Below are 97,193 nucleotides of genomic sequence, written 5' to 3' on the forward strand. Positions count from 1 at the left end.
TCGCGCACGCCGCCCAGCGACATGCGGATATATTCACGGCCGGTGGCCTTGGCGATCGACTTGGCCAGCGAGGTCTTGCCGACGCCCGGAGGGCCGACGAGGCAAAGGATCGGGCCCTTCAGGCTGTTGGTGCGCGCCTGCACCGCCAGATATTCGATGATCCGTTCCTTGACCTTCTCGAGGCCGTAGTGGTCCTCCTCGAGGATCTCCTCGGCCTTGTTGAGGTCGATGGGTTTGGACTTGGCCTTGCCCCACGGGATCGACAGCAGCCAGTCGAGGTAGTTCCGCACCACCGTCGATTCCGCCGACATCGGGCTCATGTTGCGCAGCTTCTTGACCTCGGCCTCGGCCTTGGTGCGGGCTTCCTTGGACAGGCGCGTCTTACGGATGCGCTTCTCCAGCTCCATGATCTCGTCACGGCTGTCGTCGGTCTCGCCCAGCTCGCGCTGGATCGCCTTCATCTGCTCGTTCAGATAATATTCGCGCTGGGTCTTCTCCATCTGGCGCTTCACGCGCGAGCGGATCTTCTTCTCGACCTGGAGGACGGAGATCTCCCCCTCCATAAGGCCATAGACCTTCTCCAGCCGCTCCGGCACGGCGATGGTTTCCAGCAGGCCCTGCTTGTCGCCGATCTTGACCGACAGATGCGCCGCAACGCTATCGGCCAGTTTGGACGGGTCAGTGATCTGCGGGATGGAGCTGAGAGCCTCAGGCGGCACCTTCTTGTTCAGCTTCACATAGTTTTCGAACTGCTCGATCACGGCGCGCAGCAGGGCTTCCGACTGGGCCGGTTCGCCCGGGTCGTCGGCGATCTCGACGGCCTCGGCCTCGAAATACTCCGTGCGGTCGGTGAATTTGGTCAGGCGCGCGCGGCTCTTGCCCTCGACCAGCACCTTGACGGTGCCATCAGGCAATTTGAGCAGCTGGAGCACAGTGGCCAACACGCCGATCGGATAGATGGCGTCGGCGGAGGGGTCGTCATCGACGCTGTTCTTCTGGGTGGCCAGCAGGATCTGCTTTTCGCCCTTCATGATCTCGTCGAGCGCCTTGACCGACTTCTCACGCCCCACGAACAGCGGGACGACCATGTGCGGAAAGACGACGATGTCTCTCAGCGGCAGCACGGGCAGGGTTTTGGTGTCAGTCATGATGCAACTCTCACGGGGTCCTCGTTGATCTCGGACCCGCCGCGGCGGCGTGCGGTGCGCCTCTGCCCCGCCGTTTCGACTCGGCCCGCCATTCAGCGGCCTTCGGATGAGTATGTGGTTTACGAACGCCGCGGTTCAAGCGCGACGGGCGCCGAACGACTCCTTCCGTCCACAGGCGGCAAGGCTGCATGATCCGGGGCGGTCAGGCGGTCCGGACGCATGGATGTTGCGGAAATCCGACCGAGGCCGCAGTCCCGTTACCCCGGCGGCCTGTTGCCATCCCGCATCATCCGTGTGCCGGACGCTTCCGACGGGCAGGAAAAAGGGCGGACCCGTCGCCGGACCCGCCCTCCCCGTCTTTTTGTTCAGTCAGGATCAGGCTGCGCTGTCGGGCGCGGCCTTCTTGGACTTGGTCTCGGAGTAGATCAGCAGCGGCTGGGCCTTGCCCTCGATGACCTCGGCGTTGACGACCACTTCCTCGACGCCCTCGAAGGTGGGCAGTTCGAACATCGTCTCCAGCAGGATGCCTTCCAGGATGGAACGCAGGCCGCGGGCGCCGGTCTTGCGGGTGATGGCCTTCTTGGCGACGGCGATGAGGGCGTCGTCGGTGAACGTCAGATCGACATTCTCCATCTCGAACAGGCGCTTGTACTGTTTGACCAGGGCGTTCTTGGGCTCGGTCAGGATGGTGACCAGGGCCGGTTCGTCCAGGTCCTCCAGCGTCGCCAGAACGGGCAGACGGCCGATGAACTCGGGGATCAGGCCGAAACGCATCAGATCGTCCGGCTCGACGCCCTTGAGGATGTCACCCGTGCGGCGCTCGTCGATTTCCTTGACCTTGGCGCCGAAGCCGATCGAGGCTCCGTCGCCGCGCGCCGTGATGACCTTCTCGAGGCCGGCGAAGGCGCCGCCGACGATGAACAGGATGTTGGCGGTGTCGACCTGCAGGAACTCCTGCTGGGGATGTTTGCGACCGCCCTGCGGGGGCACGGAGGCGACCGTGCCTTCCATGATCTTCAGCAGGGCCTGCTGCACGCCCTCGCCCGAGACGTCGCGGGTGATCGAGGGGTTGTCCGACTTGCGCGAAATCTTGTCGATCTCGTCGATGTAGACAATGCCGCGCTGGGCCCGTTCGACATTGTAGTCGGAGGCCTGGAGCAGCTTCAGAATGATGTTTTCGACGTCCTCGCCCACATAACCGGCCTCGGTCAGGGTCGTGGCGTCGGCCATGGTGAAGGGCACGTCGATGATGCGGGCCAGGGTCTGGGCCAGCAGCGTCTTGCCCGAACCGGTCGGCCCGATCAGCATGATGTTGGACTTGGCCAGCTCGACGTCGTTGTTCTTCGTCGCGTGGTTCAGCCGCTTGTAGTGGTTGTGGACCGCGACCGAGAGCACCTTCTTGGCGTGCGACTGGCCGATGACGTAGTCGTCCAGAACCTCGCGGATCTCCTTGGGCGACGGCACGCCGTCCTTGGCCTTGGAGAAAGAGATTTTGTGCTCTTCGCGGATGATATCCATGCAGAGCTCGACGCATTCATCGCAGATGAACACGGTTGGCCCGGCGATGAGCTTGCGCACCTCGTGCTGGCTCTTCCCGCAGAACGAGCAGTAGAGCGTGCTCTTGGCGTCGGTGCCGGCGGCTTTGGTCATCAGGCCTTCTCACTCCCGCGGTTCACCCCGATATGGGGCTAACGCGCATCCTTCGCGTTTGATTCCCGGACAATGGGCGCAAAGGTCTTCAAAAATTGACAATCACCCATACCGGGCCCCTCCACAACCCCGGCCAAGCGTGGCCGGAGTCCGAAGCGGACGCTCAAATGTCGAGGGAGATCGCGGCGAATGTCTGACATGGGAAGCCCTGCCCTGATTCACCAGCCGCCCCGCAGGGATCAGGCCATTGTGGCCTTTGATTTCGACGGCACGCTGACGGTTCGTGACAGTTTTACGCAGTTCCTGCGCTGGCGGGCGGGCGCGGGCGGCTGGATCGGGGGGCTGGCGAGGATGACGCCGGATCTTGCGGCCTATGCCGGTCATCGGGTCCGCGGACGGCTCAAGGCCGCCTCGGTAAGGGAGTTTCTGAAGGGCGTGCCCCGCGTCCAGCTTGAGGCCGACGCCGAAGCCTTCGCCGGGCAGGTCTGGCCCGGGTTCATCCGCTATGACGCCCTCGCCTGCTGGAAGGACTGGGGCGAGCGGGGCGCATACCGCGTCATCGTCACCGCCAGCCCCGAAACCACCGTGGCTCCGTTCGCGCGTCGACTTGAGGCCGAAGCCTTGCTGGGCACCCAATTGGTTTTCGACGCCGACGACCGCGTGGCGGGGTCCTTCGCCGGCCCCAACTGCCGCGGCGAGGAGAAGGTGCGCCGGCTTCGGGCCGCCTTTGGCGAGGATATGCAGCTGGCGGCGGCCTATGGCGACACCACGGGCGACACCGAGATGCTCGCCATGGCGGACGAGGCCGGGTTCCGGCGGTTCAAGGGCTGAGCCTGGGGTCAGCGTCCCTCGGCGTCCACGTCGAAGACCATGGGCTTGCCGCGCGAGGTGGGGTTCCAGCCGGCTTCGATCACCGCCGTCACGGCGTTGCGAATGTGATCGGGATTGACGAACTGCTTCTCCGTGTCCGGTCGTCCGTTGGGACGCAGGGGCGGCGGGAACTGGACAATGGCCTCGCGCTTGAAGCCGTCCAGCCGCAGCGTCACGGCGATCCCCTCCCATTTGCCGCCGCTCAGGGGCCGGGGCTGTCGCCGCAACTCCCAATGGTAGATGTCGCCGTCGATCCCGACGGTCCCGGTATTGTCTCGCGTCTGCATGGCGTCCTGATAGCACAAAGAAAAAGGCGCGCCGTCTCCGGCGCGCCCATTCTGCAATGTTGCGGTCCGCAGGGGTGTCAGACCGTCTTCACACCGTCGCCCTCGGCCTGTTCGCGGCGGTCGTAGACGTGGTCGACCACGCCCCAAGCCTTGGCTTCCTCGGCGCTCATAAAGTGGTCGCGGTCCAGCGTGCGTTCCACCTCTTCATAGGTCCGGCCGGTGTGGTGGACATAGATCTCGTTGAGGCGGCGCTTGGTGTAGCGGATGTCGGCGGCGTGCAGTTCGATGTCCGAGGCCTGGCCGCGGAAACCGCCCGAGGGCTGGTGCACCATGATGCGGGCGTTCGGCAGGGCCACGCGCTGGCCCTCGGCTCCGGCGGCCAGGATCAGCGAACCGGCCGAGGCGGCCATGCCCATGCACACCGTCGAAACCGGCGAGCGGATGTATTGCATGGTGTCGTAGATCGCGAGCGCCGAGGACACCTGTCCGCCGGGGCTGTTGATATACATGGAGATTTCCTTCTTCGGATTTTCCGATTCCAGGAACAGCAGCTGGGCGCAGATCAACGAGGCCATGCCGTCCTCGAAGGGACCGGTCAGGAAGATGATCCGCTCGCGCAGCAGGCGCGAGAAGATGTCGAAGGCCCGCTCGCCCCGGCTGGACTGCTCGACCACCATGGGGACGAGGTTCATGTTCATCAGTTCGATGGGATCGCGCATGTGGGCCTTCTCGGATGCATTCGGGTGCGACTCAGCGGCCGCTCAACCTGTTGGACAGGATATCGCGTTGCCGAACCGTTGACGCAAGGCGCGAAGGGGTCAGGAAAGCGCGATCACTCGGGCGCGGTCTCCGCCGCCGCTCGCCGATCCTCAACGATGGCCTCGGCCACGTCGCGGACCTGGCTGTTGCGGTTGATGCGGAACTGGTCGTGTTCGTAGAGGGCGGTCAGATAGGACCGGTCCCAGTCGGTGAGACCCGCCGGCGCCGAGGCCGGATCCTCGAACAGGTTCAGGATGGTCGGAAAGGCCGAGGTATCCGCTTCGGCATCGACCTGGGCCAGCGCCACCAATGCCAGATAGTCGGCCAGCTGGACCACATTGGCGCCCGCCAGCCGCTCAACATCGACGATGATGACCGATCGCACCATGTCGTCGCGGATCTGGGTCCGCAGGCGCGAGGCCGCGAAGACGCGGATCCGGGGAGCGGTCGGCTGGCCGGTCGCAGGATCGATGTCGCCCGGCAGTCTCACCGCGCGCCCGCCGGTCTCGGAATCGATCGGCATGCTGATCTGCCACCAGCGCACCGGTTGATCCCCCGTGCGGAAATTCCGGAAAGCCCGCGTCCCCGCATCGGTGCCGTTGTGGCGCAGGTCGAAATTTCGGGGGCGGTCCTCGACGATGGCGGAGGCCAGGGCCGCGCCGTCATCGGCGGCGACGATCAGGACATTCGGCCGGCAGCCGGGTTCCCCCGCCTCGACTTCCAGTTCACGGGCGACGTCCGATATGCGATCGACGATGTACTGGCCGACGTCGTTGCGCAGATTGACCGCGGCGACGCAGATCGGCCGGTTCCAGCGCGCGAGGCCGCGGTTGTTGGCCGGCTGGGACACCTCGGTCACGAAATTCCGGACCATCGTCTCGAGCTGACGACCCTCGACGACGACGTCATCCAGCTGGGCCGACGACGCGGGACGTGGGGTCTGCGAGGATCGTTCCTGCGCCGGGGCTGCGCCCGCGGCCATCGCAAGGGACAGGGCCAGGGACAGGGCGGCGGGCAGGGACGACATGGCAAACCCCTCTGACATCTACATCCCGCATCCTGACCTCGCCACACTGACGGGTCAATCTCGATCTATGCTATCTGGGCGCGAGCATCGACCGGCGGGGGTCAGGGCTGTTCGTCATCCTGCGGCTCTGCCGCGCCGCCACGGTAGGCACTGGCGATGGCGGAGGCGACGGCCTGGACCTGGGCGCGCTGATTGACGCGATAGGTCTGCGAGCGGCGATCGTACAGTCCCTCAAGATAGGCCCGGTCCCAGCCGGTCAGGGCAGTCGGCGCGACGGCCGGATCGTCGAAGAGGTTCAGGATGGTGTCGAACCGGCCGGTGTCGGCGTCCGGATCAACCTGGGCCATGGCCACCATGGCCACATAGTCTCCCAGTTGCTGCAGACTGGCTCCGTTCAGGTGATCGACATCGACGATGATGAAGACCCGCGCCATCACATCCTCGGTATCGTCATTGAGACGCGAGGGGGCGCTTACGCGGCTCTGCGGCGCATACTGCTGGGCGGAAGGTCCGCCGGTGACCGCCCCGCTGCCCGAAACGTCGCCGGGAAACCGCACAACCCGCTCACCGGTGTCGCGGTGCACCGGCAGGCTGACATGCCACCAGCGGACCGGCCGCTCCTCGCTCACGAAGTCGCGCAGTTCGGCCCCGCCGCGATCCATGCCCGCACCGCCAAGGCGGAACAGTCGCGGGCGGCGGGCGACGAAGGCCTCGGTAAAGCTGGCAGCGTCGCTCGTGGCGATGACAAGGACGCTGGGGTTGCAGCCGGGTTCGCTGGCGCGAAGACCGAGGCTGCGGGCGACGTCAGACGTCCGATCGACGATATACTGGGCCGCCTCCGGTTCCAGATTGGCCACACCGATGCATACAGCGTCCTTCCAGCGGGCCAGACCGCGGCGGCGCGCGGGCGCCGCGACTTCGTCGACATAGTCTTCGGTGGTGTCTTCCAGCCGTTGGGCGTCGACCACCACGTCTTCCAGCCGGACGGGGTCTTGCGAGGCAGATGGCGTCTGCGCGGCCGGCGCAGACTGGGGCGATGCGAGCAGGGCGGCGGCCAGAAGCACTTGCAACATCTGCGTGTCTCCAAGAGAAGATACACGTCACATATCAGCAATCCTGTCCGCTGGGAATATGGCGTGGAGACCCGGAGCCGGGCCTGTATGCGTCAGGGCTGTTCGAGGTCTTCCGGCTCGGCCGCGCTGCCCCGATAGGCGCTGGCGATGGCGGCCGCGACCGCCTGGACCTGAACGCGCTGGTTGATGCGGTGGGTTTCCGAGTTCGGATCGTACAGGCCGTCCAGATAGGCCCGGTCCCAGCCCGTCAGGCCCGTCGGCGCCGTCGCCGGGTCGTCGAACAGGTTCAGGATGGTGTCGAAACGGCCGGTGTCCGCGTCAGGATCGACCTGGGCCATGGCGATCATCGCCACATAGTCCCCGAGCTGCTGAAGGCTCGCGCCGTTCAGTTGATCGACGTCGACGATGATGAAGACCCGTTTGAGGATGTCCTCGGTCTGGTCGTTGAGGCGGGACGGAATCTGGACCCGGGTCTGGGGCGCATACTGCTGGGCGGAACTCTCGTTCGTCTCGGCTCCGGAGCCGCTGATGTAGCCGGGCGTGCGCACCACGGCGTCGCCGGTCTCGCTGTCCACCGGCAGGCTGACATGCCACCAGCGGACCGGCCGCTCCTCGCTGATGAAGTCGCGCAGCTCCGCGCCGCCGCGATCCATGCCCGCGCCGCCGACCCGGAACAGCCGCGGGCGCATGGCCACGAACTGCTCTGTGAAACCCGGGCCGTCGCTGGTGGCGACGATCAGGACGCTGGGATGGCAGTCAGGCTCATGGGCGCGAAGGCCCAGGCTGCGGGCGACGTCGGACACACGATCCGCAAGGTATTGGGCCGTCTCCCGCTCCAGATTGACCACGCCGACGCACATGCCGTCCTTCCAGCGGGCCAAACCACGACGGCGGGCGGGCGCGGCGACCTCGTCCACATAGGCCTCGGTGGTGTCCTCCAGCCGCCGGGCGTCCACCACGACATCCTCGAGCCGGACAGGATCCTGCGAAACCGGCGGCGTCTGCGCGGCTGGCGGGGACTGGGGCGACGCCAGCAAGGCGGCGGCTATCAGGGCGTACAACATCACCGTGTCCCAAGCTGACTGGACACGGAGAGTACCAGCGTTCCGTCCCGCCGGAAATACGCCGGTCGGACCGGCCCCGGACACGAAAAACCCGCCCCGGAAAGACCGGGACGGGTGATGTCGTCAGGCCGGACGGCGCCTCCTAGAGGTCGTCGTCTTCCTTGAGCAGCTCTTCCTTGGTGATCGGCGTGTCGGTCACCTTGGCGGTGTCGAAGATCAGGTCGCAGACCTTTTCCTCGTAGATCGGGGCGCGCATCTGGGCGGCGGCGTTGGGGTTCTGGCGGTAGAAGTCCAGCACCTGACGCTCCTGGCCCGGATAGTTGCGGGCCTCGTTCATGATGGCGTTGTTGAGCTCCTGGTCGGTGACCTGGACGTTGTTGGCCCGGCCGATCTCGGCCAGCACCAGACCCAGGCGCACGCGGCGCTCGGCGATCTTCTGGTACTCTTCCTTGAGCTTCTTCTCGGACTTTTTGGCGTCTTCCGGCGGCAGGCGGCCGGCGTCCTTGTCGGCCTGCACCTGCTGCCAGATGCCGTCGAACTCGGCCTCGACCATCTTGGGCGGCAGCGGGAAGTCGTGGGCCTTGTCCAGGGCGTCGAGCAAGGCGCGCTTCAGCTTGAAGCGGGCGGCGCCCGTGTACTGCTGGTTCAGATTGGTGCGCAGCAGTTCCTTCAGCTTGTCCAGCGACTCGATGCCGATGCGCTGGGCGAAGGCCTCGTCGATGACGGCGGGGGCTTCGGCCTTGATGGCCTTGACCTTGACGTCGAAGGTCACAGCCTTGCCGGCCAGATGGGCGGCCTGGTAGTCCGCCGGGAAGGTCACGTTCAGGACCGTCTCGTCGCCGACCTTGGCGCCCTTGAGCTGCTCCTCGAAGCCCGGGATGAAGCGGTTCGAACCGATCACCAGCTGGGCGTCCTCTGCGGCGCCGCCCTCGAAGGGTTCGCCGTCCAGCTTGCCGAGGAAGTCGATGGTGACCTCGTCGCCTTCGGCGGCCTTCACGGTCTTGCCCTTCTTGTCCTCATAGGACTTGGCCTGACCGGCCAGCTCGGTGAGGGCCTCGTCCAGATCGGCGTCCGACGCTTCATAGGTCGGGCGTTCCAGCTTCAGCTTCTTGATGTCGGTCGGGCTGAAGTCGGGCATGACTTCCAGCGCCATTTCGTAGGCGAGGTCTTCCGTACCGGCGATGACCTTTTCCATGTCCGAGGTCAGCTTCATCTCGGCGGGCGCGGCCGGACGCACCTTGGCGTCGTCCAGGGCCTTCTGGCTCGAGGTGTTCAGGGCGTCGTTGACGATCTCACCCATCAGGTCGCGGCCGAAGGTCTTCTTGACGTGCGACATCGGGACCTTGCCGGGACGGAAGCCCTTGAGCTTCATCTGCGGCGCGACTTCCTTCAGCTTGGCGTCCAGCTTCTGGTTCAGCTCGGCGACAGGAATGGTCACCGCGATCACGCGGCTGAGGCCTTCGTTGGACTTTTCGACGACTTGCATGGTCGGGATTCTGACGCTCTGTGGCGGCGCCGGTAAAGCAGGCGCTGCGCGGTGTGGGGAAAGCAATAAGGGCCGCCCTTTCGAGGCGGCGCCTTTGAAGCCCGCCCTTATGTCGATGACCGCCCGAAAGGTCAACGTGAGACGCGGGCAAGGGGATGGTTTCGGGATCGGCGACGGCGCGCTATCTGGACAGGATGAGTTCCTCACCCTCCCCCATCGGCGTCGCCGTGTTTCCGGTCACGCCCCTGCAACAGAACTGCACCCTGGTCTGGTGCCGCAAGACGATGAAGGCCGCGATCATCGATCCGGGGGCCTCGGTCGACGGCCTGCTGGGCGCGGTGGCGAAGCAGGGGCTGACGCTGGACGCCATCTGGATCACCCACGGCCACCTCGACCACGCCGGCGGCGCGGCCGAGATGCAGGAGAAGACCGGGCTCGATATTATCGGCCCGCACCCCGACGACCAGTTCTGGATCGACGGCATCCTGGCCCAGGGCCAGATGTACGGCCTGCCCGAGGCCCGCAGCTTCACCCCGACCCGCTGGCTGGCCGAGGGCGATGTGCTGACGCTGGGCGAGACGACCTGGGAGGTCTTCCACTGCCCGGGCCATACGCCGGGCCATGTGATCTTCTTCAACCGCGAGGCCCGCTTCGCCCAGGTCGGGGATGTGCTGTTCCAAGGCTCCATCGGTCGGACTGACTTCCCGCGCAGCGACCACGCCAGCCTGCTGCACGCCATCACCACCAAGCTCTGGCCGCTGGGGGATGACGTCACCTTCGTGCCGGGCCACGGGCCGACCTCGACGTTCGGAGCCGAGCGGCGGAGCAATCCGTTCGTGTCCGACGCCGCCATGCGCGGGACGCCGATCGCCCGTCCGGCGACCGGGCCGTCCTGAGCGCCGACCTAGCGCGAGATCAGCAGGCCGATCACCACGCCGAGGGCGAGCGCATACAGCGTCGCCTTGACCGGCTCGTCCTCGACCGAGCCGCGCAACCGGGCGGCCCGCGCCTGTCCCCAGTCGCGCACGCGGCCGGCGTCTTCCCGCACCGCGCGGCGCAGCGGACGGGCGTGACCCTCTCCCTCCCGCAGTATGGCGTCCGCCTCCCGGTCCAGCCGGGCCGAGGCTGAGTCCGCGTTGTCCTCGATGTCGTCGGCGAAGGTCTGTCCTGCGTAGGGATCGGTCATGGCGCGGTCTTTCAGTTGGGGAGATTTCGCCTGCTTCAATCCCCTCTGGCCAGGCCGGTTCCGCCGATCACGGGATGACTTTCAATCGTGATTGAACGGCGCCGGTCGCCGCCGCGTTCTCCTTTCAGGAAGGAGACAAGCCATGACCTTTATCGAACCCGACAGCCCCGGCGGTCAGCCGGAGATCATGCCGCCCGACACCCCGGGACCGGACATCGACCCCTCCGATACGCCCGAGGAAGTACCGCAGCAGGATCCGGGCGGCGGGGGCCCGGGCGACGCCAGACCCTATGGCGGCAAGTGAGCGCTGATCATCCAAACCCTGTGATTCGCTCGCAATTGTGTGACCGCGAACCCGGAACCGGAAGCGGTGCAGGGGGTTCACCTCCCGAACCCCCATCGTCGCCACGAAAGGAACCTCCCATGGCTCAAGGTCAGCCCACCCGAGCCTCCGGCGTCTCCAAGCGGGGCTTCGCCTCGATGGATCCGGAACGTCAGCGCGAGATCGCCCGCAAGGGCGGCGCAAGCGTCCCCAGCGAGAAGCGCAGCTTCTCCCAGGACCGCAGTCTCGCCGCCCAGGCCGGCCGCAAGGGTGGCGAGGCTTCGCACGGCGCCCGCCCCCGGACGACCCCGCCCGTCGCTGAATAGGCGACACGGCGACCTCTCACAGGAAGGCGGCGATCCATGCGGTCGCCGCCTTTTTTGTTCAGGCTTCAAGCAGCGCCAACGCCACCGCCGGGTCCGGGCTGGTCTCGAACCCTGCCACGGTCCAGCCGGCCGCCTCGGCCAGTTCCCGCACCGAGTCCGCAGTGTATTTCCGCGAGCTTTCGGTGTGGATGGTCTCCCCGCGCCTGAAGGCGATGGTGCGGCCGTCGAACTGGACCGTCATGTCGCGGCTCGCCTCCAGATGCATTTCCATCCGCGACGCCGTGGCGTTCCAGACCGCGCGGTGAGCGAAGGAGTCCACGTCGAACCCGGCCCCCAGGTCGCGGTTGGCCCGGACCAGCAGATTGCGGTTGAAGGCCGCGGTCACGCCCGCGGAATCGTCATAGGCGGCAATCAGCGCCTCCGGCGCCTTGACCAGATCGACCCCCAGAATGAACAGGGCGTCCGGTCCAAGCAGGCCGCGCGCCGCCTTCAGGAAGGCGATGGCCTCGTCCCGCTCCAGATTGCCGATGGTCGAGCCCGGGAAGAAGCCGACCCGCCGTCCCGACCCGATGCCGGACGGCAGGGCGCCCAGATGCAGGAAGTCGCCGACCAGAGGCGTGACCTTCAGCGCCGGATAGGCCTCGGCGATCCGGCGTGCGGCAGCGTCCAGGGCGTCGGCGCTGATGTCGATCGGTACATAGGCCGCGAGGTCAGCAGCGGCGTCGAGGACAATGCGGGTCTTTTCGCTGGCGCCCGAGCCGAACTCGACCAGGGCCGCGTCGGGTCCGAACCGCGCTGCCCATTCCGGGGCCACCCGGCGCAGGAGCGCCGCCTCCTGCCGCGTCGGATAGTATTCCGGCAGGCGGGTGATGGCCTCGAACAGATGCGAGCCCTCGGCGTCATAGAACCATTTCGGCGAGGCGACCTTGGGCGACCGCGACAGGCCCGCGATCAGGTCGCGGCGGAAGCGGGCCGTCTCGCCTTCGTCAGCGGGGCGGACCAGCGGCGCCGGCGCGTCCTCGGCCACCCGCAGACCGGTGAAGGCCCAGCGCTGGTGCGGATAGAAGAAATTCCGGTAGCTGACCCGCGCATGGCCCTCGGGCGTGGCGAAGCTGGAGCCGCGCAGCACCATCTGGTTGGCCATGAATTTCCCGTTGTACTCCGACGCCGTACCCTCGGTCGGCCGGAAGCCTGGATAGGGGGCATAGGCGCTGGCGGTCCATTGCCAGACCTCGCCGTACGCATTGGAGAAGGCCTCGGGACGGCAGCGGATCGCGTGCTCCCATTCCGCCTCGGTCGGCAGCCGCTTGCCGGCCCAACGGGCGTAGGCGTCGGCCTCATAGAAGCTGAGATGACGGACCGGCGCCCCCGGCTCCACCGATGCGCGGCCCGTCAGACCTATCGTCGTCCAGCCGTCGCCGTCCCGGCGCCAGTACAGGGGAGCTTCCCAGCCCTCGGCCTGAACGGTCGACCAGCCGTCAGAGAGCCACAGCTCCGGCCGGGCGTAGCCGCAGTCTTCCATGAAGCCGATCCAGTCGGCGTTGGACACGAGATCATTGGCCAGGGCGTAGGGCTCCAGCCAGACTCGATGGGACGGCCCCTCATTGTCGAAGGCGAAACCCGCGCCATCGTGGCCGATCCCGACCAGACCACCGTCGAACCGCGTGACGCCGCGCCTTGCCTGCTGCGCCGGACGTGCGCGTGGCTCGGCCTCGTAGGCCGCGGGGTCGAGCGGCGAGCGCGACATCAGGTTCAGCAGGTCCATCAGGAACAGCTCCTGATGTTGCTGGTCGTGGTGCAGGCCGAGGGTGAACAGATACTGGCGGCGCGGATCGGTCGAACCCTCCCCCAGCCATCTGGTCATGCGGCGGTCGACCTCGCGGCGATAGGTCAGCACCTCGTCCAGCGAGGGCCGGGTCATCAGGCCGCGCTCAGGACGGTCAACCCGTGGTCCGAGCGCCTCGTAGTAGCTGTTGAACAGGGTCTGGAAGCGCGGATCGACCGGTTGATAGCCGGGCTCCTCGCCCAGGATCATGGCCTCGAAGAACCAGCTGGTGTGCGCCAGATGCCATTTACCGGGGCTGCAGTCGGCCATGGACTGGGCCGAAAGGTCCTCCGGGCTCAGGCCCTCAGCCAGAAGCGGCATGGCGGCGCGGACGATCCGGAAGGCCATCAGGTCGTCGCCCGTGCGATCGACGATGCGCGATGGTGCGTTCATATCAGTCCCTCCGGCCCCGGACCGATCGCCGTGAGACGAGAATGGTCACGCTTTGTTCTATCTAGGTGGGGCATGGCGACTGTTCAATGACGTCGCGGTCAAAGCGTTGCGATGGCCTGCAAAAGTTCGTCCACGGCCTCTTCACGGGTCGCCCACGAACAGACAAAGCGGACCGAGCCGTCGTCGAAACGATAGCAGGCCCAGCCCGCCGCATTCAGCCGCTGGTGCGCCTCTGGCGGCATGCGCACGAACACGGCATTGGCCTCGACCGGATGGGCGAGGACGAAGGCAGACCGGGTGGCGATCCCCGCCGCCAGCCGCTGCGCCATCAGATTGGCGTGGGCGGCGCCCGCCTCCCAGTCGCCGCTTTCCAGCAGGCCCAGGATGGGGGCGGCGAGGAAGCGGGTCTTGGATGCGGTCTGCCCGGCCTGTTTCAGACGGTTGTCGACCCGGCGCGCCAGCGACCGGTCGAACATCACGATGGCCTCGGCGCAGTTGGCCCCGGCCTTGGCGCCGCCGAACACCAGCACATCGACGCCCAGCCGGGCGATCTGCTTGAGGTCGAAACCGGCTGCAGCGGCATTGGCCAGACGTGCGCCGTCCATATGCACGCCATGTCCCTTCAACTTCACCGGCTCGATCAGGTGGCGCAGCTCTTCCTCGGTGTAGACCGCGCCGTATTCGGTGGACTGCGTCAGGCTGAGGGCGGCCGGCGGCTGGCGGTGGCCGACCTCGGGCTCGTCCAGGATCGCCTGCAGCGCCCTCGGCTCGATCTTGCCGGACAGGCCCGGCAGGCCGATCAGGCCGACGCCCGAGCCGAAGAAGCCGGGCGCCCCGGTCTCGTCGGTGCAGACGTGGGCGGCGTGATGCGCCAGCACCGCTTCATGCGGCCAGGCCAGCATGGACAGGGCGATGGCGTTGGCCGCCGTGCCGGAAAAGACGAAGCGAATTTCGGCGTCAGCGTCCAGCCGGGCGCGGATCAGGTCGGCGGCGCGGGCGGTGACGTCGTCGGCCCCATAGGCGCGGGCATAGCCGTCATTGGCCGCAATGAGGGCGTCGAGCGCGGCTGGAGCCATGCCGGCGGTGTTGTCCGAGCCGAAATCGTAGCGCATCAGTCAGCTCCCTTTGGTCGCAGATGATCGATCCGCGCTGGCGGATGATCGCTCGCCCTTCTGTTCGGCCGTCCGGACGGTTACGACCGGCATGACGTCTTCGTCGCCGTAGGGAACCGCGACCTGGTGCGGGAACGGAATCTCGATACCGGCCGCGTCGATTGCCTCCTTGCCCCCCTGCATCAGGTCGGCCTGGGTCTGCCACCAGTCATCTGATTTGACCCACGCGTGCAGGGTGATCTGAACCGCGCTGTCCAGCAGGCCGGTCACACCGGTCCAAGGCGCCGGATCGTCCAGCACCTTCTCATGGGCCTCGGCAACGCCCGCAAGGACCGCCCGCGCCGCGTTCAGATCCTCACCGTAGCCGACGGTGAAATTGATCTCGATCCGACGTGTCTTCTGGCCGGACAGGTTGAGGATGACGTCGCCGAGGACCTTGGCGTTCGGCACCACGATCTTGTGGTTGTTGGCGTTGGACATCTGGGTGGTGAACAGGTCCAGCCGCTGGACCGACCCGGCCACGCCGCCGATGTCGATGACGTCGCCGACCTTGTAGGGCCGAAGAACCAGCAGCAGCACGCCCGCCGCCACATTGGAGAGGGTCCCCTGCAGGGCCAGGCCGACCGCCAGCGAGGCGGCGCCCAGAACGGCGATGATCGAGGTCGTCTGGACGCCCAGCCGCTGCAGCACGGCGATCAGGCCGACGATATAGACGACGACCCGCACCACCTGGACGGCGAAGCTGAGCACTGTCTGGTCGTGACGGAATCCGCGGACCCGCGACAGCCCGCGCCGCGTGACGCCAGAGACCCAGCGCGCGGCGAACACCGTGGCGACGAGGATCACCACGGCGATGATCAGGTTGACGGCGAAGTCGCCGGCCATGTCCGTCAGCTTGGCGATCATCGCGGCATCGACCGACGCCGCCTTTTCGCCGGCGACGAAGGCCTGGTTGAGAGGAGACAGCAGGGAAGACATGCGCCGGGTCTAACGCCTCCGCCCCATTTTGGAACCCCATGGGTGTTGCAAACGCTGTTCGACAGGAGCGAGCTGGCCGCAGGCCATCCGCGTCAGGGGGTTCCGTGAAACTGTCGTCACTCAAGGTCGGCGTCGACGTGCCCTGGGTGACCAGCTGGACCGGAGAACCGTCTCTCGGGGCTGGTCCCTGCCCCTCGGTCGACGGCGCCCTCGCGATCCTTCAGGCCGACAACCCCGGTCAGGGCAAGCCCCTGTATTCCCAGAACCATGCCGTGAGGCAGCGGCTGTCGGTCCACGATATGTTGTGCCCCATGTGCGGCCAACCCACCGGCCCGAACGATCGCTGGACGCAGGTGGCGCACCCGGTCGCCGCCGGTCGCCTGCGGGAGACCGGACGGGGCGACAGGCTTCCGGGGGACCTGAGCGACGACAGCACCCTGATCGATGCGGGCGCCATAGCGCCCCTTCACCGCGCCTGTGTCGACCGGTCGCTTCGCTATTGCCCGCACCTGAAGGCCGATCCGCACATCGATGTACGGCGCTTCCCGGACCGCTGGATCGTCCTGCCGCTGATGGCCCGCGCCGAGGCGCCGCCGCAGTTGTTTCTGGCCCGACCGACGCCGGCGCGATCGGCTGCGGTCATCGGGTTCCTGCAGTTGTGCGGCCTGACCGGCGAGCGCGACGCGGCCTGGAGGCATCCGAGCTGACGAAGAAACGCCCCGCAGGTTTCCCTGCGGGGCGCTCTTCAGGCTGTCGGCGTGCCCTAGTTGAACAGGCCGGCGATCACGGCGGTGATCAGGCCGCCGGCGATGGCGGCGAGGACCACGTCATTGCCGCTGCGGACATAATGGTATCCACGGGGCGGCGCGCGCAGGCCGTACTGGCCGTAGTTGCTGACGACGTACTGGTTCGAGCGGTAGTAGGACGGCATCCGCTGACCATACGACCAGTCACGCTGCTGATATCCGCGCGGCGCCTGGTAGCGGCCCGCATTGTAGCGGCGCTGCGACTGCTGCCAGCGACCGTAGGCGCGTTGGTCCTGACGGAACTCACGACGGTCGTCGCGATTGTCCTGGCGCCATTCACGACGGTCGTTGCGGTCGTCGCGACGATCATCCCGACGGTCTTCACGGCGGTCGTTGCGGTTGTCACGGCGGTCGTCCTGACGGTCGTCGCGGCGATCCTGGCGCTGTTCGTAGTTGCCACGCGATTGGGCTTCGGCGGCGGACGCCACGCCCATCGAGCTCACGGCGAGCGTCGCGGCGATGGCGGCGGTGAGAAACTTCTTCATGAGACGTCTCCAGATGAGGCCGAAGGATTTCGACTTGTCCCCACTCTGGAACCCGGCGGTTGAGCCGGGTCTGAACGACGCTGGTCACCTGGGGTTCAGAAGGCGGTCGCCTTTCGAACGCTTTTGCCGCCGGCTCAGGCGGCGGCGGCCGTTTCGCCGGCGTCGACCAACGCCCGGATGGCCGAGCGCCCGCCGCCGACGCGGTTCATGACCTTGGCGAGGGCGGCGAAATCGATGGGCTTGTTCAGATAGGCGTCGGCCCCGGCGTCCAGGCCCGCCGCATGGTCCTCGCTGCGGGCCGAGGCCGACAGGACGACGATCGGCGTGTCATGGTTCGGGCCTTCGCCCGCGCGGATCGCCCGGGTGGCGGTCAGGCCGTCCATCACGGGCATGTTCACGTCCATGATGATCAGGTCGAAGCGCTGCTCGCCCGCGGCCTCGATGGCGATCTGGCCGTTCTCGGCGGTGGCGGAGGTATGACCGGCGGAAGCCATCCAGGCTTCCAGGATCATGCGGTTGACCGGATGGTCCTCGACCACCAGCACGCTGAGCGCCCGGCCGTCCTTGACCTCGGCATGGATCGGCTCGGCCGCCGCCTGACGGGTCCATTCGACCACGTCGGCCTCGACGGTGAAGGTGAAGGTGGAGCCCTCGCCCAGGGTCGACACCACGCTGATGTCGCCTTCCATGATATTGGCCATGCGCCGCGAAATCGTCAGGCCCAGGCCCGTGCCGCCGAACCGGCGGGTCGAGGAGGCGTCAACCTGGGTGAACGGCTGGAACAGCCGCGCCAGGTCGTCCGGTGCAATGCCCGCGCCGGAATCGGTGACCGCGAAATCGAAGCGCACGCGGCCGTTTTCCAGCCGTTCGCCGCGCACCAGATAGGAGACCTCCCCGTTGTCGGTGAATTTCACCGCATTGGAGAGCAGGTTGTGAATCACCTGGCAGACGCGCAGCGGATCGCCGCGCACCACGGCCGGAATATCGCCCTCGAACCGGGCGTTGAAGGTCAGACCCTTGGCCTCGGCCTGGGCCTGGAACGGGCCGGTGACCCGCTTGTGCAGGTCCTCGATCGAGACATCGACGACCTCGAAGGTCATCTTGCCGGCCTCGATCTTGGTCATGTCGAGGATGTCGTTCAGCAGGCTCAGGAGATTGTCGCCCGAGTTGCGGATGATCGACAGATATTCGCGCTGGGTCGGCTCCAGACGGGTCGCACCAAGCAGCTGGGCGGCGCCCAGGACGCCGTTCATCGGCGTGCGCAGCTCGTGCGAAATGACGCCGAGGAAGTTGGACTTGGCGTCGCTGGCCGCATTGGCCTTGTCGCGCGCGGCTTCCAGTTCCTCGATCAGATGGGCCTGGTGTTCCTGGAAGGCGCGGATGCGTTCCTCGCGGAGCATGGTCATCATCACCAGCACCACCAGACCCGAAGCGGCGAGGGGAACGATTGCGAGGAAGGGCCAGAACAGCGGTCCGCCCCACATGCCGATCAGGATCACCGTCGCGGCCACGCCATAGGGCGAGGAGATGACCAGGGCCTGCCGCGGCGAGGCGCGCAGTTGCGAGAAAACCAGCACATAGCCGCAGACCAGCAGGGTCGCGGCGAGCGCGGGACCGAAGGGATGGCCGGAATACCAGGCGATAAGGGGGGCCGTGGCCCAGGCGGCGGTGGTTGCGGTCGCCACGGCCGGGAAGACCAGACCCCAGCCCGTGCCGACACGGTCGCTGATGCGCTTCTCGACCGCGCCGCGGACAGCGCCGGCGGCGACGGTGCCGACGAACCACAGCGCCGCGCTGGTGATGCCGACGGTCGCGGTCAGGCCCAGCGCCCAGGTGCCGATGATCATGTAGCGGAGATATTGGGTCTGCAGAATCGCGCGCAGGGCCTGCGCGGCCTCGCCGGCTCCGGGCTCGCCGCTGGTCGACTTGCCGATGCCGTCGGATTCAACCATTGCGCCCAGCCCCTCATTAACCCCACCGGGACGCTAGGGCGAACCTTCTAAGACGAGGTGAACGTGACAACCCTGTTACGATCGCCGTTCGACGAACCTCAGCCGGACGGGGCTCCGGCCTCGGCCGGCGTCAGCGCCCGGATAGACAGGGCATGGACAGGCCCGGCCAGTTCCTCCCGCAGCAGGGCGTTGATCGCCCGCTGGCGCTGCACCCTGCCCTGCCCTTCGAAGACCGCCGAGACCACGGTCAGGTTGAAGTGGCTTTCGCCGCCGGGCTGCGCATCCATGCCGCCTTCGTGATGATGGCCGGCGTGCCGCGCGCTGTCATCCTCGATCTCCAGCCGTGTTGGCGACAACGCGGTCGTCAGTTTTTTCCGGATAATCGTCGCAATCGGGCCTTCCGGCATGGGTGTGTCCTTGTTGGTGACCAATTCGACCTTACACTTGCGCCGATGTCATCCGAGTTTGAATACAAGCCCCGCTTCAAGGACATGCGGATCAAGCCGCCGCGCCCCGAAGAGGCGGCGGCGGAGGCTGACGTCCTGCACCTCAAGCCCGGCGAAATCCGCTGCCAGTGGCCCGACTGCAGCAAGCCGGCGACGGCGCGCGCACCCAAGTCGCGCGAGCGGCTGAACGACTTCTATGAGTTCTGCCAAGGCCATGCGGGCGAGTACAACAAGGGCTGGAATTTCTACGCCGGCATGAGCGACGGCGAGGTCCGCGCGGCCAAGGAAAACGAGGCCATGACGGGCGGCCGCCCGACCTGGGAGATGAAGGCGGGCAAGTTCAGCCGCGAGGCCGCTGCCTTCGCCTCCAAGATGGGCACGGCCAACACCAAGGGCGCCGGTAGCTGGCAGGACAGTTTCGGCCTGTTCGGCCGCCGCACCCGGGAGCAGGCCGGACCGGCCGGTGAGGATGCGCTGCGGCTCGGCAAGCTGGAACGCGCCGCCCTGTCGGTGCTCGATCTGGATGCCCGCACCAACAAGGCCGGGGTCAAGGCGCGCTATCACGAGATGCTGAAACGCTTCCACCCGGACCTGAACCAGGGCGACCGCGGCGCCGAGGCCAAGCTGCAAAGCGTCATCAAGGCCTACAAGACCCTGAAGAAGGCCGGCCTGGCCTGAACGCACTCGCGGAATCTGTATTTTGCTCGAATGCAACCAATGTTCTGCGGATCGGTTATCATCGTACCGCAGCGCTTGGAGGCGCTAACCGCATGTTCGGCATCCAGAGACGTGATAACCGCAAGCTTCGCCTGTCCAACTGGTTCGCTCGCGAGCGGGACGGCGACATGCAGGCCTTCGACATCGGTGGCGTGGCGTCCGGCGTGGGAGCCTGGCTTGGCGCCGTGAAGCGGGACCGCGCGCTGCGCCGTTCCACCCGCGCCGCCGCCGGAGCCGCCTGAGTCCAACAACCACGCCTTATGGTCGGCATGGGCCTCGACCACCCGGTGACGGTGCGGTAATCGCACCACCATGACCTCCCCGCTCGACGCCTCCCCCGATCCCCTGCTCACGCTCGAACCGCACCGCCGCGCCACCGTGCGCGAGATCTTCGGCGTCGACTCGGACATGACCGTGCCGGTCTTCACCGAGCGCGACAGCCATGTGCCCGAGATCGACGAGGCTTACCGTTTCGATCCGCAGACCACGGTCGCCATCTGCGCCGGCTTCGCCTTCGACCGCCGCGTCATGGTCCAAGGCTATCACGGCACCGGCAAGTCGACCCATATCGAACAGGTCGCCGCCCGGCTGAACTGGCCGATGATCCGGGTGAACCTCGACAGCCACGTCAGCCGTATCGATCTGGTGGGCAAGGACGCCATCGTCCTCAAGGACGGCAAGCAGATCACCGAATTCCGCGAGGGCATGCTGCCCTGGGCCATCCAGCGTCCGGTCGCACTTTGCTTCGACGAATATGACGCCGGACGCCCCGATGTGATGTTCGTGATCCAGCGCGTGCTGGAGGCGCAAGGGCGCCTGACCCTGCTGGACCAGAACCGCGTCATCCGCCCGAACAAATGGTTCCGCCTGTTCAGCACCACCAACACCATCGGCCTGGGCGACACCTCGGGCCTGTACCACGGCACCCAGCAGATCAATCAGGGCCAGATGGACCGCTGGAACATCGTCACCACGCTCAACTACCTCGACCACGACGTCGAGGCCGAGATCGTGGCCGCCAAGGTTCCCGAATGGCAGGACGCCGACGGCCGCCGCCGCATCGCCGCCATGGTCCGCGTCGCCGACATGACCCGCAACGCCTTCATGAACGGCGACATCTCCACCGTCATGAGCCCGCGCACGGTCATCACCTGGGCCCAGAACGCCATCATCTTCGCGGGCGACGTGGGGATGGCGTTCCGGCTGACGTTCCTCAACAAGTGCGACGAGTTGGAGCGGCCGACGATCGCGGAGTTCTACCAGCGGGCGTTCGGGGAGGACCTGCCGGAGGCAGCGACGCGGGTGAAGGTGGGTTAGGCGCCCGCCCCATTCCGCCAAGCCCCCGCCGCCATCCCGCGGGCCATCTCCCGCACGCCCTCCGGCCAAGCCTCCGTCGCCCCGTCGAACGCTGTCCAGTCCCCAGCGAACAGCATCCGCGTCGCCTCCTCATAGCCGGGCAGATCCCCCGCGATCGCGGTCATGAACCGATACGTCGCCTCCTTCGCCCGACGCGCCCGGTCCGGGCCTTCGGCCTCGCGCAGCGCGCCCTCGACCAGTTTGCGCAAGGCCACCGACGCCCCGCCCGGCTGGCCGGACAGCCAGTCCCAGTGGCGCGGGAGCAGGGTCACCTCGCGCGCCGTGACGCCCAGTTTCGGACGGCCGGGGCCGCGCTTCTCCGTCTCGGGGGTCGGGGTCAGGCGGGCCAGGACGGCGGCCAGGTCGCCCCGCAGATCGAGGTCTACGACCCGGCCCGTGGCGGCGTCGAAGGTCAGGACGGTCTCGCCCGCATCGGTCGCCGCCTTGACCGCCGCCACGACCCCGGCGGCCGGGCCTCGGGCCAGCAGGCGATGGCCGGCGAAAGCGAACAGGGGTTGGTCGGCGGGCACGGTCATGGGGCGGTTCCTCGGCTCAGACGGCAGGATTTACCCGGGCATAATTGCTGCGTCAATATAATCCGGGTAATATTCTACGCGCCCGGCGCTGCGACACGGCGCCTTCAGGCCCTTTTCGCGGGAACCGCCCGACCCCACATGCGCTCCATCGGCAGTCTCCCCCTCCCCCATCGAAGGACTTCCCCATGACCGACCAACGTATCGAAGGCGCCGCGACCGAGCTCGAAGGCAAGGCCCAGAACGGCCTCGGCCGCCTGACCGGCGACGCCAAGCTGCAGCTCGACGGCCGGCTGAATGAAGTGAAGGGCAAGGCGCTGGACGCCTATGGCCGCGTCATCGACGGGCTGGACGGCCTGGTCGAGAAGGCGCCGGTCGAATATCAGGGCCGCGCGCGTCAGGGCCTCGACTTCGCCCGCCGCAAGCCGCTGCTGACCACCGGCATCGTCGCCGGTCTGGCCGTTCTGCTCAGCGGCCTGGGCCGCCGCCGCTAGGCTTCAGCGCCAGACAGTCAAAAGGCCCGGGCAGCGATGCCCGGGCCTTTTTCGTGTCCGGTGTCCGGGCGAGGCCCCTCCACCACTTCGTGGTCCCCCTCCCCCAAGGGGGAGGAATACGGTCAATCCGCCGTCTGGGCCTCGACCGCCTTGACCTGCGCCGCATTCGGGCCCGTCACGTCGAAGGCGATCTTGCCGTCGGTCAGGGTGACCTTCACATGGCCGCCGCGCGTCAGACGTCCGAACAGGATGTCGTCCGCCAGCGGCTTCTTGATGTGCTCCTGGATGGTCCGGGCCAGAGGGCGCGCGCCGTACAGTTCGTCGAAGCCGTTCTTGGCCAGCCAGTCGGCTGCCTCGTCGGTCAGTTCGATGGTGATGTTCCGATCCGCCAGCTGGGCTTCCAGCTGGATGATGAATTTGTTCACCACCGACTTGATCGTCTCGGAGTCCAGCGCCTTGAACGCCACGATGGCATCGAGGCGGTTGCGGAATTCCGGCGCGAACAGGCGCTGGATGGCCTTGTCGTCCTCCCCCTCGACCTTGCCCCGGCCGAAACCGATGGAGGCGCGGGCGTTGTCGGCGGCCCCGGCGTTGGTGGTCATGATCAGGATGGTGTTCCTGAAGTCGACCTTCTTGCCGACCGCATCGGTCAGCATGCCGTTGTCCATCACCTGCAGCAGGATGTTGTAGACGTCCGGGTGGGCCTTCTCGATCTCGTCCAGCAGGACCACAGCGTGCGGATGCTGGTCGACGGCGTCGGTCAGCAGTCCGCCCTGGTCATGGCCGACATAGCCCGGAGGGGCCCCGATCAGCCGGCTGACGGTGTGCCGCTCCATGTACTCGGACATGTCGAAGCGCAGCATCTCGATGCCCAGGGTCGAGGCCAGCTGTTTGGCCACCTCGGTCTTGCCCACGCCCGTCGGGCCGCTGAACAGGAAGGCGCCGATCGGCTTCGACGGATCGCGCAGACCGGCGCGGGCCAGCTTCATGGCCGCCGAAACCTGTTCGATGGCCGAGGACTGGCCGAAGACCACCCGGTTCAGATCGGTCTCGAGCTGGCGCAGGCCCTCGGTGTCGGACTTGGAGACCGACTTGGCCGGGATGCGAGCCATGCGGGCGATCACGGCCTCGACCTCCTTCTGGCCGATGACCTTCTTCCGCTTCGATTCAGACAGCAGCATCTGGCTGGCGCCCGCCTCGTCGATGACGTCGATCGCCTTGTCCGGCAGTTTGCGGTCGGTCATGTAGCGCGCCGACAGCTCGACCGCCGTGCGCAGGGCCGCGTCGGTGTAGCGGACCTTGTGGTGGCCTTCGTAGGAGGTCTTGAGCCCCTTCAGGATCTTGATCGTGTCCTCGACCGTCGGCTCGTTGACGTCGATCTTCTGGAAGCGACGGGCCAGGGCCCGGTCCTTCTCGAAATGCTGACGGTATTCCTTGTAGGTCGTCGAACCCATGCAGCGCAGGCTGCCCGAGGCCAGCGCCGGCTTCAGCAGGTTGGAGGCGTCCATGGCTCCGCCCGAGGTCGCGCCCGCGCCGATCACCGTATGGATCTCGTCGATGAACAGGATGGCGTTGTCGTGCGTCTCCAGCTCCTTGACGACCTGTTTAAGCCGCTCCTCGAAGTCGCCGCGATAGCGGGTGCCGGCCAGCAGCGCCCCCATGTCGAGGCTGTAGATGGTGGCGCCTTCCAGCACCTCCGGGACCTCGTGATTGACGATCTTGCGGGCCAGGCCTTCGGCGATGGCGGTCTTGCCGACGCCGGGATCGCCGACCAGCAGGGGGTTGTTCTTGGTCCGGCGGCACAGGATCTGGATAGCCCGCTCGACCTCGCCGAGGCGGCCGATCAGGGGGTCGATCTTGCCGTTGCGCGACTTCTCGTTGAGGTCGACGCAATAGGCCTCCAGCGCCTCTCCGCCCGTCTTGGCGGCGGCGGCGTCCTCGGCATCCTCAGGACTGCCGCCCGTCTTGGCGGGACGGGTCTCGCCCGAACCGCCGGCCTTCTTGGCGATGCCGTGGGCGATGTAGTTGACCGCGTCATAGCGGGTCATGTCCTGCTCCTGCAGGAAATAGGCGGCGTGGCTCTCTCGTTCGCTGAAGATGGCGACCAGCACGTTTGCGCCCGAGACTTCCTCGCGGCCCGAGCTCTGGACATGGATCACGGCGCGCTGGATCACGCGCTGGAAGCCGGCCGTAGGCTTGGCGTCCTCGCCGTCGCTGGTGGCGAGCGCCGCCAGATCCGTGTCGACGTACAGGGTCAGCGCCGTCTTCAGCGCGACCAGGTCGACATTGCAGGCGCCCATGACATTGGCCGCGTCCGGGTCGTCGACCAGGGCCAGCAGCAGGTGCTCAAGGGTGGCGTACTCGTGTCGGCGCTCGTTCGCATAGTGGACGGCGCGGTGCAGGGTCTCTTCGAGAGGACGAGAAAACGAGGGCATGGACAGATCCTCTCAGTCTTTTTCCATCGTGCATTGCAGGGGGTGCTGGTGGCGGCGGGCGGTCTCGATCACCTGTGCGACCTTGGTTTCGGCCACCTCGTAGGTGAAGACGCCGCAGACCCCGACTCCATGCTGATGCACATGCAGCATGATGCGAGTCGCGGCCTCGCGGTCCTTCTGGAAGAACCGCTCCAGCACATAGATGACGAATTCCATCGGGGTGTAGTCGTCGTTCAGGATCAGCACCCGGTAGAGCGAGGGCTTCTGAAGCTTTGGCCTGGTCTCGGTGACCGTGGCGGAGCCGGGGCCTCCACCTTGTTGTTCACCTGGCCTGCGGGACGGCGGCATTCGTAATCCGTGTGGGGAGTGTCGATGGATCAGATAGGGAATGATGGCCTGATTTACAGGGGCGGCAAGTCACTCTTGAGTGGGCCGCGGTCAAAAGGCTCCGCCTTTTCGACCCGACGCGGCCTGGCGCTTCGCGCTGGACACCCGGCCGCGTCGGGTCGGGAGGTCCCGGAGGGCCGACGACCGCGGCCAAACGAAAAGGCCCCGGCGTTTCCGCCGGGGCCTCTCGCAGGCTTACAAACTACGCTTACTGAAGCGGTCGGTCGCCTTAGCGGGCGGCCTGGAACTTTTCGACCGAGGCGGTGACGCGCTCGTTGATGGGCTGGAAGCTGTTCTTGACCGAGGCGGTCAGGACGTCCGTCGCCTTGGTGACTTCAGCCAGATAGGCTTCGGTGGCCGACTTGGCCCAGGTCGTCTGCAGCTCGAGCAGCTCCTGGATCGAACGGGCCTGCGACATCGACTGGGCGGCGGCGACGCCGTCTTCCCACGACTTCTTGGTGAAGGCGGCCGATTGGGCCGACAGGGCCTCGACGCCCTTCTGGGCGGCGGCGGCCGAGGCGACGATGGCTTCCAGGTTCTGCTTCGACTGGACGTTCAGCTCGGTCAGGCTGGCGGCCGACTTGTCGGCGACTTCGCGCAGCGCCTTGGCGCCGGCGGCCTGGGCCTGCTCGGCATTGGCCTGGAACGTGGCCTGGGCCTTCTCGGCCGAAGCCTTGACGGTCGCCGTTGCGGTTTCAACGGTCTTCTTCACGGTGTCCGTGGCGGTTTCGACAGTTTTCTTGACGGTGTCGGCGGTGGTGTCGGCCATGATGGTCTCCAGTGTCTGTGCGCGGCTGGGGGCCGCCTGAAATGTTTCCGCGAGGAACCCGTCCATCGCGACAGACGGTCATATGGTGCAAGTGCGAACAGACGTCAAGAGGAAATGGTGCGGTGCACAAAAGTTCACAAAATCGTTGACGGGTTGTTTACCCTCACGAAACCGGAATGACGCATGTTAGCCTTTCGTCAGCGTCGCGTGGTGGGGCCGCCGTCGCGCTAAATGTCTTGTGAGGCCTGATCTTTGCCGCTCTCCGCCCTGATCCGTCGCGGACTTCTGTCGCTGCTGCTGGCCGTCGCGGTCACGCTGACGCCGACACGCGCGCCGCACGCCCAGTCAGCTGACAATGCGCGCTACGCCGCCATCGTCGTGGACGCCGAGTCGGGTGAGGTGCTGTTCGCCCGTCACGCCGACAGCCGCCGCTATCCCGCGTCCATCACCAAGGTGATGACCCTCTACCTCGCCTTCGAGGCGCTCGCCGAGGGCAAGATCAAGCTGGACGATGTCATCACCGTCTCGCCCCGCGCCGCCAGCCAGCCGCCCTCCAAGCTCGGGCTCGCGGCCGGCCAGACGATCACCGTGGACGACGCCATGCGCGCCACTTCCGTGCGCAGCGCCAATGACATGGCCATGGCGCTGGCTGAACATATCGCCGGCTCCCAGGAGCGGTTCGCTGCCCAGATGACCCTGAAGGCCCGCGAGCTGGGCATGACCCAGACGCGCTACGTCAATCCGAACGGCTTGCCGGACGCCCGCCAGCTGACCTCGGCGCGCGACCTGGCCATCCTGGCCCGCGCCGTGATGCGGGACTACCCGCAGTACTACCGCTATTTCGGCCTGCACGACTGGGCCTACAACGGCCGTGACTATCGCAACACCAACGGCCTGCTGCGCGGTGGCGAGGGCTATGACGGCATGAAGACCGGCTACACCAACGCCTCGGGCTATAATCTCGCGGCCTCGGCGGTGCGAGACGGCCGGCGCATCATCACCATCGTCCTGGGCGGACGTTCGACGGCCAGCCGCAACGCTCACGTCGCCGCCCTGATGGACACGGGCTTCGAGGTCGAACGCGCCCGCGCCCGCGGCGAGACGATCCAGGTGGCCCAGGCTTTCTTTGAAGCGCGCGGCTTCGGCATCGGCCCGGACAACAATGGTCCGATCGAATACGCCGCCGTGGCCAATGACGCGGATGACGAGAGCGGCGCCGGCTCCAGCGCTCCGCCGGCCGGCTATGTGACCTACGCCGCCCTGCCCGCCGCCCCGGCTCAGCCCGCGCGCGTGACGCCTCCACCATCGGAGCGCGCCGCTGTCGAGCGCCCCGCCGATGTGACCGCCATCCTGAATGGCGGAACCTCCGTCGCCACCCCGCCTCGTCCGCGGCCCCCCGCCCGCCCGCCGGCGCGGGAACCGGCGCGCGAGCCCGCCGGTCGCTGGTCGGTTCAGGTCGGGGCCTTCCGCGATGAGACCGTCGCCCGCGACTGGCTGACCGAGATCAATCGCCGCTTCCGCAGCCAGTTCACCTCCGCGGAACGCACGGTCCAGAACGCCAGCGGCTGGTACCGCTCGCGCTTCACCGGCATGACCGAGCAAGCCGCCCAGGCCGCCTGCGCCACCCTGTCCGAGCGTCGGGTCACCTGTATGGTGGTGCGGCCGGAGTAACGCTGCTCTTGGCGAAGGCCGCTGATCGGGCCTAGGCTCCACCGCGGTTCGGGGGAGCGGCATGAGCGCATTCGAATACACCTCTGTCCTGGCGTCGATCATCATCGGTCTCGCGTTGGTCGATATCCTGATCAGCCTGAACCGGCTGATCCGCGCCGGCGGATCGGTCCGCTGGCACTGGGCCGCGCCGCTCGCCGCCCTGCTCGTGGCCATGACGATCATCCAGATCTGGTGGAGCACATACAGCCCGCAGGACACAGGAATGACCATCGGGCAGTTCCTGCCCCTGCTGGTCGAACTGGTGATCCTGTTCCTCCTCGCAGCCGCCGCCCTGCCGGACGACATCCCGGCCGGCGGTCTGGACCTGAAGCTCTACTACGACCGCAATGGCCCATACTTCTGGAGCCTGTTCACCGCCGCCCTCGGCTGGCTGATTGCAGTGGAGGGCGTCGCGGCCCTCGCCGGCGGCCGGGATATCGTACAACTCCTGGAGGCCCGGCTGGTCGATCTGTCTGTGCTCGCGGTGTTCGCCTCGCTGATCTTCGTGCGACGGCTCTTGTGGCACGCCATCGCCTTCGTGCTGCTCGCGGCAGGGCCGCTCAACTGGCTGTCCCTCAGCCTTGGCCGACTGTAATTTTGACAGGCAGTGGTCGCATCTCCGACATAATACGCGTCAAGGTTCCTCACGGACACGGGTGGGGATTCTAGACACATGGCCGGAACACGCGGGCGCTGGCGACTGCTCGGCGCGTCTGTACTCCTGCTCCCGGCCCTGCTTGCCGGCGCGGCGTTCGCCCAGACCCCGGTCCCGGCCGATCCGAACGTTACGCCATACGCCCCGTCGTATTTCACCGAGTTCCGTCCGGTCACGGCCTGGGACATGATCAGCCGTATTCCAGGCTTCCAGTTCGACGGCGGAACATCGGCGCGGGGATTCGCGGGCACGGCCGGCAACGTCCTGATTGACGGCGAGCGTCCGCCGACGCGCAGCGACGCCCTGTCCACCGTCCTGTCGCGCATCCCGGCTTCGCAGGTGCTGCGCATCGACATTGTGCGCGCCGGGGCGGGCGGCATCGACATGCAGGGCAAGTCGGTGGTCGCCAATGTCATCCGCCGACCTGACGCCGGCGTCACCGGGGCGATGAGCAGCACCATGACGTTGACCGATCAGGGCCGGCTCCAGCCCAGCGTCAGCATCCAGGCCCAGCGCCAACGGGACGGCCGCTCCATGGACGGATCGTTCCGCTTCAACGCCGGCAGTCAGGAGTCCGACAACGTCCGCGAGCGCCGGAACCCGTCCGGCGACGTCATCATGATCGGACTCGACGACGGCGCATTCGAATATTCGACGGCCGAGGCGACCGGCGTCTATGAGGGCCCCTTCGGCGGCGGGCGTATCCGGGCCAACGCCCTGATCAACTACAACGGCAGTCTGTACGAGGGGGCGGAAACCCTGATCCTGCCCGGCGGTCAGGAGAGCAGCCTTTCGGACGCCGTGCGCTGGCGGGGCGAGGCCGGGCTTCGCTGGACCCGCAGCCTGCCGCGCGGGATGAATCTGGAACTGGTCGGCTTCCAGTCGGTCACCGACAACAACAATACGAGCCAGTACGACACGCCGGCCTTCACCTCCGATGTTCTGAGCGACCAGCTGTCGGGCGAGAGCATTCTGGGCGCGACGCTGAAATTCGCCGATCTGGAAACCGGGTTCGGCGACATCAGCTTCGAAACCGGGACCGAGGCGGCGCTCAACTGGGTCGACAGTTCGAGCGCCTACACCTTCGACGACAGCCCGCTGCTGCTGCCGGGTGACGACACCCGGGTCGAGGAACTGCGCAGCGAGACCTTCATCACCGCCCGGTGGGCCGCGCGGGCCGATCTGAGCGTCGAGGCCAACCTGCGATACGAACTGTCCAGCATCACCGCCACCGGCACCGCCGGCGAGGGCGAGACGTCGCTGGGCTATCTGAAGCCGCGACTGAACCTCACCTGGACGCCGGCCCCTCGCAACACCGTGACCTTCAAGCTGGAGAAGAACGTCGACCAGCTGTCGTTCGGCGCCTTCACCGCCTCGGCGGCCTTCGCAACCGGCATCTTCGGGCGGGGCAATCCGGATATCCGGCCGGCGCAGACCTGGCTGGCCACCGCCCGCTACGAGCGGCTTTTCGACCGGCAGGGCTCCTTCGTCGCCGAGTTCATCCATGAGGACTTCTCGGACGTCCTCGGGACCGTGGTGATCCAGGAGATACCGCCGGGCGGAACGACGCCGCGCACCTTCAACATCACCCGCAACGTCGGCACGGCGACGCGGGACAAGCTGACACTGTCCAGCCGGTTGCCACTGGATCGCTTCGGCCTCGACGGCGGTATCCTGGCGGGCCAGGTCTATTATCGCTGGTCCAACACCACGGATCCCGTGACATTCGAAGATCGTCGCCTGTCGGGCGAACAGGTCTCGGGCTGGTCCATCGCCCTCAGCCAGAACCTCGTCGCCGAGCGGATCAGCTGGAGCGTGAGCGCCAACAGCGGATCGGAGGGGCGCAGCTTTTCGCCCAGCACCCTGTCGAATTTCCGCTCGGACCCTACCGCCAGCCTGAACATCACCTGGCGCCCCGACGCGACGTGGAGCATCTCGGGCGGCTTCTACATCGCCTCGGACAGCGAAAGCGATTTCACCCTGTTCAACGCGCCGCGGAACGTCGGGACGCCCGTCTACACCGAGACCAGCCGCAGTTTCGGCAGCAGCCAGGCCTATGTCAGCGTCAGGCGGTCCTTCTAGCCGTCACGCGCCTTGCTCCCCTGGCCCTTTTCCCCTATACGCGCCGCCTTTCCAGGACTTCGGTCCCGGTCGCGGAGCTCCAAAGGGTTCGGGAAGCCATCCCGGCCGCCGCATCGGGATCCATCGTGGGAGAGGACTTACCCGGTCCCCTCGCGCCGACGTCCTACAAGGGAGAATACCGCATGGCTCTTTATGAGCACACGGTCATGTCGCGCCAGGATATCAGCGCGCAACAGGCCGAAGCGCTGAACGACACCATCAAGGGTTTGATCGAAGCCGGCGGCGGCACCGTCGCCAAGATCGAATACTGGGGTCTGCGCAACCTGACCTATCGGGTCAAAAAGAACCGCAAGGCGCACTATTCGCTGCTCGCCGTCGACTGCCCGCCCGCCGCCATGGCCGAGGTCGAGCGTCAGCTGTCGATCAACGAAGACGTCCTTCGCTGGCTGACCGTCCGCGTCGAGGAACTCGACCTGGAACTGTCGCCCCTGCTGGCCCGCCGCGAGCGCGAGCGTGAACGTGAACGTGAACGCACGCCGCGTGACGACGCCGCCGCCGAAGCCACCTTTTAAGGAACCCGGAACATGACCGACACCACCGCTCCGTCGCCGGGCGCGCCGGCCGGCTCCGGCGCCGCCGGACGCCGTCCCTTCTATCGTCGCCGCAAGGTTTGCCCGTTCACGGGTGAAGGCGCGCCGAAGATCGACTACAAGGACGTCAAACTGCTGCAACGCTACATCAGCGAGCGCGGCAAGATCGTCCCGTCGCGCATCACCGCTGTTTCCCAGATCAAGCAACGCGAACTGGCCAAGGCCATCAAGCGCGCCCGTTATCTGGCCCTCCTGCCTTACGTGGTGAAATAAGATGAAGGTCGTTCTGCTTGAGCGCGTCGATAATCTCGGCGCCATCGGCGACGTCGTGTCCGTCAAGGACGGCTTCGCCCGCAACTTCCTTCTGCCGCGCGACAAGGCCCGTCGGGCCACGTCGGCGAACCTGAAGGCGTTCGAACTCGACCGCGCCGCCATCGAGGCCCGCAACGAGAAGAACAAGGCCGATGCCGGTACGATCGGTTCCAAGATCGACGGCCAGACCTATGTCATGATCCGGCAAGCCGGTGAGACGGGTCAGCTGTACGGTTCGGTCGCCGCGCGCGACATCGTCGAGGCCGTCACGGCCGAAGGCGGCAAGGTCGAGCGCAGCCAGATCGTTCTCAACACCCCGATCAAGACGTTGGGCGTCCACGACGTGCTGGTTCGCCTGCACGCCGAGGTCTCGGCCACCGTCAAGATCAACATCGCCCGTTCGGCCGACGAAGCCGAGCGTCAGGCGAAGGGCGAGGACGTGATCAAGGCCGCCTACGACGAGGACCGCGAACTGGCCCTCGAACAGGCCAAGGACATGGTCGCCGGCGGCGCCGGCCAGCAGGACGGTCTCGGTTCGGAAGCCTGAACCGACGTCCTCTGATAACAAGTCAGTGATCGGGCGCGTCCATCCGGGCGCGCCCTTTCTCTTGGCCGTTATACCGCCGCAAAGTCACAGCCAAGCTTTGCCGTCCGGGGAGATTGACCATGAAGAAGATTGCGCTCGTCGTCGGCATGGCCGCGACCCTGTTCGCCACCGCGGCCGAGGCCATGACAGTGCAGGAATTCCTCACCGCCGCCTCCCGTATTCCGCGCAACCCCACGGCCCTGCTGCGGGCCGACACGCGACGGCTGATCGCGGAAATACGCACCGCCAGCGAGACCATCGGCAATGAACGGGAGGCGGCCATCGCCGCGGGGCGCCGTCCCGCCTTCTGCCCCGCCGGGGGACGGGCCTCGGTCTCGGCCGACGCCCTGCTGGCGAGGTTCAATGCCATCCCTCCGGCGCGGCGCAATATCAGCGTCACCCAGGCGATGCGCGAATGGATGGCCGAGCGTCATCCCTGTCCCGCAAGCTGAGCCGCTAACTGTTCCGACTACGGAATTCGGGAACGTCCACAGCGGCCCCAATCTGTCCCCGACCAAGCCTGCGTCCGCGACTGACGCAGGGGCGAAGCATGGGTAAGACATGACCCCGATGAACGCCTTCGCCCCCGTACAATTCCCGTCGCCGATGGACTCCGGCTCCATCCCGTCGATGCCGCACAATCTGGAGGCCGAACAGGCGCTTCTGGGTTCGCTGATGTTCGACAACGCCGTGTTCGAGCGGCTGTCGGACCGGCTGCGCGGCTCTCATTTCTACGAGCCCTTCCACCAGCGGCTCTATGAGGCGATCGAGGACCATATCCGCCAGGGCATGCTGGCCGAACCGACCATTCTGATGGAGCGGTTCAAGCTGGATCCGGCGTTCCAGGAGTTCGGCGGCCTGCGCTATCTCGCCGACCTCGTCGACCGCGCGCCACCGGCGGCCAATGCCCCCGACTACGCCCGCGTCGTCTACGACCTGGCCCTGCGCCGCGACCTGATCCGCATCGGCGGCGAGATCGTGCGCGAGGCGCCCCAGCCCGAAACCGCCGCCATCGACCAGATCGAACAGGCAGAGCAGCAGCTCTACACCCTGGCCGAGACGGGCAAACCCTCCTCTGGTTTCGTCAGCTTTTCCAGCGCCCTGAGCGGCGCGGTTCAGATGGCGGCCGAGGCCTATCAGCGCGACGGAAAACTGGCCGGGCTGGCCACCCATCTGGACGATCTGGATTCCAAGCTCGGCGGCCTGCACCCGTCCGACCTGCTGGTCCTCGCCGGCCGCCCGTCGATGGGCAAGACCGCCTTGGCCACGAACATCGCGTTCAACATCGCCCGCAACTACCGCTGGGAGCCGACGCCCGAGGGCCGCAAGACCGTCAGCGGCGGGGTGGTCGCCTTCTATTCGCTGGAAATGAGCGCCGAACAGCTGGCCATGCGCATCCTGGCCGACGCCTCGGGCGTGTCGTCGGACAAGCTGCGCAAGGGCGAGATCGACGCCGCCGACTTCGGCCGCATCCGCGAGGCCGCCGTCGAGATCGGCGAGAGCCCCCTGTTCATCGACGCCACCGGCGGTCTGTCCATATCCAAGCTCGCCGCCCGCGCCCGCCGATTGAAGCGACAGGAGCACGGCCTCGACCTGATCATCGTCGACTACCTGCAGCTCATCACCGTCGGCGAGGGCAACAACCAGAAGAACCGGGTGCAGGAGGTGTCCGAGATCACCGGCGCCCTCAAGGCCCTGGCCAAGGAGCTGAGCGTGCCGATCCTGGCCCTGTCGCAGCTGTCGCGTCAGGTCGAGCAGCGCGAGGACAAGCGGCCCCAGCTGTCCGACCTGCGCGAGTCCGGCTCGATCGAGCAGGACGCCGACTGCGTCATGTTCGTCTATCGCGAGAGCTACTACCTGGGCCGCGCCGAGCCGCGCGAAGGCTCGCCGGAACACCTGCAGTGGCAGGAGGACATGGACCGGCTGGAGCACCAGGCCGAGGTCGTGATCGGCAAGCAGCGTCACGGCCCGATCGGCATCATCAAGCTCAGCTTCGACGCCAATACGACCAAGTTCGGCAACCTCGCGCAGGGCCAGAGGTACGAGAACTACGGGGACTGACGCCTACCGCATTTCGACCCGCCGTGCCCCCGCCGGGATCGCCAGCTCCGACCCGTTCCAGTTCGCCGCCCGCCCGTCGATCCGCACCCGCGCCGGCGGCGTCTCGCCGGCCGGCCACTGGATGACGAAGCCACCCGGCGGCGTGACCGCCCCGTCCAGCGTCAGCGCGTAACCGTCCCGTGTCTGCCGCAGGTTGTAGCTCAGCGGGCCGTAGGCGGTGCGTACGTTCGTGACCCCGACGCCCTCCCCGGCCAGCCACTCTGTCGGCACGCCCGCCGCCAGCACCAGGGCGTGGTCGCGGTCGCGCTCATAGACCAACAGGTCCAGGGTCGAGCGGATGTAGTCCGAGCTGATCCATGCGTGGGGCATGTCCCCGATGAAGCGGGGCTCGCGCTCGTCGCGGCCGACCACCTCCGCCCAGCCGTTCCAGGCCCGCGGGCGCATGTCGGCAAAATAGAAATCGAGCGCGCGCAGGGCGTCCCCACGGCGCCCCAAGCGAACCAGGGCGCCGACGTTTCTCAGTTCGTACGGCGTGTAGTCCTTCCACGCCTGCCGGTTCTCCTGCCGGGCTGTGAAATTCTCCCACCATTTGTCGAAGGTATGGGTCAGCAGGCCCTGTGGCAGGTCGTCGATCAGACCGGCGGGCGACAGGCCGATGGTCGTCGAGGTGGCGTCGAAATCGCCGCGGTCGGCGGCGCCGGCGATCCAGTCGATGCCGTGCACCCGGGCGGTCGCCTCGATAGAGGCCATGACGTCGGCCTTGAACTCGGCCTCGGCGGCGCGGATGCGGCCGGCGGCGGTCGTGTCGCCCAAGGTATCGGCGATGAAGGCGGCGTCGCGATAGCCCAGCAGGCCCCAGAAATTGTCCCAGTTGGACCAGGCCGGACGGTCCGAATATCCCTCGTGGCTGATCGAAGGCGGCAGCAGGCCGTACAGGTGGCGCTGGTCCGCCGCCTCGAACGCCGCCGTCCGGGTCGAGGCGCGGAGGGTGTCCATATAGCCGATCGCCGCCTGCACCTGCGGCCAGACCTCGCGCAGCAGGGCCGTGTCGCCAGTGTAGCGCCAGGTCTCGGCGGCGAGGAAGACGAACTCACCGTGGCTGTCGTTCTCGGGCACCGGATCGGCGCCGCGGAAGTCGACACAGCACGGGACCTTGCCGTTGTCGAAAACAAACGGCGCGTACCAGCGCAGATAGTCGGCCGACAGGTCGGCGTGCCCCAGCCGGTTCAGCCCCTCGGCCATCATGGCCCCGTCGCGGATCCAGCTGCGGTTATAGGAACGCGTGCCCGGCTGCAGGATCGGCCCCTGACGGGACATCAGCATATGGGCCAAGGAGGCGCGCATGACGTCCTCGATCTGCTGCTGGCTGTCCGGCAGGGTCAGATCGAACCGGTCCAGCTTCTCGCGCCAGCCGGCGGCCACGCGACCGCGGGCGGCGTCGAGCGTCGCCGCCACATCGGCGACCGGCGCGAGGTCAGGCGTCGGCCCGGCGAGACGGGCGACGAAGCCGAGCGTGCGGTGCTCGCCGGGCTGCAGGGTGACGTCATACAGCAGGGCGCCCGACATGAGGGCGCTGCTGTCGGAGTCCACATATCGTTCGGCGGGATCGCGGACGCGGTCCGCATGGGCGAGCAGGCTCTGCGGGTCCGCGCCGGCGGCGAACCGGCCTGTGACCAGACCGTCGGGTGCGGCGAGACTGTTGACGCGGATGGCGTCGTTGAGGACCAGGGTGGAGCCATTCCAGTCGATCTGCTCGATCGGCCCGACGCCGCCCGGAATGGCCAGGAACTGCGACGGCCCATTGACCTGGAACGGCCGCGCCATCAGGGCGAGCGTCAGCGTCCGGGGCCGGTTCGAGGTGTTGGTCAGGACGTACTGCCCGTACAGTTGCGACTGCTCCGGCGTCCCATCGGCGAAGGCGGTGATGGCCAGGGTCCAGTCGTCGAAGGCCCAGGTCACAGTCGGGATCGGCAGGTCGCGGTCCTGCAGGCTCTGGCTGACCTGCACATCCGCCCATGTCACAAGCCGCCCGTTGTCGATCACGAACGGCTCGATCGACGGCCCGGCGCGGCGGAGTTCGATGGCCCCGTCCTCGCTGATCAGGCCGCTCTCGCCGCCGCCATCGACGCCGACGAGGGTCCAGTAGGGCTGCTCTCCGACAAACCCGCGCGGATAGAGGCCGCGCCGACTCTCCTCCGCCACGGCGCGAATGAAGGCCGTCGGGCTTTCGCCGAACGACAGCGGCTCGATCTCGAGGCTGTTCAAGGCATAGGCGCCGAAGGGCCGATCCCCGGTGACCGCCGGGACCGGCAAACGCAGCTCCAGCCGCAGCCAGCGCGCCGAGGCCTCGGGTGTGCGCAGCCAGTCGACACCACCGTCGCCGTCGTCCACCACCGCCAGGTCGCGCCAGGCCTCGCCGTCCGAAGAGGCCTGCAGCCGGTAGGCGGTCGCCGCGGCCCGGTCCGCCCAACGCAGGGTGACGCCGCCGAACTCACGCTCATAGCCGAGGTCGAGGGTCAGGGCCTGCCCATCCAAACCGGCCGAACGCCAGGCCGTCGCCGGATCGTCGTCCACCGCACGGGCGGCGACGTTCAGGCCGTCCGCGCTGGTCGCGCTGGCCAGCGGCCGCGGCGGAACGGACGGCTCAGGCGGCAGGTCTCGCAGCTCCAGCTGGTCGACTTCAATCCAACCCGTCCCGCCTTCCCCGGCGGTAACCACGAACTCCATCCGCTCGGCACCGCGGAAGGTATGATCCGGGTTCGGGCCCCAGGCGCGGATGATCTGGCGCTTCTTGATGGTGTATCGGGTCCAGTCGGGCGTGGCCTGAAAGCCGCGGATCTGGCGCCAGTGGACATTGTCGCCCGAGGCGTCGACGAACTTTATCTCCAGCGTATTGGGCGCCATCTCGCCGCGCAGCCAGAAACTGATCTCGTAGTTGTCGGGGACGTCCAGATCGATGGCGCGCGCCGCGAAGGCGTAGCCGGACCGGCCGTTGAAGTCATAGGTCAGCCGCATGGCCCGGCCGTCGTGGCCGTCGACAGCGGAGAGGGTCGAGGACACATCGGTCGAGGCGTCGGCGGTCCAGGGCGTGAGGGTCTCGAACGGATCGAGGACGCGGGTGGACTGGGCGTGGGCTGGGAGCGCGAGGGCCAGTGCGAAAAGGATCAGCGCCAACGTTCGCATTCAAATACTCCGCTCATCCCGGCGAAAGCCGGGACCCAGTTCTGTCCAGCGAGACGCCGGCGTTCAGGGATCGGCGACCGCGCGATCCCTCGACCTACCCTTCACCCAAAGCACTGGGTCCCGGCTTTCGCCGGGATGAGCGGATCAATGAGTTGTCACCCCTTCACGCTCCCCGCCAGCATGCCGCGGATGTAGTAGCGCTGCAGGGCGAGGAAGAGGATCAGGACCGGGGCCACGGTGATGACCGCGCCGGCCATCATCATCTCGATGTCCTGCACATGCTCCCGCGACAGGGCCGCCAGCGCCACCGGCAGGGTGTAGTTGGACTGGTCCGTAAGGATGATCAGCGGCCACAGGAAGTCGTTCCAGCTGCCGAGGAAGACAAACAGGGCCAGCGTCACCACGATCGGCTGCAGCGTCGGCAGGACCACGCGGCGGAAGATCTGGCCCTCCGACGCGCCGTCGATACGGGCGGCCTCCAGCATCTCGTCGGGAATGCTGAGCGCATACTGGCGGACGAGGAACAGGCCGAAGATGGAGGCCAGCCAGGGCACCAGCGCCCCGGCGTAGGTGTTCACCAGCCCCATCTGCTTGAGCATCAGGAACAGCGGCAGGGTGCCGATCTGGGCCGGCACGACCAGCGCCGCGACCAGCAGCTGGAAGACCTTGTCCCGGCCCCTGAAGGCCAGTTTGGCGAAGGCGTAGCCGGCCGGAACGGTGAAGGCGAGCGCCAGAACCGTAGCCATGGAGGCGAGGGCGAAGCTGTTCCACAGGTATCGGCCCATCCCCTGGGTCAGGAACAGGTCGCGGTAGTGCTCCAGCGTCCAGGTCTTCGGCAGCAGGGGCGGCGGAAAGACCGCGGCCTCGCCAGTCGACATGAAGCTGACCGAAACCATCCAGACCAGCGGGAACAGGACCAGCAGGGCGATGAAGGCCACGGCCAGATTGAGCAGGATGGCTTTGACGGTCCGGGACCTCATTCGTAAGCCCCCATCTTTTTGGCGACCGCCAGCTGCACCAGCGTCACCGCCAGAATGCACAGGAACAGCACGAAGGCGACGGCGCTGGCGGAGCCGAGGTTCCACCATTTGAAGCCCTCTTCGTACATGAAATAGAGCACCGTCACGGTGGACTGGGCCGGTCCGCCCTGGGTCATCACATAGGGCTCGGCGAACAGCTGGAAGAAGCCGGCGACGGAGATGATCGAGACCAGCAGCAGGGTCGGGGCGATGGCCGGCAGGGTGACGTGTTTGAACTGCTTCCACGGCCCGGCCCCGTCGATGCGCGCGGCCTCATAGAGATCGTCCGGCACGGTCTGAAGAACCGCGAGGAAGATCAGCATATTGTAGCCGAAGATCTTCCAGACCACGAACATCAGGATGGCCGGGATGGAGGTCGAGGGCTGGCCCAGCCAGTCGACGGCAGGCAGGCCGAGGCTCGAGATCGCCCAGTTGATGATGCCGTAGCGGGTGTGCAGCAGATAGTTCCACAGCACCGCCGTGGCCACGAGCGTCGTGACATAGGGGGCGAAGAACATCACCCGCCAGATCGGCCGCCACTTCACCACCCGCGCATTAAGGATCACTGCGGCGCCCAGCGAGGTGATGATCGACAGCGGCACGCCGATGACGGCGAACAGGCCGGTGTTCTTCATCGCCGTCCAGAACAGCGGATTGCCCAGCAGCCGCTCATAGTTCTGCAGACCGACGAAGCGGACGTTGCCGATGTCGGCCAGGGCGTAGATGTCGAAATCGGTCAGGCTCAGCAGCAGGGCCGAGAAGACAGGGATGGCGAAGAACAGGCCGATGGCGATCAGGGACGGCGCGACGAAGCCCCAGGCCGCCCGTTCGCGCGAACGGCGGGTGCCCGCGCGACGAGCCGGTCTGGCGATGACGGGTATTGCGGTCATGTCGCCCTCCCCTGCTCAATCATCCAGCGGCGCTTTTCCAGCAGCCGGTCAGCGCGGCGGTCAATCTCGGCGGCGGCGGCGCGGGGCGTGTATTCGCCGCGCACCATCCGCTCGGCGACGATCTGCATCTCGGTGACGATCCGCTCCCATTCCGGCACCTTGGGCACCGCCTTGGCTCGCGACAGCTGGCCCTTGAAGGCGGCGATATAGGGGTCGTCAGCCACCGCCGGCGTCGCCCAGGCGCTCTCACGCGCCGGCAGATTGCCGGTGATGCCGTTGAAGCGCGCCTGCACCGCCGGATCGGACAGGAAGCGGACCAGTTTCCACGCCGCCTCCTGATGCGGCGAATGGCGATAGACGACCAGCGACGACCCGCCCGGCGCCGAGGCCCCCGGCCCGGCCGGCCCGGGCACGCCCGAGGTCATCCAGCGGGTCTCGGGTTTCAGACGGCTCCTGAACTCTCCGATGGTCCAGGGGCCGGAGAAGTAGAAGCTGAACCAGCCGCGTTCGAACTCGGTCCAGACGTTGGAAATCTGCGTTGACGACGCCACCGGGGCCAACCCCTCGTCGAACAGGCTCTTGTAGAATTCGAGGGCGGCGATGAAGGAGGCGCTGGAGAAATTGCCGCGCGTGTCGCGATCGCGCAGCAGCGGCTCGGCGCCCTGCAGGCCGAAGGTCAGCAGTTGTTCGAACTCATTGACCGGCAGCAGAACGGCGTAGGTCCCAGGGCCCGCCACCCGCTTGACGGCATGCATGGCGGCCTTCCAGCCGGCCCAGGTCTGGGGCACGGCGTCGAACCCGGCCCGTTCCAGCATGTCCGAGCGGTAGTAGATCAGCCGGGTGTCCACATACCAGGGCGTGCCCACCACCTGCCCGCCGATGCGGTTGGTCTCCAGCACGGCCGGGAACTGGTCGGTGAGCAGGTCGGCGGCGAAGGCCGGCGTCGGGCTGATCGCGCCGATGGCGGCCATCTCCGAAACCCAGGTGTTGCCCACCTGGCTGAGGTCCGGCAGCGAGTCGCCGGCATAGGCGGTCAGCAGTTTCGAATGGGCCGCGGTCCACGGCAGGGCCTGGACGTTGACCGTGATGCCCGGGTTCAGCCGTTCGAATTCGGGCAGGATCTGCGGGACATTGGTCGCCTCATTGCCCATGGCCCAGAAGGACAGGCGCGTCGTGCCGTCATCGCGCCGCCCGCAGCCCGCCAGACCGGACGCGGCGGCCCCGGCCAGCAGGCCGAGCGTGGCGCGTCGATCCAGCCGGGCCTCGATCACGCGCGTTCCAGCCAGCCGCCGGTGAAGCCGGCCCGCTTGAGCCCGCGAGTGAGATTGGGCTCGCCGCGCATGCGCCGCCAGACGACATCCGAGCGATTATTCTCGATCTGGATGACGATCGGCCCCTGATCGATACCCAGATAGTCCCCGTCCACCCAGCCCACGCCGGGCACGATCCGCCCGTGGAGCAAGGTCTGATCCGTCTGTGTCAGCGTCGGGTTGAAGGAGTCGAGGAAGCCGAACTCGGTGTAGATGGCGGCGCCATAGCGGGCCTTCATCGCCTTCAGGCAGGCGGTGACCGCGGCCGGAGCGAACGGCATTGAGGCCATGGCCGCTGTCGGCGCGATCGTGCCGTCGTCGCGTTCGCCGGGCCCGCGCGCGGAATAGCTGAAGAACTCCCGCTCGCGGCCGTCGATGACCTGACTGAAATCCCCCGGTCCGTCGCAGGCCGTCAGGCCCCAGACGTCGGCGGAATAGCCGGCCCAGCCCTGCGGGTTGGCGATGGCGTATTTCTGCTGCGCCTCGACGCCGCGGACACTGTTCTGGAAATAGTCGAAGTCGCCGATCTCCGCCGCCCTCGCCCGCATCCACGCGTCGCGAATGCCGCGGAAGTCGATGAACATATGGCTGTACTGGTGGCCGAACATCGGGCCGAAATGCAGGTGCGCCGGGCTCCAGCGGTCGGTCCAGCTGCGGTCGTAGACGCTGCACCACTCGTCCCAGACGGTCGTGGGAACCGGATGGGTGGCGCTGCCGATGGCCAGCAACAGGACCAGCATGCCCTCGTTGTAGACGTGCCAGTCGGCCTCGATGAAGCCGGTCTCCGGGTGCCAGCCCATGGAGATGCGGTTGGGCCGCACCATGACCCAGTCCCATTCGATCCGGTCATAGACGGCCTGGGCCAGACGCCGGATCTCCGCCTCTTCGGCATGATCACCGTCGAACCAGCGCGCGCAGAACAGCATGCCCGCGACCAGAAGGGCGGTATCGACCGTCGACAGCTCGGTCCTACCGAAGCGGTGACCGGTCTGCATGTCGAGGAAATGGTAGAAGAAGCCCTTGTAGCCGCCGACCCCGGTCGCCTCGGGACCCTGCGGCAGGTCGTGGAAGAAGCGGATGGTGGTCAGGGTCCGCTCGCGCGCCTCCTCACGGCTGATCCAGCCGCGTTCGACGCCGATCGGCCAGCAGGTCAGGGCGAAGCCGACGGCGGCGACCGACGAGAAGGACTCGGTCGGCCAGCGATCGGGCGTCAGACCGTTGGCGCGATTGGTGACATGGGTGAACCAGCGGAAGGTGCGTTCCTGCAGTTCATTGATTTCGGGGTCGCCCTCCCGCGGGATCAGCAGGGTCCGCATTTCCGTGTGGACGGGTGTGCATGCGGCAAGCCCGAATGCCGCCGCGCCGGCGACCGTGGAACCCATCAAAAACCGGCGACGATCCATGGGCTCCATCCTCATACTCTAAACGCAACTCAGTCAAAAAAGTCAGCCGCCTCCCGGTCAGGATCCGGGAGGCGGCCGTCAGGCGCGGGGAAGGTCTACCAGCGGTAACGCAGGCCCAGCTGGAAGCTGCGCGTCGGCAGATGCTGGCCGCGCGGCTCGCCGTACTGAGCCGAGCACAGGCACTGTTCGAAGTTCGAATAGTTCTCGAAGTTGAACACATTGACCGCGTCAAGGATCACCTCGACCGACTGTCCGTTGAACACCTGGAATTCCTTGGTCAGGCGCAGGTCGATCTGGCGGAAGGCGAAGGTGTCCGTGAAGAGGAAGTCCTGCCCCTCCGGCCGGCCGCCGTTCCAGCAGATGTCCGGATTGGTGGCCGCGGGGCAGACGAACTGGTGGAAGGGCAGGCCCGAACCCAGCGTCAGGACACCCGACAGGCGGAAGTCGAACGGCAGGGCGACGATGCCCGTGGCCACGATCCGGTGCCGTTCGTCCTGGTTGGTCGGGAATGTCGGCGACAGACCCGGACGGTTGTAGTCGAAGTCGAAGCCGGTGAGGCCGTTGTCGCGGGTGCCGTTACGCTCGGATTTCGACAGGGTGTAGGTGAACTGCATCCCCCAGCCGCTGTCCGTGTCGAACGGCTTGTCGACCGTCAGATACATGGCGCGGAAGGTCTGTTCGGCGTCGTTGTTGCCGAAGAAGATCAGGTTGCGGAACTCGGGATGGCCGACCGAACCGGGGGTGGGGCCGGAGAAGCGGTCGCCCGTCTCCGAGCCGGCGTTGGCGATGTACCAGGCGAACAGGTTCGTGGTGTTGCCGGCGGCGAAAGTCAGCGCCGTCTGGAAGTCGCCGAACTTCTGGCGGATGCCGAGGTTGAACTGGTCGGTCCGCGGCGGCTCCATGTCGTTGTTGATCAGGAAGATTTCGCCCGAACCCGGGGCCGCCGCCAGCAGCGGATCAAGTCCGGCCGGGGTCAGATAGGTCGGGTTCCAGGCCACGGTGTTGACGCCGCCGCGCATGCCGCCGGCCACGGAGAAGAAGATCTCCTTGTTGAACTGGAAGGGCTTGAAGCGCTCGTCGAAGGCGAAGTTGAAGCCGACCCGGTCGTAGTAGCGGCCCGCGCCGCCGAAGATCACCGTCCGCTCGTCGTCGAAGACGTCGAACGAGAAGCCGATGCGCGGCTGGAAGGCGCCGGTGAAGGCGTCACGCCCGTTGGTGATGTAGTCCGCCGGGTTGAAGTAGGACGGGAAGTCGTAGCCCGGCAGGGCCTGGATGGCGTTCAGCGTGTCGCGGATGGCCTGCGGCGTCGAATAGTCGTTGTTGACCGCGTTGTCCTCATAGTCCCAGCGCAGGCCGATGTTGACCTCCAGCTGGTTGGTAATCTGCCAGTCGTCCTGGAGGTAGACGCCGAAGACATTGTTATCGACATCGGCCGGCTCGACGAAGGCGCCCAGTTCGACACGGACCGGGATGTCACGGCTGCCGTTGATTTCCGGACGCGCATCGACGTCGAAGATGAACTGCGGGTTCCGACCGAACTGCTTGTTCACATACATGTTCTGGGCCGAGAATTTCACGCCCATCTTGATGGTGTGCTGGCCGTTCCAGTCGATGTCGTTGAACGTCAGGTCGTTCCGGAAGGTGAAGCTGCGCTGACGGATGTCCTGGTTGTTGCTCTGTCCGCCGGTGTTGAACACCGTGTCCTCACGATTGAACACATTGTACTGGAATCCAGGCATGCCGCCGTTGTCATCCCGGAAGATCACGAACGAACGGCCATAGTCGGAGAAGTTCAGCGACGACGGGTTGTAGGTGTACTCATAGAAGTCGAATTGGGCCTCGTTCAGGAAGCCGTCGCCCTGGTACTGGTGGCGCAGGACGATCGAGGCCACGTCGGTGTTGACCTGTTGGGCGCGGCTGTAGGCAGTGGTTCCGCCGAAGTCGCGGATGTCGGACTCGGTGCGGTAGGTGGCGCTGAGGTCCAGCCGCTGGCGGTCATCGATCGACCAGGACAGCTTGCCGAAGAACAGGTCTTCCTCGAACGGCGCGTCGAACGTCCCGGTGTCGGCGCCGAACAGCGGCGCATAGGCCGCACGGTTCAGCAAGACGGTGTTGCGGCGGATCTCGTCCTTGCGCTCATAGGCTCCGAAGAAGTGCAGCCGGTCCTCAATGATCGGTCCGCCGACCGAACCGCCGTACTGCAGGCGCTCCACGCCGACCGGGTCGCCGTTGAAGTTTTCCGAGGTCCAGTCCGCGTCCTGATAGGTGATGAAGGCGTCGCCGGTCAGCTCGTTGGTGCCTGACCGCGTTACCGCGGTGATGATCGCCGATGAGGCCTGCTCATACTCGGCCTTGAAGTTCTGGGAGATGACCCGGAATTCCTGGACGGCGACCTGCGGGAAGGGGTTGCCGCGGCTGTCCGTCTGACCGCCGACGCCGCCGGCGATAATGGTCGACTTCTGGTTCTGGCCGTCGATGAAGAGGTTGACCGCCGATTCCCCCTGGCCACCGGCCGAGATGGTCCGCGAATTCTCGCCCTCGGTGACCCGCACGCCGGGCGCCAGCGCCGCGAAGTTCAGGAAGTTGCGGCTGATCTGCGGCAGGTTGTTGATCTGGGTCTGGCTGACGTTGGTCGCGACCTCCGAGGTCCGCACCTCGAAAATGCGGCGGCCGGTGACGATCACGTCGTCGAGTTCCGCCGAGGCGACGTCCGTGGAACCGGTTACAACGGGAGCCACATCAAGATCGAGCGTGGCCACCTGACCCAGGGCGATGGTGATCAGATCCTCGACGGTCTGCCCATCCGCCGTGGTGGCGCTGATCCGGTAGGTGCCGGGGCGCAGACCCGAGAGCACATAGCCGCCGTCGGCGCCGATCCGGCCGCGGCTGACATAGCCGGTGGCCACTTCGGTCGCCGTGATGCTGCCGCCGGTCTCGACTGCCTGGCCTTCATAGATCGTCCCCCGGAGGGTGGACGTGGCGCCCTGGGCCGAAGCCCCGCCGGCACAGGCCAGCGAAACGGCCATGGCGAGGGCCGACGCGGCCCCCAGATACTGGATGGACTTGCGGGTCATCAGGAATTCTCCCCCTTCAGAGATGGCGTGTCGGCAAGGGCGCGAAGGCGTCCGCCGGAGTTGGAATGGGCGTGGCTCGGTGTCGCCGGGTCGCTTGACGGGCGTACGACCAGTTCGGGGCGCACGATCTCGCAGGCGGTGTCGGCGACGGCTTCGCCCGCTGCGTTGATGAGGCGGACGAGGCGCTCGAGCGCGCTCCGGCCGGTTTCGGCAATGTGGATTCTCAGGGTGGTCAGGGCAGGCCGGACGAGACCCGCGATAGGAACATCGTCGAAACCGATGATGGCGATGTCTTCCGGGACGCGCAGGCCAGCATCCTGGAGGGCCAGCATGGCGCCCACGGCCATGTTGTCGTTGCCGGCGAAGACCGCGTCGGGCCGTAGCTCGCGCTTGGCCAGCTCCACGCCCGCGGCATGACCGGACGACTGGGTGAAGGCGCCCTCGACGACCGACGTCGGCAGGCCCGCCTGCGCCATCGCCTGGAGATAGCCGGCCAGACGCGCCTCGGCCTCGAGGTTGCCGGCCGGCCCCGCGATATGGGCGATGCGACGACGGCCGGTGGCCACCAGATGTTCGACCGCCAGCACGGCGCCGCCGTGATTGTCGACGACGATGGACGGGCGGCCCGCATCGGCGCCGCCGTTCATCAGCAGAATGGGTGTCCGTCCGGCAAGGCCGGCGGCCAGGTTGGCGGCGTCCAGATGGGGCGAAAGAACGATCAGGCCGTCGACCCGGCCGCGCATGGAGCGGATGGCGGCGGACGCCTCCTCCGCGTCGTCATGCGAGCTGGAGACGATCAGGTGGTAGCCGACCGCCCGGGCGGCCACGTCCATGCCGCGGATCAGTTCCGAGAAGAACTCGCCGTACAGGTCCGGCAGGATCACGCCGATCGTCTGGGTCTTGCTGGTGGACAGGCTGCGCGCGCCGGAATGGGGGACGTACTGCAGCGCCTGGGCGGCCTCGAACACCCGTTTCCTGGTCGCTTCGGTCACCGGGCCGGCGCCGTTCAGGACGCGCGAAACCGAGGCGACGGACACCTCGGCCCGTTCGGCGACATCGCGGATCGTGGCGGCCTTCATGCCGCCGCCTCCACGCAGATGTGCTGGTTCGCCGTCGGCGCCAAAAGTCCATCCTCCCTGAGCGTTTCCAGTCCCGGCCCGCTTTGCGCGGGTCCGTCCGAAAAAACCGTGTAACCGATTACATGACACACTAGTAATGCCCCCCGCAAGTGCCCTAGTTTGGCCACATCGAGGTTGTGCTGACAGCGCGACACGCGTACCGACCGCCGCCAAACCGCCCTTCCAGTCTGCGTTCCTGCTCACCGAGGCCTTCGACCATGACTTCACAAAACACAGGCAACTATCGGTTTCCCGAAGGTTTTCTGTGGGGCGCCGCGACAGCCGCCTATCAGATCGAAGGGTCGTCCATGGCCGACGGCGCGGGCGCCTCGATCTGGGACCGATTCAGCCACACGCCCGGGATGATGTTGAACGGCGACACCGGCGACGTGGCCTGCGACCACTACAACCGCTGGCGCGAGGACATCGATCTGATGACGCGCCTGAACCTCCAGGCCTACCGATTCTCGGTCAGCTGGAGCCGGGTCATGCCGGAGGGCCGCGGGGCCGTAAACGACAGGGGCCTCGACTTCTACGACAGGCTGGTCGACGGCCTGCTCGAGAAGGGCATCGAGCCGCTCTGCACCCTGTATCACTGGGACCTGCCGGCGGCGCTCGACGACCGTGGCGGCTGGCTGAACCCGGACATCTCCGACTGGTTCGCCGACTATGGCCAGGTCCTGTTCGAGAAGTTCAAGGGCCGGGTGAAGACCTGGGGCACGATCAACGAGCCCTGGGTCATCGTCGACGGCGGCTATTTGCACGGCGCCCTGGCCCCCGGCCACAAGTCGGCCTTCGAGGCCATGATCGCCGGGCACAATGTCCTGCGCGCCCACGGCGCGGCGGTGAAGCGGTTCCGTGACGTCGGCGAGGGCCAGATCGGCATCGTCCTCAACATCGAGCCGAAATACAGCGCCTCGGACAAGCCCGAGGACGAGGCCGCCCGCAAGCGGGCCGAGGCCCAGATGAACCGCTGGTTCCTCGACCCCCTGATGGGCCGCGGCTACCCGGAGGAGTTGAAGGACGTCTATGGCGAGGCCTACCGGGAGTTCCCGCAGGAAGACTTCGACCTGATCGCCCAGCCGACCGACTGGATGGGGCTGAACTGGTACACCCGCTCGGTGCCCGAGAATGCGCCGGACGCCTGGCCGACCCGCTCCCGCCCCGTCAAACAGATCCAGCACGCCCACACCGAGACCGGCTGGGAGGTCTATCCCCCGGCCCTGACCGACACCCTGGTCTGGCTGCACGAACAGACCAACGGCCTGCCCCTGATGGTCACCGAGAACGGCTCGGCCTGGTACGATCCGCCCCACGCCATCGGCGGCCGCATCCACGACCCGATGCGGGTCGAGTATCTGAAGAACCATCTCAAGGCCCTGCACGACGCCATCGGCAAGGGCGTCGACGTGCGTGGCTATATGGCCTGGTCGCTGCTCGACAATCTCGAATGGTCTCTGGGCTATTCCAAGCGGTTCGGCATCACCCACGTGAATTTCCAGACGCAGGAGCGGACCATCAAGGATTCGGGCCTGCTCTACGCCGAGGTCATCAAGACCCACGGCGAGGTGTTGAACACGCTCTGAGGGTTACCGGATCCGGGTGTAGAACCGCTCGATCAGGTCCAGCCGTTCAGCATTCGGAATCGGTCGCGCCGCCGGCCCGTCATTGGTGAACTCCAGCAGCCGGTCCGGCTCGGCGCCGAACTCCGGCCAGGCCGGACGGCCCGGCCCATTGGGGTTCCCCTTGGCCGCAAAGGTCGTCCAGTAGTCGGCCATTGCCCTCGCCGCCCGCTCGTCGCGCGCGCCGATCGGCCGCCCGACCGTGTGCAGATTGTCGAACACATAGGGCCGCTCCGACGCATGGGTCGCGCCGCCGCTGGGCTCGGGATTGGACTCAGGCACCACATCGAACCGGTACAGGTATGTCGGATGCCCGTTGGCAGCGTGCAGTCGGGCCAGATGACGCGCGGGTTCGTTGAATACGAGGTCGCTCAGGACATGGGCGTCATAACCGCCCTCCCCGCCATAGGCCTCCAGAAACGCTCTCCGTTCTTCGTTCGTCATCGCGTCGTCGATCGCGCCATAGGGACTCAGGTCCGACGGCTTCATCCACCAGAACTCGGCGCTGTTCGTGCCGATGATCAAGGGGACGGGCGCCGCACGTCCGGCGGCGAAGGCGGCCTCGACGTCCTCCGGGACGAAAACGGCGGGTTCGCGTAGATCGCCGCTGATCAATCTGACCATCGTCGATGCCTCTCCGACGGTGAACTGTCCTTCAATGATCCCGCTTCCGCCTGTGATGGGCGTCATCACGGTCGGCGCCGAGATCACCTTGCCCTCGAGCACGATCGCAAACCTCTTCCCGACATTCGCCGCGGTGAACCGTCCAAACCGACGGGCGCCCTCCCCGTCAAACCGGAAGGCTATGGCCGGTCGGTTGCTGGCGTCGGTTGTCACCGAGACATTCACCAGATGTCGGCCATCGATCACCGGCGTCAGGTCCACCCACACGGATGGCCCGTCGGTGCTCGGCAGCAGCTGTGCGCCCATCGAATGGGGCTCAACTGTGCGGTGGAACGTCAGCGCGGGCGCAGGCCTGTCGCCGTCGCGCAACAGCAGATCGCCGCCATAGAAATTGGGCGCCGGCGTCAGGAGTTTGGCGGCGGGAATGTTCCGCAGTTGGTCCGCCGTCGCCCCTTCGAGCGACAGGCTCTGGACGAAGGCCTCTCCCCGCTCCCGCATCGAGGGTCCGCCGTCGCGGCGTGGCTGGTCCAGCGGCGTGCCTTCGTCTCGGCCCAGACCGGACTGCACCACCGCCCTGTGGAACAGGCCCCGGGCAGGAGTCGAAATCATCAGCCGGGTCACGATCGTCCCACCCGCCGACTCGCCGAAGATCGTCACATTGCCGGGATCGCCGCCGAAGGCCTCTGCATTGTCGCGCACCCAGGCAAGCGCCGCGATGACATCCATAAACCCGTAGTTGGCCGCCGGCTCGCCGCGCTCCCGCTCCGCCGCCAGCGCGGGATGATCAAAGAACCCCAGCCGTCCCAGCCGGTAGTTCACCGTGACCACCACCACCCCGCGCCGCGCCAGATTGCTTCCGTCGTACAGCGCCGCCGTGCCGGACCCGTTGTTCAGACCGCCGCCGTGGATCCACACCATGACCGGCAGCGGGCGGTCGCCCCGCGCCTCCGGCCTCCAGACGTTCAGCGTCAGGCAGTCCTCGCTCATCGGCAAGGGGCCGACGCCGGGGTCGCCGTTGGACGGGGGCTGGATGCAGATGGCGCCGTAGTCGGTCGCCGATCGTTCGCCTTCCCACGCAGCCGCTGGTTGCGGCATGCGCCAGCGCAGCGGCCCGACCGGCGGCGCGGCGAAGGGCACGCTCTTGAAGCTCTCGACCCCGTCCGCCGCCACCCCTACCAGCGCGCCCTGCGCCACGCGAACCGTGGGCGCGGCGCGGTCGGTCTGGGCAGGAGAGATCATGAGGGCGGCCGCTGCGAAGAGGGAAACAAGCGTCATGGGGTCACTCTAGCCAAACCTGTGGGATTTGGCCCACCTGGCACACGTCCGCTATGAAACCGACCGCGACGCCAAGCGTTACAGCCGGGCTTGATCGGGGCTGTCACGTGTCGGCAGCAGGGGCTAATCGCTGACAGATGACATCCATCGAGACCGACCTCGCGGCCGCACTGAACGCGTCTCCGAACGCCTATTTCATCGTCGGCCCGGAGCTGAAGTTCGTCTGGGCCAACCAGGCCTATTTCGCCGTGACCCAGCGAACCGCGGCGGACCTGATCGGGACGCCGGTGTTCGAGGCGTTTGACGCCGGACCGGGACTGGATGCGCCGGAAAGCACCCGGCGACTGCGCGCTTCATTTGAGAAGGTTTTCGCGACAGGTGTGCGAAACGATATCCCGGTGCTCCATTACGCCATTCCCGTGCCCGGCGCGGACGGGGTCCTCGCCTACGAAGACCGGTACTGGAGCGTCATTCACACGCCGCTGATTCGTGACGGCGTCGTCGAACACGTCCTTCAGTACGCCATCGACATCACGGAGCTGGAAAACCTTCGCCGTTCCGCGGCCGACGTGACGACCTCGGCAGTCCACGCGATCGACGCCATCGTCGGCGGGGCGTTGCTCAGCGGTGCGCGCAGCGTCCAGGCCGACAACGCCCGTCTCGAGACCGAACGACAGGGGCTCATGGACCTGTTCATGCAGGCTCCAGGCTTCGTCACGGTCCTCAACGGCCCGGATCATGTGATCCAGATCCACAACAGCGCCTACGCCCAGTTGATCGGGCATCGCGACATCAGCGGCAAACCCATCCGCGAGGCCCTGCCCGAGATCCAGGGACAGGGCTATTTTGAGTTCCTCGACAGCGTCTACGAGACCGGCGAACCGTATGAGGGCCGCGCCAGCCGGGTCCAGCTTCAACGGACGCCGGACGGCCCGCTCGAGGCCCGGTTCCTCGACTTCATCTATCAGCCCATTCGGGACGCCAACGGCGCGGTTGCCGGAATCTTCGTCCAGGGCCACGACGTGACCGGCACCGTCCGCTCCGCCGAGCGCCAGAAGCTGATGATCGACGAGTTGAACCACCGGGTGAAAAACACCCTGGCCACCATCCAGTCGATCGCGGTGCAGACGGCGCGGTCGCACGGCGATCCCGCCACCTTCGCCGAGAGTTTCCAGGCCCGGTTGATGGCCCTGTCCCACACCCACAACCTGCTGACCCGCAGCCACTGGGAGGGCGCCGATCTGGATGCCATTCTGCAGCATGAGACCGAGGCGCACGGTTCGCACCGCGTCACCCTGAACGGCCCACCCGTGGCGCTTGAGCCGGCGGCGGCCCTGTCGCTGGGCATGATCTTCCACGAACTGGCCACCAACGCCGCCAAATATGGCGCCCTGTCAGCGCCCGAAGGCCGCGTGATGGTGGACTGGGCCGTCGCGAACCAGACCCGGCCGGTGCTGACGCTGACCTGGCGCGAGATCGGCGGGCCGCCGGTCGCTCCTCCTGAACGCCGTGGCTTCGGCAGCCGGCTGATTGAGCGAAACGTGCGTCATGATCTGGCGGGCGCGGTTATACTGGACTACGCAAACGACGGTTTCAGCGCGGAATTCTCCGTTCCGCTCGAAAAGGAAAGATCATCATGACCCAGACGTTGACGGGTCGCCGCGTGCTGGTGGTCGAAGATGAATCTCTCGTCGCCATGCTGCTGGAAACCATTCTCGAGGACATGGGCTGCATCCCGATTGGTCCCGCGGGGACCGTCGAGGAAGGGCTGGCCATGGTTGCGGACCCGGCGCCGCTGGACGGCGCCCTGCTGGACGTCAATGTCGCCGGGCGGCAGGTCTTCCCGATCGCCGAGGCGCTGACGGCCCGCGGCGTGCCTTTCGTCTTCTCGACGGGCTATGGCGAGAGCGGTCTGCCCGACGCATGGCGTGGTCACGCCACGGTGCAGAAGCCCTTCACCGAAAGCGCCATTCGCGCGGCGCTGATGAAGGCGATGGGCGTCGAGAACGTCTGAGGCCTAGCTTCCCAGATCCTTCAGCACCGCCCGCGCCGCATTATGCCCCGGCGCGCCGGTGACGCCGCCGCCGGGATGGGCGCCTGAGCCGCACAGGTAGAGCCCCGGCACGGGCATCCGGTGATCGGCGTGGCCCAGCACCGGGCGGGCGCTGAACAGCTGGTCCAGCGTCAGCCGGCCGTGGAAGATGTCGCCGCCGACCAGGCCGAAGCGCCGCTCCAGATCGCGGGGGCCGAGCGCCAGCCGCCCCAGCACCGACGCCTTGAAGCCCGGGGCGTAGCCATCGACCGTCTCGATCATCAGATCGGCCACCGTGTCGCGGTGTTCGTCGCCCAGCGTCGGATCGACATGCTGGCAGAACAGGCTGGCGACGTGCTGGCCGGTGGGGGCGAGGCTGTCGTCCAGCGTCGAGGGAATCAGCATCTCGACGATCGGCTTCGACGACCAGCCGTTCAGCCGCGCCTCGGCATGGGCCCGGTCCATATAGGCCAGCGACGGCGCCATGATGATCCCCGCCGTCAGGTGGTCGCCCTGCCCCGGCAGGCTGGTGAAATCAGGAAGCTCAGACAGGGCCACATTCATGCGGAAGGTGCCCGAGCCGGACTGGTAGTTCCCGATCCGCTCCCTGAAATCCGCCGGCACGACAGCGTCGTCCACAAACCGCTCGAACAGCAGCCGCGGATGCAGGTTCGATACCACCGCCCGCGCCCGCACCACGTCGCCGGCCTCGGTCACCGCCCCGACGGCGCGGCCCTTTTCGGTCAACACCTCGGCGATCGGCGTCTCCAGCCGCACCTCGACGCCATGTTCCGCGCAGGCCGCGGACATGGCCTGGGTGATCGCCCCCATCCCGCCGATGGCGTGCCCCCAGACGCCCTTGCGCCCGTTCACCTCGCCGAAAACATGGTGCAACAGCACATAGGCCGAGCCCGGCGTATAAGGGCTGGCATAGTTGCCGACCACGCTGTCGAAGCCGAACAGGGCCTTGATCGGGTCGCTCTCGAACCAGCCGTCCAGCCAGTCGCCCGCCGACTTGGCGAACAGGTCCAGCAGGTCGCGGCGTCCGGTGACGTCCAGCCCCGCCGCCTGCTTGCCCAGCGAGGCGCCCTTGAGCAGCTCGGGCAACATGGCCATCCAGCCGCCCTCCACCATGTTCGGCGGGGCCTTCAGGATCCAGTCGCGCAGCACCGCCGCGATGACCTCAAGCCGGCGCTCGTATTCCGGCAGCCGCTCCGCATCCCGGGTCGAGAATTTTGCCAGCTCCCCCTGCGTCCGCCCCTCGCCCGCGAGGAAATAGCGGCCGTCATCGAGCGGCAGGAAGTTCGATACCTTGCGCTCCACCACCCGCAGCCCGTGACGGGCCAGGTCCATGTCGGCGATGACCTTCGGGTTCAGAAGGCTGACGGTGTAGCTGGCGGTCGAATTGCGGAAGCCCGGATGGAATTCCTCCGTCACCGCCGCCCCGCCGACGACATGGCGGCGCTCCAGAATGGTGACCTTCAGCCCGGCCCTCGCCAGATAGAAGGCACACACCAGCCCGTTGTGGCCCCCGCCCAGGATGACGACGTCGGTTTGCGTGGCGGCCATGGTCTCTCCCGTCTCGTCCGACGCTCTAGCACAGCCGTTTCAGGGGTCACCCCCTTAGCCCGGCTTGACCCATTCCATGATCAGGAACCAGGGCGCGCGACGGTAATGCGCCCCGCGATCCGGATCGCCGCCCTGCGGGGCCGGTTCGGCGAAATGGCGCAGCGCCAGCCCCGCGTCGAGCAACAGGGTTATGTAGGTGGACAGTGGCCGATGCCAGTTCACAATCCGGATGCCGCGCCACTCGATCCAGGCCGAGCGCTCCTCCAGATAGTGGTCCATGGCGAATGCGCGACGGCCGTCCGCCATCTCCGTCCAGCCCAGTTCCGAAACATCCCCGGCCGAGTTGAAGTTGGTCAGATTGGCGATCAACAGGGTTCCGCCGGGCCTCAACACCCGCGCCATCTCCCGGATCGCCGCCGTCGCGTCGGGAATGTCGATCAGCGACAGATAGCTGACCACCAGATCGAACGACTCATCGGCAAATCCCAGCGCCTCAGCGCCCTCGATGCGGTAGTCGCCTTCGGGGTCCAGCGCACGGGCGTGGTCGATCAGCGCCGGCGCGGGGTCGATGCCGACTGCACGGATCCCTTCGGCCTTGAGCTGACGGCAGAAGCGGCCCTCGCCGCAGCCCACGTCGAGCGCCGAGGCATAGGCCCCCGCCCGCACCCGCTCCATCATCGGCGCGTCGAGTACGAACCGCCGGCCATAGTCGCCGGCCTCTCCCTGCGCCGCGATCCAGGCCTCGGCGGAATCCTGCCAGCCGTCGTTCATTGTCGCCCTCCCCCGATCATCCCGCCGGCCTCCGCCTCGGGCCGGTGCACCAGCGACACCAGCACCACGCTGATCATCATCAGCAGGAACCAGCTGCCCAGCTTGTCGACCGACACCATGTGCCAACCTTCGGTCTGCGACGGATAGACCCAGGCGTTGGCGAAGGTGGCGATATTCTCGGCCAGCCAGATGAAGGCCGCGACCAGAAAGAAACCGAGCAGGAAGGGCATCTTCCGCCGCTTCCGGTCCGGCGTGAAATAGAACCAGCCGCGCCCGAACAGCAGTGCGGTAAGGACGAACAGCCCCAGCCGAATGTCCGGCAGCCAGTGGTGGGCGAAGAAGTTGACGTAGATCGCCGCCGCCAGAACCCAGGTCGTCCACAGCGGCGGATAGTGGCGGAATTTGATATCGAAGATGCGCTGGATGCGGGCGATGTAGCTTCCCACCGCCGCATACATGAAGCCCGAGAACAGCGGCACCATGCCGATGCGCAGGATGCTGTCCTCAGGGTAGATCCACGATCCGTGCCAGGTCTTGAACAGCTCCATGATCGTGCCGACGACGTGGAAGACGAAGATCACCCTCGCCTCCTTCCAGCTCTCCAGCTTGAGCGCCAGCATGGCCGCCTGGATGCCGAGCGCCCCGACCACGAGGAAGTCGTACCGGCTGACCGGCGCGGCGTCCGGCCACCACAGATGGGTCGCCAGCAGCATGGCCAGCATCACCCCGCCGAACAGACAGGCCCAACCCTGTTTGATGCCGAACATCAGGAATTCGAAAGCGTAGCGGGACCAGGCGCGGCGGTCTGCCCAGGTCTGAAGCCGACCCAGCCAATGGCGGCCCCAGGTCTCAAGGGGAAGGCGGCGGAGTTCGTTCAAGACAGCCGCCGGCTCGCCGCACGGAATTCCCGGGGCGTCACCCCGACCTGCTCCCGGAAGGCACGGTTGAACGGTCCGACGGATCCGAATCCGCACTCGAACGCGACCTCCAGAATGGGCAGGACCTGATCCGGGTCAGCGAGCAGGCGTTTCGCACGCTCGATCCGGTGGTGATTGATCAGCCGGTTGAAATTCGGGAATCCGAGAACGGTGCTGATGCACTGGGACACCTTGTATTCCGGCTGGCCCATCCGTGCGGCTACATCGCCGATCCTGAGGTCTGGCCGACCGTCGATCGCTTCATCGCGCAACAAGGCCAGAAGCCGTTCGGCAAGGCGTCTGTCCTCTTCCGTCGGTGCCCGGCGCACCGAAACCGTTGCGTCCGCCTGCCCCAGGGGATGGCGCAAACGATACCAGACCGCTGCCGCCGCCCCGACCGAGCCGACGACCGCGCAGGCGATCCGGATCAGGTCGGTGCGCCCGATCTCCCCGGGAACCCCGCTGGAGACACCAGACCCGAGAACCGCCACCATCTGGGCCGTATAGATCACGAGGAAGGCGAGCCGGAACCGCTTCTCTGGCACTCCTAAATCACCCTGGCGCGCCTGGAACGGCTCAATGAAGGTCAACAACAGGGCCGCCGAGCCGCTGAGCCCATAGACGTTCCCGGCGAAGCCGTAGAGGCCGCCTTCGGCCGGCGCGAGCACCGTCAGCGCACCGGCAACCGCGACCACCGTCACCACGATCCGGGGCCACCGGACGTCGCGGGGCGCGGGATCGAACAGGGCCCGTGTCAGCAGCCAAGCCCATCCGCAGGCCCCTGCGCCGATGAGCGAAAACAGGGTCCCGGCGGTACCGTCGGTCAGACGGCCCGCGATGTAGCAGAGGAAGGAGACCGCGCAGAGCGCCGCATAAGCCTCAATACGACTGGGCGCCCGCCGGGGCCAGGAGGCCCGGCTGACGTCCGGAAGGCTGGGAAATGGCTGCGTGGACACCGATCCTCCCGGAGGGCTGGGCGGATTGATGACCCGCCCGGGCGACCCTGTCCAGCGCGTCGCCGCCCGTCCCGGTGGTCCCGCGCAGGATTTTTCTGGCCGATTTCCAAATCGGCGAGACGCCCGGCCGAGGTCGCCCCTATCCGTGCCGACACCCCGCATTCAGGGGCCTGTCGGGAGACCTCATGTCCAGCATTTCTTCACCGCCCCCTGTGAAGGGCGTCGCCGCCGGAGCCCTGCGCTGGGCAGGCATCCTCTGGTTCATCGTCGCCGCCATAGGCCAGGCGGCCTTCATCGGCTTCATCCTGGCCTTCTACGGCACGCGGACCGCGTCCGGAGACTACGCCGGCTGGAACGACAAGCCGCTGATCGACGGCTATATCGCCGGCGACGCGACCGGGAATTTCATTTTCGCCGCCCATGTGCTGCTGGCGTCGGTCGTGACCTTCGCCGGGCTGATGCAACTCGTTCCTTCGATCCGGCGCGCCGTCCCGGCCCTGCACCGCTGGAGCGGTCGGACCTTCCTCGTCGTGGCCGCCTTCATGGCGTTGAGCGGCTTCTGGCTGACCCTCGTCCGGGGGACCTCGCTGTCCGCCGTCTCTTCGGCCGCCATCGTGATCGACGGGCTGCTGATCCTCATCTTCGGCGGGCTGGCGTGGCGGCACGCCGTCAAGCGACGGTTCGACCAGCACCGGGTCTGGGCCATGCGCACCTTTATGGCGGTCAGCGGCGTCTGGTTTCTCAGGGTCGGCATCATGGGCTGGGTGCTCATCAACCAGGGGCCGGTCGGCATGTCGGACAGCCTGTCGGGTCCGGCCGACATCGTCCTGGTCTTCGGCAGCTATCTTATCCCGCTGGGCTTGCTGGAGCTCTATTTCCGGGCCGGGCGCAGCGCCCATGCGGCGCAGAAGTTTCTGACCGCAGCCATCGTCCTCGCTGCCGCGGCCTTCACGGCGATCGGAGTTTTCGGGACGATCGCCCTCATGTGGGGCCCTTACCTCTAGGATGCCCCTGCAGAGACGCGTCTATTTCGCGAACAACTGGCCCAGATCCTGAAAGGCCTTCATCTCGATGGCGTTGCCGCTCGGGTCGCGGAAGAACATCGTCGCCTGCTCGCCCGGTTCGCCCTTGAAACGGACATAGGGTTCGATGTCGAACTTCGTGCCCGCGGCGACAAGGCGGTCGGCCAGCGCCTGCCAGTCCATCATCTCCAGGATGACGCCGAAATGCGGCACCGGCACCTGATGGCCGTCGACCGCATTGCCGCCGGCATCGGCCGTCTTCATCCCCGGAACGAGATGCGTCACGATCTGGTGGCCGTAGAAGTCGAAATCGATCCATTCGCCTGAACTGCGCCCCTCGGCGCAGCCCATGGCGCCGCCCCAGAAGCGCCGCGCGGCGTCGAGGTCATGAACGGGAAAGGCGAGATGGAACGGACGGAGCGACATGCGTCTCAGCCCCGCCCGCGATAGGTCGGCACACCCTGATCCGGCAGCCACAGGCCCTCGGGCGGCGCGCCCGTCTGCCAGAAGACGTCGATCGGGATGCCGCCGCGAGGATACCAGTAGCCCCCGATGCGCAGCCATTTCGGCTGCAGAAGGTCGGCGATCTTCCGGCCGATGGCCACGGTGCAGTCCTCATGGAAGGCGCCGTGGTTCCGGAAGGCGGTCAGGTACAGCTTCAGCGACTTGCTCTCGACCAGCCAGTCGCCCGGCGCATAGTCGATGACGATGTGCGCGAAATCCGGCTGGCCCGTCACGGGACACAGGCTGGTGAACTCCGGCGCCGTGAAGCGCGTCAGATACAGCGTCCCCGGATGGGGATTGGGCACCCGTTCCAGCTCGGCCGTTTCCGGGCTGGAGGGCTGGGCGGTTTGCTGGCCGAGCTGGTGCAGGCCTGAGGTGTCGGTGGTCATGGCGGGGATGTAGCGGGTTCGGCCTGCGGCGTCATCCTGGTGGCTAGTGGTTAGTGGCCAGTGGCTAGTGGCTGGCGGCATTGCTGTCGGCGGAAGGGCGTCGCGGACCGCGACGTCGCACAAGCGGTGGCCAGCCACTAGCCACTGGCCACTAGCCACTCGCTTCCATTTGCCTTCCCCCGCGACACCCCGCTATCCGTAGCCAAAGACAACTCGGGGAAACGTCATGGCCATTCCGGCATCGCTGCAAAAGGGTCTGAAGCTACCGGTCATCGCGGCGCCCATGTTCCTTGTCTCCGGACCGGATCTGGTGGTCGAGACCTGCAACGCCGGCGTCATCGGCACCTTCCCGTCGCTGAACCAGCGCACCACCGAGGGCTACCGGGAGTGGCTGCACGACATCAAGGCGCGCCTGACCCCGGACGCTGCCGCCTATGGCGTCAATCACATCGTCCATCCGACGAATCCGCGGCTGATGGCCGACATGATGGTGTCGGTCGAGGAGAAGGTCCCGCTGATCATCACCTCGCTGGGCGCGGTGCGCGACGTGGTCGAGGCGGTGCATGGCTATGGCGGCGTGGTGTTCCACGACATCGCCAATGTCCGCCACGCCCGCAAGGCGGCCGAGGCGGGCGTTGACGGCCTGATTCTGGTGGCCAACGGCGCCGGCGGCCATGCCGGGGTGGTCAATCCGTTCGCCCTGGTCGAGGAGGTGCGGTCCTTCTACGACGGCACCATCATCCTGTCCGGCTGCCTGTCGACCGGCGGCGATGTGGCGGCGGCGATCATGATGGGCGCCGACTTCGCCTATATGGGCACGCGCTTCATCTCGACGACGGAGTCGATGGCCCAGGCCGAGTACAAGCAGATGATCGTCGAGGCCGGCGCCTCGGACATCACCTACACGCCCGCCGTCTCGGGCATTCCGGCCAATTTCCTGACGCCCTCGCTGGTCGCCAACGGCATCGATCCGAAATCCCTGCCCGAGCACAAGCTGGACATGGCGGACGAAGCCAAGGCCTGGAAAACCGTCTGGTCCGCCGGCCAGGGCTCGGCAGGCGTGCGTGATGTTCTGCCCACGGCCGATCTAATCCATCGGCTGACGGACGAATTTACGCAGGCTTGTGATAAATTCGACAAGAAGCGGCTCTAGATCCCGCCTCGTTCAATCGAGGCGACCACACATGCTCCGCACCCTGACGACTGCACTCACGGCGACTGCCTTCCTGGCTGTGGCCGTCCCGGCCGCCGCCCAGGACGCCCCGGCAGGCAGCTGGGCCTTTGCGGTCGGCGCCGCCACGGACAACCGCTCCAAGGGCGCGTCCAAGTCCGACGGCGACGCCTATGTCTGGGGCGAGGCCGAATGGGAGAGCGCCTCCGGCCTGCTGTACGGCGGCGCCGGACTCCAGACCATCAAGAGCTCCAGCGGGTCTGATCTTGAGGCGGAAGCAGGCTTCGGCGTGCGGCCCGAGCTCGCCGGCTTCGACCTTGACCTGAACGCCACCTACAAGTCGCAGATCGACGCCGCCTCCGGCTATGACGACGACGCCTGGGAACTGACCGCCGACATCAAACGCTCGATCGGCCCGGCCAGCGGACGCGTCCGCTTCCAGTATTCGCCCGACGGCATGGGCGGAACGGAAGCCTGGACCTGGGTCGAGGCGCGTCTCGGCTGGGACTTCACCAACCGGCTGGAGGGCACGGCCGCGATCGGTCGGCGCGAGCAGGACAACAGCCTCGACTACACGGCCTGGAACGCGGGCTTCACCTACGCCCTCACCAACAATATCGACGCCGACCTGCGCTATTACGCGACCGACGCCGACGTGCCGGGCGAACAATATGCCGACAGTCTGGTGGCCGGGATCAGCCTCGCCTTCTGATCCTTCGACAGGGACCCTCGCAATTCGCGCCCGGGTCCCTATCTAGGACAAATGAGCAGCCATCGACCGACGACTCTTGAACGCGCCTATGAACTGGCGCGCGGCGGAGGCTGCCGCACCGTCAGCGAGATCAAACAGGCCCTTCAGTCCGAAGGGTTCGAGCGGATCCAGGATTCCCTGTACGGGCCGACCCTGACGGCCGCCCTGAGGAAGCTCTGCCAGGAACACTATGTCGCTGCTCCAGAGGGTGATGCGGCCGAATAGCCAGGCCGGAGGCCTGCCTTGATTTTGGCGCGCCGCCGGTCCAAAAGCGTTTTGTCGAGCTCTCTGCGAAACGCCACCCTCTGCTTTCGCACTGAGGTCTAGCCGCTCCTTTCAGACCCGACAGACCGCAGGGGCTTTTCCCTGTGGCCAACTGCTAGCGGAGGTCCTGAAAATGGCTACCGGCACTGTTAAATGGTTCAACTCCACCAAGGGCTACGGCTTCATCCAGCCTGACGACGGCGGCAAGGACGTTTTCGTCCACATCTCGGCCGTCGAACAAGCGGGCCTGCGCGGCCTGGATGAAAACCAGAAGGTTTCCTACGAAATCGAGCGCGACAAGCGTTCGGGCAAGGAATCGGCTGGTCAGCTGAAGACCGAAGGCTGAGTTCACGCGTCGGGCCTTACCGACGCATGATTTCGACGGCGGCGAGGGCGAAGGCCTTCGCCGCCGTTTTTCTGTCCGGTCGCCCGCGCAACGCGAAACCTGCGTCCCGGATGCAGGCCGTGGCCAGAGGCCGCAGGGCCGCATCCACGAACCGGCCACCGTCGTCCTTCCGTCCGAGCCGTAACGACGGCCGCTCAGGAGAGACCATATGACCATGACCCCCACCCGCGCCGCCCTTCTCGCCGCCATCGCCGGCAGCGCCCTGCTGACCGCCGCCTGTTCTTCCATGGGCAGCATGGATTCCATGGACGCCGGCGCTGACGGCCAGGCCGCTGTGATGGTCGGCGGCGCCGCCATGTATCCGGGCCGCACGATCGTCGAGAACGCCGTCAACTCGCGCGACCATACCACCCTGGTCGCGGCAGTCACCGCCGCCGGACTGGTCGAGACGCTGTCGGGCCCCGGCCCCTTCACCGTCTTCGCGCCCACCAACGCGGCCTTCGCCAAACTGCCGGCCGGCACGGTCGATACGCTCGTCCAGCCGGCCAACAAGGCGACCCTGACCAGGATCCTGACCTATCACGTGGTGCCGGGCCGGGTCAGCGCCGCCGACCTGATGGCGCAGATCCGCGCAGGTGGCGGACAGGCGCGCCTCACCACCGTTGAGGGTGGCGTCCTGACGGCGACGATGCGCGGCTCCGCCGTGATCCTGACCGATGAAATGGGCGGCGTCGCCAATGTGACCCAGGCTGATGTGTTCCAGTCGAACGGCGTCATCCACGTCACCGACACCGTCTCCATGCCCAACTGATGATCGGCCGGCGGGACGCCTGAAGGGCGTTCCGCCGTTACGGCTACGGCACAGCTTGCTATTGGTCGGCAAAGCGCCCATCTGAGGCTTCGTCGATCTCACTGCGAAACGCTGCTGCCCCTTTGCATCGCGCACCGAGGTCCAAAGCCGATCCCATTCAGACCCGACAGGCCGACCCGGAACCTCTTCCGGCGGTCAACGCCTAACGGAGGTCTCAAAATGGCTACCGGCACTGTAAAATGGTACAACTCCACCAAGGGTTACGGCTTCATCGCCCCCGATGACGGCGGCAAGGACGTGTTCGTCCACGCCTCGGCCGTTGAAACGTCCGACCTGGGCACGCTGAACGAAAACCAGAAGATTTCCTACGAAGTCGAACGCGACTCGCGTTCGGGCAAGGAATCGGCCGGTCGCCTCAAGGCCGCCGAATAGTTTCCGACATGCGACCCTGCTGGACCTAGCGCCAGCTGACGGAAGGGCCGGCCGCCGAACAGGCGCCGGCCCGACTGTTTTTCAACTCCAGGAGATGCCGATGACCCCGCTGGCCGAAAAGCTCCCGACCATGACCGATCCCGACCTGAAGGCCCTGCGCCTCAATGCGGTCCGTCTGTCCGAGAGCGGCTCTCCCACCAAGATGGCCACCGCCGCCGAACTGGTGCCCCTGATCGACGAAGAAATGGCCCGCCGCGCCGCCGACAAGACGACCACCGCCGTCAAGAAGCCCCGCGCGCCTGCCAAGAAGAAGGTCGTCCCGGCGACCGGCCACCAGACCGCCCTGCCGGACAGCAAGGCCGCCTAGTTCTGCCCCGCGCAAGCGGGCGCTGCCCGCGATTGGACTCTGGCCCCCTTCACTGACAACCTCCCCGCTTCGGCGGATCGCATCCGCCTGAACAGGGGGTTCCATGCGCATCCGTCCGCTCGCCATCATCCTCGCCTGCGCCCTGGCGCCGACCGCCGCCTTCGCCCAGGCCTCAGATGTCGTTGAAAGGCCCGCAGCCCTGATCGCTGACGGCCTTCCGGCCATTCCGGCGGCCATGGCGGCGGAGACCCGCTCCTATATGGAGTTCCGCACCGCCGGCTTCGCGGGCTGGAATGCGGCCGACCGGTCGATGCTGATTTCGACCCGCTTCGGCAATACCGCCCAGATTCACCGCGTCGCCACGCCGATGGGCGCCCGCGAGCAGCTCAGTTTCGAGGTGGAACCCGTCGGCGGCCGCTGGTCCCCCGCCGGCGACGCCCTGGTCGTCAGCAAGGACAGGGGCGGTGACGAGTTCTTCCAGCTGTACGCCCTGGCGGATGGCCGCCTGACCCTGCTGACCGACGGGGGTCGCAGCCGCAACGGCTTCGGCGCCTGGAGTCAGGACGGGCGCCTGATCGGCTATTCCTCAACGCGCCGCAACGGCCGGGACAGCGATCTCTACGTCATGGACCCGCGCGATCCCTCAACCGCCCGCATGGTGGCCGAGGTCAGCGGCGGCGGATGGACCATCGCAGACTTCTCGCCCGATGGCCGCACCGCCCTGGTCGTCCAGTATATCCAGGTCACCAAGTCCAACCTCCACGCCCTGGACCTCGCCAGCGGCCGCATGACGCCGATCGGCGATCACAGCCTGCCGATCGCTTATGGCGGCGCCCAGTTCGCGCCTGACGGGACGCTGTGGGTCACCTCGGACCAGGACAGCGACTTCCAGCGGCTTGGCCGCATCGACTTGTCCACCGGCGTCTTCTCGCCCGTTTCGATGGAACCGCGCTGGGATGTCGCGGATTTCGACATCGCCAGGGACGGCGCCTTCATCGCCTATACGATCAATGAGGCCGGCAGCACCCGCCTGCGCCTGCTTGACCCGGCGTCTGGCCAGGTTCGCACGGTCGACGGCCTGCCCGCCGGCATCGCCGGCGGCCTGGAGATCGCGCCCTGGGGCGAGATTGGCCTGACCTTCTCCTCGGCCCGCAGCGCCTCCGACGCCTTTTCCGTCGATCCCCGGTCCCTGGCCGTCACCCGCTGGACCCGCAGCGAAACCGGAGGTCTGGACGTCACCCGCAACGTCGAGCCTGAGCTGATCGAGGTCGCCAGCTTTGATGGCGAGCCGGTCTCGGGCTTCCTCTACCGCCCCGATCCGGCCCGCTTCCCGGGCCCCCGCCCCCTGATCGTCAACATCCACGGTGGGCCCGAGGGCCAGAGTCGGCCCGGCTTCATGGGCCGCAATAACTACCTGATCAACGAACTGGGCATCGCCATCTTCTTCCCCAACGTCCGCGGCTCCACCGGCTACGGCAAGCGGTTCGTCAGCCTGGATAACGGGCCCGATCTGCGCGAGAATTCGGTGCGCGACCTCGGCGCCTTCCTCGACCGGCTCGGCGCCGATCCGGCCATCGATCCGGAGCGGGTCGCCGTCACCGGCGGCTCCTACGGCGGCTACATGTGCTACGCCGGGGCCATTCACTACGGCGACCGCCTCCGCGGCGCGAACTGCGTGGTCGCCATCTCCAACTTCGTGACCTTCCTCGAGAATACAGAGGCTTACCGCCGCGACCTGCGGCGGGTGGAATACGGCGACGAGCGCGACCCGGCCCAGCGCGCCCGCCTGCTCGAGATTTCCCCCATGACCCGCGTCGACGAGATCAACATCCCCCTGATGGTGGTCACCGGCGGCAACGACCCTCGCGTGCCGGCGTCAGAGGCCGACCAGATGATCGCCGCCGTTCGCGCCAACGGTCGCACCGCCTGGCACCTGCTGGGCCAGGACGAGGGCCACGGCTTCGCCAAGAAGGTCAACCAGGACTACCAGTTCTGGGCCAGTCTGATGTTCTGGCGCGAGACCCTGCTGAGCGAGGACTGATCGCCGGTTCCTGCTGGCCCTAGACCGCCAGCGCCTGATCCAGATCCGCGATCAGGTCGTCGACGTCCTCGACCCCGACCGACAGCCGGATCAGGTTCTCCGTCACCCCGCCCGCCTCGCGCACTTCTTTCGGCACCGAGGCGTGGGTCATGATGGCCGGGTGGTTGACCAGGCTTTCGACCCCGCCCAGCGACTCCGCAAGGGTGAAGACCTGCACCCGCTCCAGCACCCGCTTGGTCCGCTCCAGATCGCCGTCGATCAGGGCCGTGACCATGCCGCCGTAGCGACCGTTCATCTGGCGTGAGGCCAACTCGTGCTGCGGGTGACTGATCAGGCCGGGGTAGATCACCTTCGCAATCCCCTTCCGGTCCTCCAGCCAGCGCGCCACCGCCAGGGCGTTCTCATTGTGCGCCTTCATGCGCAGGCCCAGCGTCTTCAGGCCCCGGTTTGCGAGAAAGGCGTCGAACGGCCCCATGACGCCGCCGACCGAGTTCTGCAGAAACTTGATCTCCTTCGCCAGCTCGGGGTCCGCCGTCACCAGCGCCCCGCCGATGATGTCGGAGTGGCCGTTCAGATATTTGGTCGCCGAATGCATGACCACATCGGCCCCCAGCTTGAGCGGCTGCTGGCTCCAGGGCGTGGCGAAGGTGTTGTCGACGATCAGCAGCAGGCCGTGCGCCTTGGCGATTTTCGACAGGCCGGCGATGTCCGCCAGCTTCATCAGCGGATTGGTCGGGGTCTCGGCCCAGATCAGCCTGGTCTTCGGCGTGATCGCGGCCTCGACGGCGCCGAGGTTCGCCATGTCGACATAGCTGAAGTCCAGCCCCATCGACCGCCGCCGCACCCGCTCGAACAGCCGCCATGAGCCGCCGTAAAGGTCGTCCCCGGTGATGATGTGCGAACCGGCGTCCAGCAGCTCCAATGCGGTCGAGGTCGCCGCCATGCCGCTGGCGAAGCCGAAGCCGTGCGTTCCGCCTTCCAGATCAGCCAGACAGGCCTCAAATGCCTCGCGCGTCGGGTTCTTGCCGCGGGCGTATTCATAGCCCTTGTTCACGCCCGGGCTTTCCTGGGCGTAGGTCGAAGTGGCGTAGATCGGGGTCATGACCGCGCCCGTGGTCGGGTCCGGGCGCTGGCCCGCGTGAATCGCGCGGGTCGAAAAGCCCTGACTGTTCTTGAGCAATGCCATGGAATATCCAGTTACTATGAGGGGCGGCCGATGTTGCCGTTGAAGAAGTCCAGCGCATAGGCATAGACCTGTTCCCACTGCCGCCGGTTCATAATGTGGCCGGCGCCGCGCACGGTGCGCGCCCGGACCGGCACCTCGTTCTCAATCAGGAAATGGCGCCAGTGGGCCGTGCTGACCGGGCGGACATGGGTGTCCCTTTGGGCCGAGATCAGTAGCACCGGAATACGCCGCAGCGGACGGCGCGGCGTATAGACATCCCAGCCCCCCGCCACAGAGATCGCCGCCGCCGCACGGCTTTCGCCCAAGGCCCCGTCCACGGCGATGTGGGAGCCCAGCGAATAGCCCATGATTCCGGTACGACTGCTGTCGATGCCCTGCCCGATCAGCCATTCGATGGCGTCGGAGCCGCAGTCGCGCCAGGCGTTCATCACGGGTTCGGGCCGGACCACATCATCCTCGGCCGCGTCCAGATAAGTCGGAACGACGGCGACATAGCCATCAGCGGCGAACAACTCGCCCAGCACCACCTGCTCCGGCCCGATGCCGCCCGAACCGTGCATCAGCACCACGCCGGAGCCGCGCGCATTCGCGGTCGGCCGGAACACCGCCGCGCGGATCGCCTTGCCGTTGCTGGGATAGGTCGTCAGTTCGGTGGTGAAGGCCGCCGCTTCCGTCGCCTGCCGGGCGGCGGTCGGCGAAGCAACAGCCAGGGCCCCGGCCGCAACCAGCACGGCGCGGCGGTCGTACCCGTCCTTCATCGTTCGGCTCATGACGCGCCTCCCGAGGGTCCGCCTTCCAGAAAGGCGCGCGTCCGGCCCATGACCGCGCACCAGGTCGGAAGATCATACTGGTGCCCGTCGAAATCGAGCCCCTGAACCTCGGCCGCGGCTCCAGCCTGACGAAGGTCAGCCGCGAGTTCCAGCGTCGCGCGGACAGGCACGGCCTCATCCCGCCGGGCGTGCATCAGCAGGAATGACAGGTTCCGGCCCACGAGACTTCCGTCGACCTCGCCGCCGCCGGCCACCAGGACCGCCGAGCGGACCGGGCTTTCAGCCACGGTTGCGGCGTTCAGGGCGACGCCGGCGCCGCGGGAATAGCCCCACAGCGCCACACGGCCCGGCGACACGCCCGGCTGGCCGGCCAGTTGGTCTGCGGCGTCCAGCGCCGCCTGACGCCAGGCCCGCGCATTCACCAGCCGTCGCCCCTGGGCGGGCGCATCGGCGTCGAAATAGGCAGGGAGAATGACCCAGTAGCCCCGCGAGGCCAGCTGGATGGCGTGGGCGTCGAACAGGATCGAGTTCATCTCGAAGCCGGTCCCGCCGTGCAGCATGACCAGACCCGCACCGTTCGGCTCACCGCGCGGCGCATAGAGATAGGCGCGGACCGGACGTCCACGGCTTTCGAACGACATCAGCGTCCGCGACGCCAGGACTGCCACATCGTCAGCGCAGCCGGGAATGCCGACGCGCGACGGTGTCGCATCGGTCTGGGCGACCGACGTCGATGCGCTCGCGAGCGCCGCGAGGAGGCTCGCCAGGGCGATGAGGCGCCGGCGCACCCGCGCCTTACCCGGCAGGGGCTTCTGGGGCGGCGGCGGGCAGGAGGTTTGCGTCGAGGAAGCGCCGCGTGTGCTGGAACACCTCACACCAGACCTGGCCAGTCATGGACCGTTCCGGCGAGGCCAGCATCTGGACCTCGACCGTCGCGCCCCGGCGCCGCAGGTTGGCGGCCAACTCGCGCATTGTGGCGGCCGAGATGATGGGGAAGGTCGAATAGCCCTCGATCAGCATCATCGGCAGTTCCCTACGGCCGCGGCTGGCCTCGAAGATGTCCTGGCCCGTCCCGACCCCGACGGCCACGCGCGCCGTCGAATCCGGATGAGCCGATCCGTCGGTGGCGACGAACCCGCCCAGGGAGAAGCCCCAGATGCCGACCCGCGCCGGATCGACGCCCTCGAGCGTGCCCATATAGGCGACGGCGGCATGCCCCGCTTCTGCCCACAGCCGGACATCACGTCCGTTCCAGGGAACCTGGCGCGCCCTCGCCTCGAAATAGTTCGGCACCAGCACATGATAGCCGCGGGCCGCCAGCTGGATGGCGTGCGGGTCGAACGAGTGGGCGTCTACGGACAGGCCTTCAGAGCTGTGCAGCAGGACCACGGCGGCGCCATTGGCAGGGCCGGTCGGCTTGTAGAGCAGGCCGCGAACCGTCTGCGAATTGCTGACGAACTCGGTGTTCCCGCGCGTGGCGCGCTGAGGCACGTCGTCAGAGCATCCCGCCGGGGCGGCGGCCTGCGCCGAGGCATTCGAAGCCATGCCGAAGAGCGCGGCGGCGGCGATGGCGGCGATAGCCGAGGTCGGAAAACGTTTCATGGAAGGGCCTCAACAGCATTTCATGGGTATGGTGTCCAGTCAGGACCACATTTTCGCCGCCGTCCAGTCAACTCGCCTCATTTCCACCGCTGGTTCGCCACAAAGCCCACCGCCCGAGATCGCAGCCTAGCGGTTCAGGCTCAGGTGGTTGATCAGGTCCGTGCGCGTAATCAGGCCCACAAACTGCTCTCCGTCCAGCACGATCGCCACCCGATCGCGGTCAAACAGGGGGATCAGGGCGTCCAGACTCTCGCCGACCTGCACCGTATCGAGGTCGCGGGTCATGGCCGAGGCGACCGGACGGGCGAACCTTTCCTTGCGGGTGATCTCGTCGGTGTTCATCACATGAACCAGATCGCTCTCGTCCAGAATGCCGACCAGCCGGCCATCCTGGATGATCGGCAGTTGGGACACATCGGCGCCGCGCATGCGCTTGAAGGCCGTATCCAGCGTGTCTTCCGGGCCGGCGACGACCACGTCGCCGTTCTGGTATTTGCGGCTGATCAGGTCCGACAGATCGCCGTGCATCGGCTGACCGCCCAGTCCCTGGTCGGCCAGCCATGCGTCATTGTAGACCTTGGACAGGTATTTCGCGCCCGTATCGCAGACGAAGGTGACGACCCGCTTTGGCTCCGTCTGCTCGCGGCACCAGCGCAGGGCGCTGGCGATCAGGGTTCCGGATGACGATCCCGCGAGCACGCCTTCCTTCAGCAGCAGCTCCCGGACGGTGGCGATGGCCTCGGCGTCGGGGATGGAATAGGCCTTGTCGATCAGATTCATGTCCGCCGTGTCGGGCACGAAATTCTGGCCGATGCCCTCGACCGTATAGCTGCCCTCCGGCCCCGGCACGCCCTCGTTGACGATCCCGGCCAGGGTCGAGCCCACCGGATCAGCGAGGATGATCTTCGCGTCCGACCCGACGCTCTTCAGATAGCGGGCGATGCCGGTGATGGTGCCGCCCGACCCGATGCCGGCGACGAAGGCGTCGATGTCGCCGTCCATCTGTTCCCAGATCTCCGGCCCCGTGGTCTTGAAATGGGCCAAGGAGTTGGCGTCGTTGGCGAACTGGTTGACGTAGAATCCGCCGGGGATCTGCTGCGCCAGCCGTTCGGCCATGTCGGTGTAGTATTCGGGATGCCCATGCGGCACGTCCGAACGGGTCAGGCGAACATCGGCGCCCATCGCCCTCAAATGCTGGATTTTTTCCTTGGACATCTTGTCAGGGATGACCAGAAGCACCTTATATCCCTTGGCTTGGCCCACCAGCGTCAGCGCCAGACCCGTATTGCCGGCCGTCGCCTCGACGATGGTCCCGCCGGGCTTCAGAAACCCCTCCGCCTCGGCCGCCGCGATCATCGACAGGGCGATCCGGTCCTTGATCGACCCGCCCGGGTTCTGCGCCTCCAGCTTCAGGAACAGACGGCACGGGCCGGTGTCGATCTTCGTCACCTCAACCATCGGCGTCTGGCCGATCAGGTCCAGCAACGAGCCGGTCGGACCGGACAGGACAGGCTTGGCGGCCAACGACATTCAATCACTCCAGAGGTTCAGCGCCGGAAGCTAGGCGCGCGCCCTCCTCATCACAAGCCGCGCAAGATTTCGCCTCTCGAAGAGCGCCGAAGCACGGTATCAAGGATTCCAAATGACAAAATCATCCAGCCGGCCGCCCGCCGGCCTCCCCGACGAAGCCACGCTGATCGCCTTCCTCCGCGAAGCCGGATCAGCCGAGAAAACCGATATCGCCCGCCATTTCGGCCTCAAGGGCGGCGAGCGTCGCGCCCTGCGCGAAATGATCCGCGCCCTCGAAGAGGCCGGCAAACTGGGCAAGCGCGGCCGCAAGGGCTTCTCCGAAGTCGGCGCCCTGCCCCCGGTCGGCGTGGCCGATGTGGTCGAGCGCGATCTCGACGGCGAACTCTATGTCCGTCTTGTCGAGGCCTCGGCCGACGCCCCGCGCGCCCTGCTGATTCCCGACAACGGCGGCAAGACCGGCCCCGCCCCCGGCATGGGCGACCGCGTCCTGGTCAAATTTGCCCGCACCGAAGACGGCTGGGAAGCCCGGCTGATCAAGAAGCTGGACGCCGGCGCCAACAAGGTGCTGGGCGTCATCCGCAGGTCCAACAAGGAGGTCAGGGTCGAGCCCGTCGACCGCAAGTCGAAGGACGTCCTGCTGGTCCCCCACGCCCAGGCCGAGGGCCTGCGCGACGGCGACCTCGTGCTGGCCGCCATCGAAAGGGGCGACCAGCGCTATGGGCCCAAACGCGGCAAGATCCTCGAGAAGATCGGCCACGAGGGCGACGCCCGCGCCGCCTCCCTGATCGCCATCGCCGCCCACAACGTCCCGATGGGCTTCTCCGAACTCGTCGAAAAAGAAGCGGAAGATCAGGAACTGCCATCGCTGAAGGGCCGCGAGGACCTGCGCGACCTGCCTTTGATCACGATCGACCCCGCCGACGCCCGCGACCACGACGACGCCGTCTATGCGATGCGCGACGAGGACCCGAAGAACGCGGACGGCTGGATCGTCTGGGTCGCCATCGCCGACGTCGCCGCCTACGTCCGCCCCAACACCAATCTGGACCGCGAGGCGCGCGACAAGGGCAATTCCACCTACTTCCCCGACCGCGTCGAGCCGATGCTGCCCGAGCGCCTGTCCAACGGCCTGTGCAGCCTCAAGGAAGGCGAGAACCGCGCCTGCATGGCCGTGCGCATGGTCTTCGACAAGGACGGCCGGAAAACAGGCCACAAATTCATGCGTGGCCTGATGCGTTCGCACGCCAAGCTCAGCTACGATCAGGCCCAGTCGGCCATCGACGGCCAGACGGATGATGCGACCGGCCCGATCATGGCGGCCATCCTCGAGCCGCTGTGGGCCGCCTACCGGACCATGCTGAAAGGCCGGCTGAAGCGCAGTCCTCTGGCGATCGAAAGCCCCGAACGGCGCATCCGCATGAACGATCAGGGCCAGATCATCTCGATCGAGCCGCGCGTCAGCCTTGAGGCACACCGGCTGATCGAGGAGATGATGATCCAGGCCAACGTCTGCGCCGCCGAGACGCTGGAGCAGAAGAAGACGCCCCTGCTCTACCGCGTCCACGACGCCCCCAGTCAGGAGAAGCTGTTCAACCTGGGCGACTTCCTGCAGACCATCGGCAAGCCGTGGACCAAGGGCGAACCGGCCACGACCAAACGGTTCAACAAACTGCTGGACGAGACCCGCGGCGGCGACCACGCCGAGGTCGTCAACGAGGTTGTCCTGCGCAGCCAGATGCAGGCCATCTATTCGGCCGAGAACGTCGGCCATTTCGGCCTCAACCTCGACCGCTACGCCCACTTCACCTCGCCGATCCGGCGCTATTCCGACCTGATCGTCCACCGCGGACTGATCCGGGCGCTGGGCCTCGGCAAGGACGGGCTGACCGACCGCGAGATCGCTGAACTGCCGGCCATCGCCGAACAGGTGACCATGACCGAGCGCCGCTCCATGGCCGCCGAACGCGCCGCCATGGACCGCTACATGGCCGCCTTCCTGCAGGAGCGGGTCGGCGCGACCTTCCCCGGCCGCATCACCGGCGTCACCCGCTTCGGCCTGTTCATCCGGCTGGACGAAACGGGGGCCGACGGCCTGGTGCCGGTCTCGACCCTCGGGACCGAGTATTTCGCCCACGACGACAAGTCCCACGCCCTCGTCGGCGAGCGCACCGGCGCGCGCTGGACGCTGGGCCGGAACGTCGAGGTACGGCTGAAGGAGGCCACGCCGATCACCGGTGGTCTGGTCTTCGAGATGCTCTCCGACCCCGCCCCGCGCGATCCCAACGCCCCCGCGCCCCGGCTGGGCCACCGTGGCCGCGGCCCCGGCGGCGACGGCTTCCCCAAGCGTGGCGGCAGCCGTCCCGGCGGACCCAAGCCGCCCAAGGGTGGGCGACCTTCGGGGGGACTGAAGGGCGTCCGCAAGGGCAAGCGGCGCTGACGACAGAAATCGTCACGACTTCGCCGCAAGCATTCCGGTAGTCTCGCCACGGGAGGACCAGATGATCAGATTGAACCGGGGCATCGCCGCCTTACTGGCCGCCATCCTGCTCGCCGCGCCGGCGGCGGCCAACGACAGCGTCGCCTCGATGGGCGCGGGCGGCCTCGTTCTGGAGCGCACCGACGGCATCGAGATGCGGTCCGAGGATCTCTATGTCTCGGCGGCCGAAATCCGTGTCGCCTACCGGTTCTTCAACCGCACCGACCGCGACATCTCGACGATCGTCGCCTTCCCCATGCCCGATCTGCAGGGCGGCATCGAGAGCGATGTCGCAATAGAGGACCCGCTCAGGATGCCCTTCACCACGACGGTGAACGGCCGCCGCGTCGCGACCAATGTCGAGCAGAAGGCCATGCTGAACGGGGTCGATCACTCCGATCTGATGCGTGGCCTCGGCGTGCCGCTCACGCCCCGGGGCGAGGCGACGATGCGGGCCCTGGCGGCCTTGCCCCAGCCGCAAATCGACATGCTGATCGAGATGGGTCTGGTCGAGGACCGCTCCTGGATGGACCGGGGCGTCCGCATCCTCGAGCTGACGCCCCTGTGGACGCTCAAGACGACACACTACTGGACCCAGGTCTTCCCGACCGGACGCGAGCTCGACGTTCGCCATCGGTACGCCCCCGCCGTCGGCGGCTCGGCCGGAAGCATTTTCGGCGATCCGGACATGGGGGACGGCGAATACGCCCGGGAGGACATTGAACGTTACTGCGTCGACGACGCCTTCCAGGCCGGCGCTCGCCGGATGCGGGCGCGCGGGCTTTATCTGTCCGAAACCTGGGTCGACTACATCCTGACCACCGGCGCCAACTGGGCCGAGCCGATCGGTGAGTTCCGGCTGGTCGTGGACAAGGGTTCGTCGCGCAATCTGGTCAGCTTCTGCGGCGAAGGCGTGCGCAAGATCAGCCCGACCCGGTTCGAGATCCGGCGGCGCAACTACACGCCGACCAGCGACCTGTCTGTCCTGATACTGACCGGAACGCGGATCGAGGACTGATCTTTTGGCCAGTCGTCCGCCGGCCGGCGAGCGTGCTATGGCCCCGCGATGACCACGCCCTTCGACTCAACCCGAGACCTGACCGATGCCCCGCGCGTCGGCGGCCGCCAGACGCCGAAGGACGCCGCCACCCTGATCCTGACCCGCGTCCGCAAGGGCCAGGCTGAGGTGTTGATGGGCCGCCGCGCGCCCGGCCACGTCTTCATGGCCGCCAAATGGGTGTTCCCCGGCGGACGGATCGAGCGCTCGGATTTCAACGCCGCCTCGGCCAATGACCTGCCTGCGGCGGACACCGCCCGCCTGACCCGGGAGGTTCCGGCCCGCCGCGCCCGGGCCATGGCCCTCGCCGCCGTGCGTGAGACCTTCGAGGAGACAGGGCTGTTGCTTGCGGAGCCCGCGCCCGCCGCCTGCGTCGCGGGTTCGTGGCGGGAGTTCCGGGCCGTCGGCGCCCTGCCCGACCTCGCCGCCCTGTCCTATGTCGCCCGCGCCATCACCCCGCCGGGACGGACTCGCCGGTTCGACGCCCGCTTCTTCATGGCCGACGCCCGCGCCCTGCTGCATCCCGAGCCGACCGCCGGCTCGGGCGAGCTGGACGAGATCGCCTGGCTATCGCTGGCCGACACCCGATCGCTGGACCTGCCGGCCATCACCCGGTTCGTCCTCGGCGAGGTCGGCGAGCGCCTCGCTCATCCGGACCGGCCCCTGCCCTACGTCAGGATGGTGCGCGGCCGGCACGTGATCGAGCATCAGGACTGAGGTCGCAGCCGCATGGACGGCGTCCAGCGGCAGGGCTAACCTGATGCCATGACGCCAATGATCCTGGCCGGCCTTGGGGCGTATGCCCCGCGTGAAACCCGGTCGTCGCAGGCGCTGGACGCCGTCTTCGCCCAACCGCCGGGCTGGACCGAAGCCCGGTTCGGCATCGTCTCCCGCGGTGTGGCGGCCCCGGACGAAACCACTTCGATGATGGGGGCAGAGGCCGCAAGACGCGCCCTGGCGATGGCGGGCTGGGAGCCGGGCGACCTTGATGTGCTGATCGGCGCCTGCGGGGTCATGGAACAACCGATTCCGGGCACGTCGGTGCTGATCCAGGATGCTTTGGGCCTCGGCCAGTCGGGCATCTGGGCCTTTGACGTCAACCAGACCTGCCTGTCCTTCGTCGCGGCGCTGGACGTCGCGGCCATGGGCTTCGCCACGGGACGGTTCCGCCGCGCCCTGATCGTGTCCAGCGATATCGCCTCGTGCGGACTGGACTGGGACACGCCCGCCTCCACCGCCATCTTCGGCGACGGCGCGGCGGCCGTGTGTGTCAAGGCCGGCGACGACCCCGACGGCCCCGGCCTGCTGGCCCGCAGTTTCGAAACCTATGGCGCGGGCAAGGACCTGGCCTCGATCCGCTCTGGCGGAACGCGCGTTCGACTGGACGACGGACTCGCAGCCTTCTCTGACGGCGCCCGCTTCCGGATGGATCCGTTCGGCATCTTCAAGGCCGCGTCGAAAACCCTGCCCGCCCTGATCGACCGCGTGCTGGGCGAGGCCGGCCTGACCCGCGAGAGCGTCGATGTCATCGTCGGCCACCAGGCCAGCCGGCCCGCCATCGAACACGCCCGCCGGCTCATGGGCGGCGATCCGGACCGGGTCATCGACATCTTCGGCACGCGGGGAAACCAGATCGCCGCCTCCCTGCCCACGGTGCTGGTCGAGGCGCACGCGACGGGGCGGCTGGGCCCCGGCAAGACCGTATTGCTTCTGGGCACGGCGGCGGGCATCAGCCTCGCGGCCATGGTGCTGCGCACGTGAGCCGGCGCGCGCTCGTTACCGGCGCGACCGGGGGCCTCGGCCTGACCCTGACGCAGGCCTTGCTGGACGACGGCTACACGGTGCGTGCCGCCGGACGCAGTCCGGTCGCCATCAAACGCCTCCGCGACATGGGCGCCGAAGCCATTGCGGGCGACCTGTTCGAACTCGGCCCGGACGCCCTGTGCAGGGGCATCGACGTCGTCTTCCACGCCGCCGCCCTGTCCAGCCCCTGGGGGCCCGATGCCGACTTCCAGCGCGCCAACGTCGATCTGACCCGCGACCTGCTGGACGCTGCTGAGCGCTCCGGCGTCGGGTCGTTCGTCTTCGTCTCCTCCCCCTCGGTCTACGCCCGCTGGGCCGATCAATCCGGTCTGACCGAAGACACGTCGTGGCCCGACCGCCCCCTGAACGCCTATTCCCGCACCAAGGGCGAGGCCGAGCGGCTGGTCCTCGCCGCCGATGCGCCGGGGTTCCGCACCGTCGCCATCCGCCCCCGCGCCATCATCGGACCCGACGACGCGGTCCTGCTGCCGCGCATCCTGCGGCTGGTGAAACGCGGGCGGTTCCCCCTGTTCCGCGACGGACGGGCCCTGGTCGAGATGACCGATGTGCGGGACGCGGCGCGCGCGATCCGGCTGGCCGACCTCCACCGAGAGGCGGCCGGCGGGCAGGCGATCAACATCACCGGCGGGCAGGCCCTGCCCGTCCGCGATCTCATCGATCGGCTCGCGCGGGCGCTCGATGTCGAGGTTCGCATCATCCCTGTGCCGCTCGCCCTCGGACAGGTGCTGTCGGTGGGGGCAGACGCCCTGTGCCGTATCCTCCCGGGACAACCCGAGCCGGTGCTGACGCCCTACACCCTGTCCACCCTGGCATGGTCGCAGACGTTCGACCTCGGCAAGGCCCGCCGCCTGCTGAGCTACGAACCCGCCCACGACGCGGTCGAGACGGCGCTGGCGGTCGCGCCGCGGCTGGCGGCGTCATGAAGCGCTGCCGCGTCCACATCCTGCGCGCCGGCGGCTGTTCGCATCCCGCCGTGATGACCCGCCGCGACGCGGGCCTGACGCCGGCCGTCTTCCCCGCGCTCGCGGCCCTGATCGTCCATCCGGACGAAGGACCGATCCTGTTCGACACCGGCTACGACCCCGCCTTCTTCGCCGCCACCGAGCCCTTTCCGGAACGCCTCTACCGCTGGACAACGCCGGTCAGCCTTGAACCGGGACAGGCCGTCGCCGACCAGTTGCCGGCCTTCGGCCATTCGCCCGACGAAATCCACGCCGTCGTCGTCTCCCACTTCCACGGCGACCACATCGCCGGCCTGACCCGCTTCTCCAAGGCCCGCATCTTCTGCGCCCGTGCCGGGCTGGCTGAGGTCAGACGCGCAGGCCGCGTCTCCCGCGTCCGCCGCGGGGTCCTGGCCGCCCTCGCCCCCGCCGACATCGACGCCCGCGCGGCCTTCTTCGAGGATCGGCCGCAGGTCGCGCTCGGCCCGGACATGGCCCCGTTCGAGACCGGCGCCGACCTGCTCGGCGACGGCTCCCTGCTGGCGGTGCAACTGCCCGGCCACTGCCCCGGCCACTGGGGCCTTCTCGTCCGGCAGACCGACGATCGGACCCGCTTTCTGATCGCGGACGCAGCCTGGTCCAGCGGCGCCGTCCGCGACGACGTCCCGCCGCCCCGCCTGACCACCGCCCTGCTCGGCCAGACCGTACCCTACCGCGAGACCCTCAACGCCCTGCACCGGCTGTGGACCCGCAACGCCGAGCTCGTTGTCACGCCGTCCCACTGCGGCGAGGTTGAGATCGAGACCGGCCGTGCAGACTGACCGGCTCGCGGTCCTGCGGGCCTGGCTCGGGGCCCGATGGAGCGGCTCGAGCTTGCGCACTGCGGCCGATGTCGCGCGGCGGCAGGGCCGGCTGTGGAGGGCCATGGGCCCCGTGGTCGCCTGCACGCCCGCGGTGAGCGCCCTCGCGGGTCGCCCGCTGGCGGACTACCCCGTCGTACGGCCCGAGGCCCTGCGCGACGGCTTCGATGACTGGAACACGCTCGGCCTGACACGATCTGAGACCGAGGCCGCCGCTCTGGCCGGAGAGACCGGCGGATCAGGCGAGGTCCGACCGGGGATCGTCGCCGGCTTTTCTTCAGGCTCATCGGGACGGCCCGGGCTGTTCGTGACCAGCGCCGCCGAGCGCGCCGGCTGGGTCGGCCATATCCTCGCCCGCCTGCTGCCCGCCGACACCCTGCTGCGCCCCACGCGGATCGCCCTGTGCCTGCGCGCCGACAACCGGCTGTATGGTGATGTGGAGAGGGCGGGCCCGATCCGGTTCCTGTTTGTCGGACTCGATGTTCCGGCGCCCGAGCGGTTCGAGCGGTTGCGCGCCTTCGCCCCCGATGTGCTGATCGCCCCGACCCAGGTGCTGGCCGACCTCGCCCGCCGCACCGACAAGCCATGGCCCCTGCACCGCCTCTTCTACGGCGCCGAGCCGATGGGCGAGGCCGAGAGGGGCTGGATCACGACGGCCCTCGGCGCCCGCCCCGACCCCATCTATCAGGCCACCGAAGGTTTCCTCGGCGCCGCCTGCCCCCTCGGAGCCCTGCACCTCAACGAGGACGTCCTGATCATCGAGCGCGAACCCGTGCCGGGGACCAATCGCTTCCTGCCGATCGTCACCGACCTGCGCCGCACCACCCAGCCGATGATCCGCATCCGCCTGCCCGACCTGCTGGAGCCGCTGGCGGCGCCCTGCCCCTGTGGCTCGCCGCTGACGGCCGTCCATTCCGTTGAGGGCCGGCTGGACGATCTGTGGCGCTGGCCCGGCGCCGTGATCTGCCCGCGGGAGGTCGAGGCTGCCGCCAGCGCCGCCCTCGGCCCGGAGCAGGACTGGCGTGCGGTCGCCACGCCGGGCGGGGTCACGGTCGAGGCCGATCCGGATCGGGTCGAAGTCGCCCGATCGGCCGTGGCGACCCTGCTGGCGGCGCACGGCGTGGAGGCGCCGGCCACCGCTGGCGGCCAGCCGAAGCAGGACGACATCAAACGGCGGCGGGTGCGCTGGTCCGATGGCTGAGCGGGTCCTGATCACCGGCGCCCGGTCCGTGGCGGCGCTGGACATCGCCCGCAGCCTGCGCGCCGCCGGCTATGAGCCGCATCTGGCCGACTGCAGCCCGGCCTGGGTAGCCCGCCTGTCCTGTACAGCCGGTCCGGTGCATCGCCATGCCTCGCCGGTGGCGCAGCCTGCCGATTTCGCCAGCGACATCCGCGGCCTGATCGACCGGCTCGATCCCGTGCGCATCATCCCCACCTGCGAAGAGGTGTTCCACCTCGCCGCCCTGGCGGAGGCTGACGGCTTTTCCGACCGGGTGTTCGCCCCACCGCCGGACCGGCTGGCGAACCTGCATGCCAAGGACCGGTTCGCCGCACTGGGCCGCAGCCTCTCCCTGCCGGTCCCCGACACCACAATGGTCACCGATCGGGCGGCGCTGGAGGCCTTCCCGGGCGAGGCGGCGGACCATGTGTTCAAACCGGTCTGGTCGCGCTTCGGCGCCCGTACCCTGATCGCACCCGACCCTTCGGAACTCGCCGCCCTCGCGCCGTCGCCCGATGCGCCCTGGGTGGCCCAGCGCCGGATCGTGGGCGAGGAGGTCAGCTTCTACGCCGTCTGCCATGAGGGTCGTGTCGCCGCCTTCTGCGCCTACGGTTCCGACTGGCGACTGCCCGGCGGGGCCAGCTACGTGTTCCGCCCCCTGTCAGCGGACCAGACGGCGCGGCTGCGGCCCATGGCCGACGCCCTGGCCGCCTTTGCCGGGACCGGCCAGATCGCCTGTGACGCCATCATCGACGCTGACAGACAGCCCTGGCTGATCGAGTGCAATCCGCGGGCGACCAGCGGCGTCCATCTGTTCGGGCGCAGCGCCACCTTCGGTCAGGCTCTCATGGCCCGGGGTCAGGCCGGACCGGCCGCCGGTGCCCGCCAACTTTCCACGGCCCTCTGGCTACACGGCCTGCCCATCGCCCTGCGGGACGGACGGCTTGCAGCCTGGCGCGCGCATCGACAGCAAGGGTCAGACGCCGTGGGCGCTCCCGGCGACCGTCTGCCGGTATTCGGCGCGCTCGCCGACGCCGCCGCCTTCGGCCTGCGCGCGCTCAGATCAGGCCTCCCCCTCACCGAGGCCATGACCGTGGACATCGAGTGGAACGGCCGGCCGTTCGATCGCGACTAGACCGACCCCTATGCGCCCGCGGCCGCCGCCGGACGCGCCCGGCAGTCCGCCAGCCACCGCGCCAGATGGGTCAGCTCTTCCGGCGGCCGGTATTTGATCAGCCGCGCGAAATCCAGACCGACCACGCCGACGATGTCGGCGATGGTGAAGCGATCGGCGGCGAGGAATTCATGGTCCGCCAGCCGGCGGTCCAAGGTCTTCATGAATTTCTCGGCGGCGACGCGATTGTACTCGGCCAGCTGCGGAACCTGCACTGCCTCCAGCGCGGCCAGCGCCGGGTGAGAGTGGCGCACGCTCAGCATGATCGGATTGGCCAGGTAGAATTCACACCGGCGGGTCCACATCTCGATCACCGCCTGTTCGCGCGCATCGCGTCCGAACAGGTTGGGCTCGGGATACAGCGCCTCCAGATAGCGGCAGATGGCGACCGATTCCGAGATCGTGGTCCCGTCGTCGAGCTCCAGCGCCGGCACGTGCGGCACGCCCACACGGGTGCGGTATTCGGGGGTCTTGTGCTCGCCGGTCAGGATATCGACCTCGATCACCTCGACGTCCTCGATGCCCTTCTCGGCCATGACCCAGCGGACCCGGCGCGGATTGGGCGCGCGGTGGGAGGTATAGAGCTTCATCAGTCGGTCTCCGGCATCAGCGGAACATAGCGGCGGGCATGGCGCCCACAATGGCGGCCGCCATCAGCGTGGCAAGGAAGCCGGCGAACAGGGCCTTCCAGACCATGCCCAGCACCTCCTCCCGGCGTTCGGGCATCAGGACGCTGAGGCCCGTCACGGTAATGCCGACCGAGCCGATATTGGCGAAGCCGCACAGGGCGTAGGTCATCAGCATCCGCGTCCGCTCGCTCATCTCGCCCCCCGGGACATTGCCCAGCTCGATGAAGGCCCTGAACTCGGTCTGGGTCAGCTTGACCCCCAGCAGCCAGCCGGCCTTGCCCGCCTCGGCCCATTCGACCCCGGACAGCCAGGCGACCGGCATGAAGACCCAGCCCAGCAGGCGCTCGATCGTCACCGGGCCGTCGAACAGCCAGAAGCCGCCCAGCATGACGTTGATCAGGGCCATCAGGGCGACGAAGACGATCAATACCGCCGAGATGTTCAGCACCACCATCAGGCCGTCGGCCGTTCCCTTGACGATGGCGTCGATGGCGCTGTCGTACTTCAGCGCCGAACCGTAGTCCGCGGCGGCTCCGCCCTCGCCGGCGGTCTCCGGGATCATGATGCGGGCCAGCAGCACGCCGGCCGGGGCCGAGACAATCGAGGCGACCAGCACATGGCCGGCGGCATTGGTCATCACCGGGGCCAGGATGGCGGCATAGGCCACCATGGTCGAGCCGGCGACCGTGGCCAGTCCGACCACCATCATCAGGAACAGTTCCGACCGGGTCAGCCTGTCCAGATAGGCGCGGATGACGATCGGGCTCTCGACCATGCCGAGAAAGATATTGGCCGCCACCGCCAGGGCCGAGGCGCCGCCCAGGCCCATGGTCCGCTGGAACAGGATGCCGAAGCCGTGGGTGATCCACTTCAGGATCTTCCAGTGCCAGAGCAGGGCCGACAGGGCCGAGATCACCAGGATCATCGGCAGGACGTTGAAGGCGAAGGTGAACAGGGCGGGCGGGTTCTCGACCGAATAGGGCTGATCGCCGCCGGCCAGATAGCCGAACACGAACTGGGCGCCCACCGCCGAGGCGCGGGTCAGGCCGTCCACCGCGCCCGTAATGGCGGTCAGGACGACCTCGGATCCCGGAATGCCGAACAGCAACGCCACCAGACCGGCCTGGACCGCGACCGCCCCCAGCGTGAGCCGCCAGGGAAAGGCCCTGCGGTTCTCGGACAGGCCCCAGCAGGCCGCCACGATCACGGTCAGCCCGAGCAGGCTCTGAAGGTTCAGCAGACTGAACATGGACGTCGTTCCCCGCCGGCTCCCCCGCCGGCCCCGTCCCGTTGAACGCCACGCGCGGACGTCTGGCAAGACGCCGTTTGGCTGTGTTGTGGTCAAGGTTCCGCCGCGAAGGGCGCGCCCACTCACGCAACCGTGATCGGCACGGAGCGGGAGACCCGAAATGCGCACGACGCGGATGACTATCGCCGGCCTGGCTCTGACCGCAGCGGTCGCGGGCTGCAGTCCGGCGCGCGAAGACGTCACCTACAGCGACGACTCCGTCAACATGGAGCTTATCGCACCGGGCGAGGCCGCTGCCGCGGCTGATGCGGCGGCTCCGGCGGTCATGCGCGCCGCGCCGCCCGCCGCATCGACGACCGCGCCGTCAGGGGCGCCGCCGCCGCCAGCGGCCGTTCAGGCGGCCAGCATCGCCTATGTCTACCGCTACGGGCTGGAGTTGCCCGTTGATCGCGCGCCCGCGCTGATGGGCCGGCACGAGCAGGCCTGTGTCGCCGCCGGTCCCGCCACCTGTCAGGTCATCGGTTCCGAATCCAGCCGCTACGGACGCGACGAGCTCACGGCGCAGCTGGAAATCCGGGCCACTCCGGCCTTCCTGACGGCCTTCCGGGCGCGTCTGGCCGGGGACGCCGAGGCGGCGGGCGGCCGCGTGGCCATGGCCGCGACGGACAGCGAAGACCTGACCCGCGCCCTCGTCGACACCGAGGCCCGGCTCCGCGCGCTGACAACGCTGCGCGACCGGCTGCAACAGCTTCTTGCAACCCGCAGCGGTCCGCTGGAGCAACTGCTGGCGACCGAACGCGAACTGGCGCGGGTGCAGGGCGAACTGGACGCGAGCCGCTCGACGCTTGAGGTCATGCGCACCCGCGTAGCGACCTCACGCCTGATCATCACCTACACCGCCCAGGGCCAGCTGGCGCCCGACAGCGCCTTCAGGCCGGTGACCGACGCCCTCGACAACGCCCTGGCTGTCTTCATGGGCGTGGTCGGAGCCCTGATTCTGTTCCTGGCCGGTGTCTTGCCGCTGCTGATCGTGGTGGTGCCTTTGGCCTGGCTGGGCCTTCGCTGGAGGCGGCGAATCCGCGCCGAGCGGCTGGCGGCGAAACGGGCGCGAGAGGCCGAAGCGGGCGGCGGCGAAGTCTAGCCGCCGCGCACCAGCCGGCTGTAGTCGTCCATCAGGCTGAGGCTGAGGTCGCCCGGAGTGAAGCGATCGTCGCCGATCTCGCTCACCGGGGTGATCTCGGCCGCCGTGCCGCACAGGAAGCATTCGCTGAACCCGGCCAGCTCTTCGGGCAGGATGTGTCGCACCTCGACCTCAAGGCCGCGCGCCGCCAGCATCTCCAGCACGGTCTGGCGGGTGATTCCATTCAGGATCGCCCCGTCGGCGGGCGGGGTGATCACCCGGCCATCCTGCACGAAGAAGACATTGGCGCCGGTCGCCTCTGCGACATAGCCCCGCCAGTCCAGCAGCATGGCGTCGGCATAGCCGCGCGCGTCGGCGTAGTGACGATTGATGGTGCCGATCATGTACAGGCCCGCCGCCTTGGCCTCGGTCGGCGCGGTTTCCGGCGAGGGCCGCTTGTAGGGCGCCCAGCAAAGGCGGATGCCCTTGCGCTTGGTTTCCGGGTCGAAATAGCTCGGCCAATCCCAGGCGGCGATGGCCACATGCACGGTCGTGTTCTGGGCCGGGACGCTGACCTGTTCCGAGCCGCGCCAGGCGAGAGGGCGGACATAGGCCTCGGTCAGGCCGTTTCTGGCGCAGGTTTCCTTGCAGGCGTCGTTGATCTGCGCCACCGTGAACGGAATCTGGAAGTCGAGCACCTCGGCCGAACGGAACAAGCGGTTCGTATGCTCCGTCAATTTGAAGATCTGGCCATTGTACATTCGCTCGCCTTCAAAAACCGAAGACGCGTAGTGGAGGGCGTGGGTCAAAACGTGCACGCGGGCTTCCCGCCAAGGCACAAAATCGCCGTCCATCCAGATCCAACCGTCACGATCGTCGATAGGAACGAAGGCCATTGAATAACGTCTCCCGCGCTGATCACCGGGTTAGAGCCGCCGGAATCGCTCAGGTCAACGCCTGGACGCACGGTCGGGTCGCTTACGCATGAGCGACGTCCGCTCCCACGGCCGTTCGGGCCCCGTCGCCGGCGCGGGCGCCGGCCGGCATCTGCTGGTGGTGGATGACGACGACCGCATCCGCGAACTGCTGAAGGAATTCCTCGCCCGCGAAGGCTATCGCGTCACCGGCGCCGCCCACGCCGCCGCCGCCAAGCGGTTGATGGAGCTGATTGAATTCGATCTGGTGGTGCTGGACGTCATGATGCCGGGCGAGAGCGGTTTCGACCTGACCACCTGGGTCCGGTCCAAGGCCGAGACGTCAAAGACCCCCGTCCTGCTGCTGACCGCGCGCGGCGATCCTGACGACCGGATCGAAGGCCTGTCGCGCGGCGCCGACGACTATATGTCCAAGCCGTTCGACCCGCGCGAACTGGCCCTGCGCGTCGACGCCATCCTGCGCCGCACCGGCGGCAAGCCCCTGACCCCCCGCGAGATCAAACTGGGTCCGGCGATGTTCGACATGGAGCGGCTGGAACTCACACGCGACGGCAAGATGCAGCGCCTGACCGAGGCCGAGGCGCAGTTGCTCAAGACCCTGGCCATTCACGCCCATTCGGCCGTCGAGCGAATGAGCCTGTCGCCCGACACCGCCGACATCACCGGCCGGGCCGTGGACGTGCAGGTCACCCGCCTGCGCCGCAAGCTGGAGGCGGATCCCAAGAATCCGCGCTACCTCCAGACCGTGCGCGGCGTCGGCTATATGCTGGCCCCGGACTGATGACGCGATGAGGCTGCTTCCCGCCAGCCTCTGGCCGCGGTTCCTGAAGCGGCGGATGCCGACCTCGCTGTGGGGGCGGTCGCTGCTGATCATCGTCCTGCCGGTGCTGGTGATGCAGGTCGCGGTCACCTGGGCCTTTTTCGACATGCACTGGCAGACGGTGACCGCCCGTCTGTCCGACGGTCTGGCCGGCGATATCGCCTGGGCCGCCGAGAGCTGGCGCGACGACCCGACGCCGGAAAACCTCGCCGTCCTCGCCGACCGGGCCGAACGATCCATGTCGCTCTCGGTCGACCTGCGCGAGGGCGACGTCCTGCCCGCAGAGCAGGACCGCGGCCCCATCGGCGTTGTCGATCGCACACTCGAGAAGGCGCTCACCACCCGGCTCGATCAGCCGTTCTGGTTCTCGACCACCCGGTATCCCGCCTATGTCGACATCCGGGTGCAGCAGCCCGAAGGCGTGCTGCGCATCATCGCCCCGCGCGAGCGCGCCGTGGCCACCCAGGCCCACATTTTTGTCCTGTGGCTGACCATCGCCACCGTCCTGCTGATGAGCGTCGCCATCCTGTTCATCCGCAATCAGGTCCGCGCAATAGAGCGGCTGGCCGACGCCGCCGAGGCCTTCGGCCGGGGTGAGACCGACGAACGGTTCAAGCCGCACGGCGCGCGCGAGGTTCGCGCCGCCGCCAACGCCTTCCTGGCCATGCGCGAGCGGATCCAGCGTCACATCGACCAGCGCACCGCCCTGCTGGCCTCGGTCAGCCACGACCTGCGCACGCCCCTGACACGGCTGCGGCTCGAACTGGCGCTGGCGCCGCCGTTCAAACGCTCCAAGGCGATGCAGGGCGACCTCGACGAGATGGAGCATATGATCGACGAATACCTCGCCTTCGCCCGGGGTGAGGCCGGAGAGGCGGCGCAGGCGGTGTCGATCGCCGACTTGCTCTCGGCCACGGCCGAGGATGTCCGCCGGGCTGGAGCCGAGGTCGAGGTGGACGCCCCCACTGACCTGACCGCAACCTTGCGCCCGCTCGCCTTCAAACGCGCCCTGACCAATCTGGCCGGCAACGCCGCGGCCCATGGCGAGCACGTCCGGCTCAGCGCCCGTCCCCTGCCCTCCGGCGGGCTTGAGGTGTCGATCGAGGACGACGGCCCCGGCATTCCCGAGGACATGCACGAAGAGGCCTTCCGGCCCTTCTCCCGCCTCGACGCCTCACGCAATCAGAACCGCAAGGGCGTGGGCCTCGGCCTCGCCATCGCGCGTGATGTCGCCCGCGGACACGGGGGGGACATCACGCTCGGGCGCAGCGACATGGGCGGGTTGCGAGCCCTGATCCGGCTGCCTGGCTGATCAAATTATGTACCGGCCCTCTGGCGAAGCGTCGCCGCAGGGCACACCTTCGAATCCGACAGGGCCATTTGGAGGACATCATGCGTAAACTCGCCGCCTTCGCACCACTCGCCGCCGTCCTGGCCTTCAGCGCCGCGCCGGCCATGGCCGAACCCGCCTTGATCAGCGTCAGCCTCGGTCCCGACCTGCAGGACAAGGCTGCGGATCTGGGTCCGCGCGAGGTTCAGGAACAGGCCGACCGGCTGGCCGATCTGGTCGGACGCGCTCTCGCCCGTGATGGCGATCTCGACGGCGCCCGGATCGAACTCGTCCTGACCGACCTGCGTCCCAACCGACCCACCTTCCAGCAACTGGCCGACCGTCCCGGACTGGACGGGCACCGCAGCATCTCAACCGGCGGCGCGACCATCGAGGACCAGATCACCACGGCCGACGGCCGCACCCTGCCGGTCCAGTACGACTGGTATTCCAGCAGCCTGGCGGATGTGCGCGGCATCAACACCTGGGCGGACGCGGACCGGGCCTATCGCCGGCTGGCCGTGAACATCGCCGACGGCCGTTACGTCACGCGCTAGAAGCTTCGCGCCCGCTGCACGGCGGCCCTGACCGCGGCGCTCGCCGCCCGGTCGAGGTCGCCGCTTGCCGCCATGGCGTCCAGCCCCGCCCGCGTCGTGCCTCCGGGCGAGGCGATGCGGGCGATCAGGGCCTCCAGAGCTTCGCCGGTCCCGACGCCAGCTCCCGCCGATCGCAGGGCTCCGCGCGCCAGCCGCGTCGCGGCGTCGGCTGACAAACCCTCGGCTTCCCCTGCCTGCGCCAGCGCCTGAACGAAGGCGTAGATGAAGGCCGGCGCCGAACCGGCCGTGGCGGTGGCGACATCGATGTGGGCTTCGTCGGTCAGGTCCACGACCTCGGCCATAGCCTCGAATAGCCCTCGCGCCGTCTCGCGGGCGGCAGGGTCATCCGACCAGAGAGCCGCGACACCGCGACCCTGCGCCACCGCCGTGGTCGGCATGACCCGCGCCACCGGGCGGCCGGACAGGGCGCCGATATCCGCTGCCGCCACGCCTGCCATCACCGACACGATCACGGCCTCGGGGTTCAGAGCCTCGACCAGCGGGCTCAAGGCCTCACGCCATTTCGCCGGCTTGACCGCCAGCACCAGCGTCCGGGCCTCGCTCAAGACGGCCACCGGCGGATTGACCCGCGCGCCCTGCGCCCGCGCCGCCTCGGCGGCAGGCTTGTCCGACGGGCTCAGGATGATCAGGTCGTGCGCCGCGACGGCCCCGGTCTTCAGCCAGCCTTCAAGGCTGGCCGAACCCAGCCGTCCGCATCCCACCAGGGCGACGGTACCGGCTGTCGAAGGAGCATTCATGGCCTCAGGCCGTGCCGACGGTCTCGAACAGGCAGGAGTCGATCGCCTCCTGCGGCTTCTTGTTGCCGCGGATCATGAAGTCGAAGGCGGGGTAGTAGCGGTCCGCCGCCTCGACCGCCGCGTCGATCATCGAGGCCGCCTGGGCCAGCGTCGGGCGCTCGCCCATCGGCAAGGCCAGCGAATGGCGGAAGACGATCTCGCCGTCGTCGGCCCAGACCTCGAAATGGCCCATCCAGGTACGCTGGTTGATCAGGCCGACCAGTTCATAGGCGGCGGCCCGGCGGGCCTTGGACGCCTGCAGGTCCAGCGCACAGCACAGTTGCAGACAGTCGCCCTCGGGCCGCCAGGCGAACCACAACTCGTAGTCCTTCCAGTCGCCTGCCAGCGCAAAGGCCAGATCGCCCTCGTCGGTGCGGTCGAACGGCAGGTTTTCGGCCACCAGGACGTGCTCCACGACATCCAGAGGATCGTAGGGAACATCGACTTCTTCGGGCCGTACAATGTCCATCAGGCACTCTCCGGGCGCGACTCACGCCCTGTCATCGGACGGTAGGCGGGTTCGCAGATTCGGCTCAACCGGCTGCGTCCTGAGGGGGAGAACCCGCTGTGGACGTTCCCGTGGCAGGCTTCTTTGCCGTCTTTGCAGGCGACTTCTCCGGCGACTTCAGCGCCGCGACCTCGGCCCTCAGGGCGGCGATTTCGGCCTTCAGGGCGTCGAATTCGTCGCGGCGGACCAGATCGAGGTCGGCGGCCATGCGATCAGTGCCGGCACGGAAGGCCGTCTTCGCCTCCTCGCCCGCTGCCTGGGCCAGGCCCATGGCCCCCGTCGTCAGCTTGGCGAACTCGTCGAGAAGGGGGTTGCGGGTCTGCATGGAACTCTCCGGCCCGCACAGGCGAGCGTCGTTAAGGAAGGTTCACCCGATATGGTGAACGAAACCTTGCTGTCGATGCGACCGATGGCGTGATTGGGGCGGCGCGCGCCTGTGTTGCGGAAATTTCAGGGACGCGACCGGCCGCGCTTGCTAAACCGCAGACGAAGACCCTTCCGCAGGAGCGCCCGTGCAATTTCCCGAGTTCGACCCGGTCCTGTTCAGCATCGGCCCGCTGGATATTCGCTGGTACGCCCTGGCCTATGTCGCGGGCATCGTCGTCGGCTGGTGGTACGCTGCCCGTCTGGCCAAGGACAACGCGCTCTGGCAGCCCGGCAAGGCGCCGGTCACCACCATCCAGCTCGACGACCTGATCCTGTGGATCACCCTCGGCATCATCCTCGGCGGCCGTCTCGGCTACGCCCTGTTCTACCAGCCGCAGCTCTACGCCCAGATATTCACGGGCGACGGTCTGGGCGAACGCCTTGCCGTGCTGCGCCTCTGGGACGGCGGCATGTCCTTCCACGGCGGTCTGATCGGCGTCTCGCTGGCGATCATCCTGTTCGCCTCAAGGAACAAGATCCGCCTGCTCAGCCTCGGCGACCTGATCGCCCCCGCGGCGCCGATCGGCCTGTTCTTCGGTCGCATGGCAAATTTCATCAACGGCGAACTGTGGGGCCGCGAGACGACCGCGCCCTGGGGCGTCAACTTCTGTAGCGACCGTATCCGCGAAATGTATGGTCAGACGTGCCAGTACATGGCCGGCGACGGCTCCATCGTCGGACCCGGAGACATCGTTCGCCACCCCAGCCAGCTCTATGAGGCCGGCCTCGAGGGCCTCGCCCTGTTCGGCATCCTCTGGCTCGCGGTCTACAAATGGCGGCTGCTGGCCAAGCCCGGCTACATCACCGGTATCTTCCTGTTCGGCTACGGACTGGCGCGGGCCACGCTCGAGAATTTCCGCCAGCCGGATGCCGGCCTCGAGAGCCTGCCGCTCGGTCTGACGATGGGCATGATCCTGTCGATTCCGATGATGATCATCGGGGCCTGGCTGATCTGGCGCGCCTGGAGCCGGCCGCCGGTCGCCGCCTGACGCCATGTCGCTGAAGGAGCGTCTGGCGCGCGAGATCGTCCTGACCGGGCCGATGACGGTGGCCGACTATGTCACGCGGTGCCTGCATGACCCGGAGGGCGGCTATTACGCCACCCGCCCGGCCATCGGCGCCGCCGGGGACTTCATCACCGCCCCGATGATCAGCCAGATGTTCGGCGAGTTGATCGGCCTGTGGGCGGTCGAGCTGTGGCGGCGGCTGGGCGCGCCCGAACGGGTGCGGCTGGTCGAGGTCGGGCCCGGCGACGGGACGCTGATGGCCGACGCCCTGCGCGCCGCCCGGCTGGACCCCGAATTCCTGCGCGCAGTGGACCTGATCCTGATCGAACCCAGCCCGCCGTTGCGCGAGGCCCAGGCCCGGATGCTGGCCGACAGCGACATCCACCCCCGCTGGGTCGCATCGCTGGACCGGATCGAGACCGACGCCCCGGTGATCCTGATCGCCAATGAGGTGCTGGACTGCCTGCCCGCCCGCCAGTTCGTGAAGACCGAAGACGGCTGGGCCGAGCGGCGCGTGGGCGTGACTGACGACGGCGAACTGACCTTCGGTCTGGTCAAGATCACCGGAGGCTTCAAGCGGCCGGAGTTCCCGGTCGAGCCCGGCCAGACGGTCGAGATCTCGGACCAGCAGGCCGCCTTTGGCCGCGACGTCGGAGCCCTGATCCACGAAGCGGGCGGTGCCGCCCTGCTGATCGACTACGGTCGCGCCCGTCGGGAGGCTGGCGACACCCTCCAGGGCCTGCGCCGCCATCAGAAGGTCGATCCGCTGGAGAGCCCCGGCGAGGTGGACCTGACCCAGTGGGCGGACTTCCCCTCGGTGCTCGAGGCGGCGATCCACGCCGGGGCCGACGTCACCGGGACTCTCGGTCAGGGCGAGTTCCTGAACCTGCTGGGCATCGAGGCCCGGGCAGATCGCTTGAAGGCCGGCCGCCCGGACGCCGCCCCGATCATCGACCGCCAGCTGGCCCGGCTGACCGCCGCCGACCAGATGGGAACCCTGTTCAAGGCCTGCGCGATCTTCTCGCCGCGCTCACTGGTGGTTCCGGGTTTCGAGGACTGACCATGCCCCTCCAGCCCATTACCCACCCCCTGCTCGACCGCGCCGGCGTCCGTCATGGTTTCTTCACGCGCGAAGGCGGCGTCTCGACCGGCATCTATGAAGGCCTGAACACCGGCGTCGGCTCCAGGGACGACCCCGCCGCCATCGCCGAGAACCGCCGCCGGATCGCCCACCATCTGGGCGGTGACTCAGACGATCTGGCCGCCTGCTTCCAGATCCACTCCGCCGTCGCCCATGTCGCCGAAGAGGGCTGGAAGGGCGCGCGGCCCGAGGGCGACGCCACGGTCACCGCCATCCCCGGCGTCATCTGCGCCGTCCTGACCGCCGACTGCGCCCCCATCCTGCTGGCCGACACCGAGGCCGGCGTCGTCGGCGCCGCCCATGCGGGCTGGAAGGGCGCGCTGGACGGGATTGTCCACGCCACCGTCGCCGCCATGCAGGCCCTCGGCGCCGAACCCCGCCGCATGGTCGCCGTCGTCGGTCCCTGTATCGCCCAGCCGTCCTATGAGGTCGGCGCCGACTTTCAGGACCGGTTCGAGCATCATGATCCGGGCAGCGCCCGCTTCTTCGCGCCCGGCGAAAGCGCCGACAAACGGCTGTTCGACCTGCCCGCCTTCGTCCTGTGGCGGCTGGAGCAGGCCGGTGTCGCCGACGCCGCCTGGACGGGCGACGACACGCGGGTCGATGCGGCGCGGTTCTATTCGAACCGGCGGGCGTATCTGAGTGGAGAGGCCGACTTTGGCCGGCTGATGAGCGCGATCAGCCTGGGCTGATCCACCGGGATTTTCAGCCCGCCATCGCCATTTCAGGCACCCGCGTCGTTTCACGCCACGACTGCGGATTGGCCAGCAGTTCGCGGACCAGCAGGTTGTTGATGGCGTGGCCCGCTTTCACGCCCTCATAGCGGCCCAGCAGGGGCGCGCCGAGCACATAGAGGTCGCCGATAGCGTCCAGCGCCTTGTGCTTGACGAACTCGCGCTCCATCCGCAGCCCGCCGGGGTTCAGGATCTGGTCGCCGTCGATGACCACGGCGTTCTCCAGCGAACCGCCGCGGGCCAGACCGGCGCGGCGCAGGGCCTCGACCTCATGGGCGAAGCCGAAGGTGCGGGCCGCCATGATCTCGTTGCGGAAGGTTTCTTCGTCGACGACGAAGTCCACCACCTGATTGCCGATCACCGGGGTGTCGAAGTCGATCTCGAACCGCATCTCATAGCGGTCGCAGGGCAGCAGGGCGGCGCTCTTGTCGCCTTCCTGGACCCGGATCGGCTCGAGGATCTCGATATAGCGGACCGGGGCCTCCTGACGGCGGAAGCCGGCGCGGTCCAGCAGCTGGACGAATTGCAGCGCCGAACCGTCAAGGATCGGCAGTTCGGGGCCGTCCACCTCGACCACGGCGTTCGACACGCCCAGGGCGGCGAAGGCCGCCATCAGGTGTTCGATGGTCGACAGCCGAACGCCGGCGGCGTTCTCGATCATGGTGTTCAGACGGGCGTCGATCACGGCCTCGCCGGATACCGGAATCCGGTTGTCGCGGTCCTTGATGTCGGTGCGCACGAAGACGATGCCCGTGCCGGCCGGGGCCGGACGCACGGCCAGACGCACCCGGTCGCCCGTGTGCACGCCTACGCCCGCAATGATGGCAGGAGCGACGGTGGTCTTCTGGCGATGGTCGATTCTGACCGACAAACTCAAACTCACTGCAGTTCTTGCGTCCCGCCTCTGTGTGCGGAGTTCGCCCCACGAACCGTCTACCGGCCCTGCCGCAAGCGCGAAATGAAAGTCGGGTTTCGAATTGTTTCGGTTTGATGAACCATACCCGGACGCAAAACCGCCCCGGAGCGGGGGCTCCGGGGCGGTTCGTCAGGCTTGCGGCCGGATCAGTTGGCCAGTCGTCTCAGGAACGACGGGATCTCCAGATCGTCCTCGGCCTCCCCGAGCTCGGGCGCCGGCTGTGTCTGGCTGGTGGCGCGCATTTCGGTCGTGCGCGACGCGGACGGATAGGTCGGCTGGGCCGGCTGGCGCTTGCCGCGGCCGAACAGGCTCCATCCGGACTTGCGGTGGTCCCGGTCGTCATAGTCTTCGTGGGCCGGCTCTTCGTGACGGGTCTCCGTCTGCGAAGCGGCGGTGCGGTCCATATACAGGTCGCCCTGCGCGACCGGCGCATCGGCCGCCGCGACGGTGCGGCTGCGCGGCGCGGATTCATACTCCTCGACCCACGGATCGACGATCGGCTCGAGGCTGCGTTCCTCGGCAACGTGGATCACCGGCTCCGGGCGGGGCTCGAAACGGGGTTCCGGGGCGCGGGCCGCGGTTCCGTAGGTGGGCTGGCTGGCCTGAAAGGTGGGGACGATCGGCGCGGCTTCGGCCTGACGCGGCGCCTCGGCGCGGACCGGCTCGCGGCCCAAATCCCGGGCGGCGTCATGACGCACAGGCTCGGCGCGCGAGGCGGCGTGGGCCGGGGTCGGCCGGCGGGTGTCGAACACCGAGGTCGTGGCGTTCGGCGTGGTCTTGACCGCGGCCAGGTCTTCCATGCCGGTGGCCACGACCGAGACGCGGATCTTGCCGTCCAGGGCCGGGTCGAAGGCGGCCCCGAAGATGATGTTGGCGTCGGCGTCCACCTCGCCGGCGATGGCGTTGGCGGCCTCGTCGACTTCCAGCAGGGTCATGTCCATACCGCCGGTGATGTTCACCAGCACGGCCTTGGCGCCCTTCAGCGAGGTCTCGTCCAGCAGCGGATTGGCGATGGCGTTCTGGGCGGCCTGCAGGGCGCGGTCCTCGCCCGAGGCCTCGCCCGTGCCCATCATCGCCTTGCCCATTTCGGACATGACGGCGCGGACGTCGGCGAAATCGAGGTTGATCAGGCCCGGCATGACCATCAGGTCGGTGACGCCGCGCACGCCGGAATAGAGCACCTGGTCCGCCAGTTGGAACGCCTCGGCGAAGGTCGTGCGCTCGTTGGCGACGCGGAAGAGATTCTGGTTCGGGATCACGATCAGCGTGTCGACGTGTTTGCGCAGCTCCTGCACGCCGGTTTCCGCAAGCTGCATGCGGCGCTGGCCCTCGAAGTGAAAGGGCTTGGTCACCACCGCGATGGTGAGGATGCCGCGCTCGCGCGCCGTTCGCGCGATCACCGGCGCCGCGCCCGTGCCCGTTCCCCCGCCCATGCCGGCGGCGACGAACACCATGTGCGCGCCGTCCAAAAACTCGATGATCTCGGGCTGGCTCTCTTGCGCCGCCGCCTGACCGACCTCCGGACGCGCGCCCGCGCCGAGCCCTTCGGTAATGGAATGGCCGGGTTGGATGCGGTTTGGCGTGCGCGCGCGTGTGAGCGCTTGCGCGTCGGTGTTGGCGACCACGAACTCGCAGCCCTCGAGCTGCTTGTCGATCATGTTGTTGACCGCGTTGCCGCCGGCGCCGCCGACGCCGAACACGACGATCCTGGGCTTCAGTTCAGTGGTTTGAGGCGCGTACAGCTTCATTAGGGACCCCGTGTCCTGGCGTTCTTTCGAACATTCCGGCGACCCGCCCGCCGGCAATGCCTTACGGCGGGGTTAACCATCGGACCCACATCGTTAATCGGCAGTTAACCGCATAATATGAGTCGCCCCCGGGTCGAGCGGGGTTCGGAGCATTTTTGTTGTGGAGTAAGGCGTTGCGCGAATCAGCCGCGGAAATGCGGCTACAGATTGTCGCGTAGCCAGGCGGCCACCTTGGTGACTGTTCCCGCCCCGGGGTCGACCGGTTCGCGTCGCTTTCCGGCGCCGGCCAACACCTTGGCCGACACGGCTTCACGCGGACCGAAGGCGGCGCGGTGCAGAATGCCGGCGGCGGCGCAGAAGGCGGGGCCCGTCACCGCGTCGGCCAGATGCGGCACGCGGCGCGGACGGCCCAGGCGCACGGGGCGGTCAAACACCCGCACGGCGACTTCGCGGACGCCGGCCAGCTGGCTGGCCCCGCCGGTCAGAACGATGCCCGCGCCGGGCTCGATCGGGGCTCCGGATTCCTTGAGGCGCTCGCGCAGAAGCTCCAGCGTCTCCTCGACGCGCGGGGCGATGATCCCCTTGAGCAGCGAGCGCGGCGCGATGACGGGACCGGCGCCCGGATCATCGCCGCGCGGCGGCGCCTCGATCATCTCGCGATCCTCGTTGGCAGAGGCGATGGCCGAACCGTGCAACGTCTTGATGCGCTCGGCGCCGGCGCGGGAGGTCGACAGGCCGCGCGCGATATCCTGGGTGACGTGCTCGCCGCCGACCGCGAGGGACTCGACGTGGACCAGGCTGCCGCCGCTGAACACGGCGGCCGAGGTCGTGCCCCCGCCCATGTCGATGCAGATGGCGCCCAGATCCATCTCGTCTTCCTCGAGGGCGGCCAGGGCCGAGACGAAGGGCGAGGCGACAACGCCCTCGAACTGCAGGTGCGCGCGCTCGACGCAGTGGCCGAGGGTCTGGAAGATGGTGTCGGCGATCGACACGACGACCAGGTCGACGCCGACGCTCTTGCCGAACATCGACCGGGGGTCGCGCACCCCGCGCTGGCCGTCGACCGACCAGGCGATCGGCAGGATGTGCAGGGGCCGCCGGCCGGGAAGCCGGATCTGCGCCAGGGCCGCGGCCAGGGCGCGCGAGCAGTCATTGTCGGAGATCGGCCGGGCCCCGATGGACACGCGGGCCGACACGCGATGGCTGGCCATCTGGCCGCCGGCGGTGGCGATGGTCACGCCCTGGACGCTGACCCCGGCCACCGCTTCGGCGCGTTCGACCGCCAGGGCGATGGCCTCGGCGGCCTCGTCCATGCTGGCGATGGTCGAGCCCTTGACGCCGCGCGACTGCACGTAGCCGACTCCGGCCGTGGTCAGGGTGCGATCGGCGCGGCGCACGCCGTCCGGCTTCATCACGAAACAGGCGACCTTCGAGGCTCCCAGATCGACCGCCGCGATCACAGGCTGACGCGCCAACGCCGCCTTCAGGCTGTCCCGGGCCTGTTTGCGATCATCCGATCGAGCCATCGTCCTGAGCACCCCTGCCCCTCTGCTCACTAAACGCCCGCCGAGACCGGCGCTTCGGCCGGCAGCGGCGTGTCACGCGGACGCAGGGCGATCAGCCCCGGTTCGCGCAGATCGATCCTCTCGAAGCCCAGCTCCAGGATCCGCTGGCGCTCATCGAGCTGGTCCAGACGGATCAGGGCGGACTCCTCGTCGACGGCCGGCAACTGGACGATGCCGCCATCCTTGAGGCGCAGGTCCCAGCGGCGACCGTCGACACGCACCAGCGCCTCCAGCCGGTCGCGCAGACGCGGACGCGACTGCACCGCCGGCAGGATCGCGGCGGCCGCGTCGTTGGCGCCCTCGCCCACGATCAGCGGCAGCTGCGGGAATCGACCCGGATCCGCTTCGGGTATGGCGCGCCCGCCGCCGTCGATGACAAACGTCCGACCGCCCGTCTGCCACACGGCGAGGGTCTCGCGTTCCTTGACGGCGATGACCAGGGTGTCGGGCAGCAGACGCACGATCTGGGCGTCCTTGACCCAGCCGACATGGGTCACCGACTGGCGGACCTTCTCAAGGTCGACGTCGAGGATCGGCTGCCCCTTGTACAGGCCGGTGGCGTCAAGAACGGCCTGCTGGGCCATGGGCGACGCGCCCTGGATATGCACCTTCTCGAGCTTGAAGCCGAGACCGCCGGTGCTGCTGGCCAGGGCGGCGTGGGCGAGCCGCTCGCCGCGGTCGCCGGTGGCCAGGGTCACGATCAGGCCGAGCGCGAGCACGCCGCCGACCACGCCGAGGGCGACCATCGGCGGCAGGACGCCGCGCGCGGCGCGCAGCTTCGCCGCCGGCCGGGGAGCCTGGGAGGCTTTTCGGGGTCCAGCGCCCCGGTTCGCGGGCGCTTTGGCCCGGGGCTTGGCGCTACCGCGCCCCGCCCCCCGCATTACCGCGGGCATACGCATCCTCCACGATCCAGAGCACCAGTTGGTCAAACGACGTGCCCAGATGGGCCGCCTGCTCGGGAACGAGAGAGGTAGGCGTCATGCCGGGCTGCGTGTTGACCTCCAAAAGGACCAGAAGACGCTTAACAGGGTCATAACGCAGGTCGCTTCTGGTCACTCCGCGGCAACCAAGCGCGGCGTGCGCGAGCTCCGACAGGCGCAGGGCGCGGTCGAAATCCTCCTTGGGCATCCGCGCCGGCACGACGTGCTCGGAGCCGCCCTCGGCGTACTTGGCGTCATAGTCGTAGAAGCCGGTGCGCGGGACGATCTCGGTGACCGTCTGGGCCCTGCCGTCCATGACCGCCACGGCCAGCTCCATGCCGGCGATATAGGGCTCGACCATCACCTCCTCGCCGAACGTCCAGGTCGGGGCGATCACCTCCTGCGGGGGACCGTTGGCGCCCTCGAAGACCAGGAACACCCCGACCGAGGACCCCTCAGCGTTGGGCTTGACGACATAGGGCGGCGGCATGACGTGGTCGCGGGCGACGTCGTGCCGGTTGTAGAGCCCGCCGCCCGGCACAATGACCCCGGCGGCGGCCAGGACCGCCTTGGACTTGGCCTTGTCCATGGCCAGGGCCGAGGCCAGCACGCCGCAGTGGGTGTAGGGCAGACCAAGGGTCTCCAGCACGCCCTGGACGCAGCCGTCTTCGCCCCATTCGCCGTGCAGGGCGTTGAAGCAGACATCGGGCTTCAGCGCGGCCAGCACCTGGGCCAGGTCGCGACCGGCGTCGATGCGCGTGACCTTCGCGCCGAGGCTCTCCAGCGCCGTGGCGCAGGCCGCGCCGGAAACCAGGCTGACCTCGCGTTCGGAGGACAGGCCGCCCATCAGGACGGCGACGTGATGGCCTTGGAGCGGCAGGCTCATTTGGCGTCCTTGAGCGTGCGGAAATCGATGTCGCCGTCGGCGATCATGTAGACGACAGCGGCCCAGGCGGCGACGTTCTGGTCGAACTGCGCGGGCTCGATCTTGTTGATCGTGTCGTCCTCGGAGTGGTGGAAGTCGAAGTAGCGGCTGGCGTCCTGGCGCAGGCTGAACACCGGCACGCCGGCGTCCTGCAGCCCTTCGACATCCGAGCCGCCGAACTGCGCCGGCTCTCGGGAGACCATGATGTTCAGCGGCGCCAGCAGGGCGGAGAGCTGCGCCTGGATCGGATCCCCGGCCGCGCCCTTCGGCAGCTGCAGGGCATAGATGCGATCGCCGCCCAGGTCGCTCTCGCTGGCGGCGATCAGACTGGCCATCTCATCCTTGCGGGCGGCGGCGTAGGCTTCGCTGGAGCCGCCGCTCTCCTCCGAGCCCCACATGACCACGCGGATGGTGCGTTTGGGGTGGCGCGGCAGATCGCCGATCAGCTTGGCGGCCGCCGTGGTGATGGCGATGCCCGAGGCGTCGTCGATGGCGCCCGTGCCCACGTCCCAGCTGTCGAGGTGGCCGCCAATGACGACGACCTGCTCCGGCTTTTCGCTGCCGGTGATGTCGGCGGAGATGTTCCAGGCGACGTTGTCGGGATTGGTCGTCGAGGCGAGGTTGAGCTTCACCCTGACCGGGCCGCGGGCGGCCAGGCGTTCCAGCAGCTCGGCGTCGGGCACGCCCAGAGCCGCGGCGGGGATCTTGGCGACGCCCTCGGCATAACGGAACGCGCCGGTGTGGGGCAGGCGCGAGTCCGAGGTCGAGATCGAGCGGACCAGGTAGGCGATCGCCCCGCGTCTTGCGGCCTCCGACGCGCCTGAACGGCGCGCGACGCCGGCGGCGCCGTAACCCGCGCCGTCCTGGGTGCGGGGCATCGACTGGGTGACCACGGCGATCTTGCCGGCCAGCGACCCTTCCGGCGCGGCGAGGAGTTCGGCGTAGGACCGGAAGACCACGATCTCGGCCTCGATGCCCTTGGCCGGGGTCGGCACGGTGCCGCCCAGGCCCAAGATCGACAGCTTGAACGGGTACGGCCCGACGATGGAGGCCGACTCCGCGCCGCGCGTCCAGGACGGCTTGGCGAATGTCTCGACCTTGATGTTGGTGAATCCGAGATCGGTGAAGGTCTTCACCGCCCAGTCCTTGGCGCGGGCCATGCCCGGCGAGCCGACCTGGCGCGGGCCGATCCCGGTCGTCAGGTCTTCCAGAAGGGTCCAGGCGGTGGGATCGCCGAGCGCCTTGTCGCGGAGCGCCGCGGCGGTGTCGGAGGGCTCGGCGGCGAAGGCAGCCGTCGAGAGGGCGAAGCTGGCCACAAGGGCGGGCAGGATCAAGCGCATGTCAGGCGGGTGCGACAGGCGGCGGCCCAAGTCAAGCGAGGGGTGGTGACGATGCGATGGAGATTTGGTGAGGAGAACGAGTCTCCCTTCCTCCTCAATGGAGGA

94 protein-coding genes are annotated in these 97,193 nt (G+C 67.7%); 44 read left to right on the forward strand and 50 right to left on the reverse strand.

From position 1 onward, the window contains the following. Both B3E43_RS05250 and clpX read right to left on the reverse strand, forming a co-directional pair. Positions 1 to 1,148 (reverse strand): LON peptidase substrate-binding domain-containing protein (locus B3E43_RS05250; RefSeq protein ID WP_292027291.1); only part of this gene is annotated, 1,148 nt, incomplete at its 3' end. Between the two features lie 375 nt (positions 1,149 to 1,523). Beyond that, positions 1,524 to 2,798 carry an ATP-dependent Clp protease ATP-binding subunit ClpX gene (gene clpX, locus B3E43_RS05255; protein ID WP_292027293.1) on the reverse strand — a complete coding sequence of 425 codons (1,275 nt, stop codon included), beginning with the start codon at positions 2,796 to 2,798 and terminating at the stop codon, positions 1,524 to 1,526. Positions 2,799 to 2,987: 189 nt separating this feature from the next. On the opposite strand from clpX, the gene B3E43_RS05260 reads away from it, so the two are divergent. After that, on the forward strand, positions 2,988 to 3,629 hold the full coding sequence (locus B3E43_RS05260) for an HAD-IB family hydrolase (RefSeq protein WP_292027295.1): 642 nt from the start codon (positions 2,988 to 2,990) through the stop codon (positions 3,627 to 3,629). 8 nt (positions 3,630 to 3,637) lie between these two features. Here the strand turns inward: B3E43_RS05260 and B3E43_RS05265 are convergent, their stop codons facing one another. From B3E43_RS05265 to tig, 6 genes are all read right to left on the reverse strand, one after another. Then, positions 3,638 to 3,955: a hypothetical protein gene (locus B3E43_RS05265; RefSeq protein WP_292027297.1), complete on the reverse strand. Its 318-nt coding sequence runs from the start codon at positions 3,953 to 3,955 to the stop codon at positions 3,638 to 3,640. A 77-nt stretch (positions 3,956 to 4,032) separates the two neighbouring features. Next, positions 4,033 to 4,674, reverse strand: a complete 642-nt coding sequence (locus B3E43_RS05270; protein ID WP_292027299.1) for an ATP-dependent Clp protease proteolytic subunit — start codon at positions 4,672 to 4,674, stop codon at positions 4,033 to 4,035. 113 nt (positions 4,675 to 4,787) lie between these two features. Then, positions 4,788 to 5,741: a hypothetical protein gene (locus tag B3E43_RS05275; protein WP_292027301.1), complete on the reverse strand. Its 954-nt coding sequence runs from the start codon at positions 5,739 to 5,741 to the stop codon at positions 4,788 to 4,790. Between the two features lie 101 nt (positions 5,742 to 5,842). Further along, the gene (locus B3E43_RS05280) at positions 5,843 to 6,814 is read right to left on the reverse strand and encodes a hypothetical protein (RefSeq protein WP_292027302.1); all 972 of its coding nucleotides are present in this window, start codon (positions 6,812 to 6,814) and stop codon (positions 5,843 to 5,845) included. A gap of 92 nt (positions 6,815 to 6,906) precedes the next feature. Continuing rightward, on the reverse strand, positions 6,907 to 7,878 hold the full coding sequence (locus tag B3E43_RS05285; protein ID WP_292027305.1) for a hypothetical protein: 972 nt from the start codon (positions 7,876 to 7,878) through the stop codon (positions 6,907 to 6,909). Positions 7,879 to 8,020: 142 nt separating this feature from the next. Next, positions 8,021 to 9,364, reverse strand: a complete 1,344-nt coding sequence (tig, locus tag B3E43_RS05290; protein ID WP_292027307.1) for a trigger factor — start codon at positions 9,362 to 9,364, stop codon at positions 8,021 to 8,023. 194 nt (positions 9,365 to 9,558) lie between these two features. Between tig and B3E43_RS05295 the strand changes: the two genes are divergently transcribed. Beyond that, the gene (locus B3E43_RS05295) at positions 9,559 to 10,260 is read left to right on the forward strand and encodes an MBL fold metallo-hydrolase (RefSeq protein ID WP_292027308.1); all 702 of its coding nucleotides are present in this window, start codon (positions 9,559 to 9,561) and stop codon (positions 10,258 to 10,260) included. Positions 10,261 to 10,268: 8 nt separating this feature from the next. On the opposite strand, the gene B3E43_RS05300 is transcribed toward B3E43_RS05295, so the two are convergent. Beyond that, positions 10,269 to 10,550 (reverse strand): hypothetical protein, encoded by a 282-nt coding sequence (locus B3E43_RS05300; protein ID WP_292027310.1) that lies wholly within the window; start codon positions 10,548 to 10,550, stop codon positions 10,269 to 10,271. Between the two features lie 142 nt (positions 10,551 to 10,692). On the opposite strand from B3E43_RS05300, the gene B3E43_RS05305 reads away from it, so the two are divergent. After that, positions 10,693 to 10,854 (forward strand): hypothetical protein, encoded by a 162-nt coding sequence (locus tag B3E43_RS05305; RefSeq protein WP_292027312.1) that lies wholly within the window; start codon positions 10,693 to 10,695, stop codon positions 10,852 to 10,854. A 119-nt stretch (positions 10,855 to 10,973) separates the two neighbouring features. Continuing rightward, complete coding sequence (locus B3E43_RS05310; RefSeq protein ID WP_284221782.1) at positions 10,974 to 11,198, forward strand: general stress protein; 225 nt, start codon at positions 10,974 to 10,976, stop codon at positions 11,196 to 11,198. Positions 11,199 to 11,256: 58 nt separating this feature from the next. Here the strand turns inward: B3E43_RS05310 and egtB are convergent, their stop codons facing one another. The 3 genes from egtB to B3E43_RS05325 form a co-directional block, all read right to left on the reverse strand. Further along, positions 11,257 to 13,416 (reverse strand): ergothioneine biosynthesis protein EgtB, encoded by a 2,160-nt coding sequence (egtB, locus tag B3E43_RS05315; RefSeq protein WP_292027317.1) that lies wholly within the window; start codon positions 13,414 to 13,416, stop codon positions 11,257 to 11,259. A 98-nt stretch (positions 13,417 to 13,514) separates the two neighbouring features. After that, positions 13,515 to 14,528, reverse strand: a complete 1,014-nt coding sequence (locus B3E43_RS05320) for a threonine aldolase family protein (RefSeq protein WP_292027320.1) — start codon at positions 14,526 to 14,528, stop codon at positions 13,515 to 13,517. A 3-nt stretch (positions 14,529 to 14,531) separates the two neighbouring features. After that, a complete protein-coding gene (locus B3E43_RS05325; protein ID WP_292027322.1) occupies positions 14,532 to 15,506 on the reverse strand; it encodes a mechanosensitive ion channel family protein in 975 nt (324 codons plus the stop codon). Positions 15,507 to 15,610: 104 nt separating this feature from the next. Between B3E43_RS05325 and B3E43_RS05330 the strand changes: the two genes are divergently transcribed. Further along, entirely contained in the window at positions 15,611 to 16,213 is a 603-nt protein-coding gene (locus B3E43_RS05330) for a hypothetical protein (protein ID WP_292027324.1), read from the forward strand. Positions 16,214 to 16,269: 56 nt separating this feature from the next. Here the strand turns inward: B3E43_RS05330 and B3E43_RS05335 are convergent, their stop codons facing one another. The 3 genes from B3E43_RS05335 to B3E43_RS05345 form a co-directional block, all read right to left on the reverse strand. Next, complete coding sequence (locus B3E43_RS05335) at positions 16,270 to 16,797, reverse strand: RcnB family protein (RefSeq protein ID WP_292027326.1); 528 nt, start codon at positions 16,795 to 16,797, stop codon at positions 16,270 to 16,272. A gap of 134 nt (positions 16,798 to 16,931) precedes the next feature. After that, a complete protein-coding gene (locus B3E43_RS05340; RefSeq protein ID WP_292027327.1) occupies positions 16,932 to 18,749 on the reverse strand; it encodes a response regulator in 1,818 nt (605 codons plus the stop codon). Between the two features lie 98 nt (positions 18,750 to 18,847). Further along, complete coding sequence (locus B3E43_RS05345; protein ID WP_292027329.1) at positions 18,848 to 19,156, reverse strand: BolA family protein; 309 nt, start codon at positions 19,154 to 19,156, stop codon at positions 18,848 to 18,850. Between the two features lie 45 nt (positions 19,157 to 19,201). On the opposite strand from B3E43_RS05345, the gene B3E43_RS05350 reads away from it, so the two are divergent. From B3E43_RS05350 to cobS, 3 genes are all read left to right on the forward strand, one after another. Beyond that, positions 19,202 to 19,873 carry a J domain-containing protein gene (locus B3E43_RS05350; RefSeq protein ID WP_292027332.1) on the forward strand — a complete coding sequence of 224 codons (672 nt, stop codon included), beginning with the start codon at positions 19,202 to 19,204 and terminating at the stop codon, positions 19,871 to 19,873. Between the two features lie 92 nt (positions 19,874 to 19,965). Further along, positions 19,966 to 20,154, forward strand: coding sequence for a hypothetical protein (locus tag B3E43_RS05355; protein ID WP_292027334.1), 189 nt, complete (start codon positions 19,966 to 19,968; stop codon positions 20,152 to 20,154). A gap of 70 nt (positions 20,155 to 20,224) precedes the next feature. Continuing rightward, positions 20,225 to 21,229, forward strand: coding sequence for a cobaltochelatase subunit CobS (gene cobS, locus B3E43_RS05360; protein ID WP_292027337.1), 1,005 nt, complete (start codon positions 20,225 to 20,227; stop codon positions 21,227 to 21,229). Here cobS and B3E43_RS05365 read toward each other — a convergent pair. Next, positions 21,226 to 21,804, reverse strand: a complete 579-nt coding sequence (locus B3E43_RS05365; protein WP_292027338.1) for a DUF2239 family protein — start codon at positions 21,802 to 21,804, stop codon at positions 21,226 to 21,228. The two genes, cobS and B3E43_RS05365, sit on opposite strands and share 4 nt — an antisense overlap. 185 nt (positions 21,805 to 21,989) lie before the next feature. Between B3E43_RS05365 and B3E43_RS05370 the strand changes: the two genes are divergently transcribed. Next, positions 21,990 to 22,295: a CsbD family protein gene (locus B3E43_RS05370; protein ID WP_292027341.1), complete on the forward strand. Its 306-nt coding sequence runs from the start codon at positions 21,990 to 21,992 to the stop codon at positions 22,293 to 22,295. A 122-nt stretch (positions 22,296 to 22,417) separates the two neighbouring features. Here B3E43_RS05370 and clpA read toward each other — a convergent pair whose 3' ends face one another. From clpA to B3E43_RS05385, 3 genes are all read right to left on the reverse strand, one after another. Next, the gene (clpA, locus tag B3E43_RS05375) at positions 22,418 to 24,730 is read right to left on the reverse strand and encodes an ATP-dependent Clp protease ATP-binding subunit ClpA (protein ID WP_292027343.1); all 2,313 of its coding nucleotides are present in this window, start codon (positions 24,728 to 24,730) and stop codon (positions 22,418 to 22,420) included. Between the two features lie 12 nt (positions 24,731 to 24,742). After that, positions 24,743 to 25,078, reverse strand: coding sequence for an ATP-dependent Clp protease adapter ClpS (clpS, locus tag B3E43_RS05380; RefSeq protein ID WP_292027345.1), 336 nt, complete (start codon positions 25,076 to 25,078; stop codon positions 24,743 to 24,745). Positions 25,079 to 25,346: 268 nt separating this feature from the next. Further along, on the reverse strand, positions 25,347 to 25,886 hold the full coding sequence (locus B3E43_RS05385) for a phasin family protein (protein WP_292027347.1): 540 nt from the start codon (positions 25,884 to 25,886) through the stop codon (positions 25,347 to 25,349). 252 nt (positions 25,887 to 26,138) lie between these two features. Between B3E43_RS05385 and B3E43_RS05390 the strand changes: the two genes are divergently transcribed. The 8 genes from B3E43_RS05390 to B3E43_RS05425 all read left to right on the forward strand — a co-directional run bounded on the left by B3E43_RS05390 (position 26,139) and on the right by B3E43_RS05425 (position 33,882). Continuing rightward, positions 26,139 to 27,557, forward strand: a complete 1,419-nt coding sequence (locus B3E43_RS05390; protein ID WP_292027349.1) for a D-alanyl-D-alanine carboxypeptidase — start codon at positions 26,139 to 26,141, stop codon at positions 27,555 to 27,557. Between the two features lie 61 nt (positions 27,558 to 27,618). Continuing rightward, entirely contained in the window at positions 27,619 to 28,191 is a 573-nt protein-coding gene (locus tag B3E43_RS05395; RefSeq protein ID WP_292027351.1) for a hypothetical protein, read from the forward strand. Positions 28,192 to 28,269: 78 nt separating this feature from the next. After that, positions 28,270 to 30,333: a TonB-dependent receptor plug domain-containing protein gene (locus B3E43_RS05400; RefSeq protein WP_292027352.1), complete on the forward strand. Its 2,064-nt coding sequence runs from the start codon at positions 28,270 to 28,272 to the stop codon at positions 30,331 to 30,333. A gap of 182 nt (positions 30,334 to 30,515) precedes the next feature. Next, positions 30,516 to 30,905, forward strand: a complete 390-nt coding sequence (rpsF, locus tag B3E43_RS05405; protein WP_056615127.1) for a 30S ribosomal protein S6 — start codon at positions 30,516 to 30,518, stop codon at positions 30,903 to 30,905. Between the two features lie 12 nt (positions 30,906 to 30,917). Next, complete coding sequence (gene rpsR / locus B3E43_RS05410) at positions 30,918 to 31,196, forward strand: 30S ribosomal protein S18 (protein ID WP_284221729.1); 279 nt, start codon at positions 30,918 to 30,920, stop codon at positions 31,194 to 31,196. Between the two features lies 1 nt (position 31,197). After that, positions 31,198 to 31,782, forward strand: a complete 585-nt coding sequence (rplI, locus tag B3E43_RS05415) for a 50S ribosomal protein L9 (protein WP_292027355.1) — start codon at positions 31,198 to 31,200, stop codon at positions 31,780 to 31,782. A 119-nt stretch (positions 31,783 to 31,901) separates the two neighbouring features. Then, the gene (locus tag B3E43_RS05420) at positions 31,902 to 32,273 is read left to right on the forward strand and encodes a hypothetical protein (protein WP_292027356.1); all 372 of its coding nucleotides are present in this window, start codon (positions 31,902 to 31,904) and stop codon (positions 32,271 to 32,273) included. A 118-nt stretch (positions 32,274 to 32,391) separates the two neighbouring features. Next, positions 32,392 to 33,882 carry a replicative DNA helicase gene (locus B3E43_RS05425; protein WP_292027436.1) on the forward strand — a complete coding sequence of 497 codons (1,491 nt, stop codon included), beginning with the start codon at positions 32,392 to 32,394 and terminating at the stop codon, positions 33,880 to 33,882. Positions 33,883 to 33,885: 3 nt separating this feature from the next. On the opposite strand, the gene B3E43_RS05430 is transcribed toward B3E43_RS05425, so the two are convergent. From B3E43_RS05430 to B3E43_RS05460, 7 genes are all read right to left on the reverse strand, one after another. Further along, complete coding sequence (locus tag B3E43_RS05430) at positions 33,886 to 37,065, reverse strand: discoidin domain-containing protein (protein WP_292027357.1); 3,180 nt, start codon at positions 37,063 to 37,065, stop codon at positions 33,886 to 33,888. Positions 37,066 to 37,220: 155 nt separating this feature from the next. After that, positions 37,221 to 38,045 (reverse strand): carbohydrate ABC transporter permease, encoded by an 825-nt coding sequence (locus tag B3E43_RS05435; RefSeq protein ID WP_292027358.1) that lies wholly within the window; start codon positions 38,043 to 38,045, stop codon positions 37,221 to 37,223. Next, complete coding sequence (locus B3E43_RS05440; RefSeq protein WP_292027359.1) at positions 38,042 to 38,974, reverse strand: carbohydrate ABC transporter permease; 933 nt, start codon at positions 38,972 to 38,974, stop codon at positions 38,042 to 38,044. The genes B3E43_RS05435 and B3E43_RS05440 overlap by 4 nt, the downstream gene beginning before the upstream one ends. Beyond that, the gene (locus tag B3E43_RS05445; RefSeq protein ID WP_292027360.1) at positions 38,971 to 40,245 is read right to left on the reverse strand and encodes an extracellular solute-binding protein; all 1,275 of its coding nucleotides are present in this window, start codon (positions 40,243 to 40,245) and stop codon (positions 38,971 to 38,973) included. The genes B3E43_RS05440 and B3E43_RS05445 overlap by 4 nt, the downstream gene beginning before the upstream one ends. Further along, the gene (locus B3E43_RS05450; RefSeq protein WP_292027361.1) at positions 40,242 to 41,666 is read right to left on the reverse strand and encodes a glucoamylase family protein; all 1,425 of its coding nucleotides are present in this window, start codon (positions 41,664 to 41,666) and stop codon (positions 40,242 to 40,244) included. Before B3E43_RS05450 ends, B3E43_RS05445 begins: the two co-directional genes overlap by 4 nt. A gap of 116 nt (positions 41,667 to 41,782) precedes the next feature. Next, positions 41,783 to 44,761: a TonB-dependent receptor gene (locus B3E43_RS05455; protein ID WP_292027362.1), complete on the reverse strand. Its 2,979-nt coding sequence runs from the start codon at positions 44,759 to 44,761 to the stop codon at positions 41,783 to 41,785. Then, the gene (locus B3E43_RS05460; protein WP_292027363.1) at positions 44,761 to 45,840 is read right to left on the reverse strand and encodes a LacI family DNA-binding transcriptional regulator; all 1,080 of its coding nucleotides are present in this window, start codon (positions 45,838 to 45,840) and stop codon (positions 44,761 to 44,763) included. The genes B3E43_RS05455 and B3E43_RS05460 overlap by 1 nt, the downstream gene beginning before the upstream one ends. A gap of 257 nt (positions 45,841 to 46,097) precedes the next feature. On the opposite strand from B3E43_RS05460, the gene B3E43_RS05465 reads away from it, so the two are divergent. Beyond that, positions 46,098 to 47,465 carry a GH1 family beta-glucosidase gene (locus tag B3E43_RS05465; protein ID WP_292027364.1) on the forward strand — a complete coding sequence of 456 codons (1,368 nt, stop codon included), beginning with the start codon at positions 46,098 to 46,100 and terminating at the stop codon, positions 47,463 to 47,465. 3 nt (positions 47,466 to 47,468) lie between these two features. Here B3E43_RS05465 and B3E43_RS05470 read toward each other — a convergent pair whose 3' ends face one another. Continuing rightward, the gene (locus B3E43_RS05470) at positions 47,469 to 49,400 is read right to left on the reverse strand and encodes a carboxylesterase family protein (RefSeq protein ID WP_292027365.1); all 1,932 of its coding nucleotides are present in this window, start codon (positions 49,398 to 49,400) and stop codon (positions 47,469 to 47,471) included. Between the two features lie 137 nt (positions 49,401 to 49,537). Here B3E43_RS05470 and B3E43_RS05475 point away from each other — a divergent pair, with 137 nt between their 5' ends. Together B3E43_RS05475 and B3E43_RS05480 are read left to right on the forward strand one after the other, a co-directional pair. After that, positions 49,538 to 51,040, forward strand: a complete 1,503-nt coding sequence (locus B3E43_RS05475) for a sensor histidine kinase (RefSeq protein ID WP_292027366.1) — start codon at positions 49,538 to 49,540, stop codon at positions 51,038 to 51,040. Beyond that, positions 51,037 to 51,414 (forward strand): response regulator, encoded by a 378-nt coding sequence (locus B3E43_RS05480; protein WP_292027367.1) that lies wholly within the window; start codon positions 51,037 to 51,039, stop codon positions 51,412 to 51,414. The genes B3E43_RS05475 and B3E43_RS05480 overlap by 4 nt, the downstream gene beginning before the upstream one ends. A gap of 3 nt (positions 51,415 to 51,417) precedes the next feature. On the opposite strand, the gene B3E43_RS05485 is transcribed toward B3E43_RS05480, so the two are convergent. Genes B3E43_RS05485 through B3E43_RS05500 form a run of 4 tightly spaced genes read right to left on the reverse strand, consistent with a single transcriptional unit; the run spans position 51,418 to position 55,390 of the window. Beyond that, positions 51,418 to 53,001, reverse strand: coding sequence for a phytoene desaturase family protein (locus B3E43_RS05485; RefSeq protein WP_292027368.1), 1,584 nt, complete (start codon positions 52,999 to 53,001; stop codon positions 51,418 to 51,420). Positions 53,002 to 53,055: 54 nt separating this feature from the next. Next, entirely contained in the window at positions 53,056 to 53,772 is a 717-nt protein-coding gene (locus tag B3E43_RS05490; protein WP_292027369.1) for a class I SAM-dependent methyltransferase, read from the reverse strand. After that, positions 53,769 to 54,650, reverse strand: a complete 882-nt coding sequence (locus B3E43_RS05495; protein WP_414631339.1) for a DUF817 domain-containing protein — start codon at positions 54,648 to 54,650, stop codon at positions 53,769 to 53,771. The genes B3E43_RS05490 and B3E43_RS05495 overlap by 4 nt, the downstream gene beginning before the upstream one ends. Beyond that, positions 54,647 to 55,390 (reverse strand): helix-turn-helix domain-containing protein, encoded by a 744-nt coding sequence (locus B3E43_RS05500; RefSeq protein ID WP_292027370.1) that lies wholly within the window; start codon positions 55,388 to 55,390, stop codon positions 54,647 to 54,649. Before B3E43_RS05500 ends, B3E43_RS05495 begins: the two co-directional genes overlap by 4 nt. A gap of 440 nt (positions 55,391 to 55,830) precedes the next feature. Here B3E43_RS05500 and B3E43_RS05505 point away from each other — a divergent pair, with 440 nt between their 5' ends. Continuing rightward, positions 55,831 to 56,649: a DUF2306 domain-containing protein gene (locus B3E43_RS05505; protein ID WP_292027372.1), complete on the forward strand. Its 819-nt coding sequence runs from the start codon at positions 55,831 to 55,833 to the stop codon at positions 56,647 to 56,649. A gap of 21 nt (positions 56,650 to 56,670) precedes the next feature. On the opposite strand, the gene B3E43_RS05510 is transcribed toward B3E43_RS05505, so the two are convergent. Together B3E43_RS05510 and queF are read right to left on the reverse strand one after the other, a co-directional pair. Further along, complete coding sequence (locus B3E43_RS05510) at positions 56,671 to 57,093, reverse strand: VOC family protein (protein WP_292027373.1); 423 nt, start codon at positions 57,091 to 57,093, stop codon at positions 56,671 to 56,673. Between the two features lie 5 nt (positions 57,094 to 57,098). Further along, positions 57,099 to 57,560, reverse strand: a complete 462-nt coding sequence (gene queF / locus B3E43_RS05515) for a preQ(1) synthase (protein WP_292027374.1) — start codon at positions 57,558 to 57,560, stop codon at positions 57,099 to 57,101. Positions 57,561 to 57,786: 226 nt separating this feature from the next. Between queF and B3E43_RS05520 the strand changes: the two genes are divergently transcribed. The 8 genes from B3E43_RS05520 (at position 57,787) to B3E43_RS05555 (ending at position 63,743) form a co-directional block, all read left to right on the forward strand. Next, positions 57,787 to 58,713, forward strand: coding sequence for an NAD(P)H-dependent flavin oxidoreductase (locus B3E43_RS05520; protein WP_292027375.1), 927 nt, complete (start codon positions 57,787 to 57,789; stop codon positions 58,711 to 58,713). Between the two features lie 31 nt (positions 58,714 to 58,744). Beyond that, on the forward strand, positions 58,745 to 59,443 hold the full coding sequence (locus tag B3E43_RS05525; protein WP_292027376.1) for a TorF family putative porin: 699 nt from the start codon (positions 58,745 to 58,747) through the stop codon (positions 59,441 to 59,443). Between the two features lie 51 nt (positions 59,444 to 59,494). Continuing rightward, the gene (locus B3E43_RS05530) at positions 59,495 to 59,707 is read left to right on the forward strand and encodes a hypothetical protein (RefSeq protein WP_292027377.1); all 213 of its coding nucleotides are present in this window, start codon (positions 59,495 to 59,497) and stop codon (positions 59,705 to 59,707) included. A gap of 172 nt (positions 59,708 to 59,879) precedes the next feature. After that, positions 59,880 to 60,092, forward strand: coding sequence for a cold-shock protein (locus B3E43_RS05535; protein ID WP_055828888.1), 213 nt, complete (start codon positions 59,880 to 59,882; stop codon positions 60,090 to 60,092). 208 nt (positions 60,093 to 60,300) lie between these two features. Further along, positions 60,301 to 60,903 (forward strand): fasciclin domain-containing protein, encoded by a 603-nt coding sequence (locus B3E43_RS05540; RefSeq protein WP_414631340.1) that lies wholly within the window; start codon positions 60,301 to 60,303, stop codon positions 60,901 to 60,903. A gap of 219 nt (positions 60,904 to 61,122) precedes the next feature. Continuing rightward, complete coding sequence (locus B3E43_RS05545; protein ID WP_055828885.1) at positions 61,123 to 61,335, forward strand: cold-shock protein; 213 nt, start codon at positions 61,123 to 61,125, stop codon at positions 61,333 to 61,335. Positions 61,336 to 61,435: 100 nt separating this feature from the next. Beyond that, complete coding sequence (locus tag B3E43_RS05550; RefSeq protein ID WP_292027378.1) at positions 61,436 to 61,702, forward strand: hypothetical protein; 267 nt, start codon at positions 61,436 to 61,438, stop codon at positions 61,700 to 61,702. Between the two features lie 103 nt (positions 61,703 to 61,805). Beyond that, positions 61,806 to 63,743 carry a S9 family peptidase gene (locus B3E43_RS05555; RefSeq protein WP_292027379.1) on the forward strand — a complete coding sequence of 646 codons (1,938 nt, stop codon included), beginning with the start codon at positions 61,806 to 61,808 and terminating at the stop codon, positions 63,741 to 63,743. Positions 63,744 to 63,762: 19 nt separating this feature from the next. On the opposite strand, the gene B3E43_RS05560 is transcribed toward B3E43_RS05555, so the two are convergent. The 5 genes from B3E43_RS05560 to B3E43_RS05580 form a co-directional block, all read right to left on the reverse strand. Further along, positions 63,763 to 64,929, reverse strand: coding sequence for a cystathionine gamma-synthase (locus tag B3E43_RS05560; RefSeq protein ID WP_292027380.1), 1,167 nt, complete (start codon positions 64,927 to 64,929; stop codon positions 63,763 to 63,765). Between the two features lie 14 nt (positions 64,930 to 64,943). Then, positions 64,944 to 65,699 carry a dienelactone hydrolase family protein gene (locus tag B3E43_RS05565; protein ID WP_292027381.1) on the reverse strand — a complete coding sequence of 252 codons (756 nt, stop codon included), beginning with the start codon at positions 65,697 to 65,699 and terminating at the stop codon, positions 64,944 to 64,946. Further along, complete coding sequence (locus B3E43_RS05570) at positions 65,696 to 66,487, reverse strand: alpha/beta hydrolase family protein (protein WP_292027384.1); 792 nt, start codon at positions 66,485 to 66,487, stop codon at positions 65,696 to 65,698. The genes B3E43_RS05565 and B3E43_RS05570 overlap by 4 nt, the downstream gene beginning before the upstream one ends. 7 nt (positions 66,488 to 66,494) lie before the next feature. After that, positions 66,495 to 67,301 (reverse strand): dienelactone hydrolase family protein, encoded by an 807-nt coding sequence (locus tag B3E43_RS05575; protein ID WP_292027385.1) that lies wholly within the window; start codon positions 67,299 to 67,301, stop codon positions 66,495 to 66,497. 126 nt (positions 67,302 to 67,427) lie between these two features. Then, complete coding sequence (locus tag B3E43_RS05580; RefSeq protein WP_292027386.1) at positions 67,428 to 68,831, reverse strand: pyridoxal-phosphate dependent enzyme; 1,404 nt, start codon at positions 68,829 to 68,831, stop codon at positions 67,428 to 67,430. Positions 68,832 to 68,943: 112 nt separating this feature from the next. On the opposite strand from B3E43_RS05580, the gene rnr reads away from it, so the two are divergent. The 8 genes from rnr (at position 68,944) to B3E43_RS05620 (ending at position 78,343) form a co-directional block, all read left to right on the forward strand. Then, on the forward strand, positions 68,944 to 71,268 hold the full coding sequence (rnr, locus tag B3E43_RS05585; RefSeq protein WP_292027387.1) for a ribonuclease R: 2,325 nt from the start codon (positions 68,944 to 68,946) through the stop codon (positions 71,266 to 71,268). 61 nt (positions 71,269 to 71,329) lie between these two features. After that, entirely contained in the window at positions 71,330 to 72,325 is a 996-nt protein-coding gene (locus B3E43_RS05590; protein ID WP_292027388.1) for a DUF4424 domain-containing protein, read from the forward strand. A 48-nt stretch (positions 72,326 to 72,373) separates the two neighbouring features. Further along, a complete protein-coding gene (locus tag B3E43_RS05595; protein WP_292027389.1) occupies positions 72,374 to 73,081 on the forward strand; it encodes an NUDIX hydrolase in 708 nt (235 codons plus the stop codon). Positions 73,082 to 73,129: 48 nt separating this feature from the next. Then, complete coding sequence (locus tag B3E43_RS05600) at positions 73,130 to 74,125, forward strand: 3-oxoacyl-[acyl-carrier-protein] synthase III C-terminal domain-containing protein (protein WP_292027390.1); 996 nt, start codon at positions 73,130 to 73,132, stop codon at positions 74,123 to 74,125. Then, entirely contained in the window at positions 74,122 to 75,111 is a 990-nt protein-coding gene (locus B3E43_RS05605; protein ID WP_292027391.1) for an NAD-dependent epimerase/dehydratase family protein, read from the forward strand. Before B3E43_RS05600 ends, B3E43_RS05605 begins: the two co-directional genes overlap by 4 nt. After that, the gene (locus tag B3E43_RS05610; protein ID WP_292027392.1) at positions 75,108 to 75,950 is read left to right on the forward strand and encodes an MBL fold metallo-hydrolase; all 843 of its coding nucleotides are present in this window, start codon (positions 75,108 to 75,110) and stop codon (positions 75,948 to 75,950) included. The genes B3E43_RS05605 and B3E43_RS05610 overlap by 4 nt, the downstream gene beginning before the upstream one ends. 52 nt (positions 75,951 to 76,002) lie before the next feature. After that, a complete protein-coding gene (locus B3E43_RS05615; protein WP_292027393.1) occupies positions 76,003 to 77,190 on the forward strand; it encodes a cell division protein FtsA in 1,188 nt (395 codons plus the stop codon). Beyond that, positions 77,183 to 78,343: an ATP-dependent carboxylate-amine ligase gene (locus B3E43_RS05620; RefSeq protein WP_292027394.1), complete on the forward strand. Its 1,161-nt coding sequence runs from the start codon at positions 77,183 to 77,185 to the stop codon at positions 78,341 to 78,343. Before B3E43_RS05615 ends, B3E43_RS05620 begins: the two co-directional genes overlap by 8 nt. A gap of 8 nt (positions 78,344 to 78,351) precedes the next feature. Here the strand turns inward: B3E43_RS05620 and B3E43_RS05625 are convergent, their stop codons facing one another. Both B3E43_RS05625 and B3E43_RS05630 read right to left on the reverse strand, forming a co-directional pair. Further along, positions 78,352 to 78,972: a glutathione S-transferase family protein gene (locus B3E43_RS05625; protein ID WP_292027395.1), complete on the reverse strand. Its 621-nt coding sequence runs from the start codon at positions 78,970 to 78,972 to the stop codon at positions 78,352 to 78,354. 16 nt (positions 78,973 to 78,988) lie between these two features. Continuing rightward, the gene (locus B3E43_RS05630) at positions 78,989 to 80,260 is read right to left on the reverse strand and encodes a NupC/NupG family nucleoside CNT transporter (protein ID WP_292027396.1); all 1,272 of its coding nucleotides are present in this window, start codon (positions 80,258 to 80,260) and stop codon (positions 78,989 to 78,991) included. Between the two features lie 160 nt (positions 80,261 to 80,420). Between B3E43_RS05630 and B3E43_RS05635 the strand changes: the two genes are divergently transcribed. Beyond that, complete coding sequence (locus B3E43_RS05635) at positions 80,421 to 81,401, forward strand: DUF4349 domain-containing protein (protein ID WP_292027397.1); 981 nt, start codon at positions 80,421 to 80,423, stop codon at positions 81,399 to 81,401. On the opposite strand, the gene B3E43_RS05640 is transcribed toward B3E43_RS05635, so the two are convergent. After that, positions 81,398 to 82,276: a branched-chain amino acid aminotransferase gene (locus B3E43_RS05640; protein ID WP_292027398.1), complete on the reverse strand. Its 879-nt coding sequence runs from the start codon at positions 82,274 to 82,276 to the stop codon at positions 81,398 to 81,400. The genes B3E43_RS05635 and B3E43_RS05640 overlap by 4 nt on opposite strands. An 88-nt stretch (positions 82,277 to 82,364) precedes the next feature. Between B3E43_RS05640 and B3E43_RS05645 the strand changes: the two genes are divergently transcribed. The 3 genes from B3E43_RS05645 (at position 82,365) to B3E43_RS05655 (ending at position 85,022) form a co-directional block, all read left to right on the forward strand. Beyond that, positions 82,365 to 83,096, forward strand: a complete 732-nt coding sequence (locus B3E43_RS05645) for a response regulator (RefSeq protein ID WP_292027399.1) — start codon at positions 82,365 to 82,367, stop codon at positions 83,094 to 83,096. Between the two features lie 7 nt (positions 83,097 to 83,103). Continuing rightward, complete coding sequence (locus B3E43_RS05650; RefSeq protein ID WP_292027400.1) at positions 83,104 to 84,447, forward strand: ATP-binding protein; 1,344 nt, start codon at positions 83,104 to 83,106, stop codon at positions 84,445 to 84,447. An 80-nt stretch (positions 84,448 to 84,527) separates the two neighbouring features. Continuing rightward, the gene (locus tag B3E43_RS05655) at positions 84,528 to 85,022 is read left to right on the forward strand and encodes a hypothetical protein (protein WP_292027401.1); all 495 of its coding nucleotides are present in this window, start codon (positions 84,528 to 84,530) and stop codon (positions 85,020 to 85,022) included. Here the strand turns inward: B3E43_RS05655 and B3E43_RS05660 are convergent. The 3 genes from B3E43_RS05660 to B3E43_RS05670 form a co-directional block, all read right to left on the reverse strand. Next, entirely contained in the window at positions 85,019 to 85,819 is an 801-nt protein-coding gene (locus B3E43_RS05660) for a pyrroline-5-carboxylate reductase family protein (RefSeq protein ID WP_292027402.1), read from the reverse strand. The two genes, B3E43_RS05655 and B3E43_RS05660, sit on opposite strands and share 4 nt — an antisense overlap. A 4-nt stretch (positions 85,820 to 85,823) precedes the next feature. Further along, positions 85,824 to 86,327 carry a YbjN domain-containing protein gene (locus B3E43_RS05665; protein WP_292027403.1) on the reverse strand — a complete coding sequence of 168 codons (504 nt, stop codon included), beginning with the start codon at positions 86,325 to 86,327 and terminating at the stop codon, positions 85,824 to 85,826. A 64-nt stretch (positions 86,328 to 86,391) separates the two neighbouring features. Further along, on the reverse strand, positions 86,392 to 86,691 hold the full coding sequence (locus tag B3E43_RS05670; RefSeq protein WP_292027404.1) for an accessory factor UbiK family protein: 300 nt from the start codon (positions 86,689 to 86,691) through the stop codon (positions 86,392 to 86,394). Between the two features lie 187 nt (positions 86,692 to 86,878). Here B3E43_RS05670 and lgt point away from each other — a divergent pair, with 187 nt between their 5' ends. From lgt to pgeF, 3 genes are read left to right on the forward strand one after another with little or no spacing between them, the layout of a single operon-like run. Continuing rightward, entirely contained in the window at positions 86,879 to 87,781 is a 903-nt protein-coding gene (gene lgt / locus B3E43_RS05675; RefSeq protein ID WP_292027405.1) for a prolipoprotein diacylglyceryl transferase, read from the forward strand. Positions 87,782 to 87,785: 4 nt separating this feature from the next. Beyond that, a complete protein-coding gene (locus B3E43_RS05680) occupies positions 87,786 to 88,859 on the forward strand; it encodes a class I SAM-dependent methyltransferase (protein WP_292027406.1) in 1,074 nt (357 codons plus the stop codon). A 2-nt stretch (positions 88,860 to 88,861) separates the two neighbouring features. Then, positions 88,862 to 89,632 carry a peptidoglycan editing factor PgeF gene (gene pgeF, locus B3E43_RS05685; RefSeq protein ID WP_292027407.1) on the forward strand — a complete coding sequence of 257 codons (771 nt, stop codon included), beginning with the start codon at positions 88,862 to 88,864 and terminating at the stop codon, positions 89,630 to 89,632. Between the two features lie 13 nt (positions 89,633 to 89,645). On the opposite strand, the gene lpxC is transcribed toward pgeF, so the two are convergent. The 6 genes from lpxC to B3E43_RS05715 all read right to left on the reverse strand — a co-directional run bounded on the left by lpxC (position 89,646) and on the right by B3E43_RS05715 (position 97,088). Continuing rightward, positions 89,646 to 90,545 (reverse strand): UDP-3-O-acyl-N-acetylglucosamine deacetylase, encoded by a 900-nt coding sequence (lpxC, locus tag B3E43_RS05690; RefSeq protein WP_292027408.1) that lies wholly within the window; start codon positions 90,543 to 90,545, stop codon positions 89,646 to 89,648. A gap of 191 nt (positions 90,546 to 90,736) precedes the next feature. Beyond that, complete coding sequence (gene ftsZ, locus B3E43_RS05695; protein WP_292027409.1) at positions 90,737 to 92,338, reverse strand: cell division protein FtsZ; 1,602 nt, start codon at positions 92,336 to 92,338, stop codon at positions 90,737 to 90,739. 200 nt (positions 92,339 to 92,538) lie between these two features. Beyond that, entirely contained in the window at positions 92,539 to 93,864 is a 1,326-nt protein-coding gene (ftsA, locus tag B3E43_RS05700) for a cell division protein FtsA (protein ID WP_292027410.1), read from the reverse strand. 29 nt (positions 93,865 to 93,893) lie between these two features. After that, on the reverse strand, positions 93,894 to 94,796 hold the full coding sequence (locus B3E43_RS05705) for a cell division protein FtsQ/DivIB (protein ID WP_292027443.1): 903 nt from the start codon (positions 94,794 to 94,796) through the stop codon (positions 93,894 to 93,896). Beyond that, on the reverse strand, positions 94,762 to 95,709 hold the full coding sequence (locus B3E43_RS05710) for a D-alanine--D-alanine ligase (RefSeq protein ID WP_292027411.1): 948 nt from the start codon (positions 95,707 to 95,709) through the stop codon (positions 94,762 to 94,764). The genes B3E43_RS05705 and B3E43_RS05710 overlap by 35 nt, the downstream gene beginning before the upstream one ends. Then, on the reverse strand, positions 95,706 to 97,088 hold the full coding sequence (locus B3E43_RS05715; RefSeq protein WP_292027412.1) for a M20/M25/M40 family metallo-hydrolase: 1,383 nt from the start codon (positions 97,086 to 97,088) through the stop codon (positions 95,706 to 95,708). The genes B3E43_RS05710 and B3E43_RS05715 overlap by 4 nt, the downstream gene beginning before the upstream one ends. Positions 97,089 to 97,193 lie beyond the last annotated feature (105 nt).

The organism is Brevundimonas sp. UBA2416 (genome assembly GCF_002343105.1).
GTDB lineage: Bacteria > Pseudomonadota > Alphaproteobacteria > Caulobacterales > Caulobacteraceae > Brevundimonas.

What these genes read in the sequence shown, in the direction of transcription:
- clpX (WP_292027293.1), bottom strand. Translation starts at nt 2,798, where the DNA reads ATGACCAAAGCCGCCGGCACCGACGCCAAGAGCACGCTCTACTGCTCG.
- B3E43_RS05260 (WP_292027295.1), top strand. Translation starts at nt 2,988, where the DNA reads ATGTCTGACATGGGAAGCCCTGCCCTGATTCACCAGCCGCCCCGCAGG.
- B3E43_RS05265 (WP_292027297.1), bottom strand. Translation starts at nt 3,955, where the DNA reads ATGCAGACGCGAGACAATACCGGGACCGTCGGGATCGACGGCGACATC.
- B3E43_RS05270 (WP_292027299.1), bottom strand. Translation starts at nt 4,674, where the DNA reads ATGCGCGATCCCATCGAACTGATGAACATGAACCTCGTCCCCATGGTG.
- B3E43_RS05275 (WP_292027301.1), bottom strand. Translation starts at nt 5,741, where the DNA reads ATGTCGTCCCTGCCCGCCGCCCTGTCCCTGGCCCTGTCCCTTGCGATG.
- B3E43_RS05280 (WP_292027302.1), bottom strand. Translation starts at nt 6,814, where the DNA reads ATGTTGCAAGTGCTTCTGGCCGCCGCCCTGCTCGCATCGCCCCAGTCT.
- B3E43_RS05285 (WP_292027305.1), bottom strand. Translation starts at nt 7,878, where the DNA reads ATGTTGTACGCCCTGATAGCCGCCGCCTTGCTGGCGTCGCCCCAGTCC.
- tig (WP_292027307.1), bottom strand. Translation starts at nt 9,364, where the DNA reads ATGCAAGTCGTCGAAAAGTCCAACGAAGGCCTCAGCCGCGTGATCGCG.
- B3E43_RS05295 (WP_292027308.1), top strand. Translation starts at nt 9,559, where the DNA reads ATGAGTTCCTCACCCTCCCCCATCGGCGTCGCCGTGTTTCCGGTCACG.
- B3E43_RS05300 (WP_292027310.1), bottom strand. Translation starts at nt 10,550, where the DNA reads ATGACCGATCCCTACGCAGGACAGACCTTCGCCGACGACATCGAGGAC.
- B3E43_RS05305 (WP_292027312.1), top strand. Translation starts at nt 10,693, where the DNA reads ATGACCTTTATCGAACCCGACAGCCCCGGCGGTCAGCCGGAGATCATG.
- B3E43_RS05310 (WP_284221782.1), top strand. Translation starts at nt 10,974, where the DNA reads ATGGCTCAAGGTCAGCCCACCCGAGCCTCCGGCGTCTCCAAGCGGGGC.
- egtB (WP_292027317.1), bottom strand. Translation starts at nt 13,416, where the DNA reads ATGAACGCACCATCGCGCATCGTCGATCGCACGGGCGACGACCTGATG.
- B3E43_RS05320 (WP_292027320.1), bottom strand. Translation starts at nt 14,528, where the DNA reads ATGCGCTACGATTTCGGCTCGGACAACACCGCCGGCATGGCTCCAGCC.
- B3E43_RS05325 (WP_292027322.1), bottom strand. Translation starts at nt 15,506, where the DNA reads ATGTCTTCCCTGCTGTCTCCTCTCAACCAGGCCTTCGTCGCCGGCGAA.
- B3E43_RS05335 (WP_292027326.1), bottom strand. Translation starts at nt 16,797, where the DNA reads ATGAAGAAGTTTCTCACCGCCGCCATCGCCGCGACGCTCGCCGTGAGC.
- B3E43_RS05340 (WP_292027327.1), bottom strand. Translation starts at nt 18,749, where the DNA reads ATGGTTGAATCCGACGGCATCGGCAAGTCGACCAGCGGCGAGCCCGGA.
- B3E43_RS05345 (WP_292027329.1), bottom strand. Translation starts at nt 19,156, where the DNA reads ATGCCGGAAGGCCCGATTGCGACGATTATCCGGAAAAAACTGACGACC.
- B3E43_RS05350 (WP_292027332.1), top strand. Translation starts at nt 19,202, where the DNA reads ATGTCATCCGAGTTTGAATACAAGCCCCGCTTCAAGGACATGCGGATC.
- B3E43_RS05355 (WP_292027334.1), top strand. Translation starts at nt 19,966, where the DNA reads ATGTTCGGCATCCAGAGACGTGATAACCGCAAGCTTCGCCTGTCCAAC.
- cobS (WP_292027337.1), top strand. Translation starts at nt 20,225, where the DNA reads ATGACCTCCCCGCTCGACGCCTCCCCCGATCCCCTGCTCACGCTCGAA.
- B3E43_RS05365 (WP_292027338.1), bottom strand. Translation starts at nt 21,804, where the DNA reads ATGACCGTGCCCGCCGACCAACCCCTGTTCGCTTTCGCCGGCCATCGC.
- B3E43_RS05370 (WP_292027341.1), top strand. Translation starts at nt 21,990, where the DNA reads ATGACCGACCAACGTATCGAAGGCGCCGCGACCGAGCTCGAAGGCAAG.
- clpA (WP_292027343.1), bottom strand. Translation starts at nt 24,730, where the DNA reads ATGCCCTCGTTTTCTCGTCCTCTCGAAGAGACCCTGCACCGCGCCGTC.
- clpS (WP_292027345.1), bottom strand. Translation starts at nt 25,078, where the DNA reads ATGCCGCCGTCCCGCAGGCCAGGTGAACAACAAGGTGGAGGCCCCGGC.
- B3E43_RS05385 (WP_292027347.1), bottom strand. Translation starts at nt 25,886, where the DNA reads ATGGCCGACACCACCGCCGACACCGTCAAGAAAACTGTCGAAACCGCC.
- B3E43_RS05395 (WP_292027351.1), top strand. Translation starts at nt 27,619, where the DNA reads ATGAGCGCATTCGAATACACCTCTGTCCTGGCGTCGATCATCATCGGT.
- B3E43_RS05400 (WP_292027352.1), top strand. Translation starts at nt 28,270, where the DNA reads ATGGCCGGAACACGCGGGCGCTGGCGACTGCTCGGCGCGTCTGTACTC.
- rpsF (WP_056615127.1), top strand. Translation starts at nt 30,516, where the DNA reads ATGGCTCTTTATGAGCACACGGTCATGTCGCGCCAGGATATCAGCGCG.
- rpsR (WP_284221729.1), top strand. Translation starts at nt 30,918, where the DNA reads ATGACCGACACCACCGCTCCGTCGCCGGGCGCGCCGGCCGGCTCCGGC.
- rplI (WP_292027355.1), top strand. Translation starts at nt 31,198, where the DNA reads ATGAAGGTCGTTCTGCTTGAGCGCGTCGATAATCTCGGCGCCATCGGC.
- B3E43_RS05420 (WP_292027356.1), top strand. Translation starts at nt 31,902, where the DNA reads ATGAAGAAGATTGCGCTCGTCGTCGGCATGGCCGCGACCCTGTTCGCC.
- B3E43_RS05425 (WP_292027436.1), top strand. Translation starts at nt 32,392, where the DNA reads ATGAACGCCTTCGCCCCCGTACAATTCCCGTCGCCGATGGACTCCGGC.
- B3E43_RS05430 (WP_292027357.1), bottom strand. Translation starts at nt 37,065, where the DNA reads ATGCGAACGTTGGCGCTGATCCTTTTCGCACTGGCCCTCGCGCTCCCA.
- B3E43_RS05435 (WP_292027358.1), bottom strand. Translation starts at nt 38,045, where the DNA reads ATGAGGTCCCGGACCGTCAAAGCCATCCTGCTCAATCTGGCCGTGGCC.
- B3E43_RS05440 (WP_292027359.1), bottom strand. Translation starts at nt 38,974, where the DNA reads ATGACCGCAATACCCGTCATCGCCAGACCGGCTCGTCGCGCGGGCACC.
- B3E43_RS05450 (WP_292027361.1), bottom strand. Translation starts at nt 41,666, where the DNA reads ATGGGTTCCACGGTCGCCGGCGCGGCGGCATTCGGGCTTGCCGCATGC.
- B3E43_RS05455 (WP_292027362.1), bottom strand. Translation starts at nt 44,761, where the DNA reads ATGACCCGCAAGTCCATCCAGTATCTGGGGGCCGCGTCGGCCCTCGCC.
- B3E43_RS05460 (WP_292027363.1), bottom strand. Translation starts at nt 45,840, where the DNA reads ATGAAGGCCGCCACGATCCGCGATGTCGCCGAACGGGCCGAGGTGTCC.
- B3E43_RS05465 (WP_292027364.1), top strand. Translation starts at nt 46,098, where the DNA reads ATGACTTCACAAAACACAGGCAACTATCGGTTTCCCGAAGGTTTTCTG.
- B3E43_RS05470 (WP_292027365.1), bottom strand. Translation starts at nt 49,400, where the DNA reads ATGACGCTTGTTTCCCTCTTCGCAGCGGCCGCCCTCATGATCTCTCCT.
- B3E43_RS05475 (WP_292027366.1), top strand. Translation starts at nt 49,538, where the DNA reads ATGACATCCATCGAGACCGACCTCGCGGCCGCACTGAACGCGTCTCCG.
- B3E43_RS05480 (WP_292027367.1), top strand. Translation starts at nt 51,037, where the DNA reads ATGACCCAGACGTTGACGGGTCGCCGCGTGCTGGTGGTCGAAGATGAA.
- B3E43_RS05485 (WP_292027368.1), bottom strand. Translation starts at nt 53,001, where the DNA reads ATGGCCGCCACGCAAACCGACGTCGTCATCCTGGGCGGGGGCCACAAC.
- B3E43_RS05490 (WP_292027369.1), bottom strand. Translation starts at nt 53,772, where the DNA reads ATGAACGACGGCTGGCAGGATTCCGCCGAGGCCTGGATCGCGGCGCAG.
- B3E43_RS05505 (WP_292027372.1), top strand. Translation starts at nt 55,831, where the DNA reads ATGTCCAGCATTTCTTCACCGCCCCCTGTGAAGGGCGTCGCCGCCGGA.
- B3E43_RS05510 (WP_292027373.1), bottom strand. Translation starts at nt 57,093, where the DNA reads ATGTCGCTCCGTCCGTTCCATCTCGCCTTTCCCGTTCATGACCTCGAC.
- queF (WP_292027374.1), bottom strand. Translation starts at nt 57,560, where the DNA reads ATGACCACCGACACCTCAGGCCTGCACCAGCTCGGCCAGCAAACCGCC.
- B3E43_RS05520 (WP_292027375.1), top strand. Translation starts at nt 57,787, where the DNA reads ATGGCCATTCCGGCATCGCTGCAAAAGGGTCTGAAGCTACCGGTCATC.
- B3E43_RS05525 (WP_292027376.1), top strand. Translation starts at nt 58,745, where the DNA reads ATGCTCCGCACCCTGACGACTGCACTCACGGCGACTGCCTTCCTGGCT.
- B3E43_RS05530 (WP_292027377.1), top strand. Translation starts at nt 59,495, where the DNA reads ATGAGCAGCCATCGACCGACGACTCTTGAACGCGCCTATGAACTGGCG.
- B3E43_RS05535 (WP_055828888.1), top strand. Translation starts at nt 59,880, where the DNA reads ATGGCTACCGGCACTGTTAAATGGTTCAACTCCACCAAGGGCTACGGC.
- B3E43_RS05540 (WP_414631340.1), top strand. Translation starts at nt 60,301, where the DNA reads ATGACCATGACCCCCACCCGCGCCGCCCTTCTCGCCGCCATCGCCGGC.
- B3E43_RS05545 (WP_055828885.1), top strand. Translation starts at nt 61,123, where the DNA reads ATGGCTACCGGCACTGTAAAATGGTACAACTCCACCAAGGGTTACGGC.
- B3E43_RS05550 (WP_292027378.1), top strand. Translation starts at nt 61,436, where the DNA reads ATGACCCCGCTGGCCGAAAAGCTCCCGACCATGACCGATCCCGACCTG.
- B3E43_RS05555 (WP_292027379.1), top strand. Translation starts at nt 61,806, where the DNA reads ATGCGCATCCGTCCGCTCGCCATCATCCTCGCCTGCGCCCTGGCGCCG.
- B3E43_RS05560 (WP_292027380.1), bottom strand. Translation starts at nt 64,929, where the DNA reads ATGGCATTGCTCAAGAACAGTCAGGGCTTTTCGACCCGCGCGATTCAC.
- B3E43_RS05565 (WP_292027381.1), bottom strand. Translation starts at nt 65,699, where the DNA reads ATGAGCCGAACGATGAAGGACGGGTACGACCGCCGCGCCGTGCTGGTT.
- B3E43_RS05575 (WP_292027385.1), bottom strand. Translation starts at nt 67,301, where the DNA reads ATGAAACGTTTTCCGACCTCGGCTATCGCCGCCATCGCCGCCGCCGCG.
- B3E43_RS05580 (WP_292027386.1), bottom strand. Translation starts at nt 68,831, where the DNA reads ATGTCGTTGGCCGCCAAGCCTGTCCTGTCCGGTCCGACCGGCTCGTTG.
- rnr (WP_292027387.1), top strand. Translation starts at nt 68,944, where the DNA reads ATGACAAAATCATCCAGCCGGCCGCCCGCCGGCCTCCCCGACGAAGCC.
- B3E43_RS05590 (WP_292027388.1), top strand. Translation starts at nt 71,330, where the DNA reads ATGATCAGATTGAACCGGGGCATCGCCGCCTTACTGGCCGCCATCCTG.
- B3E43_RS05595 (WP_292027389.1), top strand. Translation starts at nt 72,374, where the DNA reads ATGACCACGCCCTTCGACTCAACCCGAGACCTGACCGATGCCCCGCGC.
- B3E43_RS05600 (WP_292027390.1), top strand. Translation starts at nt 73,130, where the DNA reads ATGACGCCAATGATCCTGGCCGGCCTTGGGGCGTATGCCCCGCGTGAA.
- B3E43_RS05610 (WP_292027392.1), top strand. Translation starts at nt 75,108, where the DNA reads ATGAAGCGCTGCCGCGTCCACATCCTGCGCGCCGGCGGCTGTTCGCAT.
- B3E43_RS05620 (WP_292027394.1), top strand. Translation starts at nt 77,183, where the DNA reads ATGGCTGAGCGGGTCCTGATCACCGGCGCCCGGTCCGTGGCGGCGCTG.
- B3E43_RS05625 (WP_292027395.1), bottom strand. Translation starts at nt 78,972, where the DNA reads ATGAAGCTCTATACCTCCCACCGCGCGCCCAATCCGCGCCGGGTCCGC.
- B3E43_RS05630 (WP_292027396.1), bottom strand. Translation starts at nt 80,260, where the DNA reads ATGTTCAGTCTGCTGAACCTTCAGAGCCTGCTCGGGCTGACCGTGATC.
- B3E43_RS05635 (WP_292027397.1), top strand. Translation starts at nt 80,421, where the DNA reads ATGCGCACGACGCGGATGACTATCGCCGGCCTGGCTCTGACCGCAGCG.
- B3E43_RS05640 (WP_292027398.1), bottom strand. Translation starts at nt 82,276, where the DNA reads ATGGCCTTCGTTCCTATCGACGATCGTGACGGTTGGATCTGGATGGAC.
- B3E43_RS05645 (WP_292027399.1), top strand. Translation starts at nt 82,365, where the DNA reads ATGAGCGACGTCCGCTCCCACGGCCGTTCGGGCCCCGTCGCCGGCGCG.
- B3E43_RS05650 (WP_292027400.1), top strand. Translation starts at nt 83,104, where the DNA reads ATGAGGCTGCTTCCCGCCAGCCTCTGGCCGCGGTTCCTGAAGCGGCGG.
- B3E43_RS05655 (WP_292027401.1), top strand. Translation starts at nt 84,528, where the DNA reads ATGCGTAAACTCGCCGCCTTCGCACCACTCGCCGCCGTCCTGGCCTTC.
- B3E43_RS05660 (WP_292027402.1), bottom strand. Translation starts at nt 85,819, where the DNA reads ATGAATGCTCCTTCGACAGCCGGTACCGTCGCCCTGGTGGGATGCGGA.
- B3E43_RS05665 (WP_292027403.1), bottom strand. Translation starts at nt 86,327, where the DNA reads ATGGACATTGTACGGCCCGAAGAAGTCGATGTTCCCTACGATCCTCTG.
- B3E43_RS05670 (WP_292027404.1), bottom strand. Translation starts at nt 86,691, where the DNA reads ATGCAGACCCGCAACCCCCTTCTCGACGAGTTCGCCAAGCTGACGACG.
- B3E43_RS05680 (WP_292027406.1), top strand. Translation starts at nt 87,786, where the DNA reads ATGTCGCTGAAGGAGCGTCTGGCGCGCGAGATCGTCCTGACCGGGCCG.
- pgeF (WP_292027407.1), top strand. Translation starts at nt 88,862, where the DNA reads ATGCCCCTCCAGCCCATTACCCACCCCCTGCTCGACCGCGCCGGCGTC.
- ftsZ (WP_292027409.1), bottom strand. Translation starts at nt 92,338, where the DNA reads ATGAAGCTGTACGCGCCTCAAACCACTGAACTGAAGCCCAGGATCGTC.
- ftsA (WP_292027410.1), bottom strand. Translation starts at nt 93,864, where the DNA reads ATGGCTCGATCGGATGATCGCAAACAGGCCCGGGACAGCCTGAAGGCG.
- B3E43_RS05705 (WP_292027443.1), bottom strand. Translation starts at nt 94,796, where the DNA reads ATGCCCGCGGTAATGCGGGGGGCGGGGCGCGGTAGCGCCAAGCCCCGG.
- B3E43_RS05710 (WP_292027411.1), bottom strand. Translation starts at nt 95,709, where the DNA reads ATGAGCCTGCCGCTCCAAGGCCATCACGTCGCCGTCCTGATGGGCGGC.
- B3E43_RS05715 (WP_292027412.1), bottom strand. Translation starts at nt 97,088, where the DNA reads ATGCGCTTGATCCTGCCCGCCCTTGTGGCCAGCTTCGCCCTCTCGACG.